Here is a 112,984-nt window from a genome sequence, read left to right as displayed (position 1 = left end):
GCGGTCTCGTTTCAGCCGGACGGGCTCTTGCGCCCGCCTCCCGGCTTCGCCGCCGTCTGCGGCGCGGGAAGGGGCGCTCCGGCCGGGCGGGCGCGGGCGGTGCGCCGGTTCCGGGGAGCGTGCGGACAGGCGTTCGCCTTCCCGCGCGCAAAAAATACGCCGGGGTGCGGGCATCGGGCTTCGGACGGGGCGCTGGAAGCCGCCTTGTCAGAAGAGTGTATATGACGCCTTTCAGCGCCCCGTTCGGCGGTTTTTGCCCGCGACTTGGGTCTCTCTGCAAAGGCTGGGCGCAAGAACGTTCGTCGCCGGTTTCCGGGGCGGTTTTGTCCGGTTTTGCGCGCCGGGCGGGCTCACCTTGAGCCTCACCCGGACGGAAAGGTTTTGACGCCTTTCCCGGGAAAACGCCGCTCCGGCGGACGATGCCGACGCATCCATCACACCCGGCCCCCTTGTGTGCCGCACAGGCACGCCCGGCGCGCCGTTCGAGGCATGAAGCGGAGGGCCCGGTCCGACGCCCCGCCGCTTCCCCCGTGTCGCCGGAGGGAGACCATTTTCCGCGAGCCCCCTCGGCGACGGCCTACGTCCGTCCCCCGCCAAAAGCGCCGACCCCGCCTCGCCGCAACGCCTTGCGGTGTATCCGCGGCGGGATGAGGGGAGTATGGCATGGGGTGATGGGGGTGGGGAAATTTACCGGAAGAACACTGTCGTTAGCACGGGAGATTATGTTGCCTAAATCGGAGGCATAGGATTCGCGTTTTAACGCTGGCCGGCAAATCCTCCACGCTGATACTCTACCCAATCATAACTTCCCTGACTTCCGAAACAAATCTCGTTGTCCGTAGGCGATCTCTGCCAATTTCGCCCAATTTAGAGAATCTTTTGGCGATATCGTTGCAAATTCCGATGCAAGTCTCATCATTCTTTGATACAACATCTATGATTGCTTCGCAGTCTTTTTCCACTTTTGATGATGTCACATTGGCCGGGGTGCTTCCGCAGATAATATACCTGAATGCCATAAGTGAATACCACTTAAATCTATTGAGTGATTTATCGATTTTATTATTACCATGAAGTAACTTTAGTCTGTAGCTACAGTATGCTGCTGCATAGAATATTTCTTCTTTGTTTTTTGGATCAAAGACAACGCCTTGCAATTCTTCAACAAGTTGATTGGGGTATCGGCTGGCAACGTCAGGCTTGTCGAGAAACATAGCTCCGGTGCAGCGAGCAAGCTCCTTTAGATCGAATATTCTGATGGTAGGGATGTCATCTCTACCATACTGATTTGGTCGTCTCTCAAAATACAAGCGGTGCTCTTCGTCTCCACCTCTAGCTATGAAGTAGCGTTCAACGGCTTTTACGCTATCTAATGTCGCTAAAAACTGATGCTCTTCTATTTTATTTTGTCTATTTGTGGATTTGACAATGTCATCGACAATGTCTTGATCATCTGTCTCGATGATTTTTGCCATTATCGTAACTTTTTCGGTGATCGCGCTCTTATTCTCGAACAACACATTCGATGTTTGGCAGCCATTCACAATCTGATAGTTAGATATATATATATTTCATTGCTCTGTAATCTGACGTCTGGTGAGATTATTGTGAGGCCATTATTCATTATTCCGAATCTTTGAGATCGATTTTCATCGTTGATTGTGTTGCCAATCTCGGTGTTGATCTCGCTGCCATCGAAAGGAATAAAGTCTCGTACGTTTTCTTCGAAAATTGATTTTCGGAGGCTGCCGTTCTCATCGGTTAAGACCTTGTCTGTAAATTCTCTCGCAGAAACTGTGACGACGTAACTCTCCTCAATGCCTGAACTCTTTGGGAAGGATGCGGAGCCGATAATCTCAAAAGTTGTTTCATAGGCTCCTTGCGATTTTACCCAATATGATAGGAGTTTTTCGCGGCCAATCAGTATCGCATCAGATGAGAAAAATAAGCCGGTGTCTTCAAGGCGGTTTTGGAGGGTTTTCTCCGCAGAAAGTATTTCACTATCTGATGCTTCGTTGGCTGTATTTACGAAGAAGCATTGTATCCTTGGTCTTCCATTTTTTATTTTTCCGACGTTCTTAATTATTATGCTGAAAACTTCTTTTCTTTCCAATAAATCGTCATTGTATTTATGAGCGTGCTCTTCTGAGATGAAATCTAGGATCGCGCTCTCAAACGTATTTATTTCTTTTTTGTTCCATGTTTCTGATGTTTTTGATTGTATCAATACGCACGTTATGTCGTGGTTGTTCTTTTTCTTTTCAAATAGAGAGTTTATTTCATCTTTTGATGTGATTATCGCTTCATCGCATATAAAAAATGCCGAATCGATTCCTGGTTCATCGCCGTCATATGTCAGTGTTTCCGGGTTAATATTATCAAAAGTGAAATGTTTCGCTATACAGTAAGCCGAAAAAGCTTCAAAGTTTTTGCTCTCCGAGTGGCTTAAGTTGTACTTCTTTACGAAATTATCAAAGTGATTCTTTATTACCCGGTGCATGTAAGGCCTCCATCAATGAATTTGAGGCTACCGCAGTTTTGAATTGCTTTTTAACCAAAAGTTTTCTTTTTTAAATGCAGATGGGCTGGCAAGCTAGTGATTGTGTCACGTCTAACTGGATGTCTGTCACTTATTAACTAGGCTATTGCCCCGGCCGCCCCGTTTTCCCCTTCGTGCGCCCCTTGCGCTTCTCCTCCGCCGGGTCCTCATAACTCCCCACGCCAATCTTCCCCCGCCGCACCGGCTTGGCATCCTCGGCGCCGTTCGCGCGCTCGGGTTGGCCTTCGAGGAGGGGGGAGGTGCGCTTCTTGGTGCTGAGGGTTTCCGGGGGGCGGTCCGGCAGGTCGCCGGTGACGGGTTTTTCGGTGCGGCCGACGGTCATTTCGTCGAGCGTGTTCTTTCGGAAGAGGGATTTGCCCGCCGGCTCCGCGACGTCGCGGCCCATCTCGTCCAGATGCGGTTTGCGGAAGAGCGGGCGCTCGGTGTCGGTGCCCGGGCCCATGTCGTCGAGCGAGGGTTTCTGGAAGAGGGATTTTGCCGAGGGTTTGCCGGAAGGGGTATCCCCCTCTGCCCTGCCGGGCATCTCGCCCTCAAGGGGGGAGATCGACTCGTGCTCGGTGCCGGTTTTCCTCTTTCCGCTCCCGGCCTGGGCCTTCGCCGAGCCCTTTCCACTCCCCCTTGCGCCTTCGGCGCCTGACGCTTCCTGCCTTGCCATCGGGTCGTCCATGACGGCGAGTTCGGCGGCCTTGAGGCGCTTGATCTCGTCGCGGATGCGGGCGGCGGCTTCGAAGTCGAGGTCGGCGGCGGCGTCGCGCATCTGCTTTTCGAGCGCTTCGAGATGGGCCTTCAGGTTGTTGCCGACGAGGTGGCCGGCATCGGCAAAACCCTTGCCGGAGACGCCGGAAATGTCGGCGCGGACGTGGTCGCGCTCGTAGACGCTGTCGAGGATGTCGGAGATCTTTGCCTTCACCGATTCCGGGGTGATGCCGTTGGCCTCGTTGTAGGCCACCTGCTTTTCGCGGCGGCGGGTCGTCTCGTCCATGGCGCGCTGCATGGAGCCGGTGATCTGGTCGGCGTAGAGGATGACCTTGCCGTCGACGTTTCGCGCCGCGCGCCCGATGGTCTGGACGAGGGACGTTTCTGAGCGCAAGAAACCTTCCTTGTCGGCGTCGAGGATGGCGACGAAGCCGCATTCGGGGATGTCGAGGCCTTCGCGCAGCAGGTTGATACCAACCAGCACGTCGAAGGCGCCGAGGCGGAGGTCGCGGATGATCTCGATACGTTCAAGCGTGTCGATGTCCGAGTGCATGTAGCGCACGCGAACGCCCTGTTCGTGCAGGTATTCGGTAAGGTCCTCGGCCATGCGCTTGGTGAGCACGGTGACGAGCGTGCGGTAGCCGGCCTCAGCGGTCTCGCGGATTTCGCCCAGCACATCGTCGACCTGGCTCTTGGCCGGGCGCACCTCGACGGGCGGGTCGATGAGGCCGGTCGGGCGGATGACCTGTTCGGCGAAGACGCCGCCGGACTGTTCCAGCTCCCAGCCGCCGGGCGTCGCCGAGACGGCGACGGTGTCCGGGCGCATGGCGTCCCATTCCTCGAAGCGCAGCGGGCGGTTGTCCATGCAGGAGGGCAGGCGGAAACCGTATTCGGCCAGCGTCGCCTTGCGGCGGAAGTCGCCGCGGTACATGGCGCCGATCTGCGGGATGGTGACGTGGCTTTCGTCGATGAAGATCAGCGCATTGTCGGGTACGTATTCGAAGAGCGTCGGCGGCGGCTCGCCGGGGCGGCGGCCCGTCAGGTAGCGCGAATAGTTCTCGATGCCGGCGCAGGAGCCGGTGGCTTCCAGCATTTCGAGGTCGTAGCGCGTGCGCTGTTCGAGGCGCTGGGCTTCCAGCAGGCGGCCGGCCTTTTCCAGCTCGGTCAGGCGGTGTTTCAGCTCCTCGCGGATGCCCTTGATGGCGCCGTTCAAGGTCGGGCGGGGGGTGACGTAGTGGCTGTTGGCGTAGATCTTTACCGATTTCAGGTCGCCGGTCTTCTGGCCGGTCAGCGGGTCGAACTCGGTGATCGCGTCGATCTCGTCGCCGAACATCGAGATGCGCCAGGCGGCATCTTCCAGGTGGGCGGGGAAGATTTCGATCGTGTCGCCGCGCACGCGGAAGGAGCCACGCTGGAAATCCATCTCGCGGCGCTTGTATTGCTGGGCGACGAGGTCGGCCAGGAGCTGGCGCTGGTCGAGCCGTTCGCCGACCTCCATCTGGAAGGTCATGGCGGTGTAGGTCTCGACCGAGCCGATACCGTAGATGCAGGAGACCGAGGCGACGATGATGCAGTCGTCGCGCTCCAGCAGCGAGCGCGTCGCGGAGTGGCGCATGCGGTCGATCTGTTCGTTGATCGACGATTCCTTCTCGATGAACGTGTCGGAACGCGGCACGTAGGCTTCCGGCTGGTAGTAGTCGTAGTAGGAGACGAAATACTCGACCGCATTCTCCGGGAAGAAGTTCTTGAACTCGGAATAGAGCTGGGCCGCCAGCGTCTTGTTCGGCGCGAGGATGACGGCGGGGCGCTGCGTCTCCTCGATCACCTTGGCCATGGTGAAGGTTTTGCCCGAGCCGGTGACGCCGAGCAGGACCTGGCTGCGCTCGCCGTCCGACAGGCCGTCGACGAGGTCCCTGATGGCCGTCGGCTGGTCGCCGGCGGGCTTGTATTCGGTGACCATGCGGATCGGGATGCCGCCCTCCGACTTGGCCGGCCGGGCGGGCCGGTGCGGCGTCCAGAGCTTGCCGTCCTTGAACAGCGGGTTGCCGCTCTCGATCAGCTTCGACAGCGCGTCCACCGTCGCGGTGACGGCCGTGCCGGCGCTGAGGGACGCGGCGTCCTCCAGGGAGACGTCGAGGCCGGAGACGGGCATGAGGCCGGCGGCGGCGCGGGTCTTCGGGTCGGAGGAGGCGCCGATCGAGACGCCGCGGGAGGTTTTTGTCGCCGTGACCTGCTCGGTGTGGCGGCGGGCGGCGTTCTCCACGGTCTTGCGGTGTTTGCCGGCCTTCGAGGCGACCTCGCGGCGGCTTTCGACGCTGGCCGCCTCCGCCTCGGCCTCGAGCTGCTTCACCCAGTCGGAGACGCTGCCCGAAAGCGGCGCGCCTTCGAAGTCGGACTGCGGGGCTTCCTCGAAACCGGGGTTCGAGGGCGAGGATTTTTTCGGGGTTCTGGCCATGCGGGGAATATGGCGAGAGTCATCCGGAAAGGGAAGGGGTGAAGAGTACAAAAGGGAAACGAATTTGCGGGGCGCTCCGGCCGTTATCCTCGAAACGGGGTTGGGGGCGCGCATGAGCACGGTGGACGAGGCGGCGCTGATGCCGAAGGAGGGGGCGCTCGAGGAGGTGCGGGCGGCGGTGGCGGCCTACAATGCGGCGCGGCCGAAGGTGGCGCGCGACATGTATCTCAACCTGACGCTGGTGCTCGGCGTCTACCTGCTGTTTTCGGCGCTGCTGCTCTATCTCGTCGCCACGCAGATCGAGGAGGACTGGACCTTCGTCACGCTCGGCGTGCTGGTCTTCGGGGCGACCCTCGCCTGGAAGTTCGCGGTGGGGCCGGCGACGCGCTTCCAGCAGGGCCTGCGCGACCGCATGCTGCCGCTGGTCTTCGGCTTCGTCGACGAGGTGCAATATGTGCACGGCGCGACGCCGCGGTTCCTCTCGGGCATGCCGGACAAGGAATTCGCGCCGCGCGACCGCTCCGAACACGGCGACATGATCGCGGGCGTGCACGAAGGGCTGGCCTTCACGCTCTCCGAGACGGAGCTCAGCACCGGCAGCGGCAAGAGCCGGCAGACGACCTTCAAGGGCGTGATCTTCCATTTCGAGCGGGAGGAGGCGTTTCCGGGCCTTCTGGTCGCGGTGCGGAAACCGAACGCCGTGCATCGCTTCATGCGCGACCTCTTCGGCGGCGGGGCGCTGGCGCTCGTCACCAGCGGCAACCCTGACGTTGACGCCTATCACGAGTTCCGCACCGACCGGGCGGAGGCGGCAACGCCCATCGTGCAGGGCACGCTCGCGAAGGCGCTGGATTACCTTGCGAGCGTGTGGCGGGACGACGTGGTGCGTCTCGCCCTCAAGGGCCGGGACTGCTACCTGCTGGTGCCGACGAAGAAGGACTTCTTCGAGCTGCCGCCGGTCGACACGCCGATCGACTTCGACCGCTATATCCGGCCGATGATCCGCGATCTCGTGACGCTGCTGGCGACGGCGCAACTGGTGCGCAAGATCGGGTAGAGGGTGTCGCCTCCAGGCTCGGCGGACCTGTTATCCGGCGATTTGCCGCGCGAGTTTCTTGCGCTGTTCGACAAGGAAGTCCATGAGCGCGCGGGTCTTGGCGGGCATCTGGGCGCGCGACGGCACGTAGAGGAAAAAGCTGGGGCGAGGGTGGGCCCAGGGCAGCAGGACCCGCACCAGCGAGCCATCCTGTAGATAGGGACGGACGCACAGGTCGAGGTGCTGCACCAGGCCGACGCCCTGCAGCGCGGCACGCAGCATGCTGTCATCGTCGTTGAAGATGGCGTTGCCGTCGGGCTCGTAGACCACGGTGCGTGCCTCGGCGTCGGGCGTGATGAACGACCAGCGGTCGATGGTGCCGCTTGAGGTGAAGCGGTAGGACAGGCAGTTGTGATGCTTCAAGTCCTGGGGCGTCTCGGGAATGCCGTGGCGCTCGAGATAACCGGGCGAGCCGACGATCGCCATCTGCATCGGCGGCGTGATGGGCACCGCGATCATGTGCGCGTCCAGACTTTCCCCCAGCCGGATGCCGGCATCGAGCCCGTCGGCGACGATGTTGGAGAAACCGTCGTCCGTCACCAGTTCCAGCCGCAGCTTCGGGTAAAGCGCCAGGAATGCCGCCATATGCGGCTCGATCAGCGACCGGGCGGCGACGCGGGAAACGGACAGCCGGATCATGCCCGACGGCTCGGCGCCGGCCTCCCCGAGGTCGGTGACCGCGCCCTCGATCGCGGCAAAGGCGGGCTGCAACACGTCGAACAGACGCCGGCCCTCTTCCGTGAGCGACATGTCGCGTGTGGTGCGGTGCAGCAGCCGCACGTTCAGGTGCCGCTCCAGCGATTTCAGATGCTGGGACACGGTCGCGCGCGTCACCTCCATTTCCGTGGCCGCCTTTGTGAAGCTGCGGCGGCGGGCCACGTGGACGAACCACGCCATGGCGGGGAGCAGGGAGGGATCAAGCGGCATATTGTCAGTTATGACTAAACACTGATGTCGTGTCCAGGCGGTTTATCCGATCCATTCCCCCGTCTAGCATGTGCCCTATATCCACGGACATCATGCTTCGGCACACCAGCATGGTCTCGATCGGATACCCCATCTTCGGACAGACAAAGGAGTCATGTTGTGACCGGAATTTCAAAGGAAAGAATGCGGACGGCCCTGGAGCAGGAAAAAACCGTCTCCCCGGAGGATCACGCCAAGGTCAAGGCGCTGGCCGGCATGGTGAAGATGCCGCGCAGCTTCATCTTCAAGAACCCCGACGAATACGGCATGGAAGGCTGGCACGACCTGTCCATCCCCTCGGACGACGGCACGCCGCTCGAAGCCTGGTACATTCCGGCCAAGGGCGGCGAGAGCAACAAACTCGTCATCTTCAACCACGCCCTTCCGATGTGCCGTGCCGGCTATCCCGGCCATATGGGCAAGCCCTGGGCCGACTTCATCGAGCCGGTCGAGATCGACTTTGTGATCCAGTACAAGCATTTGACCGATGCCGGCTACAACGTTCTGACCTATGATTTCCGCAACCACGGGCAGAGCGGTGCGGCCAATGGCGGGGTCTGCGGCGTCGGCCAGTGGGAATGGCGCGACTGCGTCGGTGTGAAGACGTTCGTCGATGCCCATCCGCGCCTGGGCAAGATGGATGTCGCCCTGTTCAGCCAGTGCCTGGGCGGCGTCTCGCAATATGCGGCGATCAGCAAGCGTCCCGAGCTTTTCGAGAACGTCAGATGCCTGCTCAGCCCGCTGGTGCCGAACATGACGTCGGTCTTCACCAAGCTCAGCGGCTACCAGGGTATCGCGCAGTATCAGGAACTGATCGATCTGGAACTTCTCAAGCTGGGTGGTTTTGCCGCTGCGGACATGTCGGGCAGGCTTTGGGCGCCGAACATCAAGCTCCCCGTCCTGATGTGGCAGGTGAAGGACGATGCGATCATCAACAATCCGAGCGACGCGCAGAGCACATTCGACGCGCTGGCCAGCACTGACAAGGAACTTCACTGGATCGAAGGCACGACGAAGCGTTTCGAAGACGGCTACAACTGGTTCGGCCGCCATCCCGAGAAGGTGCTGTCGTATCTGGCCCGGTACATGAACTGACGCCTTGAGGCGGATAGAAAACAAAACGCCGGCGAAGCCGGCGTTTCGCGTCGCTTGGGAGGAGCGATCAGAGGATGAAGTCACCCTTGTAAAGGTCGCTGAAGGAATCGACTTCCAGGATGAAGTCGGCCTTCTTGTCGCCGTTGACGTCGCCGAGGACGAGCTTGGTGTAGTGGCCGTTGTTGAGCTGGGTCTCGGTCCAGGTCAGTTCGCCCTTCTTGCCGCTGAAGGCAGCGCCTTCCTTGGCAACCCAGGTGAAGGCATCGTTCTTCTTGGTGCCGGCGATGGCGTCGATGGCGGACAAGTCGATCTTGTCGCGGCCGTCGAAGGTGTTGGACTTGAACTGCTCGATCACGTCGCGGCGGCCTTCGGCCTTGCCGATCTCAGAGATGCTCTTGAAGACGAAGCGGTCCCCGCCGTCGCCGCCCCACAGCTTGTCGACACCGGCGCCGCCGATGATGACGTCGCGGCCGTCGCCGCCATGGATCTGGTCGTTGCCCTTGCCGCCCTCGATCGTGTTCTTGTAGTCGCCGCCGTAGATGATGTCGTTGCCATCACCGCCGTAGATCTTGTTGTGGGCACTGGAATGGCCAAAAATCCGGTCGTTGCCGCCGTAGCCATAGATCTTGTAGACGGAATCACCGTTCATCGGGTCCGCCATCAGGAAGTTGTTCTTGTTGTCACCTTTGAGGGTAGCCATAGAATATCTCCGGAATCATGAAACATCGGCGGCCTTTCAGCCAACCGGTGCGCATGAATGGTCGGGAGCGGGCCGGCTTGTGAAGCGCGGGGGCGGCGAAGGGGCGCAAAGCGACAGCCGAACGGTCGCACTTTCGACGAACGGTTGATTTTCGTCGGTGAACGGCACTCGACAGTTTTCCGGGAAAAAACGATTATTCGCGAAATGAGCACGGTATCGAGTCTGCCATTTGTTTTTCACGCCGACCAGAGCGAATCGCAGCTGCAACGGGCAACGTTGCGCTTCGGCGGGCTGTATCTCGTTGCCGTTTTTCTGAGCTCCAGCCTGTTGTGGGGGCTGGCGGGCACGGACCCGATCGAATCGGCGATCGGCAAGCTCTTCCTCCTGTCGGGCGCCGCTCTGCTGGCTGTGGTCCTGACGATGGTGCTGATCCGGCTGAAGGCGCTGGCGCTGCCGGTCAAGGCCGTGCTGTGCTTCGTGCTGTCGCTCGTCGGCGGTGTGCTCTATTGCGGCATCGACTATGCGATCTACACGATCTGCGTCTATCCCGAGGCGCCGGTGTGGGACATGACGAGCATCGCCTACAACGTGATCTACGGGACGTCGCTCTATTTCGGCTGGAGCTGCCTGTTCCTCGCCCTGTCCTACAGCTTCGACCTGCGCGACCGCGAGCGGCGGCTGGCGCAGATGCGCGAGGAGGCCATGGCGGCGCAGATGCGGGCGCTGCGCTACCAGCTCAACCCGCATTTCCTGTTCAACACGCTCAATTCCATGGCCGGGCTGATCGAGGAAGGCGAGCGCGACGACGCACGCGACATGGTTTTCTCCCTCTCGGCCTATCTGCGCACGACGCTGGCGCTCGATCCGCTGCAGGACCTGTTGCTGGAGGAGGAGGTCGCCTTGCAAGCCGGTTACCTCACCATCGAGCAGCGCCGCTTTTCTGACCGTATGGCGGTGGAGATCGACCTGCCGGAGGAGCTGCGCAAGGTTCCGGTGCCGAGCCTTATCCTCCAGCCGCTCGTGGAAAATGCCGTCAAGCACGGCGCCTGCCGCAAGACAGGGGGTGTGACCATTGCCATCCGTGCCAGGCAGGAGGCGGGCCGCCTGTGGCTCTTCGTCGAGAACGACATGGCGCTTGCCGACCAGCAGCCCGGCGGGGCGAGTTTCGGCATCGGCCTCAGAAATGTCGGCGAGCGCCTGTCACGGCGCTTTCCCGACGCAAGTGGGTTTCACTACGGCCGGACCAGCGATGGCCGATTCCGGGTGACCCTGACCATGCCTATCAGGACCGCATGAACGCATGACCGAAATTTCCGTCCTTATCATCGATGACGAACCGATCGCCCGGCGTCGCATGGTTCGCATGCTCGCCACCATCGAGGGGGTGAGCGTTGCCGGCGAGGCCGGCGACGTGCCGCAGGCGCTTGAACAGATCGCCGCCCTGACGCCCTCCGTGTTGCTGCTTGATATCCAGATGCCTGGCGGCAGCGGGTTCGATGTGCTCGAACAGGCCGGTACGCATGCCCCTCTGCCGATCTTCGTCACCGCATTCGACCACCACGCCATCCGTGCCTTCGAATGCAACGCGGTGGACTACCTGACGAAACCGGTGACGCCGGAGCGGCTGCGACAGGCGCTCGACCGGGCGCGCGAGATGATCCTTGCCCGCGAGAACCGGGACACGGTGGTGGAGCTGCGCGAGACTGTCGCGGCTTTGCGCAAGGCGCTGCGCGATCAGGCGACGCGGCCGACGCAGTTCTGGGTGAAATCGCGCCGGGAGACGATCCGCATTCCGGCCGAAAGGGTGACGCGTTTCCAGGCGGACGGCGACTATGTGCAGCTGCACGCCGACCAGGGCAGTTTCCTCTACAACGAGAGCCTTTCGGCGCTGGAGCGGCGCTTGCCGACGGAGGATTTCCTGCGCATCAGCCGCAGCGCGATCGTGCGGCGCGACCAGGTGGCGCGGGTGAAGCGCGGGCCGCTGAACGTGCTGCATGTCGTGCTGCGCGACGAGACCGAGATCAAGGTCGGCCGGACCTATCTGCGGGCGGTGCGGGACGGGCTCATGCAGGGGTGAAGGCGGGCGCTTCGGCGCCGGCCAGCAGCGCGCGCAGCACGCCCGCGACATGCCGGACGGCGCGATCCTTGTCGCGGCGGCGATGCCAGGCGATGTGCAGCGGAAAGCCGGGAACGGGGATCGGCGGCCGGGCGATGTGGAAGCGCGCCGCCGCGTCCGCCGGCAGGCAGTGGCTCGGCATCATGGCGATGAGATCGCCTTCCTCCAGCAGCGGCGGCACCATCAGGAAGCTCGGCACGACGATGCCGACGCGCCGGCTCCGGCCGAGGGCGGACAGCTGGTCGTCGAAACCGCTGCGCGTGTCGCCGCGACCGGACACCAGGATGTGCGGATAGGCGAGCCAGCGGTCGAGCGAAAAGCCGGCCGCGGCGGGATGGTCCCGGCGCATCGCCACGACATAATGTTCCTCCAGCACCGTCTCGCAATGGAAGGCGGCCGCATCGACGCTCGGGAAGACCGAGACCGCGATGTCGCTCGCCCCGCGCGCCAGGGATTCGAGCGCCGCCGGCGCGCCGTGCCAGGGCTGGATGACGATGTCGATGCCGGGGGCGGGGCCGGCGAGCGCCCGGTGCAGCGGACCGGCGATCAGGATGCCCGGATGGTCTGCCGTGACGATGCGCACCGTCTGGCGGATGTCTGCCAGCGGTTCCTCCGGCGCATCGACGACGGCGGCGATGCCGGCGAGAAGGGTCTTCAGCGGGTCGCGCAGCGCCTCCGCCCGCGGCGTCAGGCGCATGCCGCCCTTGCCGCGCTCCAGAAGCGGATCGCCGAAGAGGTGGCGGCAGCGGTCGAGCGCGCTCGACGTCGCCGGCTGGGACAGGTTCAGCTTGACGGCGGCGCGCGAGACATGCGCCTCGTCGAGCAGGGCGTCGAGCACGACGAGCAGGTTGAGGTCGACCGAGCGTAAATTCATGAAACAGATAATACCGTATACAAATCATCCATTGGAGTGATTTTACTGTTCGCGGCATCCTGATGGCGTCAACACAGGAGACGACGCCATGAGCAAGACACTGATCCTTCTCTTTCACCCAGATCTCGCCCGCTCGCGCGCCAATGCCGTGCTTGCCGCCGCTGCCCTGCGGCTGCCGGAGGTCGAGCTCATCGATGTGCATTCGCTCTATCCGGACGGCGGGGTTGACGCCGGCGCGGAGGCGGACCGGCTGCTTTCGGCCGACCGCATCGTGCTGCAATTCCCAATCCATTGGTATTCCACGCCGCCGCTTCTCAAGGCCTGGCAGGACGCCGTGTTCACCCGCATGGTCTATGTCCACTACGAGACGGAGGGCCGTCTGCTGGCGGGCAAACCGCTGCTCGTTGCGGCGACGGCGGGCAATGTGCCGGAGGCCTATGCGCCCGGCGGCGCCAACCGGTTCACCATGGCGGAACTGCTGCGCCCGCTGGAGGCGAGCGCCCATCGCTGCGGCCTGTCCTGGCAGCCGCCCTTTCTCGTCTACCGGGCGGACAAGCGCGACGAGCTCTCGCTGTTTTCAGCGGGCCGGGACTATGCGGCGAGGCTCGACGCCTGGGGCAGGGCAGGCGAGGCGGAGGAAGACCCGCGCCGCTATCTCGTCGAGGCCTGGGGGTGAGGCGGAGGCGTGTCCCGCGATCGGCCGGCGGTGCGCGGCGGCGAGGGGCGCGATTTCAGGAGCGGTCTTGACGGAGCAGGCAAGTGGGCTATTCCCTTGTCGCAGCTCCTCAGGAATCAGGATTCGTGATGCCCTTCAGCCTCTCTCCCGCGGCCGTCTGGCCGATCGTGCTGCTCTGCCTCTCCAACGTCTTCATGACCTTCGCCTGGTACGGGCACCTCAAGTTCAAGTCGGCGCCGCTCTTCATCGCGATTCTTGCCAGCTGGGGCATCGCCTTCTTCGAATATTGCCTGGCGGTGCCGGCCAACCGCATCGGTCACGAGGTTTACTCGGCGGCCCAGCTGAAGACGATCCAGGAGGTGATCACCTTGCTCGTCTTCGCCGGTTTTTCGGTTTTCTGGCTCAAGGAGAGCCTCACCTGGAACCATGCCATCGGCTTCATGCTGATCGCCGCCGGTGCGGCCTTCGTCTTCAAGGGATAGGCCTTTTCCCGTAAAATAGTCGCAATCGGGGGTAAGCCTTCGGGCGATGGATGAGGTTCGCGTGACGACAAGCTTCGCTACCATGGCGTCCCTGCGCTTCGGCTATGGCCGGAGGCCGGGGGAGGCTGCGCCTGACAGCGTCGCGGCGCTGCTGCGCCAGGTGGAGCGCGGCGGCCGGGACCCCTGTCTTTTTCCGGCGGAGGGCATTGCCGGCCGCCGGGCGCGGTTTGCCGCCTATCGCGACCTCGACGCGGCCTACAAGGCGGCGCGCGAGAAGAAGACGCTGATGACCGTCGGCACGCGCACCGTCAACCCCTATGCCATAGCGCTTGCCAACACCTTGCAGCGCGACCGGCACCTGAAGGTGCGGCAGGCGGTCCTTTCGCCGAACGGCTTCTACGAGCGGCTGGTTGCCTTCTGGTGCGATCATTTCGCCATCGACGCGCGCAAGGGCGGCGCGATGCGGCTTCTGGCGCCGCTGCACGAGGCGGAGGCCATCCGCCCGCATCTTGCAGGCTCCTTTGCCGATCTCCTGAAGGCGGCGGCACTGCATCCCGCCATGCTCGCCTATCTCGACCAGACCCGCTCCGTCGGGCCGAACTCGCCGGTGGGGTTGAAGTCCGGCCGGGGGCTCAACGAGAACCTCGCGCGCGAGCTCATCGAGCTGCACACGATGGGGGCCGGCAGCGGCTACAGCCAGAAGGACGTGCGTTCGGCGGCCTATGTGCTGACCGGGCTTTGGTATCGCGCACCGGTCTACGAGACCGCCTTTCGCCCGCGCTCGGCCGAACCCGGCACCTACCGGGTTCTCGGGCGGGAGTATGGCGGCAAGCGGCGGGACATGACGCATATCCATGCGCTGCTCGACGACCTTGCCGCGCGCAAGGAGACCCGTCGCCACATCTGTCGCAAGCTCGTCGTGCATTTCATCGCCGACGACCCGCCGCAGCCGGTGGTGGACGCCATGGTGACGGCGTGGAAGCGCAGCGGTGGTGCGCTGCCTGCGGTCTACCGGGCGATGCTCGACCATCCTCGAAGCTGGGAGGACGGCGGCCGCAAGGCGCGCCAGCCGTTCGATTTCGTCGTTGCCGCGCTGCGTGCGCTGGACGTGCCGGCCGAAGCGCTTGCGCCAGGCGACGGGGCGAAGAAGGGTGGCGGCCGTCCGGCGGCCGATGTCGCGGCGCTTGCGGACGTGATGATGATGACCGCCGAGGGCAAGCCGGCGCTGACGGCCAATCCGCTCTCCGTCGGCATCATCGACCGGCTCGGCCAGCCGATCTGGTCGGCGCCGAGCCCGGCGGGCTGGGAAGAGGGGCTTTCGGCCTGGATCACCGCCAGCCAGCTTACCGAGCGCATCGCCTGGGCGCGGCGCCTGGTGGCGCGCTTCGGCGACAAGGCCGATCCGCGCGCCTTCCTGGAGGCGACGATGGCGGATGCGGCGCGGGCGGACACGATCGAGACCGTGGCGCGCGCGCCGAGCCGTGCGGTGGGGCTGGCAATGGTGCTGGCATCCCCCGAATTCAACCGGCGTTAGGAGAAGGCATGGCCAGCGACTTCAACCGTCGAGCCTTCCTGTCCGGGGCCTGCTGCCTGGCAGCCGCGCCGCTCGTCACGCCCGTCAGCTTTGCGGCCATGCCCGGCGACAACCGGCTGGTGACGATCGTGCTGCGCGGGGCGATGGACGGGCTTGCGCTGGTGCAGCCCTACGGCGACCCGGCGCTGAAGGTGCTGCGGCCGAAGCTGGCGCTTGGTGCCGACAAGGGGCTCCTCGATCTCGACGGCTTCTTCGGCCTGCATCCCGCGGCGGCGGACCTGATGCCGCTTTGGAAGGCGGGCGAACTGGGTTTCGTACACGCCATCTCCACGCCCTATCGCGACGGCCGCAGCCATTTCGACGGGCAGGACATGCTGGAAAGCGGCGGTGCGGCGGTGCGCGACGAGCGCACCGGCTGGCTCAACCGGGCGATCGCCAGCATTCCGCGCCCGGCCGATCGCCGGGCGATTGATGTCACCACCACGGCCGAACTGATCCTTACGGGCGGCAATCCGGTCGATGTCTGGTCGACGCGGGCCGATCTCGCGCTTGCCGAGGACGAGCAGGCCTTCTTTGTCCGGCTCTACCGCAACGATCCGCTCTTTGCCGCCGCGCTGCGCGAGGCGACGGCGACCGACATGCTCTCGGACACGATCCATGGCACGGAAGGCAAGCGCGCGGCCGGCATCGCTTCGGTCGCGAAGCTGACGGCGGGCATGCTGGCAGCCGACCACCGGATCGCCAGTTTCTCCATCAACGGCTGGGACACCCATCTCAACCAGGCGCGCAGCTTCCTGAGGCCGGTCAAGGACCTCGCGACGGCGATCACCACCCTGAAGGCGAGCCTTCCGGCGGATGTCTGGCGCAAGACGGCGATTCTCGCCATCACCGAATTCGGGCGGACGGCGCGGGAGAACGGTTCTGACGGCACCGACCACGGCACGGGCGGTCTTGCGATCCTGTCGGGCGGCGCAGTGGCGGGCGGCAAGGTTTATCGCGACTGGCCTTCGCTTTCCGAAGGCGACCTGCTCGACGGGCGCGACCTCAGACCCACCACGGACCTGCGCCAGCTGGCAGCCGCCATGCTGCGCCAGCAGTTCGGCATTTCGGCGCGCGACCTCGAGACCGCGGTGTTTCCGGGATTGAGTTTCGACAGCCGAGCGGCCTATCTGCGCGGCTGACCTTTGGCCCGGCAGGTCGAGGCGGTGGCTGGCCGTTGCATCGCGGACGGCTTCCCGGCGGCTATTCGACCGGAACGGGGGTCGGGTGGCCGTCCTTGTCGAGCGCGACCATGACGAAGGTGGCGCCCGTGACCTTTTCCAGCGTGGTGGTGAGGTAGCGCTGTGCCCAGGCCTCGACGGAGAGCGTGATCGAGGTGCGGCCGACGCGGACGATGTCCGTATAGATGCTGAGCGTGTCGCCGATCTTCACCGGCAGGTCGAATGCCATCTCCTTGACGGCGGCGGTGACGACGCGGCCGCGCGCGCGCTCGGCGGCGCGGATGCCGGAGGCAAGGTCCATCTGCGCCATGACCCAGCCGCCGAAAATATCGCCCGCGGCATTGGCATCGCCCGGCATGGCGAGCGTGCGAAGGGTGAGTTGTCCGTTCGGCGTGCTGTTGCTGGTCATGCGCATCCTCTCCTTGGCTGATACCGGTCTAGCGGAATGCGTGCAGCGGCGGAAGAGGGCTTGTCTGCGGCGCGCCGAACCGGTTTTTGGTATTTCCGAGTATTTTCAAACTCTAAAAATTGATGATTGCAATTTTAGGCGATTTTAAAGGGTTTCCCGGACCTTCGGAAAGGTTGGAGTACCGCGTCCGTTCGTGTTGAGGAGACCCGATGAAGAATTTCAGAATATCCACACGCCTGTCATTGCTCGTCGGTCTGGCCCTGACCATCATCGCCGCAGCACTTGTCTACAGTCTTTACCATTCTCAGGACGCGATGGTTGCCGAGCGCAAGTCGAAGCTTGCGGCGATGGATCAGAGCATGCTGACGCTCTTTGAGTATTATCATGCACTTGAAACTGCCGGCACGCTGACGCGCGAAGAGGCGCAGACACGGGCGAAGGACGCGGTGCGGGCGCTGCGCTACGAGGACAGCGGCTACTTCTGGATCAACGACATGAACGCCGTGATCGTCATGCATCCGATCAAGCCGGCGCTTGACGGCACGGACCAGTCCGGCATGGCCGACCCGACCGGCAAGAAGATCTTCGTCGAATTCGTGAAGGCGGTGAAGGCAAGCCCGACCGGCCAGGATTTTGTCGATTATCTGTGGCCGAAGCCCGGCTTCGAGGAGCCGGTGCTGAAATATTCACACGTCGCCGGCTTTGCGCCCTGGGGCTGGATCGTCGGCACGGGCGTCTATGCGGACGACCTTGCCGCCATGTTCCGCCGCAACGCCATCGAAACGGCGATCATCCTCGCCGTCGGGGGCCTTGCCATCATCCTTGCCGCCTACGGCATCGTGAAGAGCGTGACCGGCCCGGTCTCGCGTCTGAAGACTTCGATGCAGGCGATTGCCGATGAGGATGTGTCCAGCGACGTGCCGGAAACCGACCGCAAGGACGAGATCGGCGAGATGGCCAAGGTCGTTTCCATCCTGCGCCAGTCGGTCGCCGAGCGTGCGCAGCTTCGTCTTCGCGAGGGCGAGCAGCAGGGGCGCCTTGACGAGGAGCGCAGTGAGGGCGAGCGCCGCCAGCGGGCGGTCAGCCAGGGACAGATGGATGCCATGAACACCGTCGGCCAGGCGCTGGAGCGTCTTGCCAACGGCGACCTGACGGTCTCGATCCAGGCGATCGCGCCGGAATACGCCAAGTTGCGCGACGACTTCAACCGCGCCGTCGATGCGTTGTCCAGCGTCATCAACGCCATCGCCCGCTCCACCGATATCGTGCACGGCAGTGCCGGCGGCATCGCGGAAGCGGCCAACAACCTGTCGCACCGCACGGAACAGCAGGCAGCCTCGCTCGAGGAAACCGCCGCCGCGCTCGACGAGATCACCGCGACGGTGCGCAACGCCTCCGACCGCGCCGCCGAGGCGAGCCGCATGGTGGCCGAGACCAGGCAGTCGACCGGCCGCTCCGGCACGATCGTGCGCGATGCGGTCGCCGCGATGAGCCGCATCGAGGACGCCTCCAGTCGCATCAGCCAGATCATCGGCGTCATCGACGAGATCGCCTTCCAGACCAACCTTCTTGCCCTCAATGCCGGCGTCGAGGCGGCGCGGGCAGGGGAGGCCGGCCGCGGCTTTGCCGTCGTGGCGCAGGAGGTGCGCGAGCTTGCCCAGCGTTCGGCCAATGCGGCCAAGGAGATCAAGGGACTGATCAGCAATTCGGCGACGGAGGTCGGCACCGGCGTGGCGCTGGTGCGCTCGACGGGCGATGCGCTGAACGAGATCGAGGCGCTCGTCAACAAGGTGAACGACCAGGTGACCTCCATCGCCACCGCGGCACGCGAGCAGGCGACCGGCCTTGCCGAGGTGAACACCGCGGTCAACCAGATGGACCAGATGACCCAGCAGAACGCCGCCATGGTGGAGGAAACCAATGCGGCCGGCCAGACGCTGACCCAGGAAAGCGAGCAGCTGAAGACCCTGCTCGGCAATTTCCGGCTGAACGCAGCCGGTGCGGCGGACAACCGGCGCCGCGCGGCATAACGCAAAAGACGATCTCCGGACGAACTTGCCCCGGCGCCCCAGGCGCCGGGGTTTTTCGTTGGGGTCGGTTCGGCAAGGTGTCTGCAATGCAGAGGGGGAGATCGGCCATGAAGACCGGCCTGCGTGTGTCTCCCGACAAGAGCAGCGTTGTTCTGTGCGGCTGGCTCCCCCACTAATCTCGCGGGGTGCCTGAAAACGGTTCCTTTACCCTGTTGCGCGAAAATCCTCTGGAAATGCAGGACGATCGCTTTTCGCGTCCGGTTTCGGGCTTTTCCCGTCCGAATGCGGACAAAAGCGACCTGCACCATGACCGGACAACAATGTGCGCAACCGGGACCCGCAGGACGCGGGGCAGGGCTGGCGGAAGTGACAATGGGTATAGCGTTTGTTTCTCGTCTGCGCCGGCCGCTCGGGCTGTTCCTGATCCCGGCGATGCTTGCCGCCTGTTCCGGGGGCATGACCCCGCCCGACGACATCGTCGGCGCCATCCGACCCTCGGAGGAAGTCTCGCAGCGCCCTGCCGCCGATATCGGCGACACGGGCGGCGATCTCACCGACTATCCGGTCGAGACGACGACCGCGGCCGATACGGCGATGGTCACGCCGCTTGCGGAGAAGAAGCGCCTGCCGATGATCGACAGCGACGAGGCGATGGGCATCACCCAGCCCGTGCAGGCCTCCTCCGGCGTGCTGACCGTGCCCGAAGGCGGCGTCAACATGGACGAGGGGCTCGGCGTCGCGCGCATCGAGGGGCTGGCGGAGGCGCAGGCGAACGAGATCGCGGAAGGCAACGCCACCCAGGTCGTCGTCGACGGCATCGGCTCGGACACGCCGCAGCAGATCGGCCAGCCGGCGACGATCCCGATGTCGGACGCCGGCGTCGAGCTCGGCGAGGCGCCTGATGGCGGCGATTACCTCCAGGTGCCGGACAAGGCGACGACCCGCCGCCGGCAGACGAATGAGGGCGAACAGGTCGCCTTCCTGCCGCGCCTCAACAATCCGATGCAGATGCCGGAAACCATGGGCGGCATGCCGGCTTCGGAAAAGGCCTGCCGCCAGCGGCTGCAGAAGCTCGGCGTCAAGTTCCGCGACGTGCCGCGCATTTCCCGCGGGCGTTCCTGCGGCATCGCCTGGCCGATCGAGCTGTCGGGCCTTTCCGGGGGCATCCAGATCAAGCCGGCGGCCCAGGTCAACTGCCAGATCACCGAGGCCTTCGCGCGCTGGGTGAAGAACGAGCTCGTTCCGTCCAGCCGCACCCGCTATCTCTCGGGCGTCTCGGCCATCCACCAGATGTCCTCCTATTCCTGCCGCACCATGAACTCGCAGCGCGGTGCTTCCATGTCGGAACACGCCAAGGGCAACGCCATCGATGTCGGCAAGATCGTGCTGAAGAACGGCAAGGCGATCGCCATCGAGAAGAAGGGTTTCTTCGCCTTCCGCGAAAAGGGCCTCCTGAAATCGGTGCGCGGCGACAGCTGCAAGTATTTTTCCACCGTGCTCGGGCCGGGCAGCGACCGCTTCCACAAGGACCACTTCCACTTCGATCTCAGGGCGCGCAAATCCGGCTACCGGCATTGCAGCCTGTAACGGCCTGATCTGAGGGCAAAAAAAGACCGGCGGGGCGCCGGTCGAAAGAAGGGGTGGCAACCCGTAGGGTGGGGCCGCCTGGAACGTCACATTCCATCACCGTCGCCGGCGCGGACCGGCGAAGATGTCAGGCGTGCTTCCGCGGGGGAAGCGGGCGGATGGGGCCGCCGAAAACTCCCTCAGGGTCCGGGAGCAAGGCCGCTGCGCGAGGGCAGGGGAACGCCTGGTGAGCGGGGTGCGTGTCGTTCCTGCCGGCCTCGCGTCAGACAATGGTTGAAATGGGTCACGGTTTGATGACAGTGCGCACTTCGCAAATGCGAAATTCCCGCGAGTCGCCGCCGTCCTGGCGGATCCCCAGGAGCCTGCCATGCCCCCCGTCGCCGATCTTGTTCTCTTCGCGCTCGCGCTCGTCGCGGCGGGCGTCGTGTCCGGCCTGCTTGCCGGCATTTTCGGCATTGGCGGCGGGGCGATCCTCGTGCCGGTCTTCTACCAGGTGTTCGGCTATCTCGACGTGCCGGAGGCGGTGCGCATGCACCTGTCCATCGGCACCTCCATCGCCATCATCGTGCCGACCTCGATCCGCTCCTTCACCTCGCACCGGCTGCGTGGCGCGGTGGATATGGACCTTCTGAAGAGCTGGATCGTCGCGCTGCCCTTCGGCGCGATCCTCGCTTCGGTCATCGCTGCGCTGATCTCCAGCGTCGGCCTTCGCCTCATCTTCGTCGGCATCGCGCTGCTGGTGGCGCTGCGCATGCTGTTCAACCGCGATACCTGGCGCGTGGGCAACGATTTGCCGACGGGCATCGCCAACCAGGTGGCAGGCGTCGTCATCGGCACGCTTTCCGGCCTGATGGGGATCGGCGGCGGCGTGCTGAACAACACCTACATGACCTCCTTCGGCCGGCCGATCCACCAGGCGGTGGCGACGTCCTCCGGCGTCGGCGTGCTGATCTCCATTCCCGGCATCGTCGGCTACATCTGGGCTGGCTGGGGCGAGCCGGGCCTGCCGCCGTTCTCCACCGGTTTCATCAACTGGGTGGCCGTCGCGCTCATCGTGCCGATCGCCCTCGTCGTCACGCCCTGGGGTGTCCGGCTGGCGCATTCGATGAGCAAGCGGCAGCTCGAGGTCGGCTTCGGCATCTTCCTCATCCTCGTTTCGCTGCGCTTCCTCGCGAGCATCTACGGCTGAGCGACTTTTTTGCGCCCTCAGGGTGAAAATCGACGAGGGACACGCCATATAGGGTGTCCTTCCGCATGAAATCCCTCTCTCCGGACCCTCCCATGGCGCCCATCGTTTCCATCCGCAATCTCACCAAGAGCTACGCATCGGGGTTCCAGGCGCTGAAGGGCGTCGACCTCGACATCGAGGAGGGCGAGATCCTGGCACTGCTCGGGCCGAACGGCGCGGGCAAGACGACGATGATCTCGATCATCTGCGGCATCGTCACGCCGTCGGGCGGCTCGGTGACGGTCGCCGGCAGCGACATCCTCACGGACTATCGCAAGACCCGCGCGATCATCGGCCTCGTGCCGCAGGAGCTGACGCTCGATGCGTTCGAGACGGTGTGGAACACGGTCGCCTTCTCGCGCGGTCTGCACGGCTGTTCGCCGAACCCGGCGCTGATCGAGCGCATCCTGCGCGACCTCTCGCTCTACGACAAGAAGGACACGGTGCTGCGCCACCTCTCGGGCGGCATGCGGCGGCGCGTCCTGATCGCCAAGGCGCTCTCCTACGAGCCGAAGGTGCTGTTCCTCGACGAGCCGACGGCGGGGGTCGACGTTTCGCTGCGCAAGGACATGTGGCAGCTCGTCGAGCGACTGCGTGCCTCCGGCGTCACCATCATCCTGACGACGCACTATATCGAGGAGGCCGAGGAGATCGCCGACCGCATCGGCGTCATCAACCACGGCCAGATCCTGCTGGTCGAGGACAAGAAGGCGCTGATGGCGAAACTCGGACGCAAGCAGATGACGGTGGAACTCGCCGAGCCGCTTGCGGCCCTGCCCGATACGCTGTCGTCCTACGGACTGACGCTTGCCGAGGGCGGCGAGCGGCTGGTCTACGAGTTCGACAGTTCCGGTGAGCGCACCGGCATATCCTCGCTCCTCTCCGCGCTGTCGCAGGCGGGGCTTCGGGTCAGGGACATCTCCACCGAGCAGAGTTCGCTGGAAGACATTTTCGTGGAACTGGTGGGAGAGGGCCGATGAACATCGAGGCGATCAAGTCGATCTACGCATTCGAGATGGCGCGCACGCGCCGCACGCTGCTGCAGAGCATCGTGTCGCCGGTCATCACCACCTCGCTCTATTTCATCGTCTTCGGCGCGGCGATCGGCTCGCGCATGCAGGAGGTGCAGGGCGTTTCCTACGGTGCCTTCATCGCGCCCGGCCTCATCATGCTGACGCTGCTCAACCAGTGCATCGGCAACGGCTCCTTCGGCATCTACTTCCCGAAATTCACCGGCACGATCTACGAGATCCTCTCCTCGCCCATCTCGATGATCGAGATCGTCATCGGCTATGTCGGCGCGGCGGCCACCAAGGGACTGATCGTCGGCACGATCATTCTCGTCACGGCTTCGCTCTTCGTCGATATCTCGATCAAGCACCCGTTCATGATGGTGCTGTTCTTCGTGCTGACGGCCGTCAGCTTCAGCCTGTTCGGCTTCATGATCGGCATCTGGGCGAAGGACTTCGAGCAGCTCAACCTCTTCCCCATGCTGATCATCCCGCCGCTCGTCTTCCTCGGCGGCAGCTTCTATTCGATCGACATGCTGCCGCCCTTCTGGCAGGCGGTGAGCCATTTCAACCCGGTGCTCTACCTCGTCTCCGGCTTCCGCTGGAGCTTCTACGAGATCGCCGACGTCAACCCCATCGTCAGCCTCGTGACGGTGCTGGGCTTCCTGGCGGTATGCCTTTCGATCACCGCCTGGATCTTCAAGACGGGGTACAAGCTGAAGAACTGAGTCTGCCGGGGCGCCGGGCGGTCACGCGCCGTCGAGATAGTAGGCCTTCTGCGACGGGTAGTAATCCGCGAAGGACGGCAGCGCCTTGCCCTCGCGCGATGCGACCAGCATGTCGAGGTAATACTCCCAGCCCGGCCCGACATCGCCGGCAAGCTTCCGGTCGCTGAGCGGCTGCACGAAACGCAGCTCGGTCGTGTCGTCCGTCTGCGTCAATGTCAGCGCGATGCGCCAGTCGCCGTAGTCATCCTTCATGGCGACGACCAGCCGGTACGGCGCTTCGCATTCTTCGATCACGACATCCGACCACGGCTGGTCCTTCTCGTGGGTGAGTTGCAGCCGCACGGTCTTGCCGGGGCCGGCGTCGCCTTCCCAGCGGCCGAACCAGAGGGCGGTGCGCTCCGATTTCGTCACGCTCGCCCAGACATCGTCGATGGGCGCGCGGAACGTCCGCGTGAGAACGAGGTCATTGCCAAGAACGTGGCCGGTGGGTTTCGGGCTCATGCCGTCTCCTTTTCCGTGTCGTTCGCGTGCCGCCGCGACCCGTATATGCGAATAGCGGCTTTCTCTGCGAGCGCCTGCAACGGGCGGGCGCGCTGCCTCAATCCTTCAGCCGCAATTCGTCGCGCGTGATCTCTATCGAGCCGAGCGTTTCGAGGAAGCTCATGCCGAGCAGGCTCTGTTCCAGCCGGCCCTGTTCGGTGACCATGCCGCGGATGGTGCCGCGCAGGATGGGGCCGATGGCAACCTGGCGCAGCGTGACGGGAGCGGCGAGCGCCCGGCCGTTGGCGGTGGACACGTCGATGGAGAAGACGAGGTTGTCCGGGTTGATGCCGAGGCGCATGGCGTCCTCGTAGGACAGCACGACGGAGCTGGCGCCGGTATCGACCAGCATGCGCAGCGGCGTGCCGTCGATCGTTACCTCGGCCTCGTAGTGGCCGGACACGCCCTTGTGGATGACGAGGATCTGTTCGCCGCTGGCGCTGGTCGTCACCACGGCGCGGCCGGGAATGAGGCCGGCGGTCAGGCGGTTGCCGACCTCCTGCAGGTCGAAGCGATAGAGATAGCCGGTGGCGAGCACGAGGATGATCACCAGCCAGATTCCGGCCTGACGTATGCTTTCGCCCCATTGCCGTCGCCCGGCGAGCACGCCGGCCGCCATCATGGTGGCGATCGCCGACAGCGTGACGAGACGGCCGAAATCGTTGTTGTCCATGCCCATGGTGCGGCCGCTGTCATGGTTGAGGATCAGGGCGCCGAGGCCGATGGCGAGGATGCCGAGAAGGATGTACAGCCTCATGCTTCGCCGCGCTCCCGGGCCATGCGGGTGCGGCGGGTCTCGCGCCGCGGTTTGCGTTCGACGGTGGCAAGGCGAGCGGGAAGCTCGGCCATGATGGCGCGGCGCTGGTCTGACGAATAGAGCGTCCAGGCGCCGATTTCATCGCGCGTGCGACCGCAACCGAAGCAGTAGCCGGTCACCATGTCGATCGAACAGACGAGGATACAGGGCGATTCCATCGCGGCTCCCGAAAATTGTTTTTCCTATATCGGCAGCTCAGAGCGCCAAGGCAAGGGCGAAGAGCACTGACATTTCCGCGAGCTGCTGCGTGGCGCCGATCGTATCGCCCGTATGGCCGCCGATCTTGCCGAGCGCGGCACGGTTGAAGGCGAGGACGGCGACCACGGCGAGGAGGAGTGCGAGCACGAAGGACAGCACGCTGCCATGTGGCAGCAGGAGCGCGGCGGCAAGGAGGATGCCGCTTGCGAGTGCGACGATCGTCGCGCCGCTGTCCGGCTCGCCGACCGAGGCTGCGACACCGTCGCGCCGGGCGGGCGGCAGCAGCGACCAGTGCCAGACCATCGCGGTGCGGCTGGCGGCGGCGGCGGCGAGCAGCACCATGCCGAGCCCGGACGGTGTGAGGACGGCGGCAAGGGCCGCGATGGCCGCGGCCCGCAGCCCGAAGGAGAGGATGAGCGCGACCGCGCCGTAGGAGCCGATGCGGCTGTCCTTCATAATGGCGAGCGCGCTCTCCCGGTCCCGCCCGCCGCCGATGCCGTCGGCGCTGTCGGAAAGCCCGTCCTCGTGCAGGGCGCCAGTGAGGAGAGCCTGTACGGCGAGCGTGGCGAAGGCGATGAGCAGCGGCGGTGTGGAGAGCGCAGACAGCAGTGCGGCGAGGGCGGCAGCGGGCAGCACGATCAGCACGCCGGCCAGCGGGAAGGTGCGCACGGCGCGCGACAACCGGCCGTCATGGCCGATGAAATGACGCTGCGGCACCGGCACGCGCGAGAGGAAGGCGACCGAGCGGGCGGTGTCGTCGATATAGTCCTGAATGGCCAAGTCTGGTCCTTTCCGAAGGCGGTTCGGCTTGTGACGCGCCCCTCATCCCCCTGCCGGACCTTCTCCGCGCAAGCGGGGAGAAGGGGAAAACGCTGAGGTTTTCCTTCCTCGCCCCGCTTGCGGGGAGCGGATGCCGGCAGGCAGGTGAGGGGCTTTTTGTAAACCGCGCCATCCTACCCGATTGCCCTGTGACGAAAGGGCGACGAAGGCCGCCGCAAATGCGGTTGTCGGATTCGCGCCCTGCCTCTATTAGGAGACACCAAACACACGCCTTTGAAAGCCGAAACTTAAGGAATTCCCCAAGATGAGTGCCAGCGGCCTGCCGTTCGATGATTTTCGTGAATTGCTGCGCAACCTGCCCGGCCCCGATTCGGCTGCGCTGGTGGCGGCGCGCGAACGCGACAAGCAGCTCACCAAACCGCCGGGCGCGCTTGGCCGGCTGGAGGAGATCGCCTTCTGGCTCGCCGCCTGGACCGGCCGGCCGCCGGCCGTGACGCGGCCGCTGGTCGCCATCTTCGCCGGCAACCATGGCGTCACCCAGCAGGGCATCACGCCCTATCCGTCCTCCGTCACCGCGCAGATGGTGGAGAACTTTGCGGCTGGCGGCGCGGCGATCAACCAGATCTGCGTGACGCACGATCTCGGCCTGAAGGTCTTCGACCTGGCGCTCGACTATCCGACCGCCGACATCACGCAGGAGGCGGCACTGTCCGAGCGCGATTGCGCGGCCACCATGGCCTTCGGCATGGAGGCGGTTGCCGGCGGCACGGATCTCCTGTGCATCGGCGAGATGGGCATCGGCAACACGACGATCGCCGCGGCGATCAACCTGGCGCTCTATGGCGGTACGGCGGAGGAATGGGTCGGGCCCGGCACCGGCTCGGAAGGCGAGGTCCTTCAGCGCAAGGTGGCGGCGGTGAAGAAAGCCGTCGAGCTGCACCGGGCGCATCTTTCCGATCCGCTGGAGGTGCTGCGCCGCCTCGGCGGCCGCGAGATCGCCGCCATGGCCGGCGCGATCCTCGCTGCCCGCATGCAGAAGATTCCCGTCATCCTCGACGGCTATGTGGCGACGGCGGCGGGCGCTATCCTGCGCGCGGCCAATCCGGCCGCACTCGACCACTGCCTGATCGGCCATGTCTCGGCCGAACCGGGGCACCTCAAATCGATCGAGAAACTCGGCAAGACGCCACTGCTCGCGCTCGGCATGCGGCTCGGCGAGGGCACGGGGGCGGCGCTTGCCGCCGGCATCGTCAAGGCGGCGGCGGCCTGCCATTCCGGCATGGCGACCTTCGTTCAGGCGGGCGTCAGCAACCGCACCTAACGAGCGGCCGGCAAAAAGCCTCAATGGCATGGATTGAGAGCGCGAAACACGCCCGTCATGCGGGCGTGTTTCATGAGAGCGGCGAAAACGGGATTGCGGGAATGGGTCAGGGACCAATCGAGAAGAAGACGGGCATCAGCCACCTGTTTGCGGCAGCGACCTATTCGGCCGCCGGCGCGCGCCGCCTGCTCGGCGAATCCGCCTTCCGCCACGAGCTGATCGCCTTCGGCGTCGCCATGGTGCTCTTCACCCTCGTCGGCGCATCCTTCTTCCAGTATGTCGCCATGGCGATCCTCTTCCTCCTGATGATCGCCTTCGAGGCGCTCAACACGGCGATCGAGGAGATCGTCGACCGTGTCTCGCCGGAGATTTCCGAGATGGGCAAACACTCGAAGGACCTCGGTTCCTTCGCCGTCTTCTGCCTGATCATCGCCAACGCCGTCTATGCCGGCTATGTGGTGGCGTCGAAGTTCATCTGAACGGTTTCGGGCCCGACCCGAGGACCCGGACGGCAAACGTTTCAGGCAAAACTTTTCCTGCGCGGCGCGACGGCCTGGGTCTCGGTGACGGCGGGCAGGCTTTGCAGCACACGCTTGGCCGGCAGGATGGCGATGGCCTCGGTGCCTTCGCGCAGCTTGGATTTCAGGATGAACTCGCCATTGTGCTTGGCGAGGATCGCCTGGACGATCGGCAGGCCGAGGCCGGTGCCTTGCTCGGCGCTCTTGATGGCGATGGAGCCCTGGCCGAAGGCGGAGAGCACGACGGGGATTTCCTCCTCCGGGATGCCGGGGCCGTTGTCGCGGATCGAGATGTACTGTCCGCCGCCGGCGGTCCAGCCGGCCTTGACGAAGATCTCGCCGCCCTGGGGCGTGAATTTCACGGCATTCGACAGGAGGTTCAGGACGACCTGGCGCAGTGCCTTCTCGTCTGCCCAGACGGCCGGCATGTCGCCTTCGACCTGCTCGGAAATGGTGATGTTCTTCGCCCGCGCCCGCAGCTGCACCATGCCGATGCAATCTTCGGCGATATCGACGAGATGCACGCTGTCCTCCGACAGGTCGTACTTGCCCGCCTCGATGCGCGAAAGATCGAGAATCTCGTTGATGAGGTTGAGCAGGTGCTGGCCGGAGCGGTGAATATCGGAGGTGTATTCCTTGTAGACGGGGTTGTTGAGCGGCCCGAGCACCTCCGTCGACATCACCTCGGAAAAGCCGAGGATGGCGTTGAGCGGCGTGCGCAGCTCGTGGGACATGGAGGCGAGGAAGCGGGATTTGGCGAGATTTGCCTCTTCGGCGCGCCGGCGGGCCTCGTCCGACATGGACTTGGCCACTTCCAGTTCGGCGATCAGGTCGTCCTTTTCCGATTGGGAGGAGAGCAGCTGCGCGCTGGTGTGGCGCAGGCGGTTCGTCATGAAGATGAGGAAGATCAGCGCGGCGGAGATGATCGTCACCATGCCGAACGTCGCCGGATTGGGGCGCAGCAGGGCGGAGATGGAGAGCGCGACGACCGTGGGCAGGAAGGCATAGAGCACGGCATGGCGCAGCATCAGCGTGCTGATGGCCGTGACGGCGAGCGCGACGAGCAGGGCGGAGCCCTTGTAGAAATCGAAGGTGGCGTTGCCGCAGGGGCCGCAGGTCTGCAGGGAGAAGGCAGCCCAGGCGAGGCCCATCGCGACCTGCGCGGCGAGGAAGATGCGCTGCCAGCGGCGGGTGTTGTCGGCGGTGATTTCCTGCTTGTGCGCCCGGCGGGCGACGATCATGCCGAGTGCATGCACGCTGAGCGCAAGGATCGCCCAGGCGAGAAGGCCGATCTCCTGCGTGAGATAGACGCCGACGGCGGCAATCAGCACGACCACGACGGGTACGGCGAGCGCATTCTGGGCGGCCGAGGCGATATGCAGCTGCAGCATCTCGCGCTCGAAGCCCGGCGCGATGCCGGTGGCGGTCTGCAGGCGTTCCCGGGTCGCGCGAACGGTCCGCGAGACAGCCTTGTTTCGATGGCTGCGCGACTTGTCGACGATGATCTTGTCGGTCGAGGTACTGACGCCGGTACTCATCACGATTGCAACTGTTGCGGACAGGATTGAAGTCTAGGGGGGAATCCTTAAGAAGATGCTGCCGCGCATAAACCATTTGCGAACCATTCCGGCATTTTCCGGAACAACCTGCCGGCAGCGCACCACCATCGTGACGTAGCGGCATGACGCTGGGGTATTTCCGCCTTTCTCCGAATCGCGAAAACACCCTATCTCTTTCATTTTACGCAGTTCCGCCTGCAGGCGCCCGCGCGGCTCTGCTGGAACTGCCGGGGCAAGGACGGGACTCCATGGGGCTTTCCAGGCGGGCGCGCGATGTCGGTGTGGCGATGGCGATCCTCGCGCTGACGGCGTTGATCGTGGCGCGCGTCGGCGGCGGGGGCGGCGAGACCTTCACCGGTGCGGCGCGGGCGGCGGACGGTGATACGCTGACGCTCGACGGCCACCGCATCCGGCTCGTCGGCATGGACACGCCGGAGCTGACGCAGATCTGCCGGCGCGACGGCGCGGACTGGCGCTGCGGCGTTGCCGCCCGCTCGCGGCTTGCGGAGTTCCTGCGGGCCGGGCCCATCACCTGCCGCACGCAGGGCACGGACAAGTACGATCGCTGGCTGGCGCGCTGCGAGAACCCGGCGGGTGATCTCGGAGCGCGCATGGTGCGCGAGGGGCTGGCGGTCGCCTATGGCGGCTATGAGGACGAGGAGCAGTTCGCGCGAGCCGAGCGCAAGGGCCTGTGGGGTGCCGATTTCGACATGCCGCAGCTATGGCGCAAGACGAACGGCCGGCCGCAGGAGGATGCGCATGATGCGGAGCCGGGTATGCTCGGCGGCATTCTGGGGGTGTTCGGGCTTTAGGTCGCGCACTCATTGACTGCTGGCGGTCGCTGTTCTGGTCAGACTTCCTGAAGGGAGCTGCGGATCGACGTATTTCGAGTGCCAGGTGATCGAAGCGCCGCTACCGAGCAAGCCGCGCCGTGTGCCTCGGGTTGATGGCCGGCCCGTATGCGACCTGCTGCAACCGCTTCAAAACGCACGGCGAAAACTGCTTTGCTCCCGTCAAACCGCTCCAGCCAAAATCTGGATGCGCTTTGCGGGGCGGTGCGCTAGAAAGGCCCCTCCGACGCTCGGAAAGGCGTTCAGGCAGGAGCCCACCATGATCAAGATGAGTGTCTACTATCCCGCCGATGGCGGTTCGAAGTTCGATCACGACTACTACCGCACCCGCCATATGCCGCTGCTCCGGGAACGGCTCGGCGATGCCTGCCTGCGCTACGAGATCGACAGGGGGCTTGCGGGTCGCGAACCTGGAAGCGCGCCGGGGTTCGTCGCAGCGTGCCATGTCTACTCGCCGGATCTGGCGACATTCCAGGAGGCATTGGGTCCCCACCGCACGGAGATCGCCGCGGACGTTGCCAACTATACGGACATCGCCCCCGTCGTGCAGATCAGCGAAGTCGTTGAAGGGTAGGGCTTCAGCGTAGGCGTCGCGTTGAATTTTCCGGGACCGGCGTCGTGCCGGTCGATCTGATCCATTGCGGGAAGGCTCAAGGAGGGGCGGTCGATGGACGAGACAGGGACCGAAGAGATCGCCGCCCTTCGCGCGGCGATCGCGGCCTGTCGGGTCTGTCGCGACACGCCGGCGAAGGGACCGGCAGACCGGCTGCCGCACGAGCCGCGGCCCGTCGCCGTCCTCTCCGACAGCGCGCGCATCCTGATCGCCGGCCAGGCACCGGGGCTTCGGGTGCATGAGAGCGGCCTGCCGTTCAACGACGCTTCCGGCGACCGGCTGCGCGACTGGCTCGGCGTCACGCGCGACGGGTTCTACGATCCGCGGAACTTCGCCATCGTGCCGATGGGCTTCTGTTTTCCCGGCTATGACGCCCATGGCAGCGATCTGCCGCCGCGCCGCGAATGCGCGCCGCTGTGGCGCGCCCGGGTGATTGCCGCCATGCCGCAGATCGAGCTGGTGCTGGGGATCGGGCAATATGCGCAAGCCTGGCATCTGGGTGCGGCGAAGGCCGCCAGCATGACCGAGACGGTGCGCGACTGGCGCCGACACCTTCACCGCAACGAGGGGCCGTCCGTGCTGCCGCTGCCGCATCCGAGCTGGCGCAACACCGGCTGGCTGAAGCGCAACCCATGGTTTGAGGCGGAAATTCTACCCGAGTTGCGAAAGCGGGTGAAAACCCTTACGGAGTGAAATGCAATTCTTTCAATTTGTCGCCATCGCGGTATATGAGGGAATTAAATTTCGTAGGGGAAATCAATGGACCGTCTGGACCGCAAAATCCTGCGCCTCTTGCAGGAAGATTCCACGCTCGCCGTGGCTGATCTCGCCAAGAAGGTGGGGCTCTCGACCACGCCCTGCTGGCGGCGCATCCAGAAGATGGAAGAGGACGGCGTGATCCGCAAGCGCGTCGCGCTGCTCGATCCGGTCAAGATCAACACCAAGGTCACGGTCTTCGTGTCGATCCGCACCAACGCCCATTCGACGGAATGGCTGAAGCGCTTTTCCGAGGTGATCGTCGAATTCCCCGAAGTGGTGGAATTCTACCGCATGAGCGGCGAGGTCGACTACCTGCTGCGCGTCGTCGTGCCCGACATTGCCGCCTACGACGCCTTCTACAAGCGCATGATCGCGCGCATCGAGATCCGCGACGTCTCCTCGGCCTTCGCGATGGAGCAGATCAAGTACACGACCGAGCTGCCGCTCGACTACATGATGGTGGACAACCAGAAGAGCGGCGAGGAATAGGCGGCCTTGCGCTGCTGCGGCCGGGCTTTCACAGATCCGGCCGCGTGAAGGTCACGACGACCGTTTTCCAGGCATCGTAGGGCGCAAGCTCCGCCAGCCCCGCAAAGGGTGCGCAGCGCACGACCGCCCGCACCGCGCTTGCGGCAAAACCCTTCGTCGCCGCATCGCCGCCGACCGGGCCGTCGATTGCCGGCGAGCCGATGAGTTCGCCTGCCTCCGTCAACGAGAATGTCACGCGGACCGTCTGCACATGGTCCGGCAGGTCCGCCGGCACCGACCAGCATCGGGCGATCTTGCCGTTGAGGGCGGTGGCGAGCGCCAGCCGGCCGGCATCGTCCGCCTGTGCCGGAGCGGCAAGCACGGCTCCGGCGGTCAGGGCGAAGAGGGCGCGGCGGAGCGCCACCTTACTTCCTCTCGAGGCGCGCGAGCAGCGAGGACGTGTCCCAGCGGTTGCCACCCATGTCCTGCACGTCGCCGTAGAACTGGTCGATCAGCGCGGTGACGGGCAGTTTCGCGCCGTTGAGGCGGGCTTCCGACAACACGATGCCGAGGTCCTTGCGCATCCAGTCGATGGCGAAGCCGAGGTCGTATTTACCGGCGATCATCGTCTTGTGGCGGTTGTCCATCTGCCATGAACCGGCCGCGCCCTTGGAAATAACCTCGATGACCGCCTCCATGTCGAGTCCGGCCTTCTTGCCGAAATGGATGCCCTCGGCGAGCCCCTGCACGACGCCGGCAACGCAGATCTGGTTGACCATCTTGGCAAGCTGGCCGGCGCCGGCCGGGCCCATCAGGCCGACCATGCGCGCATAGGCGTCGATGATCGGTCGTGCCTTGTCGAAGATATCCTTCTCGCCGCCGCACATGACGGTCAGGACGCCGTTTTCCGCGCCGGCCTGGCCGCCGGAGACGGGGGCGTCGACGAAGGCAAAACCCTTTTGGCGCGCGGCGGCGTCGAGTTCGCGCGCGACTTCCGCGGAGGCGGTGGTGTTGTCGATGAGGATGGCGCCGGGCTTCATGCCGTCGAAAACCCCGCCTTCGGCGATGGTGACGGAACGCAGGTCGTCGTCATTGCCGACGCAGGTGAAGACGAAGTCGGCATCGGCAGCGGCTTCCGCCGGCGTGCGAAACGCCTTGCCGCCGAATTCGGCCGCCCATTTTTCCGCCTTGGCGAAGGTGCGGTTGTAGACCGCGACCTCATGGCCGCCCTTGACCTTGAGGTGCCCAGCCATGGGATAGCCCATGACGCCGAGACCGATGAATGCAACCTTTGCCATGCTGTAACCTCCTGCAATCGTTGGCAGGAGGTGTAGCGGATCATCGGTTTTTGCGAAAGTGTTTCTCGTCAGCCGCGGTATTTCGCCAGCACGAGATGGCCGGGGATCGGCTCGCCTTCTTCAAGGCGTACCGTGATGTCGGTGATCTCGACGATGTCGAAGCCCGTCTCTTCGAGGCGCTGGCGCACATAGGCGGCGGCGTGGGCGAAACGCTGGTGCGGACCGACCATGAAGGGGCGGCCGGCAAAGGTCTCCTCGGGCAGCGTTTCGGAGGAGAAGATGAAATGGCCGCCGGGCACGAGGTTTTCGGCCACACCGAAGAACAGCGGTTCGAGCGCGCCGAGATAGGGCAGCACGTCCGTCGCGGTGATGAGGTCGAAGGGTTCGTCGTCGTTGTCGTCGAGGAAGTCGACGGCCTCGGCGACATAGAGCGTCTCGTAAAGATCCTTGTCGTGGGCGATCTCGACCATGTTTTCCGACAGGTCGATGCCGGTGATGTCTTCCGCCATGTCGCGCAGCGCGCCGCCGGTCAGACCCGTGCCGCAGCCGAGGTCGAGCACGCGCTTGAACGGGCCCATGCCACGGGCCTGGAAACGCTGGCGCACGGTGAGCGGCACGCAATAGCCGAGCTGGTCGACGAGCACGTTGTCGAAGACCTCGGCATGCTGGTCGAAGAGCGTGGTGACATAGGCGTCGGGTGCCTTTTCCGGCGTGTCGCCGCGGCCCATCGAGGCAAGGCGCACCGCGGCGCCGCCGTGATCTTCCGGGTCGAGCGCCAGCACTTCGGCATAGGCCTTGGCGGCAGCATCGAAATCGCCGGATTTTTCCAGCGAAAGGGCGCGGTTGTAGGCTTCCGCGAGCGCATCTTCGTCGATCTTGGTCATGGAGGCGTCTCTTACGGCCCGGGCAAGGCTTTGGCAATGGCGCCATTCACCTGCAAATAGGCATTTATCAATCGCCGAAAGAGGCGCATGATCCTCCTCCCAAAACCAAAAAGACCATTGGGAGGAATGACATGCCCGCCGATACGCCCCCCTTTTCGCCCGCTGCCGAGACCAGGCGGACCGGCAGCCCGGCGCTGCCGGCAACGCCGATGGAGACGATCAACACGATGGTGCACTACTATCGTGGCGAACTCGGGCGCATGGCCGGCTGGCGCGACCGCATCGACCGTACCTCGAACTGGGCGATCACGGTGGTGGCGGCGCTATTGTCCGTTTCGCTGTCGACGCCCACCTCGCATCACGGCGTTCTGCTCTTTGCGATGCTGCTCGTCTCGCTGCTGTTGATGATCGAGGCGCGGCGCTACCGGTTCTTCGACGTCTACCGCGCGCGGGTGCGCCAGCTCGAGCGGTTCTACTTTGCCGAAATCCTCAATCCGCGCGCCGCGCTCGATCTCGACTGGGCGGCGCCCATCGCCAAGAGCTTGCGCAAGCCGGAGTTCCTGATCAGCTACCGCGATGCGGCCTGCCGGCGGCTGCGGCGCAACTATTGCTGGCTCTACCTGATCCTCCTGCTCGCCTGGGCGCTCAAGATCTCGTCATCGATGATGCAGCGGCCGGCGACGGCGGGCAAGGACATGACGCTTGCTTTCGAGCATGTGGTCGCCAATGCGGCGCTCGGGCCGGTACCCGGCAGCGTGGTGATCGCCTTCGTGCTGCTGCTCTATGCCGTGATCCTGTATTTCTCGCTCAAGGTGGACATGTCCGACACGGAGCTGGCGCACGGATCCGTGCACGTCTGATCACGGCCGGCCCTCAGTTGATGACGAATTCGCCCTTCAGCGCCCGCCATTCCGTTGCCGAGATCAACCGGCGATGAACGTAGCGGACGGAATGGAGGGGGCCGTCCAGCTTTTCCTGCCAGAATTTCAGGAAGCCCTTCATCTCCGGGAAGTCTGGGGCGAGATCGTAGTGCTGCCAGATATAGGTCTGCAGAAGCTGGGGGTGATCCGGCATGCGGTAGAGGATCTGGGCCGTGGTCATGCCGTAGCCCTTGAGCTGCATTGCCATGTCGTTCGTCATAGGGACCTCATTGCGTGTGAATGATGGTCCTTATGATTGAGCGCCCGCGAGGTTAATGAACTCTTTAAGTTTGGCCCGTATCGGGATTTTTTTCTTTGCAATCAGGTATTTGGCAGCACTCATCCGTGAGTGCTGCCAAAAGGCGTCACCGCTTCAGGTGGCGCGTCAGACGCGTTTCCAGCCAGGCCCAGAGGTTGCGCAGCAGCTCCACCATCAGGAGATAGAGCAGTGCCGCCCAGAGATAGGCCTGGTAATCGAAGGTGCGCGAGAAGGTACGGCGGGTCTCGCCCATCAGGTCGAAGACCGTGACGATGGCGACGATGGCAGACCCTTTGATCATCAGGATGATCTCGTTGCCATAGGGCCGCAGTGCGACGATGAGCGCCTGCGGCAGGATGACCTTGAAGAAGGCGACCTGCTTCGGCAGGCCGAGCGCGGCGGCGCCCTCATGCTGGCCGCGCGGCACGCTTTCGATGGCGCCGCGCAGGATTTCGGCCTGGTAGGCGGCGGTGTTGAGTGTGAAGGTCAGGAGCGCGCAATTCCAGGCGTCGCGGAAGAACCACCAGAGGCCCCAGGCCTTCAACTCGGCGGAGAAGCTGCCGAGGCCGTAATAGACGAGGAAGAGCTGCGTCAGCAGCGGCGTGCCGCGGAAGAAATAGACGTAGCCGTAGGCGATCCACGAGAGGACCGGGTTCTTCGACATGCGCGCGAAGGCGAGCGGCAGAGAAATGAGGCCGCCAAGCACGACGGAGAGGATGACGAGCAGCAGCGTGACGCCGAGGCCCGAAAGGTAGCTCGGTCCGTATTTCGTGAACTTGTCGGGATCCCAGCCGTTGACGATCATCAGGAAGACGCCGACGGTGAGCGCCAGCCAGACGCCCATGAAGATGTTGCCGAAGAAACGGCCCGCGGTGAATGGCTTCGGCGGGGCTTCCGGCGGGGCCTGCGGCGGGATGAGGGTGGTGACGACGCTCATCGGGCGACCTCCGAACGTTTTGCCCAGCCTTCGATCGCCGAAAAGACCAGCGAGGAGAGGAAGGCGAGGACGAGGAAGAGCAGGCAGGCGATGGAGTAGAACTGGAAGGCTTCCTTCGTCACGCGGGCAGCGACGCCCGTCTGGCGCAGGATATCCGGCAGGCCGATGACCGAGACGAGCGCGGTGTCCTTCAGGAGCGCCATCCAGAGATTGCCGAGGCCGGGCAGGGCGACGCGGATGAGCTGCGGCAGCACGATGAGGCGCATGGTGCGGCCATGGTGCAAGCCGAGGGCGTAGCCCGCCTCGTACTGGCCGCGCGGAATGGCCTTGAAGGCCGACAGCAGCACTTCCGAGCAATAGGCCGAGAACACGACGCCGAGTGCGATCATGCCGGCGAAGAAGGCGTTGATCTCGACCGCACCCTCATAGCCGACGGCGGTCATCAGATTCTGCACGAGGATCTGCAGGCCGTAATAGACGATGAAGAGCGTCAGGAGCTCCGGCAGGCCGCGGAAGAGCGTCGTGTAGATGTTGGCCGACATCCGCAGAGACTTTTCTTCCGACTGCTTTGCCAGCGCGATGAAGAAGCCCATGACGAGGCCGACGGGCAGGGTGGCGACAGCAAGGCTTGCCGTCACCAGGAAGCCGAAGGCGATCTCGTCGCCCCATCCGGCATTGCCGCAGGCAAGCAGCGTGTCGCCGGCAAAAAGAGTGAAGATGCCGATCGGCCCGCAGAGGGGATCGATGATCCCGAGAAATGCGGATACCGCCTCGACGATGGCGGTGAAGAACCCGCTCATGCCAGAAGAACCCCCGATGCGCCTTGCGCTTGTTGTCCGGGCGCGTGATGCACCCGTCTTTTCTTATGTGCAAGTTCTCAAACAAAAGGAGCGGGAGAGCAAGCCCTCCCGCCCGTGCATTCTGGTGATGGGGTCAGAAAAAACCCGCATGACACAGAGGTGTTGCGGATCAATCGCCGTAGACGTCGAACGGGAAGTACTTGGCGTTGATTTCCTGGTACTTGCCGTTGGCGCGGATCGCCGCGACCGCTGCCGTGAACTTGTCGGCGAGCGCGGTATCGCCCTTGCGCACGGCAACGCCGGCGCCTTCGCCGTTGATGACCGGGTCGACCGGCAGCGTGCCGAGCAGCTTGCAGCAGGCGCCGTCGTCGGTCTTCAGCCATTCGGAGAGTACCACCACGTCGTCGATGACGGCGTCGATGCGGCCATTGGCGATGTCGAGCTTGTACTCGTCGGCCGTCGGGTACATCTTGACCTCGGCATCCTTCATATGCGCTTCGGCATAGTTGGAATGCGTTGTCGAGCCCTGAGCGCCGAGCGACTTGCCGGCCAGCGCTTCCGGGGTGGCTTCCTTGATCTCGCTATCCTTCGGGACGACGATCGCCGGCGGCGTGTTGTAGTACTTCTTGGAGAAGTCGACCTGCTCCTTGCGCTCGGCGGTGATCGACATGGAGGCGATGATCGCGTCGAACTTCTTCGCGATGAGCGCCGGAATGATGCCGTCCCAGTCCTGCGTGACGAAGGTGCACTCGGCCTTCATTTCCTCACACATTGCCTTGGCGATATCGACGTCGAAGCCGGTCAGCGTGCCGTCGGATTCGAGATTGTTGAAGGGCGGGTAGGCGCCTTCCGTGCCGATCACGATCTTCTCGCCTTCTGCCATCGCGGAGGTCGCGAAGAGGGCGATGACTGCAGCGGACGCTGCGAGCGTGAAACGTTTGGAAATACGCATATTGATCCTCTCTGTTGAAGGCTCTCGGGTTTTTCTTGTTGTCCGGGCCTCGAATTGAAGCGGGCAGGGCTGCCCGCTTGGCGCCGATAATCGACCGGTTTTCGCCAAAAAATCAACTGGATTCGCGCCGTCTTTCCGCCCGGTTTCCCCGACAATTTCATGGCGCCCCCCTGGCAGGGCTGCGCACGCGGCCTATCTCGCGTCGCAACGGACGCCGTTCAGGCGGGGTTAAGGCGGCGAATGCCAGACCTTTGAAGGATTGTGACGGGGACGTAAACGGCCGGAAGGGCCGGGCGTCCCTCTCTTGAGAATAAGACGGGACACCGTGAGGACAAAACGATGACTTTCCGCTCCAGACTTTTTGCAACCGTGGCGCTGCCGGTCCTGTCGACCGCGCTGATTGCGACGCCGACGCTGGCCGATGCCCTGATGAAGCCGTTCGAGGTTGCCCAGGAAAGCACCGGCGAAAGCCAGCCGAGCGAAGAAGAACTGCTGCTCCAGCAACAGCAACAGCAGCAGGACGACGAGGCACAGCGCGCTGCCGAGGACGAGCAGCAGCGCCAGGCCGAGGAACAGAAGGCCGCTGAAGAGGCCGAGAGGGCCGCGGCCGAGCAGCAGGCGGCCGAGGAAGAAGCCCAGCGTGCCGCCGCGGAAGCCGAGCAGCGCCAGGCCGAGGAACAGAAGGCCGCTGAAGAGGCCGAGAGGGCCGCGGCGGAGCAGAAGGCGGCTGAAGACGACGCGCAGCGCGCTGCTGCGGAAGAGGAGCAGCGCCAGGCCGAGGAACAGAAGGCCGCGGAAGAGGCCGAGAGGGCCGCGGCGGAGCAGAAGGCGGCTGAAGACGAAGCGCAGCGCGCTGCTGCGGAAGAAGAGCAGCGCCAGGCCGAGGAACAGAAGGCCGCCGAAGACGCGGAGAAGGCCGCAGCCGATCAGAAGGCGGCTGAAGACGAAGCGCAACGGGCGGCCGCCGAGGCGGAGGCGCAGCGGCAGGCGGACGAACAGAAGGCCGCCGAAGAGCAGAAAGCTTTGGATGAACAGAAGCCGGCCACTGAGGAACAGGCTGAACAGCCCGTGCAGCAGCAGGATGGCGGCACGTCGGAGACGACGGCCGGCGAAAGCGAGCAGCCGGCAGTGGGCGAGGGTGAGCAGCCGGCGGTTGCCGGCGAGGAAAGCCCGGCGGATACCGGCACGGACCAGCCCGCCACGGCCGAGACCGGCGAGACGCCGGTAACCGAGCCGGTGCCCGAGGTTGTCGACACGATGACCGAGGCGGAAAAACAGGAAATCGCCGAGGATCCGGCCAAGACCGACGAGACCGTCGTTCTGCCCGTCGAAAACGGGGCTGCTGTGCTCGACAGCGACAAGGACGCCGACAATGCCGGTGGCCAGGAGAGCCGCGAGCAGCGTCGCAAGAAGCGCGAGGAACTGCGCGCGCAGGAAGAGGACGTGCCGGTTCCCGAAACCGACGACGCTGCCCAGGCGACGATCTCCGAAGAGATGCGCGAGGCCGTGCCCGGCAGGATCGAGGCGGCGATCAAGGAAGAAGGCAAGCGCGCGAAGGAGGCGCCCGACTTCGCCGTGCCGGAGACGACCAACATCATCAACAACACCGTGATCAACAACACGATCATCAACAACAACACCGTCAACAACACGACGATCGACAACAGCGTCACCGAGGTGAACATCGTCGAGCGCGTCGAGAATCGCACGGTGCTGGAGGTCGGCGACCAGCTGATCGTGCGCGGTGACGATCGCCCGCGCCTGCGGCGTGATTCGGAGGAGGTCTATTACGACAACCTCGCCCGGGGCCGCGTGCGTGAGACGATCGTGCGTCCGGGCGGCGTCGAGATCGTGACGATCTACAACCGTTACGGCGATATCATCCAGCGGTCGCGCGTCGGCCGGGACGGGCGGGAATACATTCTCGTCTATGCGCCGGAGCTTGAGGACGATTCGCCGCGGCCGGGCCTCGTCGACGTCGGTTACGAGCTGCCGCCGATGCGCCTGCGCATTCCCGTCAGCGACTACATCATCGACACGTCGAGCAATCCGGACCGGGATTATTACGACTTCCTCGCCGAGCCGCCGGTCGAACGCGTCGAGCGGGTCTACACGATCGACGAGGTGAAACATTCCGCCCGCCTGCGCGACAAGGTACGCCGTATCGACCTCGACACGATCACCTTCGCCACCGGCAGCGCCGACGTGCCGATGTCGCAGGCCCGCACATTGCGGTCCGTCGCCGAGGCCATGCAGAAGGTTCTGGACAAGGATCCGGGCGAGACCTTCCTGATCGAGGGCCATACGGATGCCGTGGGGTCCGACAAGTCCAACCTCGTCCTTTCGGACGAACGGGCCGAATCGGTCGCCAGCCTCCTGACGGATGTCTATGGCATTCCGCCGGAAAACCTGCAGACGCAGGGCTATGGCGAGCGCTTCCTGAAGGTGAAGACGCAGGTCGCCGAACAGCAGAACCGCCGCGTCACCACGCTGGTGCGCCCCATGGCGCGGGCGAACTGATCGTATCTTCATGCGTTTAGGCAAGGACCGCCGGTAGCCGCCGGCGGTCCTTGTGCATTCAGCGCGAATTCATCTGCCATGAATTAGCGTCTGATATCGACGGCGGGCGGCTTGCGCGGAAACACAAATTCGCCCCAAACCCTGATGCAATAGCGTCCGAACGCTGGCAAACGAGGAAACGCCAATGCTTAAGAGAACAAGACTTCTGGCAACGGTGGCCCTGCCCATCGCTTCGCTGTCGTTTATCTGGCAGCCGGTCGAGGCCGCCATGATGCGGCCGGTGCTGCCGCTCGTCGAAAAATCCGATGTGACGGTGGTGCAGTCCGAGGAAGAGGAACTCATCCGCAAGAAGCGCAATCGCGAGGAGCAGGGAGGCGGTGAAGAGCGCCCGCGCAACCGCGAGCGGAACAACCGCGATGCCGACGGTCAGGGTGAGGAACGCCGCGAGCGCCGCAAAGAGGAGCGCCGCCAGGAAGAGGGCGGGCAGAATTCCCGCGAGGAGCGCCGCCAGCGCCAGCGCGACGCGGAACGCCAGCAGGAAGAACAGCAGCCGAACCGCGAGGAACGCCGCAAGAAGCAGCGTGAGACCGAGGGCGAAGGTCAGCCGCAGCAGGACCGTCAGAAGGCGCGCGAAGAGCGCCGCCAGCGCCAGCGCGATGCCGAACGCCAGCAGGAAGAGCAGCAGCAGAACCGCGAGGAGCGCCGCAAGAAGCAGCGTGAAGCCGAGGGCGAAGGCCAGCAGCAGCAGGATCGCCAGAAGGCGCGCGAAGAGCGCCGTCAGCGTCGGCGCGATGCCGAACGCCAGCAGGAAGAACAGCAGCAGAACCGCGAGGAGCGCCGCAAGAAGCAGCGCGAGGCCGAGGGCGAGGACCAGCAACAGCAGGACCGCCAGAAGGCGCGCGAGGAACGCCGCCAGCGTCAGCGCGATGCCGAACGCCAGCAGGAAGAGCAGCAGCAGAACCGCGAGGAGCGCCGCAAGAAGCAGCGTGAAGCCGAGAGCGAGGACCAGCAGCAGCAGGATCGCCAGAAGGCGCGCGAAGAGCGCCGCCGGCGCGAGGCGGATACGGACCAGCAGCAGGAAGGGCGCGAAAAGACCCGCGAGGAACGTCGTGAGGAGCGCAAGCGCGAGGCCGAGCGGGAGCGCAAGCGTCCGGACGAGACCGCGGGGCGTCCGCGCCGCGAGCGCGACAAGGACCGTGAGCGCATCGCCCGCGACCCGTCGCGCACCACCGAGACGATCGAGCTGCCGTTCATCGACGGCGCTGCCGTTCTCGACAGCGACAAGGACTGGGACAACCGCCGTGACCGCTCGCGCGAGGAATTGCGCCGCGAACGCGAGGAGAAGCGTCGCGACGTGCGCGTGCGCGTTCCCGAATCCGACCGCGATGCGCAGGTCGGATGGGAAGGCCGCGATCGTATCCGCTACGAATCGGGCGACCGTGAACGCGGCGAGCGCCGTGACCGCCGGCCGCGCTACGAGGATCGCGACGGCTGGCGCGTCGAGCGCGAGGTCGACGACCGCTTCGTGATCAATTTCGGTGACAGGATCATCGTTCGGTCCGACGATGGCCGCCGCCTGTCGCGCCGCGCCACGGAAACCTATTACGAGGACCTGCCGAACGGCCGCGTGCGCGAGGTCATCGAGCGGCCGAACGGCGACCGCGTCGTCACCATCCGCAACCGCTACGGCGAAATCATCCAGCGTTCGCGTATCGACGGCGACGGCCGGGAATATGTGATGTTCTATGCGCCGGAAATCGACCGCGACAGCCGGCCGACCTTCGTCGATCCCGGCGAGCGGCTGCCGCCGATGCGCCTGACGATCCCGGTCGATGAATACATCATCGACACGTCCGCCGAAGACCGCGCCGACTATCGCGACTTCCTGGAGCGGCCGCCGGTCGAGCCGGTCGAGCGTGTCTACACGCTGGACGAGGTGAAGTACTCGGCTCGTATCCGTGACAAGGTGCGCCGCATCGACCTCGATACGATCACCTTCGCGACGGGGTCAGCGGACATCTCGATGAACCAGGCGTCCACGTTGCGCAAGGTGGCCGAGGCGATGAACGAGATCCTCGACAAGGATCCCGGCGAGACCTTCCTGATCGAGGGCCATACGGATGCCGTCGGTTCGGACGAATCGAACCTGGTGCTCTCGGACGAGCGCGCCGAGGCCGTCGCCAACATCCTGACCGACGTCTATGACATCCCGCCGGAGAACCTTGCCACGCAGGGCTATGGCGAGCGCTTCCTGAAGATCGACACGGACGCCGCCGAACAGCTCAACCGCCGGGTCACCATCCGCCGCGTCACACCGCTGGTGAAGCCGGTGGCGATGGCCGAGTGATCGACCACGCCTCGAACAAAGAAAGGCCGCGGATCCCTCCGCGGCCTTTTTCATTTCACACACGTTCGGTGGCGAGCGACCAGTTGTAGACGCAGCGGTCGAGGCCGATGGCGATTTCCAGCACGCGGACCTCGTGTTCGTGTACTTCACCCTTCCTCGTCTGGGTGCGATAACGCACCGGGAAATCGGTGCGCCGCGAGATCGAGCAGACCTCCATCCACTTGTCGCCGTTGTCGACCTCGACATCCATGGTGGTCTCGGAATAGGCGGGCAGCCGGTCCGAGGGCACGATCCGCGTCGGCAGATGGATGAGCGCGGCAATCATGCGGCGGACCGGCTCTAGCGCTGCGGCATGATAGTCGTTGCCGGTGTCGGCCGAGTAGGCACACTGGAATTCGAGCTGCCAGAACTCCTTCAGCCGCATGTGCTTCGTCGCCTGGTCCTGCTCGCGCCGGTACGACCGACCGGCCTGCCAGACGCAGAGCGGCAGGCGCGTGCCGGTATGGGTCGTCAGGAGGTGCTGCATGTAGGGGTAGGTCGACGGCGTGGTCTCCGGCCGCAGAACCAGCTCGGTCTCGCCGGTCGCCAGCCGTTCCTGCACCCAGATATCGGCATTGGAATAGGCGTCGGATATCAGCGCCCGCGGCGTCAGCACGGGGGCCTCCACGCGGCGCATGTCCCAGGCGGGATTGACGGACCGCAGGAAGCTGCGCACCTCGCCGGAGAAGAAGCGGACCATCTGGTCGCGCAGCTCGATGTCGCGCTCTTCCCAATGGACGAGCGCATTCACGTTAAAAAGATTGAGCACGGTGCCTGTCTCCCTGGCATCGTTGAAGGAAGCTGTTGGGGGGCTTTACGTCCAGCCGGTCGCCGGACGCGTGCAGCGATCCGGTCGTTACGACTGGACGCGGAGACCTCGGCCGTTGGCGCGCAGAACGGCGACCTGCGGGCAGGTGCGGAGACGTTCGGCAAGGGGCGCGCGTGCGGTGCTCATGGCAACGCATCTAAGGGCAGCGGCAAAAATTGTCAAACGGCGGGCGGAACGGGCAACCCGGTCACAGTGACGACGAAATCGGCGATGGTCGCGGTGTCGTCGAGGTCGAAGACGGGCAGGGCCGTGTCTGTGACGGGATGATCGGCGGCGATGGCGGCAATGTGAGGGTCTTCGGGGGCGAGCGGCATGCGGTTGGCGGCCTCCAGCCGCCGGGCCTCGATCTTGGGGATCGGCTCGCGCTTGTACCCCTCGATCAGCACGAGGTCGCAGGGCGCAAGGCGCGCGAGGATTTCCTCGAAGCTCGGCTCAGGAGCGCCGCGCAGCTCGTGCATGATGGCATAGCGCGTGCCGGAAACGATGGTGACCTCGTGCGCGCCGGCCTGGCGGTGGCGGTAGCTGTCGGCGCCGACCTTGTCGATGTCGAAGTCGTGGTGGGCGTGCTTGATGGTGGAGACGCGGTAGCCGCGGGCGACGAGCTCGCTCACCAGGCGCACGGCAAGGCCGGTCTTGCCGGAGTTCTTCCATCCGGCAATCCCGAAGATCTTCGGTCGTGTCATCGTTCCAGCACCCAGAGCCAGTTTTCCGCCTCGTCGAGATCGTCGGGCGTATTGATGTTGAAGAAGGGATCGAACTCGCCGCGCGAGGTCTCGAGCAGCGGAAAGGTGATTTCGCGGGCCTGGTGGCGCTCGAGGTAACTGCGCACGCGCAGCGCCCCGCCGCCGGCCAGCCATTCGCCGAGATCCTCGGCAAGCGTCACCGGCCAGAGGGCGAAGACGGGGTGGAGACCGCTGACGGAGCGGGCGACCGCCATGCGCTCCGGCGTGTCGATGACGCGCGACAGGCGCGCGACGAGATCGGTCGGGAAGAAGGGGCTGTCCGTCGGTACGGTGGCGACGTGGCTCGCCTCGGGATGATGACGCCGCGCATAGTCGAGCGCGGCGAGCACGCCGCCGAGCGGTCCGGCGCGGGCGGCATCGAGGTCGGCGAAGACCGGCAGCTCCTCGCCGCGTTCGAAGAGCACCGGGCCATTGGCATTGACGGCGATGGCCGAGACCTGCGGCCGGAGGCGCCGCGCCGCACGGTCGATGAGAGCCGTGCCGCCGAGGCGGATGCGCGCCTTGTCCTGGCCCATGCGGGAGGAAAGGCCGCCGGCAAGGATCACTCCCACTATCGCATGCGTTGCTGTCATCTCGCTTCCATCGGAAGGTCTTTCCGTCTTCGTCTAGAGTATTTTGCCGCCGGGCGTAATCACCTTACCGTGCGCACCCGCGGCACAAACGACCAGATGGAGTGACGGCGCGCAAGCCTGTCAGGGGGATTCCGGCTTCGATTCCTGCGCCACGGCCTCCGCGTCCCGTCGGCGGTTCTCCCGATAGAAGGTGTAGAGGCCGGAGGCGACGATGATGAGGACGCCGACGGTCATCCAGAAATCCGGCACTTCGCCGAAGAACAGGAAGCCGATGGCGATCGCCCAGATGAGGCTCGTATAGCGGAAGGGCGCGATGAAGGAGATCTCGTCCGTGCGCATGGCGATGACGATGGTCTGGTAGCCAACGAGCAGCAGCACGCTGGCTGCGGCAAGACGGGTGAAAGCCTCGCCGGAAACCGGCTGCCAGCCGCCCAGCGGCACGATCATCACGGCGCCGGTGACGGTGATCGACACCGCCGTGATGACGCTGATGAAGAGCGTCGGCACGGACGGGTCGATCTGCCGGGTACAGAGGTCGCGTGCCGCCGCGCCGACAACCGAGGCGATGACATAGACGGCGGCGAGCGAAAAACCCTCCGGGCCGGGGCGGATGACGATAAGCACGCCGACGAAGCCTGCGACGATGGCCAGCCACCGCCGCCAGCCGACCTTTTCGCCGAGGAACAGCGCTGCGCCGAGCGTGACGGCGAGCGGCAGGGCCTGGAGGATCGAGGCCGTATTGGCAAGCGGCATGGCGCCGAGCGCCGAGACATAGGCGAGCGAGGCTAGGATTTCGGCGGCGATGCGCAGGGCGACAGCCGGCTGCAGCACGACCCGCCAGGAACCGAGCGCGCCCATCCAGCGGGCGATGGCGACGACGAGTAGTGTGGTCATCAGGCCGCGTACGAAAAGGATCTGGCCGGTGTTCATGCCGCCGGTGACGGACTTGACGAGTGCGTCGTTGCAGGTGAAGCCGACCATGGCGATGGCCATGAACAGGGCACCCTTGGCGTTGGCGGAGGCGGTCATGCGGATGATTCCAAGCGTGTCTTTCTCCTTCTTAGGCACAATGCCCACCGCATTCCATCACCCCGGCGGTTGGAACAAACGGGGTGGTTGCCGCATCGAGCGGCAATTGCGCGAAATCCGGGCAGAAAAGTATGATGATTCCGGCGCAAAGGCTTGAATTCCTGCCGCTTTACCGAAGGATTTCATTAAGCTTCCCCACCTATCGTTGCGTCATCCCAATGAGCGATCGCATGATGCGACGGGTGGGGGCGCGCCGCCTGATGCAAGGCCGGCCGATGCCCCGATATCGGATACCGGCCGCGCTCCGACAACGAGCCTGAGCGGCCGTTTCGGCTTTGAGGAACACCCGACGGGATCTTGGTCGTCATAAAAAAACGTCGGGGAACCCATGTCCTTCATCGACCGCCTGCTCCAGCAGCGCCGCATCGTCACCAAGGTGCTGCTGTTCGTCATTCCTCTCGTCGCGCTGATCGCGGGCATCGGCCTTGTCGGTTATTTCACCGCGAGCACGCTGAACGGTCACATGACGGTGACGCGCGAGACGATCAACAGCCTGTCGCATTTCCAGAACCTGCGCACCGGATTGCAGGACTTCGTCGACAAGCCGGGCGAGGCGACGCGCACGGCGCTCGGCGAACGCATCGACGAACAGGAGGCCGGCATCAACGATCTCGACGCCCTTCTGCCCGATGCGGCCGAGAAGACGAAGATCGCGTCCGTCGTGGCACTGGCCGGCACCATGCGCGGGCAGAGCGAAACGCTCTGGTCGATCGACCAGAAGCGCAACGCCGTGACGGCGGGTCTGGAAGAGGCGCTGGCGGCGATGGCCAAGGACGGTGCCTTCGCCGAAAAGCAGATCGGCGTCATCCGCAACGAATCGGGCGAGAAGGAAGCCTTTGCCAAGGCGCTGCTGTTCGACGCCGCGGCCTATCAGGGGCTTGCCGAGCGCATCGGCAAGTTCCGCAAGCCCGTCGCGCTGGCTATGAAGGCGGAGGACAAGGTCAAGGCGGCCGAGACCTACCTGCCGCAGCTCCTCAAGCAGCTCGCCGAATCCAAGGCGATCGCCTCGCCGAAGGCGCTGGAGCAGATCAAGCCCTTCGAGGCGGAGGTCGCCAAGGTCAAGGACATCCTTGCCGGCAGCGACGACGTGGAGGCCAAGAAGACGAAGTTCGTGCCCGTCCTGACCAAGCTTGCCAAGTTCGATGCCGACTTCCTCAAGGAGGCCGGCAAGAACTCCGACACGGCGGCGAAGCGTTTCGTCGGCATGGATGCGGAGATCGTGCTCCTGAAGACGTTGATCACGCTGATGGGCGATACGTTCAAGGGTATCGACGAGACACGCCTGCACATCAGCGAGCTGCACCGCAAGCTCGATCAGCCGAGCCGCGATGCCGTGCTGGCGGATGTGAAGGCCGTTGCCGGCAGCGCCGCCGAACTTGCCAAACTCGGCACGAAGAACGCCGCCCTGCGCGATCTCGCGCAGAAGCTCGCCCCGTCGCTTGCAAGGATCGAGCAAGGCACCCAGGATCTCATCTCGGTCGGCGAGACATGGCAGGCCGCGCGCGTCGCCGCCTACGCCTCCGTCGCCGATGCCAGCCAGACACTGGAACAGTTCGTCTCCAGCGCCCAGGAGGCGGGCAAGACGGACAGCCAGCGTTCGGCCAATGTCTCGATCATCGCCATGGTCGCCGGCACGCTGCTCGCCATCATCGGCGGCCTGATGCTGGTGGAAACGCTGCGCGGGCCGCTGAAGCGGGTGACGGAAGCCATGTCGCGGCTGGCGAGCGGCGACCTCGACATCAGCATCGACGGCCGCAACCGCGGCGACGAGATCGGCGACATGGTCCGCTCGGTCGCCGTCTTCCGCGATGCGGCGCGGGAAAACGTCCGGCTGGAGCAGGAGGCCGAGGCCCAGCGCCAGATGACGGCCGAGGAGCAGGCCCGCCGGGCCAGCGAACAGGCCCGCATCGAGGCGGAGCAGACCGAAGCGCTCACCGCGCTTTCCGACGTGCTTGGCCAGCTGGCCGCCGGCAATCTCGAAGAGAGCATGACGGAAGCGCTCGCGGCCGAATATGTCGCGATGGCGCGCACCTACAACAACGCCGTCGAGGCGCTGCGCGTGACCCTGTCGGACGTGCGGGCGACGACGATGGAGATCAATGGCGGCACGGGCAACCTTGCCACCTCCGCCGACGATCTCGCCCGCCGTACCGAACAGCAGGCGGCGGCGCTGGAGGAAAGCTCGCGGGCGCTGCGCCAGCTCACCGACATCGTGCGTTCGACGGCCGAAAGCGCCCAGAAGACTGCGGTGTCCGTCGACGAGACGCACAGCTATGCCCGGCGCTCCGGTGAGGTTGTGGCCAAGGCCGTGGACGCCATGGGCGAGATCAACCGGTCGTCGGAGAAGATCAGCACGATCATCGGCGTCATCGACGAAATCGCCTTCCAGACGAACCTCCTGGCGCTCAATGCCGGCGTCGAAGCGGCGCGAGCGGGTGAGGCAGGTCGCGGCTTTGCCGTCGTCGCGCAGGAGGTTCGCGAGCTAGCCCAGCGTTGTGCCGGCGCCGCCCGTGAAATCAAGGGCTTGATCTCCGACAGTTCGGCACAGGTGCGCAACGGCGTTGCCCTCGTCACCGAGACCGGCGAGGCGCTGACGGTCATCAACGAGCATATCTCCTCGATCCACGCGCTGGTCGGCAAGATCGAGGCGGCCGCGGCCGCCCAGTACGACGGCATCAACGAGGTGAACCAGGCGGTGCACCAGGTTGAGCTCATCACGCAGCAGAACGCGGCGATGGTGGAGGAGAACACGGCCGAGATCCACGGCCTGCGTCACCGCGTCCAGGTGCTCAACCAGAAGATCGACCACTTCAAGACGCGCGACCTCGATACGCGGCAGGGCGGCTATTTCGGGCAGCACCACGCGGCTTGAAGACTGTTTGAAAGACGCGTCTCACGAGCATGGAGCGGCTGGGCAGGAGCCCGGCCGTTTTGTTGTGGGAAGAGAGATCTTGCCTACCCGTAGAGGCGGTGGCGTGCTTGCTGGATCCGGCGGCGCGGGCGTTGTTTTGCACCGACATCCACGCGGCGGTTTTCCGCCCGTGGTTTTTTCAAGGAGCATCGGACGGGGCGCTGGAAGGTGCCGCATCTGAAAGTAGTGTATGGCGCCTTTCAGCGCCCCGTTCAGCGGTTTTTGCCCGCAACTCCGGTCTCTCTGCAAAGGCCGGGACGATGGATGGTGTTCGCCGGTTTCCGGAAGGAGGCCGTTTCCGTTTTGTCATCCGCCATCGCGCGCCATGGCGATGGTGGACGGAAGGTTTTACCTTCCGGACGGTCTCATCCCGGCGGACGATGCCGACGCATCCGCCAGGCCGGCCCCCTTGTGTGCCGCACAGGCACGCCCGGCGCGCCGTTCGGGGCATGAAGCGGAAGGCTCGGTCCGACGCCCGCCGCTTCCCCCGTGTCGCCGGAGGGAGACCATTTTCCGCAGGCCCCTTGGGCGACGGCCTACGTCCGTCCCTCGCCAAAAGCGCCGACCCCGCCTCGCCACGACGCCTCGCGGTGTATCCGTGGCGGGATGGGGGATTGTAGGCACGAGTGAAGGAGGCGGGGAAAATGCGGGGGCGGGTTTTCGTGCAATTGGCGTTCATGGGATGGATGAGACAAGCGCTGCCGCCTGCGTTTACACACAACTCTTCTCCCGTCATACCGGACGTTATGCGGGGTCCCGCGGCGCCGCGTCTGCGGTGCGGAAGGGGGGGGGCGTCAGCGGGTTGGGCGAGTCTTCTAGCTGTGCGAACGCGCGTCGGCTGGACCCCGGATCACGTGCGCGGCGACGGGAGATCGATGGGAGGAGCGTCTCTTGGGCTGAGTAGGCCGCGCCCTTGATCCGGCATGGCGGAGGCGTTGGTGGCGGGTGCGCCGGAAATCGGAAGCGCCGCCGTTACTTGCCGGCTTCGTAGACCACATAGCTTTCCGGCACCGCAGGGTCCGGGTCGCCGTAGGTCGGGTCGAACTCGAAGCGGGTCAGCATGAAATTGCCGTTGCGGAAAACCCAGTCGCCGCTGTCCCAGGCATCGCCGATGCCGCGCCAGGCGGCGTGGCTGGTGATGGTGCGGGTCTTCTCGTTGAAGCTGGCATTGACCAGAAGGGTGGTGGCGCGGAAGCCGTTGATCTTCGGCTCGGCAGTCAGTCGGCTGTTTTCCTCGTTCGCATAGGCATAGGCAAGATCCGGCGTGGCGAAGGCGATGAGCTTCGGCGTGTCGGTGTCGCTTGTCTGCAGGACGAAAGCGTTGCGGATGTTGTAGGCGCCCGAGCCACAGAACAGCTGGTAGAGCGTGGCCTCGACACCGGGGCCGTTCGGGTCGTAGTCGGGTTTGTAGGTGAAACGGTAGAGGGCGTGTCCGAACCCTTCCGCCTCCGGTCCGACCATCGGCACCTCCTCCATGCCGTTCATGTCGCAATCCGCGCCAAGGGCGGCTTTGGTGATCGCCTCAGCGGCGGCGATGCCCTCCGGCCGCTCGGCGGCAAGGCCGAGGGAGGGAAGGGCGGCGGCAAGGAAAAGGGCGGGCAGGGCGGGCGGAAGGATTTTCACCAAAACCTCGCTTTCGGCGGGGATCAGCCGCCGGTGACGCTCATGTGACGGGCAACGGCCGGCCGGTTGCGGCGGTCGATGACGAAATCGTGGCCCTTCGGCTTGCGGGTGATCGCCTCGTCGATCGCCTGCGAGAGCAGGGCGTCGTCGTCGGAGGCCCGCAGCGGAAGGCGCAGATCGGCCGCATCGTTCTGGCCGAGGCACATGTAGAGCGTGCCGGTGCAGGTGAGGCGCACGCGGTTGCAGCTTTCGCAGAAATTGTGCGTCATCGGCGTGATGAAGCCGAGGCGGCCGCCGGTCTCGGCGACCGTGACATAGCGCGCCGGCCCGCCGGTTCTGTAGGCATTTTCCGTCAGGGTGAAGTCGCTCTCGAGGCGGGCGCGCATTTCCGACAGCGGCATGTAGCGGTCGGTGCGGTCTTCCTCGATCTCGCCCATCGGCATGGTCTCGATGAGGGTGAGGTCCATGCCGCGGCCGTGCGCCCAGCGCATCAGGTCGGGGATCTCGCGGTCGTTGAAATCCTTCAAGGCGACGGCGTTGATCTTGATGTGCAGGCCGGCGGCCTGCGCGGCGTCGATGCCCTCCAGAACCTTGGAAAGCTCGCCCCAGCGGGTGATGGTCCGGAACTTCTGCGCATCGAGCGTGTCGAGGGAAACGTTGATGCGGCGCACGCCGCAATCGGCAAGTTCGGCCGCGTGCCGGGCGAGCTGCGAGCCGTTGGTCGTCAGCGTCAGTTCGTCGAGGCGCCCGTCATGCACCTGGCGGCCGAGTTCGCGCACGAGATGCATGATGTTCTTGCGGACCAGGGGTTCGCCGCCGGTCAGCCGCAGTTTTCGCACACCCTTGGCGATGAAGGTGGAACAGAGCCGGTTCAGCTCTTCCAGCGTCAGGAGGTCCTTTTTGGGCAGGAAGGTCATGTTTTCCGCCATGCAATAGGTGCAGCGGAAATCGCAGCGGTCGGTCACCGATACGCGCAGATAGGTGATGGCGCGGCCGAAGGGATCGATCATCGGTGCGTCGGACTGCGCGATTAGGTTCGCGCCACCCAGCGGGCCTGCATACGAATTCAAGACACGTCCTCCATTGCCGACATGTCGTGCGCCGGAAGCGCAGCGTCAAGCCGGTCACGGGATTATGACAGCATTTTCCGCCTTGCGCATCCTTGATCTGGCGCATAGTCCTTCGCGAAAACAGACGGAAAGGAAACGGGATGAGCGATCTCTGGCCGACCGAACTGCGTGTGTCGAAGGACCGCCAGCGCCTCGTCGTGACCTTCAACGACGGTGCCAGCTTCGATCTTTCGGCCGAACTCCTGCGTGTGCTCTCGCCCTCGGCGGAGGTGCAGGGCCACGGGCCTGGCCAGAAGGTGACGGTACCGGGAAAACGCAATGTCGCGATCATCGCCATGACGCCGACCGGCAACTATGCCGTGCGCATCGGCTTCGACGACCTTCATGATACCGGTATCTACACGTGGTCCTATCTGCGGGAACTCGGGGAAAAAGGTGCGGAACTCTTCGCCGCTTATGAGCGTGAGCTTGCGGAGAAGGGCATGAACCGCGATATTTCGCAGAAACCGCGGTAACATATCGGACTGCCTGTCGAGGGTAGCGTCCACCCAGAAGCGAACGGGAGATGCCCCTTGGCAGCCGAAGCGAATGCAAATGATCTCACCCAGGTCGTCGTGCTGCTGGCGGCAGGCGTCGCGGCCGTGCCGATCTTCAAGAAGATCGGGCTCGGCTCGGTGCTCGGCTATCTCGCCGCGGGGCTCGCGATCGGCCCCTTCGGCCTCGGTTTCTTCGCCGATTCGCAGGCGATCATCCATGTCGCCGAACTCGGCGTGGTGATGTTCCTCTTCATCATCGGGCTGGAAATGCAGCCCTCCCGGCTCTGGGGCATGCGCAAGGACATCTTTGGGCTCGGCGCGATCCAGGTGATGGGCGCGATGGCGGCGCTGACCGGCATCGGCGTATCGCTGGGCTTTCCGCTCGTTCCTTCCTTCGTCGCCGGAACGGGCTTCGTCCTCACCTCCACCGCCATCGTCATGCAGATGCTGCAGGAGCGGGGCACGATGTCGACCCTGAAGGGGCAGCGCATCATCGCGATCCTGCTCTTCGAGGACCTTGCCATCGTGCCGCTGCTTGCCATCGTCACGCTGCTCGGCACGGGGGCGGCGGCGACGGATGCCTCCGACCGCTGGCTTTCCATCGGCATCGCCATCGGTGCCATCGTGGCGTTGGTGCTGGCCGGGCGCTACCTGCTCAATCCGCTCTTCCGGGTGCTCGCGGCCTCCGGCGCGCGCGAGGTGATGACGGCGGCGGCGCTGCTCGTCGTTCTCGGTTCGGCGCTCGCCATGCAGGTTTCCGGTCTTTCGATGGCCATGGGCGCGTTCCTGGCGGGGGTGTTGCTTTCCGAATCGAGTTTCCGTCATCAGCTTGAAGCCGACATCGAGCCGTTCCGCGGCATCCTGCTCGGCCTCTTCTTCCTCGGCGTCGGCATGGCGATCGACCTCGGCGTCATTGCCGCCAACTGGCAGCTCGTCGTGGCGAGCGTCGTCGGCTACATGGTCGCCAAAACCCTCTTGATCTATGTGGTCGCCCGGCTGCTCGGGACGTGCCATGCCGAAAGCCTGGAACGGGCCGTGCTGATGGCGCAGGGCGGCGAGTTTGCCTTCGTGCTCTACGCCGCCGCCGTTTCCGCCGGCATCTTCAACGGCGAGGAGAATGCCATGCTGACGGCGACGATCATCATCTCGATGATCCTGACGCCGCTGATGGTCATCCTGCACGATCGCATCGTGCCCAAACAGCAGCCGTCTACCGAGGGGCTGACGCTGCCGGAGAATGTCGAGGGCACGGTGCTGATGATCGGCTTCGGCCGCTTCGGCCAGATCGTCAGCCAGCCGCTGCTCGCCCGCGGCTACACGCTGTCGCTGATCGACAAGGATGCCGAGTTCGTGCGCGATGCCGCGGAGTTCGGCTTCAAGGTCTATTATGGCGACGGTGCGCGCATCGACATCCTGCACGCCGCCGGCGCGGCGACCGCCAGGGCGATCCTCATCTGCCTCGACGACAAGGCGGCGGCGGTGAAGATCGCCGAGGTGGTGCGCGAGGAATTCCCGCTCGTGCCGATCCTGGCGCGAGCCTACGACCGCGGCCATGCCGTCGACCTCGTCCATGCCGGCGTCGACTTCCAGATCCGCGAGACCTTCGAATCGGCGATGGTGTTCAGCCGCGAGACGTTGAAGGTTCTGGGCGAGGACGAGGACCTTGCCGCCGAGGTGGTGGAGGAGTTCCGCGACGTTGACCGCGAGCGGCTGGAGCTGGAAACGGTCGGCGGCATCTATGCCGGCCGCCAGCTCATCCGCGGCAACGCCCAGCCGGCCGACATCGTCGCGGCGCGCACCGGGCGCCAGCGTGCGGCGGCAGAGGAGGAACGCCAGCGCCACGAGCAGGAAGAGGCGGGCTGACGCCGAAAAATCCGCTGTAGCGACTCAGCGCAACTTGCTTCATGTCTAATAAAGACAGGGGTGTGAGGCGCGCGTGAACAAGGGACGGCTCGAAGCCTTCAGCGATGGCGTGATCGCCATCATCATCACAATCATGGTTCTGCAGCTCACCGTGCCGGCCGAGCCGACGCTGGCTGCCCTCATGCCATTGATGCCGGTCTTTCTCGGCTATCTCCTCAGCTTCGTCTATGTCGCGATCTACTGGAACAACCACCACCATCTCCTGACGGTGTGCGGCAATGCGAGCGGCGGCGTGTTGTGGGCGAACATGCACCTCCTGTTCTGGATGTCGCTCATTCCCTTCGTCACGGCCTGGATGGGCAACAATCCGGCCGCGCCGCTTCCGACCGCGCTCTATGGCGCGATCCTGCTGCTCTCCGCCGTCGCCTACGAGATCCTGCAGGTGCGCATCGTTGCCGTGCACCCCGATGCCGAGCGGCTGCGCGAGGCCTTCGGGCGCGATTTCAAGGGGCGCTTCTCGCCGCTCTTCTATCTCGCGGCGATCGGGCTTGCCTTTGTCTCGCCGGTGATTTCCCATGTCATCTATGCCGCGGTCGCGCTTCTGTGGATCGTGCCCGACCGGCGGATCGAGCGCCTGTAGAAAAAGGAACGCCAGCCATGACGGCGACGACCGACGACCGTTTCGCCAATTCCGCCTGCCTCAGGGCGCGCGGCACCGCCCAGGAAGGCAAGGTGGCCTTCGCCGAACTCTTCTTCGACCTCGTCTTCGTGCTGACGATCATCCAGCTTTCCCATTCGCTGGCGGCGCATTACTCGCTGCTCGGCCTCGTCGAGGCGGCGATGCTGACCATGGCCATCTGGTGGGTGTGGATCGACACGACCTGGGTGACGAACTGGCTCGATCCGGACAAGGCGCCGGTGCGCCTGTTGCTCTTCGTGCTGATGTTCCTCGGCCTGATGCTGTCGATCGCCATTCCGACGGCCTTCGGCGCGGGCGGGCTGCTCTTCGCTCTCGTCTTCGTCACCATGCAGGTCGGCCGCGCGGCCTTCACCGCCTATGTGATGCGACGCGAATGGCCGCAGAACAGCCTCAACTTCACGCGCATCACGATCTGGGCGGTGTTTTCCGGCGTGTTCTGGCTGGCGGGCGCCTTTGTCGAGGGCGAGGCACGGCTGGGACTGTGGCTGGTCGCGCTCGCTATCGAATATGCCTCTCCGGCGCTCGGCTTCGTCGTGCCCGGCCTCGGTCGCTCGACGGTGGGGGACTGGCAGGTTTCCGGCGAGCACATGGCGGAGCGCTGCGCGCTTTTCGTCATCATCTGCCTTGGCGAAACGATCCTCGTCACCGGGCGGACGGTTGCCGGCATGGAGCTGCTCGACGGCTTCACCATTCTCCTACTCGCCGTCGCGTTCCTCTCGACCGCCACCATGTGGTGGATCTATTTCCGCTTCGGCCATGGCGAGGCGGCGCATCTCATCGAGCATTCGGCGACGCCGGGCCGCATCGCGCGCATGGCCTTCACCTATGCCCATATCCCGATCGTCGCCGGCATCATCCTCTCGGCGGTGGCGGAGGAGTTCGCGCTTGCCCATCCGCATGGCGCGGTCGATTTCAAGACGGCGAGTGCGATCATCGGCGGGCCTGTGGTCTTCCTTGCAGGCAACATCTGGTTCAAGGCGGCGATCCGCGGCCGCTCGCCGCTGTCGCATATCGCCGGCAGCGCCGCGCTGCTTGCGCTCTCGGTGGCCGTACCCTTCGTCGAGCCCTACCAGCTCTTCATGGCCGCGGCCGCCGTCCTGTTCGGTGTCGCGCTCTGGGAGTTCCTGTCGCTGAAATCGACGCGGGCGGATCACGTCGCCACGGTCTAGACCGGGTCTTCCGGTTCCATCGTCTGAAGGATGCGGATGATGTCCTCCATCGCCTCGGCGACCTCCAGGCATCGCTCGGCCGGTGCCTGCGAGAGGGTGCGGTCGATGAGGCCGGTCTGCAGGGTCATCGCCTCCTCGGTCAGGCTGCGGCCGGTCTCCGTCAGCGACAGGCGCAGCACACGCTTGTCCTTGGCGTCGGCCCGCCGCTCGATCAGGCCGCGCTTTTCGAGCTGCGGCAGCAGCATGCTCATGTTGGAGCGGCCGACGAGCAGCTTGCGGGCGAGGTCCTGCTGGGAAATGCCGTCGAAGCGATAGAGATTGATCAGGATGTCGAGATGCGGCGGCTTGATGCCTAGATGGGCGATCGCCCGGCTCATCGCCTGCTGCATCAGCTGGCAGGCGCGCCCCACGCCGATCCAGCTGCGAAAGCGCGGATGATCCCAGGGGAAGGCTTGATTTTTGTTCATCGTTGTACTTTATTGTTCAGCATTGAACATCTTTTTTGGATTCCCACTATGGCATCCTTTGGCTTGAAGGTCATCCGGCTGGCGCTGTCCGGCGTCGCGAGGATTTCCCCCGATGCGGCCGGTCGCGCCGCCTTCCGCCTCTTTGCGACGACGCCCGGCCGCCGGCCGCGCACGGCGAAGGAGAAGGACCTTTTCGCGCGTTCGGCCGGCTGGATGCGGCAGGCCGAACGCGTGCCGCTCGCCTTTGCCGGTGGCCGGGCCGTGGCGCACCGTTTTGCCACGCGGCCATGCCAGAATTTTGCCGGCCGCGTTCTCGTGGTACACGGCTGGGGCTCGCGCGCGGCCTATCTTTCGGCGCTGACGGAGGCACTGGTCGCCGCCGGCCATGAGGTGGTGGCGCTCGACCTGCCGGGGCACGGCGCCTCGGGCGGGCGCACGCTGACGCTGCCGATGGCCGTCAGGGCGATCGACGCGGCGTGGCAGCGTTTCGGCGGCTTCGACTATTTTTGCGGGCATTCCTTCGGCGGGGCGTCGCTCGCCTGCGCGGCGAGCGGCCTCGTGCCGTCGGTGCCGGCGCACCGGCCGCGCCGGCTGGTGACCATCGGCTCGCCGAGCGAGATGACCTGGCTGTTCAAGGACCTTGGCCGTTTCCTGAAGCTCGGGCCGAAGGCGCAGGGCGCGCTGGAGAGCCATGTCGAGCGCATCGCCGGCGCGCCGCTTTCGGCCTTCGACGCGGCCAACGGCGCAGGCCGGCTGAAGTCTCCCATGCTCGTCCTTCATGCCGAGGACGACAAGGAGGTGCCGGCGCTGCATGCCCGGCGCTACGCCGCCTCCGGGCCGAATGTCACGCTCGAATGGGCGAACGGGTTCGGCCATCGCCGCATCGTCTCCGCCGAGCCTGTCATCGACCGGATCGTGCAGTTCCTTGCGGAGGATCGGGAGCGCATCGCCGCCTGACGGGCTTTTCGTCACGCGCCTGTCATGCAAGGGTGCGAAGCGCGGCAGCGGTCGCACAGCACAGGAGACAGGCATGAGCATCGTCACTTCGGTCGAGGAACTGAACGCGCTTTACGGGGTGCCGGGCGAAGCCTCGCTCGCCAAGGTGACGGACTATCTGCTGCCGGAGTACCGCATGATGATCGAGGCCTCGCCCTTCATGGCGCTTGCCACGGTCGGACCGGAGGGGCTCGATTGTTCGCCGCGCGGCGATGCCGGCGCCGTCATTCATATCGAGGACGAGCGTACCCTGATGCTGCCGGACTGGCGCGGCAACAACCGCATCGATTCGCTTTCCAACATCGTTCGTGACCCGCGTGTCGCGCTGATGTTCCTCATTCCCGGCTCCAACACGACGATGCGCCTCAACGGTCGCGCCGTGGTGCGCATTGACGCCGAGATCACCGGACGCTTCGTGATGGACGGCAAACACCCGCGCTCCGTCGTCGTCATCACCATCGACGAGGTCTATTCGCAATGCGCCCGCGCCGTGCTGCGCGCCGACCTCTGGAATCCGGAAAAACACCGCGATACGGCCTGCCTGCCGACGGTCGGGCAGATGCTCGCCTCGGCCAAGAAGGGCTTCGACGGCGCCGCCTACGACCGGGACTGGCCCGGCCGTGCCGCCACGTCCATGTGGTAGGCGTCGGCGAATATCCCGCCACCGTCACCCGTCTTGTCTTCGATGATGATCGGCTTTGGCCGGAAAGTGGAGCAGGGAATGCGAAAAAGACTTTTTGCGGCGGCTTTCGCCGCTGTGCTCGCGGTTTCGGCCGGTGCGGCCAGGGCGGATGAGCTGATCGAGAGCTACGGCGCCTATATCGGCCAGGACGATCTCTACAACTCCAACAACGAACGCCTGACGCAGCCCTGGCAGGTCCTCCGCCAGGACCGCGCCAATGTGCATCGCTTCGGCGTGCGCCAGCCCGGCGACGACCTCGACAGTTTCTTCGCTTCCGCGCGCAACCGCGAGCTTGCCGAGCGCATGATCCGCGCCGGCCGTATCGAGCGCAGCGCCGCCCGCCGTCTGCTCGACGGCGACGTGCAGATCTATGTCGAAATCTGGCGCGGTGCGGGAGGCGACTATATCAACATCTCGGTCAACTAGCCGGCGCCTCGCGGCCGCTGCGGCGATGCTGGTCGTCGCCGCGTCCCCGGCCGGTGCTGCGGAACCCGACCTTGCGGCCCGCCTGAAACTGCTGGTGGCCGCCTATCCGGAAAGCCTTGCCGGCATCGAGGGAAACACGCTTGTCTTCAAGGACGGCGGGCCACCGCTAGAGATCGACGACGGCAAGGCGAAGGATCACCAGGCGGCGCTTGCTGCCGGCGACGTCGAGGACAGCCTGCGGCAGATCTATCCGCTCGGGGCCTGCGAGGCGAAACCCGCCGTCGACTTCGACCCCGGCCGCATCCGCAGCGATGCGCTGATGATGCGGCTTTATGGGAAATCCGCCAAGGCGGTGCAGGCGGATCTGGTGCCGGTCAAATGGTTCGGCGAGACGCTGCGTGTGACGAAGCGGCAGGGCGCGGCTGCGGCGCTGGAGAAGGTGCGCGATGCGCTTGCGACGAAGCCTGAGTTGAAGCGTTACCTCGCGCCCTCCGCCGGCGTCTTCAACTGGCGAAAGGTTTCGGGTGCGAAAAACATGTCGGTGCACAGTTTCGGCGCTGCCATCGACCTCAACACCAAGTTCGCCGACTATTGGATCTGGTCGGGCGGCAAGCCCGGCAAGGTGCCGAAATATGCCAACAAGTATCCGCTCGAGATCGTCGCGCTCTTCGAGCAGCACGGCTTTGTCTGGGGCGGGCGCTGGTATCACTACGATACGATGCACTTCGAGTACCGCCCGGACCTCATCGCGATCGCAAAAGCGGCAGGCGCTTCCGCCTGCCGCTGAGGGTTGGGCGATGGCTCTCGAAATCAATCGCGAACGATGACCGTGACGCCCGTCGTGACCTGGGCATAGAGGTGTTCGACGTCTTCGTTCGCCATGCGGATGCAGCCGGAGGACTGCGCCTTGCCCAGCGAGGACGGCTGGTTGGTGCCGTGGATGCGGTAGATGGTCGAGCCGAGGTAGATGGCGCGCGAGCCGAGCGGGTTTTCGAGGCCGCCTTTCATGGAGACGGGCAGGATCTTGCCTTTCTTGGCTTCACGGGCGCGCATGTCTTCCGGCGGCGTCCAGGTCGGCCATTCGGTCTTGCGCGTCACCTTTTCCGAGCCGGTCCAGACAAAACCCTCGCGGCCGACGCTGATGGCGTATTTCATGGCGAGGCCCGAGCCAAGGACGTGGTAGAGGCGGCGTTCGGAATTGTCGACGATGATGGTGCCCGGCGCGACCTTCTCCGTGAAGGCGACCAGTTCGCGGGCGATCGGCGCGCGGGAGACGGCGGCGATCTTCTTTTCCGACTTCACCGGCTTGCCGCCCGAAAGCACCTGCAGCCAGCCGGTCTTCTGGGTGGAGGAGGAGAGCGAGGCGACCTCGACCGGATCGACCGTATTGTCGGCGGCAACGGCGGCGCCTGCGGTGGAGAGGAGGCCTGCGAGAAGTGCGATGGCGAGCGTTTTCATTGTCCTGGTCCCTGTCGTCGGCCGTCGGCTTCGTGCCCGGCGCCTTGTTCTGATGGGGACGTTGTAGGACAGCGCTGCCGGCCACGATGTTCCGGCGGGAACAGGCCTCCGGCCGCTTCAGAAGGGCTGGATCCAAATGAGACTGCTCAACATCAGGGCGGTCAGCATCGTCAGCTCGAAAAATCCCGTTTGCATGGCGCGTTCCTCCTGCGCCTGGAACGCGCGATGGCGGCTGGGGTTCCATCGGGCGCGCAAAATGCAGAACGGCGCCCGAAGGCGCCGTTTTCGAAAGGGGTTTTGGCCGCCTACTTCCGGTAGATCAGCCAGCTCTTGGAGAAGTCCTTCTTCATGCCGTCCTCGAAGGGCATGGTGCGGTTGCGACCGCCGTTCTTGGCGCAATAGAGGGCGATGTCCGCCTTGGAGTAAAGTTCGCCCGGGCCTTCCGCCCAGGAGGCCATGCAGAAGCCGAGCGAAATGGTGATGGGGCCGTAGTTGACGCCGGTCTTGGAGTTCTTGAAGGGCGTGTGCTCCAGCGCGATGCGGATCCGCTCGGCGATCGCCATCGCCTCTTCCTCGGTGTTGCCCTCGACGATCATCGCGAATTCCTCGCCGCCGGTGCGGGCGACGAGGATGTCCTTGCGCACATTGGCGCGGATCAGGCTGCCGACGGAAGCGAGGATCTTGTCGCCGACGGGGTGGCCATAGGTGTCGTTGATCTTCTTGAAGTGGTCGATATCGGCGAGGATCAGCGCGGTCACGTTGCGCGACATCGTCGAATTGTAGATGGCGGAGAGCTTGTCGTCGAAGGCGCGGCGGTTGGAAAGCTGCGTCAGAGAATCCGTGTTGGCGATGCGCTTGTACTCGTCGAGCTCCTTGCGCACATTGTCCATTTCGATCGACTTCTGTGCGACGTTCTGCACCATCTCCTTGCCCTGGTTGATGGTGTCGCCCGTCGCTTGCGTGAGCACGCCGATGACGCTTCTGATGATGTCGACGCTCGTGGCGTTCTTGCCGGTGATGCGGACGACCGTTTCGTCGAGCAGCTTGTTGTAGCTTTCGAGCGAGGTCTGCTCCTGCTTGAGGAGGCGCAGCAGGCCCTCCAGCTCACCGACGATCCGCGTGTGCGCGCCGTCGATGGCGGTGGCGCCATGGTGGTGGCCGAAATATTGGGCGCCGATCTCGTCCAGCTCCTCCTGCGAGGCCTTGCTGCCGAGTGCCGCGAGTTCCCGCGTCAGCTTGGGGTTGGAGCCGATATAGGCCTCATAGAACAGCTCGTAGTTCCGCGGGATGGGAGAGACACCCATTATGCGCATGGCATAGGTCACCTGCGCGGCGATATCCGGCACCTGGACCTTTTGCGCAACGGCCGTGTTCATGTCGGCTGCTCCTGATTTCCTTCATTGGCTCCCATCCCGCAAAATAATACCCAAATGCTTTGGGAATGATTAACGGTTGTAGCTGCCGCAACGGAAAGCAGTCAGAAAAAAGGCCGCAGATTCAATGATCTGCGGCCTCCGTAGTAGAATATTCGAAAATTCTGCCTCAACCCGGCATAATCATCTTCTCAGGGCGCACAACCGCGTCGAATTCTTCGTTGGTGACATAACCGCCGCCGACGGCCTCCTCACGCAGCGTCGTGCCGTTCTTGTGGGCCGTCTTGGCGATCTTGGCGGCGTTGTCGTAGCCGATTTTCGGGGCGAGTGCGGTGACGAGCATCAGCGAGCGGTCGAGCGCCGCCTTGATGTTGTCCTCGCGGGCCTCGATGCCGGTGACGCAATTGTCCGTGAAGGAGATCGCGGCATCCGAGAGGAGCTGGACGGACTGCAGGAAGTTGTAGGCCATCAGCGGATTGAAGACGTTGAGCTCGAAATGGCCCTGGCTGCCGGCGAAGGTGAGCGAGGCGTGGTTGCCGAAGACCTGGGCGCAGACCTGGGTGAGGGCTTCGCACTGGGTCGGGTTGACCTTGCCGGGCATGATGGAGGAGCCGGGTTCGTTTTCCGGCAGCGCCAGTTCGCCGAGGCCCGAGCGCGGGCCGGAGCCGAGGAAGCGGATGTCGTTGGCGATCTTGAACAGCGCTGCGGCGGCCGCATTGATCGCGCCGTGCGAGAAGACCATGGAATCGTGGGCGGCCAGCGCCTCGAACTTGTTCGGTGCGGTCACGAAGTCGATGCCGGTGATCGCGGCGATGTGCGCGGCGACCTTTTCGGCAAAGCCGACCGGGGCGTTGAGGCCCGTGCCGACGGCGGTGCCGCCCTGGGCGAGTTCGCACAGGCCCGGCAGCGTCAGTTCGATGCGCTTGATCGCGGAAGCGACCTGCGCGGCATAGCCGGAGAACTCCTGACCGAGGGTGAGGGGCGTTGCATCCTGTGTGTGCGTACGGCCGATCTTGATGATGTGGTCGAAGGCCTTGACCTTGGCTTCGAGCGCGGCGTGCAGGTGCTTCAGCGCCGGCAGGAGGTCGTGCACGATGCGCTCGGCGCAGGCGATGTGCATGGCCGTTGGATAGGTGTCGTTCGACGACTGGCTCATGTTGACGTGGTCGTTCGGATGCACCGGCTTCTTGGAGCCCATCACGCCGCCGAGCATTTCGATCGCCCGGTTGGAGATCACCTCGTTGGCGTTCATGTTCGACTGGGTGCCCGAACCCGTCTGCCAGACGACGAGCGGGAAATGATCGTTGAGCTTGCCGTCGATGACTTCCTGCGCGGCCTCGGTGATGGCCTTGCCGATTTCAGGGTCGAGGCGGTTCAGTTCCATGTTGGCGCGGGCGGCAGCCTGCTTGACGATGCCGAGGGCACGCACGACCGACAGCGGCTGCTTTTCCCAGCCGATCTTGAAGTTGCCGAGCGAGCGCTGGGCCTGCGCGCCCCAATAGCGGCTGTTGTCCACTTCGATGGGGCCGAATGTATCCGTTTCCGTGCGCGTCGATGTCATTGTGCTTCCCGCTAAATACCCATGCGCTTCGGTGAGCCGCCGGCGGTGCCGCCGCATGGGAAGCGGCAGGCCGGGCACGCGCGGACCTTCCGGGGCCCCGCGCTGGCGCGAAAAAATCGCGCAAATCTCTGGCCCATCTGCGACGGGGTTGCAAGGGGCGGATTGGCGGGGCGCACGAGACTTTCGGTTAAAATCGATTAGGCCGGCGCAGGGGCGCCGACAGGTCCGGCCGGGGCTTTCGGCGCTGTGCCTTTTCCATCACAACCGCCCGCTTGTTTTTTCGCGCTCTCAAGGCGGATTTTGCGGAATTTGTGTTTCCTGCAGGAAAAATCGACGCCAATTCAAATTTTTACGGGGCTTCATCCGTCTGGCTTGCCAGGGTCTGGCGTCACGGATTCGTGAGGTTTGCGAGGGCTGGGGGAAGGGGCGTTTCCTTTTCATCAACCATCCTTTCCTATAACTTACCGGCCTGCTGGTTCGGGCGCCGCCAGAGACCGTGAGTACGGTTCATTCGGGGAATGGAATACAGATGAAGCTTACCAAGACTGCCGTGCTGGCCGCCACGCTGGCTCTTTCCTGCGCCACTGTTTCGCTCCATGCGACACCCGCCAACGCCCTGACCGTCATGGAATGGCTGAACGGCAAGAAGAAGCAGAAGTCCGAGCCGCTCCCCGGCGTCACGACCGGCCTGGCGCTGCCTGGCGCCGAGGTGAAGCAGGAAGCCAAGCCGCTTCCGCGCGTTACCGGCCCGCGCTACTACACCTACAAGGCTGATGCCCTGAGGCGTGTCGCGGTTGACAAGCTGGCCGACCCGGTCGTCACCAGCTCCATTTCGGCCGATATCGCGCCGGCCGGCGATGCCGGTGTGCGCGCCGCCTTCTCCACCATCAATGTGCGTGCGACACCGGATGCCGCCAAGGCGGTCGAGACGTTCTACGGCACGCAGAAGAAATTCGTCTGGATCGACGGCACCGGCATCAACGACAAGGCGAAGACAGCCATCGCGGTGCTGGCCGATGCGGCCGCCGTCGGCCTCGATCCCTGGGACTATGCGGTCAAGATTCCGGCCGAAAGCTTTGACAGCGTCGACATGAATGCGCGCTACAGCGAGCTTGCGGCCTTCGAGGTCGGTCTTTCCGCGGCCGTCGCCGCCTATGTGCAGGACGCCGTGCGCGGCCGCATCGATCCGAACAAGATCTCCGGCTACCACGATTTCAAGCGCAAGGACGTCAACCTCGTCGCGGCGCTGAAGAACGTGGCGATGAGCAGCAACGTCAAGGGCTATCTCGAAAGCCGTTCGCCGGCGAGCGCCGATTTCCGGGCGCTGAAGGCCGAGCTTGCAAAGTTGAAGGCGGATACCTCCGGCGAGGACCGTGTCGTCATCGCCGAAGGCACCGTGCTGAAGCCGGGCCAGAGCAATCCGGAACTTGCGAACATCGTCAAGGGTGTCGTCAGGCACGGTTCGGATGCACTGAAGACCGACCATTCGCTCGCCATCGCCAACTACAAGGACACGCCGGACTACACGCCCGAGCTGGTCGCGCTCGTCGAAGCCTTTCAGAAGGAGAACGGGCTGAAGCCGGATGGCGTCGTCGGCAAGGCGTCGATCCGCAAGCTCGTCGGCGGCGATTCGGTCGCTGACAAGGTCGCCAAGCTCGAAGTGGCGCTGGAACAGGCGCGCTGGCTGCCGGTCGATCTCGGCGCGCGCCACGTCTTCATCAACCAGCCGGCCTTCCAAGTCTACTACTACGAGGACGGCGCGGAAAAGTTCTCGATGCGCACGGTCGTCGGCTCCAAGTCGAACCAGACCTATTTCTTCGAGGACAAGGTGCAGACCGTCGAGGTGAACCCCTATTGGGGCGTGCCGCAGTCGATCATCATCAACGAGATGCTGCCGAAGCTCCGGAACGATCCGTCCTATCTCGACCGCATGGGCTATGAGGTCGCTGTCGGCGGCCGCGCGGTCGCCTCGTCGTCGGTCAACTGGTACGGCTCGACCGCGGGCGTCTCCGTCCGCCAGCCGCCGAGCGGCGACAATGCGCTGGGCGAACTGAAGATCCTGTTCCCGAACAGCCACGCCATCTACATGCACGACACACCGTCGAAGAGCTTCTTCAAGAAGGACATGCGGGCGCTGAGCCACGGCTGCGTGCGTCTTGCCGAGCCGCGCAAGATGGCCGCCGCGGTGCTTGGTGTCAGCGAGGAAGACGTCGGCAAGGAAATCGCCGGTGGCAAGAACAAGGCGCTGAACGTCAAGGCCGACATTCCGATCTACATCGCCTACTTCACCGCCTGGCCGAACAAGGACGGCGTGGTCGAGTATTTCGACGATGTCTATGACCGTGACGGCTACATGCGCAAGGCCTTCGCCGCCACGCAGAAGGCGCGGCAGGGGGAAAGCTGATCAACCCCAGGTCAGCGGATCCAGCCTGAGATAGAATGCGAGGCGCCCCTCATCGGGCGCCTCGATCTTTAGGGCGGAGAACAGTGTGTCGAAGGCCTGTGCCGCCTGTGCTTGCGTTGCCCAATTTTCCGAAGCGTTGGCGAGCATCAGCGTGAGATCAGCATAACGATCCGCCGTGCCGAGCCGGCCGAGATCGATCAGGCCCGTGCAACGCAGTGTGTGCGGGTCCACCATGAAATTCGGCAGGCAGGGGTCGCCGTGGCAGACGACACGGTCCGTTTTTTCCTGCGCGAGCCGCTGCGGCAGGTCTGCCTCGACACGGGCGAGGAGCACGCTGCCCGGCTGGCCTTGATCCTCGTCGGGCAGGAAGTCCGGATTGACGGCATCTCGCGCCACCACGTCGGCGGCGCGGGCGAACATGCCGGAAAGGTTCTTTTCGAAGGGGCAATCCGCGACGGGAAGGGCGTGCATGGCCGCAAGCTGTTCGGCCATCGACGGCCATGCCTTCAGAAGGTCGTCGCCCGTAAGCGTGACGGCGGGAACGCCGGACACGGCGCTCATCACCAGGCAGGCGCCGTGTTCGTTCTCCCGCCAGTCCTCCAGCAAGGGACAGGCGATGCCCCGGCCGGCGAGCCAGCCGAGACGGTCCCGTTCGCCGGCAAGCTCCGGCGCACGGTTGCCGGTTGCCAGCTTGGCGTAGCTGCGGCCATCCGGGCTGCGGAAAACCCGGTCGCCGGATTCGCCCTGATGGACGGGAGTCCAGCCGGACTGGAGGTTCAAGAGTGTTTCCGTCCAGTCCAAGGCTTTCCTCCGGGATATCAGCGGGCGATGAGCCGCTCGACGAGGTCGGGTGTCAGTTCGTTGAAATGGGTGATGACATGACTCGGTTCAAGGTCGGCGACGGGTACGTCCGAGTAGCCGAAGGGCACGCCGATGGAGGGCACGCCGGCATTGCGGGCGACGAGCATGTCGTTGAGGCTGTCGCCGATCATCACCGTGCGCTTCGGATCGGCCTCGGCAAGGCGGACGGTGCCGAGCAGGTGCTCGGCGTGGGGCTTGCGCACCGCGAAGGTGTCTCCGCCGGTGATCGCGGCAAAACGCGGGGTGAGGGCGAGGCCGTCGAGCAGGCGGCGGGCGAGGCCTTCCAGCTTGTTGGTGCAGACGGCAAGGCGGTGGCCGGCGTCGGCAAGGCGGTCCATGGCGTCGAGAAGGCCCGGATAGGGCACGGAAACGCCGGGCATCGCGCCGGAATAGTGCTCGACGAAGGCGGCGAGCATGCGCTGCAGCTCCTCCTCGGAAATGTCGCGTCCGCGCAGCGCGAAGGCGCGCTTGATCATCACCTGGCCGCCGTGGCCGACGAGATAGGTAAGGTCGCCGTAACCGACGGGCTCGAGGCCCTCGAGGCCGATCGTGTGGTTGAGGCTTGCCACGAGATCGTGCGCCGTGTCGATGAGCGTACCGTCGAGATCGAAGACTACGAGAGAAGCAGACATGGGGAAACCTTGTATGGGGAGGACGCAGGCAGGCCCTTCCGGTATGCGATGGCGCCGGCATTTGCAATCGCCTTCTCCGCCTTGGCCGGCATGGGACGGGCGGCGTTTTTGGCTTTCGTTTGCCGGCGGGGGCGTGTAAGTGTCTCACCGGAAATCCGGCCGCTTCGGCGCCGGCCGACGACCATTCAAGGAGTTTTGGGCATGGACGCCCGGGAAATGAAGATCAAGGCCGCAGAGGTCGCGCTCACCCATGTAGAGGACGGCATGCGCCTCGGTATCGGCACCGGATCGACCGCCGAGGAGTTCGTGCGGCTCCTGGCGGAAAAGGTCGCCGGCGGCCTGAAGGTCGAGGGCGTGCCCACCTCCGAGCGCACGGCGCGGCTCTGCGTCGAGCTCGGCGTGCCGCTGAAGTCGCTCGACGAACTGCCGGAACTCGACCTCACCATCGACGGCGCCGACGAAGTCGACGGCAAGCTGCGCCTCATCAAGGGCGGCGGCGGCGCGCTGCTGCGCGAGAAGATCGTCGCCAGCGCCTCGACGCGCATGATCGTCATTGCCGACGAGACCAAGGTCGTGGAGACGCTCGGCGCCTTCAAGCTGCCGATCGAAGTCAATCCCTTCGGTCTCACCGCCACCCGCATCGCCATCGAGAAGACGGCGGCCCGCCTTGGGCTTTCCGGGGGAATCGCGCTGCGCGCCTCGGGCGACGGCACGTTCATGACGGACGGTGGACACTACATTCTCGACGCATCTTTTGGCCGCATTCCTGATGCAGATGCGCTCGCAAGCAACCTCAATGACATTCCCGGTGTCGTCGAACACGGACTCTTCATCAACATGGCGTCGCTGGCCATCATCGCGGGACCCGCGGGTGCGCGCACGCTGACGGCAAAAGACTAGACAGGAGCACAGACCGACATGATCAAATTTGCTGGTTTCGGCCGGACCCTCGCGGCGACCCTCATCGTATCGGCAGCGCTTGCCGGCGCCACCAAGGCGCAGGACGTCACCGATGAGCAGGTCAAGGCTGCCCGCGCCGCCATCGACGCGATCGGTGCCACGAACGGTTTCGACAACATCCTGCCGGGTCTTGCCGTTCGCATCAAGGCGACGCTCGTCCAGGCCTCGCCGAACCATGAGACGGAAATCAACGCCACCGTCGACGAGCAGGCTCTGGCGCTCGCCCCGCGCCGCGCCGACCTCGAGAAGGAAGCCGCGACGATCTACGCCAAGACCTTCACCCAGGAAGAGCTGAAGTCGATCGCTGACTTCTACAGCTCGCCGGTCGGCAAGAAGCTGCTGTCGGACGGCCCGATCGCCACGCGCGAAGTCATGAAGGCCGCCGAGATCTGGGCTGTCGGCGTCGACCGCGACCTGCGTGCCGAAAGCGCCAAGAAGCTGAACCCGATCCTCGGCGCCGCAGCGTCGGCCGAGGGCGGCGAAGCGCAGCCGCAGCAGTAACCGAATGATGAAGGGGCGGCGCGAGCCGCCCTTTTCCGTTATGCCGCCCTGTCGCCCGTGCTGCCAGAGCGATCTTTCGCCGATCGCGTTCCCGACCAGATGATAGTCTATAGCGTCGACCGTCTTCTTGCGGACAGTCGGTTCCAGGACTGTCTCGTTTTTTCCGCCGCCGAGCTTCTGGCCACGCATCGCGAGATTCCCCGCGAGGTGCGCTATCTGGCGGACCTGCAAAAATGGCTTCTCAGCCAGGCGACGCTGGCGCTGCACTTCGAGCATCGTCTCGATCCGGCGCGCCCGCCGATCTCGCCCAGCAATCTCCTGCGCTTCCTTGCCAATACGCCGATCGCCAGCCGCAATACCGTTCTCGCCTTCCTGGCCGAGATGCGGCAGTACGGTCTCGTCGAGCCGCTTGCGAACAGCGACCGCCGGCAGCGGGTTTTCGTTGCGCGGGCGCATACGGAAGACCTGATCCGCCGCTGGTACTGCACCCATCTGGAAGCGCTCGACCGCATGGACGGCGCGGGGCGTGCGGAGCGTCTGCGGGTGGCGCCGGACCTCATCCTTCCTGCACAGACGCGCATGGCGCGCCTGCTGCTTTCCGCGCAGGGCTGGTGTCGCCCGCCGAATGCCGTCGGCCTGTTCACCCGGGCGGAAGCGGGCAGCAACATCCTGCACGACATCGCGGCGCGGGCGCCGTGGCACCTGACGGAAACACGGGTCTGGATCGGTCCGGTGACGTCGAGCGGCATTGCCGCGCGCTACCTGATCTCGCAGAGCCACACGGCACGCATCCTGGCCAGGGCGCGGGACGAGGGGCTGATCGGCTGGGCGCTTGCCGGCAATCGCGGCGACTGCTGGGTCTCACCGGATCTCGTCCTGGAATACCGGCGCTGGCAGGCGCTCAAGTTTTCGGCGATTTCCGAGGCTTTTCAGGCGGCCGTCGAGCGCGGCACTGTCATGGCCTGAAACGTGCGGGACCGCCGTAATGCGCGGCGATCCCGGGCGGGCTCATTCGTGGATCGTGTATTCGCCGAGCTCGCAGAGGTTCTGCGTATCGGTGGTCGTGTCGAGGTCGGAATCTTCCGTGAACTCGAAGCGCATGTCGTATTCGCAGACGCTGCGGCCGTCCGCGATGGTGATCTCGATCGTTTCGCCGGGGTTCAGGACCTGCTCGCCGAAAACATCCTCTTCCCACTTGTCGACGCCGACCGGGGAGGTGTGGAAGCGGGTCAGCACCGAGCCGGTGCCGTTCTTGAGCTTGAAGACGAGGTCTTCCGCGGCGGCCGGGCCTGCAAGCATGACGAGTGCTGCGGCGGCTGCTGTGAAATGTTTGAATTTGTGCATATTTGTCATCCGGTTAGCCCACAATCGAGCGTGCAATTCTTAGAGTGCATGCGGGCGGACGTAAACGGGAATTGCCGCCGTCGTCCTACCCATTTTTGGGCGGATCTCGCGAAGACGTGAAGGGGAGGAAGTGCCTGCAACGCCGGGCTGCGGCGGCGTGGTCTTTTCCTTTTGGCCCTGCTGTTCCTATATGTGTAGCGCCCGACGGCGGATTCGCACCGTCGGCCCCCATCAGACGGCCGTCCGGCCAGGCTTGCCCGCAGGAGATCACCATGCCGACATTCGACTACGACCTCTTCGTCATCGGTGGAGGCTCCGGCGGCGTGCGCAGCGCACGCCTTGCCGCCGGCATGGGCAAGAAGGTGGCTATCGCCGAGGAGTTCCGTTTCGGCGGCACCTGCGTCATCCGCGGCTGCGTGCCCAAGAAGCTCTATGTCTACGCCTCGCAGTTTCCTGAACATTTCGAGGATGCCGCCGGCTTCGGCTGGCAGGTCGGGGAGACCCGTTTCGACTGGCAGGCGCTCGTTGCAGCCAAGGAGAAGGAGATCACCCGTCTGGAAGGGCTCTACCGCAAGGGCCTCGACAATGCGGGTGCGACAATTCTTGCGAGCCGCGCCGTGCTCGTCGGGCCGAACACCGTGCGCCTGACGGCGACGGACGAGCTGGTGACGGCCGAGCGCATCCTCATCGCGGTCGGCGGCCATCCGACGCCGCATGCCGACCTGCCCGGCCATGCGCTCTGCATCAGTTCCAACGAGGCGTTCGACCTGCCGGAACTGCCGAAATCCATCCTGATCGCCGGCGGCGGCTACATCGCCGTCGAATTCGCCAACATCTTCCATGGCCTCGGTGTCGAGACGACGCTGATCTACCGCGGCAAGCAGATCCTGTCGCGTTTCGACCAGGACATGCGCCAGGGCGTGCAGGCGGCGATGGTCGCCAAGGGGATCCGCATCCTCTGCGAGGACATCATCAACCGTGTGAGCGAAGCCGAGGGTGGCGGGCGCACCGTCACCACCAAGACGGGCGAGACGCTTGCCGTCGATCAGGTGATGCTGGCGCTCGGCCGCGCGCCGAACACCGGCAGCCTCGGCCTGGACACGGCCGGCGTTGCGACGGACGAGCGGGGGGCGATCATCGTCGATGCCCATTCCCGCACCAACGTGCCCGGCATTTTCGCGCTCGGCGACGTCACCGACCGCGTGCAGCTCACCCCTGTCGCGATCCATGAGGCGATGTGCTTCATCGAGACGGAGTTCCGCGGCAATCCGGTTTCGCCGGACCACGACCTCATCGCCACCGCGGTCTTCTCCCAGCCGGAGATCGGCACTGTCGGCCTCAGCGAAGAGGCGGCGGCAAAGACCTTCGACGAGCTGGAGGTCTACCGCGCCGAGTTCCGCCCGATGAAGGCGACGCTCTCCGGCCGGCAGGAAAAGACGATCATGAAGCTCGTCGTCAATGCGGCCGATCGCAAGGTCGTCGGCGCGCACATTCTCGGCCATGAGGCCGGCGAGATGGCGCAGCTGCTCGGCATCTCGCTGAAGGCCGGCGTCACCAAGGACGATTTTGACCGCACCATGGCAGTGCATCCGACGGCGTCGGAGGAGCTGGTGACCATGTACCAGCCGAGCTATCGCGTCAGGAACGGGCAGCGGCTCTGATTGACGGCTGTTCCTCGCCGGCCAGCCGGCCGGCGAAGCGGTCCTCGTGGCGCTTGAAGAGGCCTGCGAGGCGATCGAGGGCCAGCCGCATTTCCGGCCGGTGGCGGTCGTCGTCGTTGACGGCGAGCCAGAGCGGATGGCCGAGATCCTCGATTAGGGAGCCCTCGCGCACGAGCGCGGGCACGGCGTCGCCGACGAAGGCCGGCAGCACGCCGCGTCCGGCGCCACCGGCGATCAGCCGCGCGAGCACGGCCGGCGCATTCGTCCAGGTGTGGATCTGCGGCTCGTGGTTGCGGAAAACCCATTTCTCCGCATCGGACACGGCGACCTCGGTGCCGATCGAAACCCAGGGCAGATCCGCTTCGAAGGCGAGATCTGCAGCGCGATAGACCGCATAGGCCACGGTCACCGACTTGCGCACGGCGACATTGCCGCTCTTCGGTGCGCTGTGGAAGAGGCCGATCATGCCGTGGCGATAGGTCAGGTCTTCCCCTGCCGGAAAATGCTTGCAGCACAGGCGGAAGCTGTCGGCCGGGCCACGCAGCGCGCGCGTGTTTTCCGCGATGAAGTCCATCACCCAGATGTCGCCGGCTATCGAGACGATGGGCAATGCGAAGGCATCGCCGTGCCAGCGGGTGATGTCGGCGGTCGTGCGGCGGATCGTCCGGACATGGTCCAGCAGAACCACGCCGTCCGGCGCCAGTCTGTAACCCTGCTGGCTGCGGATGAAGAGCGTGCGGCCCATGGCCCGCTCCAGCGCCAGCATGCGCCGGCCGATCGTCGGTGCGCTGGCACCCGTGATCGCTGCCGCGCCGGCAAGGCCGCCCTCCGTCGCGACGTGGAAGAAAAGCTGCAAATCGCTCCAGTCGACTTCCGACATGCACCGGCTCCTGTTGAACGCCCTTTTCTAGCGCAAAAGCCGCCGGCCGGCATCGCTCATCCGTGAAACGGGCGTTTCATTTCCGCATCTACGCCGGCCGGCGAGCGATCGCTATTTCGGAAAGGATACCGGAAACAGGAGGCCGTCATGAGCCCGGAATGGATGATCGCCCTCGACAGGGCGGAGAAGATGACGAAGCGGCGCCGCGCGGACCCCTTGTCCGATCCGCTGGAGGCGGAGGCGTGGCGGGGTCTCGAAGGGGTGAGCGCGCTTCTCTCGCATCTCCTTGCCGGCCGCAGCCGACCGAAGCGGGGCGCCACCCGGCGGGTCCTGCCGGACGGGCCGGTTGCCTCACATGCAATCCTGCGTCGTTTCTAGACCAGACCGGTCGCTTGCGGTGTTTTATTGCCTGTCCCGGAGCGGGGCCGCAACCGTTGCAAATGCGTCGATGCGGCTGGAACTGCGGCTATGCAAGACCCATCTAACGGTTTATAAGCCCGCATCTTCAAACGGACGTGGCGCCCCGGGCTTTCTTGGGCGCATCAGGACAGGTGAGTATCATGGCAGAGAATTGGACCCCGAGTAGCTGGCGGCACAAGCCCATCCAGCAGGTTCCGGACTATCCCGATCTCGCCGCATTGGCGGCGACCGAAGAGCGCCTTTCGAAGTTTCCGCCGCTGGTCTTCGCCGGCGAAGCACGGCGCCTGAAGGCCTCGCTTGCGAATGTGGCCGAGGGCAAGGGCTTCCTGCTGCAGGGCGGCGACTGTGCCGAAAGCTTCGCCGAGCACGGCGCCGACACGATCCGTGACTTCTTCCGCGCCTTCCTCCAGATGGCCGTGGTGCTGACGTTCGGCGCCCAGCAGCCGGTGGTCAAGGTCGGGCGCATTGCCGGCCAGTTCGCCAAGCCGCGCTCCTCGGGCATCGAGAAGCAGGGCGACGTGACGCTGCCGTCCTACCGCGGCGACATCATCAATGGCATCGAGTTCACGGAAGAGGCGCGCGTGCCGAGCCCGGAACGCCAGATCATGGCCTACCGCCAGTCTGCCGCCACGCTCAACCTGCTGCGCGCCTTCGCGATGGGCGGCTACGCCAACCTCGAGAACGTGCACCAGTGGATGCTCGGCTTCGTCAAGGATTCACCGCAGGCCGAGCGCTACCGCAAGCTCGCCGACCGGATTTCCGAGACCATGGATTTCATGAAGGCGATCGGCATCAGCGCGGAAAACCATCCGGGCCTGCGCGAGACCGATTTCTTCACCAGCCATGAGGCGCTGTTGCTCGGCTACGAGCAGGCGTTGACCCGTGTCGATTCCACCTCGGGCGACTGGTACGCGACATCCGGCCATATGATCTGGATCGGCGACCGCACGCGCCAGGCCGACCATGCGCATATCGAATATTGCCGCGGCATCAAGAACCCGCTCGGCCTCAAGTGCGGCCCGTCGCTGACCGCCGACGGCCTTCTGGAGCTGACCGACCTCCTGAACCCGGCGAACGAGGCTGGCCGCCTGACGCTGATCTGCCGCTTCGGCCACGACAAGGTCGCCGACAACCTTCCGAAGCTCATCCGCGCCGTCGAGCGGGAAGGCAAGAAGGTCGTCTGGTCCTGCGATCCGATGCATGGCAACACGATCACGCTCAACAACTACAAGACCCGTCCGTTCGAGCGGATCCTGTCGGAAGTCGAAAGCTTCTTCCAGATCCACCGCGCGGAAGGCACGCATCCAGGCGGCATCCATATCGAGATGACCGGCAACGATGTGACGGAATGCACGGGTGGCGCCCGGGCGCTGTCGGGCGATGACCTCGCCGACCGCTACCACACGCATTGCGATCCGCGCCTCAATGCCGACCAGGCGCTGGAGCTCGCCTTCCTTCTTGCCGAGCGCATGAAGGGCGGCCGCGATGAAAAACGCATGGTTGTGAACGGTTGATCGCCATTCGTTCATGCTTTGGTTCCGTAGATTAGCGGAACTGATGCAAGCATTCAGGAATGTGAAATTGACAGGACCGGGCCAGCTGGAAAAGCTGGCCCGGTTTCCGTTTGGGGGGAAGGCATGAGTGAGGAACATACGGGGCATTGTCTGTGCGGCGCGGTGCGCTTTCGCACCCGCGGTGCGCTCGGCAAGGTGGTTGCGTGTCATTGCAGCCAGTGCCGGCGGCAGACGGGCCACTTCTACGCTGCTACCGACGTGCGCAACGACGCGCTGACGATCGAAGGGGAAGAGAACATCACGTGGTACCGGGCGAGCGCGACTGCCGGGCGCGGCTTCTGCCGCATCTGCGGCTCGGCGCTATTCTGGAAGGGCGATACGGCCGATCACATATCGGTCATGGCCGGTGCCTTCGATCTGCCGACCGGGCTCGAGATGGGCGTGCACATCTTCTGTACCGACAAGGGTGACTACTACGAAATCAACGACGGTGCGCCGCAACTGCCCCAGGCGCGCTGAGGCAGCGGCGGCGCACCGTCCGGTTACTGTACGAGCGCAGGCCGCTGGCAGCTGACGCCGGTCACGCGGATGTCCGCCTCGCCGACCCGAACGCCGGCGAGGATCAGGAGGTTGTAGAGCAGTTCGTCGATGGCGGGCGTCACGGCACCGAGCGTGCTGCCGAGTGCCGCGGCGATGCCGGGAATGCCGATCGGCAGGCCGAGCAGCTTGATGTTGATGTCGACGTCAAGATTGCCGAAGAGGGTGCGCACGGCCGAGGTGAGCGTGTCCCGCGTCGAGACGGATTTCGTCGTGCCGGCGGCGACTTCCGTCGGCGTGTAGGTGAGGCGGGTCCTGCCGAGGTTCTTCACTTCGGTATGGGCGATCGCGTCGATGCTAAGGAGGGCGGAATCGACGATGCGGGCCTTTTCCACCCGTGCGTCGTCCGAGAAGTCCGAGAGCACGGATGGATTGACCTTGCCGATGGCCACCTCCGCGACGCCAGGCACCGCATCGACCACCACATTGGCATTCGTCGGCGAGCCGCCGAGGCAGCGGATATCGGAGAGCTTTGCCTCCGAGGCTGCGACCTCGACATAGAGCGGCAGCTTGATGCGCAGGCCGGCAAGCGCGGCGAGGCCATCGACGGAGACTTCCACGGCAAGCCGCGTCTGGGCGCTGCGCACGGCGGTGCCCGGTGCACCGAGACGGTGCGAGGGCGTTTCCACCGGCGGTTCGCCAATGGCGAGGGTCACCTTGACCGCGGCAAGGCCGGGCACGACGGCGCCGACGTCGAGCGCCACCTGGTTCTTGCCGTTGGCGAGCGCCGCGGCCGACGTGATCATCTGCAGGGCGTTGATCGACATCTTCCAGTCGCCGCCGGTGGCAATCGCGAGGCCCTTCTTCGGGTCGAGATTGAGAATGCGGGACAGCGGCAGCTTCACCTTGCTGCCGGCCGTTGCCTGTTCGACGAGCCGCAATGCGGAGCGCACGGGGCCGGACAGGCCCTCGACGGCGCGCATCGAGGCGAGGAGCTGCGGCATGGTGATGCCGGCGTTCAGCACATCCTCATAGGTGCCTGCCGTCAGGTTGAGGTGCGTCGCGACGGCCTTCAGGAAGGGGTTGACGGAGATGTCGGTATCGACCAGCGCCCGGTAGTCCATGACATTGAGGGAGAGGTTGGTGCCGAGCAACTGGCCGAGCACCGCGTTCAGGATTCCGTCATTGAGGCTGGCAAGGCGTGTTCCGATGGAAAAGGCCGCCGTTTTGGAGCGGGCGGCCGAGCCGGTTGCCGAGAGCAGCGGGGACTTGGGGGTGAAGAGCGTTGCGACGAAGAGATCCGACGAGCGGGTCATCGTCACCCGTGCGGCGTCCGCATCGGCGCTCGCCGCCTTGAAGCGCTCCGCCGGGGCGATGTCGGGATCGGCCGTGTAGCGACCACGCTCGACGACAGCCGTTGCCGGCGTCGCCTTGGAGTTGAAGGTGGTGACGACGGCCGGGATGGTGGCGCCGTCCTTGCCCGTTACGGCGACAGGGAGGTTGTTGAGCGCAAAGTAGCTGGCGGCGGATTTCTCCGCGTCGTTGACATTGGAGGCGGCGGCAATGGCGGCAAGGTCGGCGGCGGTCTGCAACTCGCGCTGCTGCACGGTGAGGTAGCCGTAGTCGACGCCGAGGGCGAGCGAGAAGATCAGCAGCGGCAGGCTGATGGCGGCAAGCGTGCCAATGTTGCCGTCGCGGTCGGAAAGCAAGGTGCGAGAGCGTTTCATGGTCACATTCCTCCGACACGGACGGTGGAGTAGCGTTTAATCTTCTGGCTGGGCAGGGCGAAGGTGAAGAGGTTCCAGATCGGCAGATCCTCGGAGTTGTAGGTGATCGTGACGGTGAATTGCTCCGGGTTGGCCGGATCGTCGGTAACGACGACCTGCATCTTTGCACGATTGAGGAAGGCGTAGTCGAAGTGGGACGTATCGAGGTAGCGGTTGACGAGCGTGATGCGCTCGGTCTGGTTGAGGCCGGCAACCGCCGTGCGGGCCGCGTCTGCTGCGACCTGCTGTACCGCATGGGTTACGCTGAGATAGACGCCGTAAGCGATGAGCGTAAAGAGCACAAGGAAGAACAGGGGCGCAATGATCGCGAATTCCAGAGCCGAAGTACCGAATCGATCCTTTACCAGGTTAGACAGCGTGTGCATGACATCTCCTCCTTGGGATTGTCCGCTGACAAGGTATTCGCGCATTCTGGTGGAATGCACCTATATCGTGCGCCCTGTGTGTTAATTTTCTCCTATTAATTGAATTAGCTAAAATTGTAACTCAGATAGGTTGTGGACGATTGTCACTCCCTCTGCCGCAGCACCTCGTGCAAGCGCAGAACCTCCAGTTTCAACGCAGCGATCTCGCTGATGAAGTGGGTGTCGATCTTGTGGTGCAGTGCCATCAGTTCGATCTCGGCCTTCAGGTTGACCTCGTAATCCTTCGAGGCCTCGAAGCGGTCGCGGGCGGCCTGCCGGTTCTGCGACATCATGATGATCGGCGCCTGAAGGGCGGCGAGCATGGAGAGCACGAGGTTGAGGAAGATGAAGGGGTAGGGATCGAAGGCTTCGCGCGTCAGCACGATCGTGTTGACGATCGTCCAGACAACGAGGAAGCCGAGGAAGGTGATGATGAAGGCCCACGAGCCGCCGACGCGGGCGATGGCGTCTGCGACCCGCTCGCCGACAGACTGTTTTGCGTCATAGGCGTCGTTGCGATCCTCTGAAAGGATGCGACCCTCGCGGGAATGGAGAAGGACCTCGCGCTCGGTATCGTCGAGTTCGCTGGAGGCTTTGCCGAAGAGGATCTGGGCGGCGTCGTCGGAGGGTCTCATGGCCGGGCTCCGTTATGGGAATCGGAGCCCTAACCTAACGTTCTTTTCTGGGAAATCAGTAGCCTGCAGCCATCAGTTCCGCATGGGAGTTGAAGAAGCGCTCCAGGCCGTACTGCTTGCCGAACATGATGTCGTGCTGCAGGAAGCGGAAGTCGCGCACCAGCGGGTCGATCGTCTTCTTGCGCGCCCAGCCGCCCGTACCGTTGCCCTTGGCGTCGATCAGCATGTAGCGGTCGATGACGCGCAGCTTCTCGTGCACCGCGCCGAGGAACCCGGTGTAGTAGGGATGCTCGAAGCCGGCTTCCTTGAGGATGTAGTAGGACAGGAATGCCGGGCTGATCGTGCCGATTTCCTTTTCCGCACCCGTCTTGTTCGACCAGATGACGAGCGGGGTCTCGTGTTCCTTCTTCATCACCTCGGGCGAACCCTTGCGTGAAGCGGTGATGCCCTTCATGTAGCCGGAGTTCTGGTAGACGGTGTTGAGCGGCGGCAGGTGGTCGCCGAAGACGACGATGATCGTCTCGCGGTCGCGGTCCTTGGCCCAGTCCATCAGCATCTTCAGGCTGTTGTCGGCTTCCTTCACGCCCTGCGCGTAGCTTGCGAGCATGCGGTTGTCGCGGGCATCGAGCTTGCCGTCGACCTTGATGTCGGTCTTGGCGTAGCGGCCGTCGTCATAGGGGCCGTGGCCCTGCAGCGTGACGGTGAAGAAGAAGAAGGGATCTTCCTGCAGGTCCGCCTGACGGATGATCTCCTTGGTCAGCGCCTCGTCCGAGGTGAAGTTGCCACGCTTGGCGAGCGGCGGCATCTTGTCGACGTCCTTGAAGGTCTCGAAGCCGAACGCCTTGTAGACGCTGTTGCGGTTCCAGAACCAGCCGGAGAACGGATGGATGGCGCGCGCCGTGTAGCCTTCCGCCCGGAAGAAGGTGGCAAGCGAGGGGATCGGCTTGCGCACATATTGCTGGTAGGGGATCGAGCCCGTCGGCAGGAAGGCGTTGGAGAAGCCGGTCAGTGCCTCGAACTCGACATTGGCGGTGAGGCCGCCGAATTCCGGCGAGAAGACGTTGCCGCCCTGGCTTTCGCGGATGACGGGCATCGGGTCGGCCGAAAGCTTCACGCTCTCGATGCGTGCCGGATCCCACAGCGATTCACTCATGACGACGATCACGTCGGGCTTCGAACGGTGCGTGGTACCGGCCGGCAGCGGCTTGGAGGGGATCTTGTCGATCGCCTCGGTCATGTAGCCGGCGGGCGCCTGGACGTTTGCCATCGGCAGGTTGATGGCAAAGGCCATGACGAAACCGTTGTGGCGATAGTTCTCCGCCTGATCCCACATGATCGGGAAGACTTTCAACCGGTCGCGGACCCAGGAGAACTCGTTGTAGTCCATGATGGAGACGAAGCCGGCGAGAAGCGGTAGCGCCACGGCAAGCCGCGTCAGGCGTTCCCTCTTCGTCAGCGGCCGGAAACGGCGCCAGGCGAAGACCCACAGGCTGATGAGGCCGGCGACGGAGGCGAGAACGGCGACGGCGAGGAGAGCGGCCGTCCACGGCCGGTCCTGCACGAGCACGGGCATGAGTTCCAGGATCTGCCGGCCGAACAGCAGGTCCGTCGGGTAGAGCGGATCGGTGAGGAAGACCTGCTTCTGCTGGGAAATGACGCCCATCAGCACGACGAGCGGCGAGACGAGCAGGACGGCCTTGTGCTGGCGGCCGATCAGCGCATCGACGGCGAGGTAGAGCAGGAAGAAGACGCCCGTCGTCGTCCAGGCCGGCTGTTCGAGATTGGTTAAATAGAGGCGCACCTGATCGAGCGCGCCGCGCGTGATCCATTCGACGACGACGACGGTGAGGAGCGCAAGAAGGACGGAAACGGCAAGGGAACGCAGGACGGCAAGCGTCTTGGCATGGCGCGCGAAGAAGCCTGCCTCGACGGCGCGTTCTTCGTTTGCATTGATTGCCACGGCTGCGGAGGTGAACAGGGCCAAGGCCGTCTCCAGATTTCATGAAAGCTTCGTGTATCTGTCATACGGACGTCATCTTGAACAGGAGATGAACGGTTTCTGCAACGTTCGTCCCCCGCTTTGGTTCCGTCTGTTGCAGGCCCGCCATGGCGCTGCGGACCCGTTGAAAACCGGGCTCTTGCGCCGAAAGGTCCGGCAAACGCTCCGCGCTTCATTCCCAAAACGTCCGCCATGCTCTAAAGAGCTTGTCGACCGTTCGAGAGGGCGACAGCGACGCGCGGCCGCAGGCTCGGACACCAGCAAGAGATGGGTCCGCAGACATGACTTCCGATCAAGACATGACCTCCGATCAAGGCAGGGCGACGCTGCGCATCGCGGTTGCGCAATTGAACCCTGTAGTCGGCGACGTCGCCGGCAACCTTGCCAAGGCGCGCGCCGCCCGTGAGGACGCCGCCCGGCAGGGCGCCGATCTGCTGCTGCTGACCGAACTCTTCATCTCCGGCTATCCGCCGGAAGACCTCGTGCTGAAGCCGGCCTTCCTGAAAGCCTGCCGGCGCGCGGTCGATGATCTGGCGGCCGATACCGCCAAGGGCGGCCCCGGCGTCATCATCGGCTTTCCGAGGCAGGACGAAACCGGGCGCTACAATGCGGTCGCCGTCATCGACGACGGCAAGGTGATCGCGGTGCGCGACAAGGTGGACCTGCCGAACTACGGCGAGTTCGACGAGAAGCGCGTCTTCGACCAGGGCGCGATGCCCGGTCCCGTCAATTTCCGCGGCGTGCGTCTCGGCATCCCGATCTGCGAGGACATCTGGGGCGATCTCGGTGTCTGCGAGACGCTGGCCGAGAGCGGCGCGGAAATCCTGCTGTCGCCGAACGGCTCCCCCTATTATCGCGGCAAGGTCGACATCCGCCATCAGGTCGTCCTGAAGCAGGTCATCGAGACCGGCCTGCCGCTGCTCTATGCCAACCAGCTCGGCGGACAGGACGAACTGGTCTTCGACGGCGCCAGCTTCGCCTTCAATGCGGATAAATCGCTCGCCTTCCAGATGAGCCAGTTCGAGGAGACGATCGCGCTCACCACCTGGAAGAAGCGGGCGGACGGCTGGGTCTGCGACGGTGGGCCGGCGTCGCGCATTCCCGAGAAGGAGGAGGCCGACTACCGGGCCTGCCTGCTCGGCTTCCGCGATTACGTCAACAAGAACGGCTTCAAGAACGTCGTGCTCGGCCTGTCCGGCGGCATCGATTCGGCAATCTGCGCGGCGATTGCCGTCGATGCGCTCGGCGAGGAGCGGGTGCGCTGCATCATGATGCCCTACCGCTACACGTCGAAGGATTCGCTGAAGGATGCGGCCGATTGCGCCCGGCTGCTCGGCTGCCGCTATGACATCGTGCCGATCGAGGCCCCGGTCACCGGCTTCCTCTCCTCGCTTTCGGAGCTTTTCGAAGGCACGGAGGAAGGCATTACGGAGGAAAACCTCCAGAGCCGCGCACGCGGCACCATTCTCATGGCGGTGTCCAACAAGTTCGGCTCGATGGTCGTGACGACCGGCAACAAGTCGGAAATGTCGGTCGGCTATGCGACGCTCTACGGCGACATGAACGGCGGCTTCAATCCGATCAAGGACCTCTACAAGATGCAGGTCTATGCGATCTCGCGCTGGCGCAACGCGCATGTGCCGCCAGGCGCGCTTGGGCCGACGGGCGAGGTGATCCCGCAGAACATCATCGACAAGGCGCCGTCGGCGGAGCTGCGTCCCAACCAGACCGACCAGGATTCGCTGCCGCCCTATCCGGTGCTCGACGACATCCTCGAATGCCTGGTGGAGCGCGAGATGAGCACCGAGGAGATCGTCGCCCGCGGGCATGACGCGGCGACCGTGCACCGCGTCGAGCACCTGCTCTACATCGCCGAGTACAAGCGCCGCCAGTCCGCGCCGGGCGTGAAGATCACCAAGAAGAATTTCGGCCGAGACCGGCGCTATCCGATCACCAATCGCTATCGCGACCGGGGGTAGGGCGTGGGCGATCCCGCCGACAAGCCGGGCATGCGCCCGGCCTTCACCGAGGAGGAAGTCCGGCTGATCCGGCTGTGGTCACTCAGTGATCTTTCGGCCGGGCGGCAGCTTTCGGCGCAGATCGCTTATTTCGCTACGCCGGCGGTTTTCGGCTTCTACGGCCTTGCAACCGGCAGCCTCGTCATTCTCGGCGTTGCCTTCCTTTCCATCCTGCTGCTCCTCGTCTGGGGTGTCGTCACCACCTGGCGCGACCAGCGCAATCTTGTGCTGATGCAGTCTATCTGCCGGAAGCTCTCGGCGGAGGAGGAGACGCGGCAGGATGGAGCGTCAGGTTTTCCGGGTCCGGCTGGCGGAAGTTAAGCTTTCGCTCACCAGCTCATTTAAGCGAATTTTGCCGTCTGTCATTTAGCCTTCGTCCCATAAGCCGGAAAAACCGGCAGGGGACAGGCAGGGAAACGATGACAGGCAAGGCGCAGGTGGGCCGCTCAATGCGGCGACGCGGGGTTGGTCTGGCGATCCGGATGGCGGCGGTGATGATCGTCGTCCTGTTCGGCGCCGCGAACTATCTCGTGCTGGACTATGCCATCGAGCGGGCCGACAGTTTTGCCGCCGAGACCGAGCGCACGCTGGTGCGCAACGAATTCGGCCATCAGATCGACCAGGTGGTGCAGTACCAGAGCCAGTTGTCCTTCTGGGACAAGACCTTCAACGAACTGAAGGACGGCATGCCGGGTGATGCCTTCGTCAAGGATCAGCTGCGCGACTGGATGTGGGCCGACTTCGGCTTTTCCTGGATGATCTTCACCACGCCGGACGGGGAAAAGGTGCTCGGCGTGCATCGCGGCGAGACGGTTTCCGAAAGCAAGGCGCGCGAGAAGCTGCATTGGGTGAGCGACCTGACGCTCAAGGCCGAGCGCGCCTACCGCGAGGCGCTGTCGCCCGACCGTGGCGGATGGCAGGTCCAGGGCGCCAAGGAGGACCCCGACCTGCTGACGCCGGCGCTGCCGGAAATCCACGTCTCCGGCATGCGCCTCATCGACCGTGTCATGAGCATCGTCGTCGTGCAGGCAGTTATCCCGAAGTCGCTCTACATTCCCGCAAGCCGGATGCAGCCGACGCTGCTGATCACCGTCAAGCCGGTTTCGCAGAAGATGCTGGCCAATACCGAGCGGCGACTCGGTTTGCGCGACCTCGGCTTCACGCCCATCGTGACGCAGGAGCCGGGGCTGGTGATGACGCCGGTCGGTGCCGATACCTACAATCCGATGGTCGCCTCCTGGCGGCCGAACATGCCCGGCCTGTTCGTCTGGAAATCGGCACTGCCGCAGATCGCGATGTTCGTGCTGGTCTTTGCCGGCGTCATGCTGTTTGTCACGCTGCGCTTCTCTGCACTGGTCAAGGCACTGCAGCGCAGCGAGGCGCAGAACGCCTTCCTTGCCCAGCACGATCCGCTGACGGGGCTGAAGAACCGCAGCGGTTTCGACGAAGAGGTGCGCCATGCCATCCGCAAGGGCGAGAGCCAGCCCTTCTCGATCGTCGCTCTCGACCTCGACCGGTTCAAGGCCGTCAACGACCGGCACGGCCATGCGGCTGGCGATGCGGTGCTGCAGGCTGTCGCGCGCCGCTTTTCCGAGCGCATCGGCCCGCTCGGCACGGTCGCCCGCCTCGGCGGCGATGAGTTTTCCGTGCTCCTTGGCGGTGTCTCCAGCCGCGAGATGCTCCTCGAGCTTGCTGAGGGCCTTGTCCGGGATGCGCAAATACCGATCGCCCATGACGGGCAGCTTCTGGTCATCGGCGGCAGCGCGGGCATTGCCCAGTTCCCGGACCATGGCGGTAGCCTGCACGACGTGATGGTGATGGCGGATGCGGCGCTCTATGCGGCCAAGAATGCCGGTCGCAACCGAGCCGTTCATGTCGGCGACATGGCTGGCGATGCGATTGCCGAAGCCAGTGCGGTACGCGCGGCCTGACCAGTCGCCCTGCGCACTGAAGCGCCCTACCGCCTTGTTTCCATGGGGTTTCCGCCAGGATGCACCGCAGCAGGCGCCGGCCCTGTCGGAAGATAGTCGTGTCCGGTCGGTCTCTGTCTCCGGAAATGGCTTGAGAAACAGCCCGATAGGGGATTTGCTTGCGGAAATGAATCATGTGTCGATCGGCTTCTCGTTGTTCGCGAGCCAGCGTCGGCCGGTCTGCAAGGGAGACATGGCATGAGTGAAGGTGCGCGGCTCGACGGCAAGATCGCCGTCGTCACGGGAGGAACGCAGGGGCTGGGGGCGACGATCGCCCGGCTCTTTGCCGAGCGGGGTGCGGCGGGTCTCGTCATCTGCGGTCGCAATGCCGCCAAGGGCGAGGCGAAGGCCAAGGAGATTTCCGGCGCGACGGGTGTTGCGACACTCTATGTGAAGGCCGACCTCGCTGTGGTCGAGGATGCGCGCGCGGTCATTGCCGCCTGCGACGCGGCCTTCGGCCGTGTGGACGCGCTGGTCAACGCCGCCGCCATCACCGACCGCGGCACGATCCTCGATACGAGCCCGGACCTGTTCGACCGCATGTTCGCGGTCAACGTACGCGCGCCGTTCTTCCTCATGCAGGAGGCGATCACGGTGATGCGGCGCGAGAAGACCGAGGGCACCATCGTCAATATCGGTTCGATGTCGGCCAAGGCCGGCCAGCCCTTCATCGCCGCCTATTGTGCCTCCAAGGGCGCGCTCGAGACGCTGACCAAGAACACGGCCTATGCCGTTCTGCGCAACCGCATCCGTGTCAACGGCCTCAACATCGGCTGGATGGCCTCGGAGGGAGAGGATCGCATCCAGCGCGAATTCCATGGCGCGGCCGACGACTGGCTGGCGAAAGCGGCGGCAAGCCAGCCCTTCGGGCGGCTCGTCGATCCGGCCGAGGTGGCGCGGGCCTGCGCCTATCTCTCCTCGCCGGAATCCGGCCTGATGACGGGCTCGGTGATCTGCTTCGACCAGTCTATCTGGGGTGCCTATGACGGCTCGCCCCATCCGGATGCGCCGCTCTGAGGCGCAGGCACGGCGGTGCATGGCGCAGGCGGGCTTGATCGTGCCCGCAAGCCATGCGCATATCCTTCGCGTCAGGTGCCCGCTCCGGCGGGAGAATCGGGAATCCGGTGCGGGTGATAAACCCAGGTCCGGAACGTGCCCAACGCTGTGACGGGGATGGTTTGCACCGTAAAAGCTTGAATCGATTCAGGCTTTTGCCACTGGTTGTTCAACCGGGAAGGCAGGTGCCTGCCGCGTGACCCGAAGTCAGAAGACCGGCCTGGCACGATAGACCGAACCGCGCGGACGGCGGCAGGTTGTGACGCATTGTTGGGGAGATGACGATGCGAAGCGAACCCTTGGACCCTCTGGTCCGGGCGGGCGCCTTTTCCCGTGAGGAAAAGCAAGCCGTCTACCGTGCCATCGAAACGCGCCGCGACGTGCGCGACCAGTTCCTGACCGATCCCCTGCCGGACGACCTCGTCGGCCGCCTGCTGCAGGCCGCCCACAATGCCCCGTCCGTCGGTTTCATGCAGCCATGGAACTTCCTGTTGGTGCGCAGCGCGGCGACCCGTCAGGCGGTGCATGCGGCCTTCCTGAAAGCCAATGCCGAGGCGGCGGCGATGTTCGAAGGAGAGCGTCAGGCGCAGTATCGTGCGCTGAAGCTGGAGGGTATCCTGAAGGCGCCGCTGTCGATCTGCGTGACCTGCGATCCGACCCGCGGCGGCAGCGTGGTTCTCGGCCGCACGCACAACCCGCGAATGGACGTCTATTCCACGGTCTGCGCCGTGCAGAATCTGTGGCTCGCGGCGCGGGCGGAGGGCGTCGGCGTCGGCTGGGTCAGCATCTTCCACGACAGCGATATCCGTTCGATCCTCCGCATACCCGGTCATGTCGAGATCGTCGCCTGGCTGTGCGTCGGCTTCGTCGACCGGCTCTACGGCGAGCCGGAGCTGGCGGTGAAGGGCTGGCGGCAACGCCTGCCGCTGGAAGACCTGGTGTTCGAGGAACGCTGGCCGGAGGAAGGCGTCAGTTGACGCCGGCATCCACCGGGCGGCCAAGGTCGATGGCGGATTCGTTGGCCGGCAGGAAGACCGGGCCGACCGTGCGCACCTTGCTGCTGGCCGGATCGTAGTCGCGCTCCTCGACCTTCGCCGGCACCTTGACCGGGGTCTCTTCCTTCTTCGGCAGGGTGCGGATGGTGGTGATCGAGCCGCTGTCGGAATCGTCGGCGGTGCCGGCGCGCGCGGTCTCGGCGTCGTCGCCCTTCAGCGCCTTCTCGCGCTTGATCATCTCCTGGTAGTAGGCCGAGAGGTTGCAGCCGCAGGCGCCGGACTTGGAAAGGTCGCGCGTGCGGTAGGAGAAGGCGTTCGGCATTTCGTAATAGGGGCGGCCCGTGACCGTGGAGGTCATCTGCTCGGTTTCCTGGCCGCTGGTCATCGACTGGTAGAACAATTCGGTCTCGGTTTCCGGGCACATCATGGCGCAGACCTTCTGGTCGCGCCGGAAGTCGAGCGGTGTCGCGCCCGACGAGATCGGGAAGAAGCCGCCGTCGCAGGTGCGCACGCAGACGGTGCGCAGGTTGCCATGGCCGTTGCTGCCGCCGAGCGAGCGCAGTTTCAGGCGCTCGCTGCCGTCGGGCGCGGTGCCGAGGGGCAGGGTGCGCTTTTCATCGAGCGTGCGCAGCGTCTCGGTCGCCGCGATCGGCATGACCTTCGCCTCGTCGCCGCAGCCGTTGCTCGCCAGGAGGGCGGTGAGACGGCTGCGCTTGCCCTGCGACGAGGTGCCGCCGGCAAATTCGCGGCGCTTCTTGTCGAGGATTTCAAGGTTGCGCTCCATCTTGCCGATGACGCTTGAGAGCGTGTCGCAAGCTTCGGCATTCGCCCCGCCGACCACGATGATGCTGCCGCCCGAGCAGCCAAGGCGGCGCTGGTCACTCCTGGCCTTGCGCAGTTGAATGTTCTGGCGGGCGATCGCGCCGGCATATTTGCGTGCGCTCGTCGTATCGACCACCACCTTGGGCAGGTTGGCCAGCTCCGCCTGGAGGCGCTCGCACACGTTCGCCGCCGCCGTGCCGCCCGACAGGAGCAGCGGCAGGCCGGTTGCAATGGCAAGGAGGAGGCGAAGGCGCCCGGTCACATCATCGATCCCGTGAATTGGTTGGGCCGCGTTCCGGCCGCATATGCAGTTCCTATCATAGGCCTTGGCGGGGGAAGCGCAACGTGCTCCCGGATTTGTGATTAATGTCGGTCACAAAATATGAGTTGCATATTCATCTTTTTGCCCGTGGCGCGCAATTGATCTCCCATGGGCCTTGGTGTAGCACTCTCGACAAACTCAACAGCCGGTCTGCGCCCGGATGGCGCAACCGCCTATGGCGGAACCCCGGCCCTTGCAGGCAGGTATTCATGCGGATTTCCTCCATCTTGCTCAGCCCCTGGTACGCGCTTCAGCTCGCATCCGGCGCAAAATCCTTCGCTGACAACCCCATCATCGGCAGCAAGTGGCTGAACCGGAAGGGCTTGCACGAGAAGCGCGTTTCGCTTGCCATGCGCATGGCCGCCTGGCGCCGCAAGAAGCTGGAAAACATCGTCGCCCCGGATCACCGCCGGCAATATGCCGAGAACGGTTTCGTGAAGATCGAGAACTTCCTGTCGCCCGACGTGTTTGCCGCGGTCACCCGCGAGATCGCCGAGCGGGATTTCGAGCGCTACGACATGCTGCAGGGCGAAACCGTCACGCGCCGCGCGATCATCGACGACAGCGACCTCGAAAGCCTGCCGGGCTTCAAGGCGGCGCGCAACGACCCGCGCGTCACCAATCTCCTGCGCTACGTCTCGTCCCATGCCGGCCAGCCGCTGCTCGTCGTGCAGGTGGTGATGGCGCTGCCGTCCGTCATCACGCAGGGTTCGACCGACCCGCAGACCGCGCTGCACAGCGACACGTTCCAGCCGACGGCCAAGGCGTGGCTGTTCCTGCGCGATGTCGGCGAGGAGGACGGCCCGTTCGCCTATGTGCCCGGCTCGCACGAGATGACGCCGCAGCGCCTCGCCTGGGAGCGCGACATCAGCGAGAATGCCGATGCGATCGAGAACAAGTATTCCGCCCGCGGCTCGCTGCGCATCATGCCGGACGAGCTGACGGCGCTGGGCTATGGCCAGCCGGTCAAGATGACGGTGAAGGCGAACACGCTTGTCGTCGCCGACACGCACGGCTTCCATGCCCGCAGCCCGAGCTACAAGACGACGACGCGCATCGAGATCTACGGCTCGCTGCGCCGCAATCCCTTCCTGCCGTTTACCGGTCTGCACATCGCCTCGCTGCCCTTCATCGCCTCCGGCATGAACCGCCTGATCATCTCGGCCATGGGGTTTCGTGCGAAGCTCGGCCTCAAGGGCTCGCCCTGGAAGGATGCCGGCCAGGGCAAGGCCGACGAATGGTCGAAGCGGCTGAAGCAGCCCTCGGCCTGAGCCTAAAAAAACGGACGAACCGGCCGCACCCTTGCAAGGCGGCCGGTTCGACCCTAGATTTCCGGCAACGCAATGCCGACCGGATGGTGCACCATGGATTTCAACCCGACCACAAACCGACTTCGTTTTGTCCTCGGGGAAATCTCTATTCATGCCGCATTCCATCACCCTTTCCAAAATCCGGTGGTCCACGCCTGACGGCCACGCCCTCCTTTCCGATCTCGACCTGACCTTCGGCGCCGAGCGCGCCGGCCTCGTCGGCCGCAATAGCGTCGGCAAGACGACGCTGCTGAAGCTCGTCACCGGTGCGCTCACGCCGCAGGCCGGCACCGTCGCCGTGAACGGCACGGTCGGGCTGCTGCGCCAGAGCGTGCAGGTCAACCCGCAGGAAACCGTTGCCAGCCTGTTCGGCATCGTCGAGGCGCTCGACCTGCTTTCCCGCGCGGCGCGCGGGGAGGCGGACGCCGAGGCCCTTGCCGATGCGGACTGGACGCTGGAGGCGCGGCTTGCCGCCGCGCTCGCCCGCGTCGGGCTGGAGGCGGAGGCGGAGACGCCGCTTGCCGCCCTTTCCGGTGGACAGCGCACGCGGGCGGCGCTCGCGGCCCTCATCTTCAGCGCGCCCGAATTTCTGCTGCTCGACGAGCCGACGAACAATCTCGACCGGGATGGGCGGCAGGCGGTCATCGATCTGCTCGCCGGCTGGCGGGCGGGGGCGATCGTCGTCAGCCACGACCGCGCGCTGCTGGAGACCATGGATGCCATCGTCGAGCTGACGACGCTCGGCGCCACCCGCTATGGCGGCAACTGGAGCGCCTATCGTGCGCGCAAGGCGCTGGAACTCGCCGCCGCCCATCGTGACCTTGCGGATGCGGAAAGGCATGCCGCCGAGGTGGCGCACACCATGCAGGTCATTGCCGAGCGCAAGGCGCGCAAGGACAGTGCCGGCCGCCGCAAGAAAGCGCGTGGCGACATTCCGCGCATCATGCTGGGCGCGATGAAGGAGCGCAGCGAGCTGACGGGCGGCGCCAATGCGCGGCTTGCCGAGGACCGCCAGGCGCGGGCGAGCGAGGCGGTGGCGGCAGCGCGCGAGCGCATCGAAATCCTCCAGCCGCTGAGCGTCAGCGTGCTGCCGACCCATCTTGCCGCCGGCAAGACGGTGCTCCGGATGGACGGCGTCACCGCCGGCTACCGGCCGGACCGTCCGGTCATCCGCGACCTTTCCTTCACCTTGACCGGGCCGGAGCGGGTGGCCGTGACGGGGCCGAACGGCGCGGGCAAGACGACCTTCCTGGCGCTCGTCACCGGCGCGCTGATGCCGTGGCAGGGCAGCGTGCGCCTCTTTACGGACGCCTCCATGCTCGATCAGAAGGTGAGCCTGCTCGATCCGGCCCTGTCGATCCGTGATAATTTTCGCCGGATCAATCCCGGTTCCGGCGAAAATGCCTGCCGGGCGGCGCTGGCGCGTTTCATGTTCCGCGCGGATGCCGCGCTGCAGGTCACCGGCAGCCTTTCGGGCGGGCAGCTGCTGCGTGCCGGACTAGCCTGCGTGCTCGGCGGGGGCCGGCCGCCGGCGCTGCTGGTCCTCGACGAGCCGACGAACCATCTGGATATCGATTCGATCGAGGCGGTGGAGGCGGGACTGCGCGCCTATGACGGCGCGCTCCTCGTCGTCAGCCATGACGAGGCGTTTCTGACGGCGATCGGTGTCACGCGCCGGCTGGAGCTTTCTGCAGGAGGATAGGAAGGCCGGGTTTTTGCCCGACCTTCCTTCTTCAGGCCTTTCCGAAACGCTCGATGACCTCGGCAAGCGGAACGTGGCCCCTGAAGGCGCCGTTGCCGGCCGGTGTCTCGCCGCTTTCCAGTGCGGTGGCGAACACGACGGCAGGGTCGGCCTCCAGTCGGCGGCGGATGGCCTCGATTCGGGGCCAGCGGCTTGCCGGGGCGACCGCGTGGTAGTCGAGCCAGCGCGCGACGCCGATGAGCACGCCGTCCGCCAATGTCGGACGGTCGCCGGCAAGATAGGGCGTGTCGCCGAGCATCGTCTCCAGCTTGTCGTGCCGTTCGATGACGCCCTCGCGGCCCCAGCGACGCAGCGAATCTTCGAGCACCGGGTCCGGTGTCTCCAGTTCGAGCGCCGACCAGAGCGGGCTGAAGGAACCGGTGAAGCCGGTGTTGAGGAAGGCCATCAGCTGAACCATGCGGTCGGCTGCCGGCGCCGTTGCCTCGAAGCTGACGCGCCGTTCCGTGTCGCGTGCGGCGATCCAGTGGGCGATGGCCATGGTTTCGGTGATCACCCGGCCGTCATCGGTGACGAGGGCGGGTGTCTCGTGCCGGGCGTTGAGGCGGGCATAGGCAGGGTCGCGCATGTCGCCCAGCATGTCGACGCGGCAGAGGCGATAGGGTTTTCCCAGCCACTCCAGCGCGGCGACAAGGCCCATGGAGCTTCCGGCGGGGAAGCCGTAGACGAGGATCGGTTCCAATGTTCTTCTCCGTGATTTCTGTTGACCACGCTGCGCAGCGACACTGGACCTAAGCCTTGCCTGCCCCCATGTAAATTACGCACATTTTTGTCACCACGCCGGAGCCCGTCATGAAGGATCTCGTTTCCCGTTGCCCGATCGAGGAGGTCATGCAGGTCTTGAGCGGCCGCTGGCCGACGCTGCTGATCTATTACCTCAAGGACGGAACGAAGCGCTTCAGCGACCTCAGGCGCGACAATCCCACCGTCTCGCACCGCATCCTGACGCTCGAACTGCGCAAGCTGGAAAAGGCGGGCATCGTGCAGCGCACGGTGTTCGACGGCTATCCGCTGCGGGTCGAATACGACCTCACGCCATCCGGCCTGACGCTGCTGCCGCTGGTCGATGCGCTCGGCGACTGGTGGGAGGCGCGGGATGCCGCGCACCCGGCACCGCAAACAAAAACGGCCGCCGAGGCGGCGGCCGTTTCGTAAGGCGGGGATTGCGGCTCAGGCCGGGTAGGAGGCCTCCACCACGGCAAGGGCGGCCATGTTCACCACGCCGCGCGAGGTGACCGACGGCGACAGGATATGAGCTGGCATGGCGGCGCCGAGCAGGATCGGGCCGACGTGCAGGCTGTCCGTCATCGTCTTGACGACGCCAAGCGTGATGTTGGCGGCGTCGAGATTGGGGAAGACCAGGAGGTTGGCTTCGCCGGACAGCGTCGAATTCGGCATGACGCGCTGGCGCAGCGCCTCGGAGATCGCGGCGTCGCCGTGCATTTCGCCGTCCGCCTCGAGCGTCGGATCCATGTCGCGCACCATTTCCATGGCGCGGCGCATCTTGAAGGCGCTGTCGGAATCCCGCGAGCCGAAGTTCGAATGGGAGACCAGGGCGGCGCGCGGCGTGATGCCGAAGCGGCGGATTTCCTGCGCAGCCATGACCGTCATCTGTGCCACTTCCTCGGCCGTCGGATCGAAGGTGACATAGGTGTCGGTGAAGAAGGTGGCGCCGCGCTGGGAGATCAGCAGGCTGAGGGCGGAGAAGTCGAGCACGCCCTCCTTCTTGCCGATGATCTGGCTGACATCCCGCAGGTGCTTGGCATAACGCCCTTCGACGCCGCAGATCAGCGCATCGGCTTCGCCGCGCTTGAGGGCGAGCGCGCCGATGACCGTCTGGTTGGTGCGCACGATGGTGCGTGCGGCTTCCGGAATGACGCCACGGCGGCCGACGATGCGGAAATAGTCGTCAACATAATCGCGGTAGCGCGGATCGTCCTCGGGGTTCACCACTTCGAAGTCCGTCTGCGGGCGGACGCGCAGGCCGTAGCGCTTGAGGCGCGCTTCGATGATCTGCGGGCGGCCGATGAGGATCGGCTTGGCGATGTCCTCCTCCAGCAGCACCTGGGCGGCGCGAAGCACGCGCTCGTCTTCGCCTTCGGCAAAGATCACGCGCTTCTTGGCCGCGTTCTTCGCCGCGGCGAAGATCGGCTTCATGACGAAACCCGAGCGCCAGACGAAGCGGTTGAGCTGGTCGAGATAGGCGTCGAAATCGGCGATCGGGCGCGTCGCCACGCCGGTTTCCGCCGCCGCGCGGGCGACTGCCGGCGCGATGCGCAGGATAAGGCGCTGGTCGAAGGGCGAGGGGATGAGGTAGTTCGAACCGAAGCTCGGCGTGTCGCCGGAATAGGCGCGGGCGGCGACATCGGACACTTCCTCACGGGCGAGGGAGGCGATGGCGCGCACGGCGGCCATCTTCATCTCCTCGTTGATCGTGCGCGCGCCGCAATCGAGCGCGCCGCGGAAGATGTAGGGGAAGCAGAGGACGTTGTTGACCTGGTTGGGGAAGTCCGACCGGCCGGTGCAGATCATCGCGTCCGGGCGGGCGGCGCGCGCCTCCTCGGGCATGATTTCCGGCGTCGGATTGGCGAGCGCCATGATCAGCGGCTTTTCCGCCATGCGTGCGAGCAGCTCCGGCTTCAGCACGCCGGCGGCCGACAGGCCGAGGAAGACGTCCGCACCGTCGATGGTCTCGGAGAGCTGGCGCTTGTCGGTCTCCTGCGCATAGATGCTCTTCCACTGGTCCATCAGGGCTTCGCGGCCCTTGTAGACCAGGCCCTCGATGTCATGCACCCAGATGTTCTCGACCTTCGCGCCGAGGGAAACGAGCTGGTTGAGGCAGGCAAGCGCGGCCGCGCCGGCGCCCGAAGCAACGATCTTGGCGTCCGACAACGCCTTGCCGGCGAGCTCCAGGCCGTTGAGGACCGCTGCGGCGACGATGATGGCGGTGCCGTGCTGGTCGTCGTGGAAGACGGGGATATCCATCTTCTCGCGCAGCTGGCGCTCCACCTCGAAACATTCCGGCGCCTTGATGTCTTCGAGGTTGATGCCGCCGAAGGTCGGCTCCAGCGCCGAGACGACATTGACCATCTCGTCGACGGTCGGCGCGTCGATCTCGATGTCGAAGACGTCGATGCCGGCGAACTTCTTGAAGAGCACCGCCTTGCCTTCCATCACGGGCTTGGAGGCGAGCGGACCGATATTGCCGAGGCCGAGCACGGCCGTGCCGTTCGAGACGACGGCGACGAGGTTGGCGCGTGCCGTGTAGTCGGCGGCCGTGTTGGGATCGTCACGGATGGCAAGGCAGGGCGCGGCGACCCCCGGCGAATAGGCAAGCGCCAGATCGCGCTGGTTGCCGAGCGGCTTGGTCGGGTTGATCTCGAGCTTGCCGGGGCGGGGGTGGCGGTGGAAGAAGAGGGCCTGCTGGTCGATGTCGCCGCTTGCCGGACCGTCCTGCGTCCGCGATTTGTCACCCGTGCTCATGATGCTCCCTGCCATATGCTGTTTTCGTTGCGGCTCTTGGCTCTGCGAAACCGCCGCGACGTGAAGTTTTCCGAGTCTTCCATAAAGCCGCAATCAGCGGCCTGTGCAATGCCTATTTGCCGCCGAAAAAGGCATAGGTGTGTCATCAATCTGAAACAGGAGTCTGGTTTTCAACGGGTTGAAAGCCGCCCCTCCCGACGACAACCGCGGCGGCTGGCCACCCGGAGAAGAACGCATGACTGCGACCCTTGCCGACCCCACTGTCCGCCACTTCCGCACGCTGTTCATCTCGGACGTGCATCTGGGATCGAAGGCGGCCAAGGCGGACTTCCTGATCGACTTCCTGCGGCATCATGAAGCGGAGACGATCGTGCTCGTCGGCGACATCGTCGACGGCTGGCGCCTGAAGCGCAACTGGTATTGGCCGCAGGCCTTCAACGATGTCACGCAGAAGCTGTTGCGCAAGGCGCGCAAGGGCACGCGCGTCATCTACATTCCCGGCAACCACGACGAATTCCTGCGCGATTTCCCCGGCACCCATTTCGGCGGCGTGGAAGTGGCCGACCGCATCATCCACGAGGCGGCCGACGGCAAGCGCTATCTCGTGCTGCATGGCGACGAGTTCGACGTCGTCGTGCGCCATGCCCGCGTCGTCGCCTATCTCGGCGACTGGGCCTATGACGCGGCCATCGCCATCAACGTGGTCTTCGCCGCCATCCGCCGCCGGCTCGGCCTGCCGTACTGGTCGTTCTCTTCCTGGGCCAAGCAGCAGGTCAAGACGGCGGTGAACTTCATCGGCGAGTTCCAGAAGGTGGTCGTCGAGGAGGCGCGGCGCCACGATGCCGACGGTGTGATCTGCGGCCATATCCACCACGCCGTCATCACCGAGATCGACGGCATCCGCTACATCAACAGCGGCGACTGGGTGGAGAGCTGCACGGCGATTGCCGAACACCATGACGGGGAGATGGAACTGATCACCTGGCAGAAGCTCGCCTCAAGCCCCGCCGAAGTTCTTCCGGTCTCGCACCGGATGCTGGCGATCGAGACCCGGGAGCCGGAGGCCGCTTAGGGAAATTCCAGCGGAAGCGCGTAGTGGTTTTGCGTAAAAACGAGATAGAGCGTTTCCGCGATTCGAAGAAAAGCGGAACTGCCCTGCGGCAACTTGCGTGCATCCGGGATGCAAAAGCATGGGGCGAAACCTGACGGATCGCGCTGCGCCTGTGTCCGGTTTCACAAGTTCGGCATTCCCGCCGGTGGGCAGAAATAGCGCATTGGCGTACGTACATCGGCATGATAGAGCGGAGGGCGTTCCAACGCAGGTTCCCCGCCAATGAATGCCCCCTCCGGTTTTACCGTGACCGCCGGCGCGCCGCCGTATTTTGCTGCGCGTATCGCTCTCGTCTTCTGCGCGCCGATGATGGTCAACGGCATTGCGCTGCCGTTCTTTCCGGTCTGGCTGGAAACGCTCTCGATGAGCGATTTCCAGATCGGCATGGTTCTCGCCGTGCCGCTGTTCGTGCGCGTCTTCACTGCGCCGGTGGCGGGCATCATTGCGGACCGGATCGGCGAGCGCTCGATCGTGCTGCTCTGGTCGGCGCTGCTGTCGCTCGCGACGGCTCTCGCGCTCTTTGCGACGGGCTCCTTCTGGCCGGTGCTGCTGCTCTATACGCTGCAGGGCGCGGTCTATTCACCTTATGTGCCGATCACCGAGGCGATCATGTTGTCGGGCGTGCGGCGCTGGAATTTCGACTACGGCAAGATGCGCCTGTGGGGGTCGCTCGCCTTCATCGTCGCGACGATGACCGGCGGCTGGCTTGCCGGCCTCTATGGCGGTGCGATGGTGCTGCCGGCGATGGCGGTGGCCTTCGTGCTGACCGTGATCGGCGCGGTGATCGCGCCCAGGATCGGCAAGCCGCGCCGTCCGTCGCCGATTGCCGCGATCGCGACCATGCCGACGAAGAGCACGCTACGGCAGGCGGATGTGCAGTTCATGCTGATCGGCGTCTCGCTGGTCAATGCGAGCCACGCTATGCTGTTCGCCTTTTCGGCGATCTACTGGCAGAAGATGGGATTCAGCGGCGTCGATGTTGGTATTCTCTGGAGCGCCGGCGTTCTGGCCGAAGTGCTCTTCTTCCTCTTTGCCGTCCAGCTGCGGCGCCGCTTCAATCTCTGGTCCATGATGATGGTTGGCGGCGCCGTTGCGGTCGGCCGCTGGATCCTCTTTCCGATGGACATGTCCTTTGCCGGCTATTTCGCGCTGCAATGTCTGCATGCCTTCACCTACGCGCTGATCCATATGAGCGCGCAGAGCCGGCTCGTGGAGCGCGTGGCGGAGGAGCAGGAGGCGGCGGCGCAGGGGCTCTATTTCTTCTACACCGGCGTCTTCACGGCGCTCGCCACCTTCGTCTCGGGCTATGCCTTCAGCTGGTACGGCGTCCAGGGCTTCTACCTGATGTCGCTCGTTGCCGCTGCCGGCCTTCTCTCGGTCATTGCCGGACGCATCGTCGCGCCGCGTGTTCAGCCCCAGAGCGCGGCCTCGGGCGGATAGACGGTGGAACCTTCATAGCGCAGACCCGGTTCGCGGTCGCGGGCAAGCAGCAGCGGGCCGTCAAGATCGACGAAATCGGCGCCCTGCGCCAACAGCACGGCCGGGGCCATGCCCAGCGACGTGCCGACCATGCAGCCCACCATGATCTTCAGGCCGCATTCCTTCGCCGCCTCGCGCAGCGCGAGCGCCTCCGTCAGCCCGCCGGCCTTGTCGAGCTTGATGTTGATCGCGTCGTAGCGGTCGGCAAGCTTGGGGATGTCCTGCGCCTGGTGCACGCTCTCATCGGCGCAGACCGGGACCGGGCGGGCAATGTCGCGCAGCGCCGAATCGTTTCCGGCCGGAAGCGGCTGCTCGACAAGGGCGATGCGCGCCTCGGCGCAGAGCGCGAAGTGATAGGCGAGGTTTTCCGGCGTCCAGCCCTCGTTGGCGTCGAGGATGATGGCGCTCTCGGGGGCGCCGGCGCGCACCGCGCGGATGCGGGCGGCATCGTCCGCCGTGCCGACCTTGACCTTGAGAAGCGGGCGGCCTGCCTCCTGTGCGGCCTGGCGCTGCATCGCCTCGGGTTCGCCGAGGGAGAGCGTGAAGGCGGTGACGAGCTTTTGCGGCGCCGCGGCATTGACCACCTGCCAGGTCGGCACCCCCGACAGTTTCGCCTCGAGATCCCAGAGCGCGCAGTCAAGGGCGTTGCGGGCCGCACCCGCGGACATGATCCTGCCCAGTTCTTCGCGGCCGATGCCGTCCTCCACGGCGCCGCGCATGTCCTCGATGGCGGCGAGCACGCCGGCAACCGATTCGCCGTAGCGCGCATAGGGAACGCATTCGCCGCGGCCGGAAAGGCCCGAACTGCCGATCGTGCAGGTCACCACTTCGGCCGTCGTCTTGGCGCCGCGCGAAATGGTGAAGGTGCCGGCAATCGGGAAGCTTTCGGTGGTGGCGAGCATTGTGCGGCGCATGGGACTGATCCTGGCAGGCTTGAAAAAATCGAGGCGGGAAGGGGCTTTTGCAGGTTCGTTCGGTGACAGATGGGCGGCGAGCCGGTAAGACAGGCGCATGTTGTCCCAAGCACGGGAAGATGCAAGAGACTTGACCGCCACCCGTTCCCCCCTCGACATCGCGATCGAAAACCCGCCTGAAAACGGCCGGGAGGTCTGGCGACTTTCCGGCGAGTGGGTGAACACGAACGCGGTTGCCGCCAGCAAGCGGCTGGCCGATATCGGCCGCGGGCAGGCCGGTGCGCTGGAAATCGACCTCAGCGGTGTTTCGGCCATGGATACGGCCGGCGCCTGGCTGCTGCGCCGGGCGATTGCCGAGCGGCAGGGCGGCGGCAACGAGGTCAGCCTTACCGATCGCGAGGGTACGCACTACGCCGACCTGATTTCGGCCCTGCCGGAAAAGCTCGCCGAACCACGGTATGGCGGCGGCGGGAAGGGCACCCTGTTCGAGCGCATCTTCACCCCCATCGGCCGTGCGATGATGGACGTCTGGGACGATACGGTCGCCGCCATGTTCATCCTCGGCTCGGCGGTGCGGGGCGCGCAACTGAAGCTCGGGCGCCGCAGCGGCGTCTCGCCCTCGGCGATCGTGCACCAGATCGACCATATGGGTGTCCGCGCGGTGCCGATCATCCTCCTGATGTCCTTCCTGATCGGTGCGATCATCGCCCAGCAGGGCGCCTTCCAGTTGCGCTACTTCGGGGCGGAGGTCTTCGTCGTCGACCTCGTCGGCATCCTTCAGTTGCGCGAGGTCGGCGTGCTGCTCACCGCCATCATGATCGCCGGCCGCTCCGGCAGCGCGATCACGGCCGAGATCGGCTCGATGAAGATGCGCGAGGAGATCGACGCGCTGAAGGTCATGGGCCTCAGCCCCATCGGCGTGCTCGTCTTCCCGCGGCTGGTGGCACTGACGGTGGCGCTGCCGCTGCTGACCATCATCGCCAACTTTGCGGCCCTCGGCGGCGCGGCCTTCGTCGCCTGGTCCTATTCCGGCATCACCTTCGACACTTTCCTGTCGCGTCTTCGCGAGGCCATCGACCTCTCGACGGTGGTGTCCGGCATGATCAAGGCGCCGTTCATGGCACTGATCATCGGCATCGTCGCCTCGGTCGAGGGGTTGAAGGTGGGCGGCAGCGCCGAATCGCTTGGCCGCCACGTCACCGCCGCTGTGGTGAAGTCGATCTTCGTCGTCATCCTCGTCGACGGCCTCTTCGCCATGTTCTACGCCGCGATCGATTTCTAGGGATGTCCATGGAGCAGGTTTCGGCAAAGGCGGACGACGCGGTGCTTTCGGTCAAGGATCTGACCGTCGGCTTCGGCAGCAACATCGTGCTGGATGAGCTCAATCTCGATATCTATCGCGGCGAGATTCTCGGCTTCGTCGGCGCGTCCGGCACGGGCAAGTCGGTGCTGATGCGCACGGTGCTGCGCCTTCTGCCGCGCCGCTCCGGCAACATCCGCATCTTCGGCATGGATTTCGACAAGGCGAGCGAGGCCGAGCGGCTGGCGCTCGACATGAAGCTCGGCGTGCTCTTCCAGCACGGTGCCCTCTTTTCCTCGCTGACGGTCATGGAGAACATCCAGGTGCCGATGCGCGAATATCTCGACCTGCCGCAGGCGATGATGGACGAGCTGGCGCGGCTGAAGATCGAGCTTGTCGGCCTTGCCCCGGAGGCCGCGAACAAATTTCCCTCCGAGCTTTCGGGCGGCATGATCAAGCGTGCGGCGCTGGCGCGGGCGCTGGCGCTCGACCCGGCGCTCGTCTTCCTCGACGAGCCGACCTCTGGCCTCGATCCGATCGGCGCGGCGGAATTCGACGAGCTGATCGCCAAACTGCGCGACACCCTCGGATTGACCGTGTATATGGTGACTCACGACCTCGACAGCCTGTTTTCGGTTTGCGATCGCATCGCCGTTCTCGGGCAGAAGAAGGTCATGGTCGAAGGCACGATCGAGGACATGCTGGCCTTTGACGATCCCTGGGTGCAGTCCTATTTCCGGGGCAAGCGCGCGCGATCGATCGTGCGCAAAACGTAAGGACGTGTCCGGGGCCGATGGGCCCGGGTGGATGGAACTGCGAGCAGGATAGCCCGAAGCATGGAAACCAAAGCCAATTACGCCCTCGTCGGTTTCTTCACCGTCCTCGTCATGGCTGCCGCCTTCGCTTTCGTCTACTGGATGTCGCAATACGGCCGTGGCGGCGAGATGGCGCAGCTGGCGATCCGCATCCCGGGATCGGCGAACGGGCTCAGCATCGGCTCGCCCGTGCGCTTCAACGGCATCCCGGTCGGCTCCGTACGCAGCCTTGCCATCGATGCCGACGATCCGCTCTTCTCCGTCGCCATGACGGAGGTCTCGACCAGCGCGCCGGTCAAGCAGACGACGACCGCGGTGCTTGAAGTGCAGGGTCTGACGGGCGCGGCCTATATCGAGCTTTCCGGCGGCAGTGCTGCCGATCCGAACATCCTGCGCCAGGCCTTCGACACCGAGGTTCCGGCGGTGCTGCAAGCGGAACAGTCGAGCGTGACGAACATCCTGTCGACCGCAGACAAGATCCTGAAGCGTGCCGATGCGGCGATCACCGATATCCAGGGCTTCGTCGCCGATGCACGCGGGCCGCTGACGACGACCATCCAGAACGCAGAGCAGTTCTCCGGCTCGCTCGCCCGCAACGGCGAGAAGGTGGACGAGTTCCTGCAGAGCGTCGGTGGCCTGTCGGAAACCTTCCGCAATCTTTCCGGCCGGCTCGATTCGACGCTCGCCTCGGTCGACGAGCTGATCAAGGCGGTCGACCCGAAGAAGGTCGAGGATTTTGTCGGCAATGTCGACAAGGTCAGCAAGGACATCGCGGCCGCGTCCGGCGACATCAAGACCACGGTCGAGGGCTTCCGCAAGACGGCCGAGACCTTCGATACCTTCGGCAAGCAGGCGACGGCCTCGCTCGACAAGATCGACAGCCTGATCGCTGCGGTCGATCCGCAGAAGGTCGGCGGGGCGATCAACGACATTTCGGTCGCGACAGCCGATGCCCGCAAGGCCATCGCCTCCGTGACGGGCGTCGCCGACCGTATCGGCGCCCGCGAGGAGGATATCGACCAGATCATCACCGACGTGCAGCAGATGAGCAACAAGCTGAATGCCGCTTCCACGCGCGTCGATGGCGTGCTCGCCAAGCTCGACGGCTTCCTGGGCGAGGGGGATTCCGAATCGCTCTTCGCCGAGGCCAAGGCGACGCTGCAGTCGATCAAGCAGGCGGCCGACACGCTGAACGGGAGGATCGGACCGATTGCCGACGGATTGCAGCGATTCTCCGGTTCGGGGCTGCGGGACATCGAGGCGCTGGTGCTCGATACGCGCCGCACCATCCAGAATCTCGACGGTGCGATCTCCGGCTTCGAGCGCAATCCGCAGCGACTGCTCTTCGGCGGCGACACGGTCAAGCAGTATGACGGTCGCAACCGGCGCTGATCCGGCCGCAAGGTGTGGCCCTATCCCCACAACTGCCGGCCGCCGGCGGGCCGAGGCGGATTTGTCCGTCCGCGCAGCCGTGACAGCATGCCGTGCCGCTGCTACACAGGCAGTTACAAGGGTTTGAGGACGACATGACGAGTTCGGGTATGGGTTTGTTGCGGAACGGGACTGCGGCGCGCGCCGCGCTCGTGGCCGTCCTGGCGACGACGCTTGCCGCCTGCGGCAGCACACAGGCCAAGAACGATACGTTCGCGCTCTCCTCCGTCGCCGCCGTCGAAGGCCCTTCGGCCAAGAGCCGGCAGATCCTCGTGCCGCAGCCTTCGGCGCTGAAGGCGCTCGACAGCGAACAGATCGTCATCCGCCCGTCCGCCTCCGAAATCCAGTACCTTGCCGGCGCGCAGTGGAGCGACAGCCTGAGCAAGATGGTGCAGGCCAAGCTCGTGCAGGCTTTCGAGAACACCGGCCGTCTTGGCGGTGTCGGCAAGCCGGGCGAGGGGCTGGCGATCGACTACCAGATCGTCACCGATATCCGCGCCTTCGAGGTGCAGACCGCCGGCGCCGATGCGGCGGTGGTGGAGATTTCGGCAAAGCTGCTCAACGACCGCAACGGGACTGTCCGGGCACAGAAGGTGTTTCGTGCGACGGTTCCGGTTGGCGGTGCGGGCAATCCGGCCTTCGTGAAGGCGCTCGACGCGGCCTTTGCCGCGGTCACGGCCGATATTGTCGGCTGGACGCTCGGCGCGATCTGATTTCTCTCGACACGCGGGCGTAGAAAGCCCCTCATCCGCCTGCCGGCACCTTCTCCCCGCAAGCGGCGCGAAGGGGTGTGTCTTGCGGGTTTCCCCAGGCAAACAACGCCCATGTCGATTGGAAAACTGTGCCGCTTGCTCCTTCTCCCCGCTTGCGGGGAGAAGGTTGCGACAACGGGATGAGGGGCCGCGCGCCGACGCGCAGCCGTCCCGTCAGGCGTTTTCGACGCCCTGAATGGCCGAGACCTTCCAGTCGCCGCCGTCGCGGCGCACGAAGGTCCAGATCTCGACCGCTTCCGTCAGATTGTCCGGATCGCCGGAAACGAGCTTGCCGGTCGAGCGGTCGCGCATCACGTCAATGCTCTCGTAACGCATGGCGACGGTGGCGTATTCGTCGGCGCCTTCGCGCCACGCTTCGGCAACGTCGCCCTGCACGAGGTGGATGTCGCGCACCTCGTTCTTCAGGCCCTGAGTGGCGTTGTCGCTCAGTTCCTCGGCAAGGTACGACATGGCTTCCGGCGTTGTGATCTGGCGCAACGTGCGGAAGTCCTCGGCTGCATAGGCCGCCTGCAGCTCCTTCAGCATGCTTTCGAACTGTTCGAGATCGGCCTGCTTGATGCCGAGCTCGTCGCCGCCCTTCGGCTGCGGTGCGGCCTGACGGCTGCCGCCGCCGATGCTCGGGATCTTGAACTGCGAGCCGCCGTCCGGCGTGGCGTTGCGGGCATGGCCGCTGCCGGCATAGGCGGTGGCATTCTTCTGCGCGAACATGCGGCGGAGGAACAGGAAGACACCGGCGATCAGCAGGATCTGCAGGAGAAGACCGAGCATGCCGATGCCGCCACCGAGCCCCTGGCCCATCAGCATGCCGACGAGGCCGCCGAGCATCAGGCCGCCGAGCAGCGTGCCGCCGAAACCACCGAAGAGGCCGGGGCGCGGATTGGTGGCCGTGGCGTTGCGTCCCGCGGACGGCTGGGCCGACTGCTGGCGCGTCATGGTGCGGTCGATGGGCTGGGCATCCGTCGGTGCGGTGCGCGTCGTCGAGGGCGTCGAGAAGGTGCGGCTGCCGCGGCTGCCGAGGCCGCCGCCGGCGCGGCGGGCTTCCGCCACATCCACCACCGTCATCATCACCATCACCGCGACTGCCAGCGTCGCCAGAATGCGTCCAAAGCCTTGTATAAAGATCATTTCCGTCTCTCTTCCCATGCGCCCGCAGGCGCGTTGGTCCGCATATAGCGGCTGGAGAGCCGGATTTTAAGGTTCCGTCGCCGGAAATCGGTCACCCGGAAGGGCATGTCTCATCAAAGGTGCGTTATCAGCTCCGCCAATTGGAGCCTTGAACGCAAAACGGCCGCCTTGCGGGCGGCCGTTTCGTTTTCCGTCCGGATCAGCTTAGCTGAAGCGGCCTGCCGCATGGGCCAGCATGGTGTAGACCTTGCCGGTGTCCGAGGTGAGGTAGGTCTGCGTCATGACCTTGTCGCGGTCGTTGCGGGCGACGTCGGCGAGCAGCTTCTCGAAGTCCGAGATGTAGCGGTCGACCGCGGTGCGGAACTCCGGCTCGCGCTCGTACTTGCGCTTGATCTCGTCGAACGTCTGCTGGCCCTTCAGCGTGTAGAGGCGCCGCGTGAAGACGTCGCGCTCGCCGCGCTGGTAGCGGCGCCACAGGTCGACCGAGGCATCATGGTCGATGGCGCGGGCGATATCGACCGAGAGCGAGTTCAGCGATTCGACGACATGGCGCGGGTTGCGGCTGTCCGGGCGAGCCGCCTGACCATCGGCGCGCGGCTGGCCGAACTGGGCCTCCTCACGCGAGACGGCGCCGCGCAGGAGATCCCGCATCCAGCCGCCTTCGCCGGTGGTCTTGGCTTCGGATTCCGCGGGCAGGGGCTGCGCGCGCTGCGGCACCGTGGCCGGTGCGGCACGCTCGAGGCCGAGGCTGCCGCGCAGCTGCTGGGCCGGCTCCTCGCGGCGGGGCTCGACGCGGGTTTCCTGCACCGGCTGTGCCTGCTGTACGACCTTGGCCTGAACCGCGGCCGGGCGGGAGACTTCCAGCGCCGAGGAGGACTTGCCGATGATGTCGGACAGGTCCTGCAGGGCCTTGATCTGCTCGCTGACGGCGCGGCGCATCTGCGCCGCGTTTTCCTTGGCCTCTTCCGGCAGGTCGAAGGCACCGCGCTTCAGCTCGCCGCGGGTCTGGTCGAGCTCCTTGCGGATGTCGGCGGCGGCGCGGCGGATTTCCTCGGTCGCACCGGAGAACTTGCCGACCGCTTCCTCGACGGCCTCGCGCAGCGTTTCGCGCATGACGGTCGTGGCGGCTTCGGACTTCTTGCCGCTTTCGGTGAGCAGGCGATCGACATCGGAGAGCGAGGCGCCGACGCTGCCGCGCAGGCGGTTCGCCACTTCCTTGGTCCGCTCTTCGGCGCGGGCGAAGGAACCCTCGACCGACTGGCCTGCTTCCTCGCCGGCCTTTGTCAGCTGCTCGCGCAGCGTGTTGGCAGCGGCCTCGGCGCGCTTCTCGGTCTCGCCGAGGATGCGGCCGACTTCGGCGAACGACCTCTGGATGCCGCCGCGCAGGTTGCCGGCGATGAGGTTCGAGCGCTCCTCGGCGCGGGTGAAGACGCCCTCGACCATGCCTTCGAGCGACTGCATGGTCTTCTCGATCTCCTCCGAGCGCTGCACGAGGCCGACGGAGAGCGAACGCAGCGCGTCCTGGCGCTCTTCCAGCGTCGAGACGAGGTTCGACTGGGCGGCGGCGAGCAGATCCGAGGCCTGCGACAGGATCTTCGAGTGGTCCTCGAAGCGACCGACGATGCCGCCGATCTGCGACAGCGTGCCGGACGAGATGTCGGACAGGCGGTCCACCTTGCCCTCGAGCAGGCGCGACGTGGTGGATACCATGTCGGAGGCGCGCTCGGCGGAGGTGGAGAAGCGTTCGGCCGTGCTCATCAGACGGCCATCGATGGCGCCGAGCGTCTGGCTGGCGGCATCGACGATGCCGGCGATCGCGCCGTTGCTTTCCGAGAGGCGGGCGATCAGGCTTTCGACATTGGCGGCAAGGCCGCTTTCGATCTCGCGCATCGTGCCGGCGGCTTCTTCCGTGCGGCTGGTGATGGCGGCGAGCGTATCGGCCGTGCGGGCGGAGATCGCGTTGATGAGCGCGGCGTTCTCGTTGCGCAGGCGCTCGGCGCTTTCGCGGGCGACGCCGCTGATGCGCTCGGCAGCGTCACGGGCGACACCGCCGATGCCTTCGGCAGCCTCGCGGCCGACGGCAGCATAGCTGTCGATGACCGGACGGGCTTCCTCGTCGATCAGGCGGGCCAGCTCTTCCGTGCGGCTCGCCAGCATGGAGTTGAGCTCGCGGGTGCGCTCGTCGAGCGTCGAACGGATGGAGGCACCGCGCGCTTCCAGAGCCTTCTCGACATCGCCGAGGCCGGCGCGCAGCGACTGGGCCTGGTCGGCAAGGCGGTTTTCCGTTTCCGTGAAGCGGGCGACGGCGGAGGAGGTGGTCTCTTCGACGGCGCGGGCGAAGGCTTCGTTGCGGGCCGAAAGGTTGCCGGCGAACTCCTCGCCGGTGCGGGCGATGTTTTCGGCGGCACGCTGGGCTTCTACACCCATTTCCTGGGCCGCGCGGGAGACTGCGCCGCGCAGCGACGAGCTGAGGCTGGCGAATTCCTCGCCGGTCTTGGCGAGCGACTGGGCGGAGCGGACCGCTTCGGCGTCCATGTCCTGGGCGGCCTGCGAAACGGCGTCGCGCAGCGTTGCGGCAAGACCTGCGGCCTTGCCGTCGATCGTACGGTTGACACTGTCGAGACCGATGGTCAGCGCGCGGTCCATCGTGCCGAGGCGTTCCTCGATGCGGCCGGTCTTCTCGTCGATCGTGCCGGCGATGCGCTCGGCGGCCTCTCCGGTGATGCGTTCGATGTCGCCGGTGCGTGCAACGAGCGTTCCGTCGATGCGTTCGGCGGCTTCTCCGGCAATGCGGGCAATGTCGCTGGCACGGCTGGCCAGGGTTCCGTCGATGCGCTCCGCAGCCTCGCCGACGGCGCGGCTGATTTCGTCGGCGCGGTTGACGAGGGCGCCATCGATACGCTCGGCGGCGTCGCCGACGGAGCGCTCGATCTGGCTCGCGCGGTTGAGGAGCGTGCCTTCGAGACGTTCGGTGGCTTCCCCGACCGTACGGCTGATTTCGTCGACACGTCCGACAAGGGCGCCGTCGATGCGTTCGGCGGCACTGTCGACGGTGCGTTCGATCTGGCTCGCGCGGTTGAGGAGCGCGCCTTCGAGCCGTTCGGCAGCCTCGCCGACGGTGCGGCTGATTTCGTCGACGCGGCCGACGAGGGCGCCGTCGATGCGCTCGGCGGCATTGCCGACCGTCAGCTCGATCTGCGTTGCGCGGGCGAGCAGCGTGTCGTCGATGCGGTCTGCGACCTGGCCGACGACGCGGTTGATCTCATCGACGCGGTTGACGAGGGCGCCGTCGATACGCTCGGCGGCACTGCCGACGGTCATCTCGATCTGCGTGGCGCGGGCAATCAGCGTGTCGTCGATGCGGTCGGCCGCTTCCCCGGCGACGCGGGCGATCTGGTCGGCGCGGCTTGCCAGCGCACCGTCGATGCGTTCGGCGGCTTCTCCGGTGACGCGCTCGATATCGGTGAGGCGGCCAGAGAGGGCGCCTTCGATGCGCTCGGCAGCGCTGGCACCAAGGCGCTCGATGTCGGTGACGCGGCCGGCGAGGGCGGCGGCGATGCGTGCCGTCGTCTCGTCGCCGATGCGCTCCACCTCGGCCATCGGCCGGGAGAGGGCTTCGGATACACGCAGCGAAACGTCGCCGCCGGCGCGGTCGAGATCGGTGAGGCGCTCCGACAGGGTGTCGGAGATGCGCGAGGCTGCCGTATCGACAAGGCCGGAGACGTGGTCGACGCTGTATTCGATGCGGGATTCGAGCTTGCCGAGGTTTTCCTCGAGGCGGCTGCCGGTCGTGTCGAAGCGGTTGGCGACGTTGTCGACGGTCTGCTCCATGCGGCTGCCGAAGGTGTCGGCTGCGTGCACGATCTTCGCCGAGGTTTCGACGAGGCGTTCCGCGACGGCGCCGACGCTTTCACGCACGCGCTGGTCGAGCAGGGCGCCGCTGCCGTCGATGGTGCGGCGAAGAGCCTCCTCGTGCTGCTCCATGGACAGTTCCAGCATGCCGGCGCTGGTGGCGATCGAGGTGCCGATGGTGGTCACCTGGTCGTTCAGCGTCTCGGTGAGATGGTTGCGGCCCTCGGTGATGGCGAGGTTGATCGCATTGATGCGGTCGTCGAGCGTCGCACGAATCTCGTCATGGGTGGAGGCCAGCGAACCGGTGAGCGTCGATGCACGGTCCGAAAGCTGCTCCATGGACAGTTCCAGCATGCCGGCGCTGGTGGCGATCGAGGTGCCGATGGAGGTGACCTGATCGTTGAGCGTTTCGGTGAGCTGGTTGCGGCCCTCGGTGATGGCGAGGTTGATCGCGTCGATGCGGTCGTCGAGCGTCGCGCGGATCTGCTCGTGGGTGGAGACGAGCGAACCGGCTAGTTCGGATGCGCGGCCCGAAAGCTGTTCGGCGATGTTGGCGGCACGACCGGAGAAGGCTTCGGCGAATTCGGTAGCCTGGCCATGCAGGACGCCCGTTAGCTGCTGGTTGCCTTCGGAGAGGACTGTTTCGACGCGTTCAGCCGCCGCGTCGATCGCGGACTGCATCGCGCCGGCGCTGTTGGACAGAACCGATGCGAGATTGGCCGTGCGGCCGGTGATGGCGTCGTCGATCTGGCGGGCGGCGCCCGTCAGGGCGTTCTCGACACGGCCGGCGGCGGCGCCGACGGATTGTTCGAGCTGGCTGCCGGTCTCGTTCAGCATCGAGGAGAGGGCGGTGGTGCGCTCGGACAGCGCGCTGTCGATGCGGTTGTGGCTGGCGGCGATCGTCGAGGCGATCTCGTCCGCGCGGGCGCCGAGGGCCTCTTCCATGCGCGCCTGGGCGGTTTCGATGCCGGAGGCGATGGAGGTGCCACGCGAATCCAGCGCATCCGTCAGGCGGCGCTCGCTGCCGGAAATGCTTTCCACCAGGGCGCTGGCGCGGGCGCCAAGTGCCTCTTCCATGCGGGCCTGTGCGGCCTCGATGTCGGTGGCGATGGCCGAGCCGCGCGAATCCAGCGCGTCCGTCAGGCGGCGTTCGCTGCCGGAAATGCTTTCCGCTAGCGCTTCGGCACGGGTGCCGAAGCCGCTTTCGATGCGGTTCTGCACGTCGGCGAGGCCGCCGAGAAGGGCGGCGGACTTTTCCGAGAGGACCGCGCCCATGCGTTCATGCGCACCGCTGACGGCATTGGAAATGGCGTCGGCATGGCCGGAGACCGCACTTTCGAGGACTTCCTGGCTGGTGGCGAGCGTCGTGGCCAGTGCGAAGGACTGGTCGGTGAGCGTGTTGCCGAGACGGTCGATGCTGGAGGTGAGGATGCCATCCATCGCGTCGCGGCCGCTGGCGACCGTTTCGTTGATGCGGGCAAGGCTCTCCATCAGCTTGCTGTCAAGCGAGCCGGCGCGCTGGTCGAAGGCCTGGGTGAATTCCTCGACACGATGGTCGAAGGCGCTGGCAATCTGGCCGACGGTCGCGTGCATGCGCTCGTCGAAGAAGCCGGTGCGCAGGTCGAGGTCCATGACGGTATCGTCGGCGGCGTTCTTGAGGCTCTGGCGGAACTGCGCGCCCTTTTCGTCGAGCGCGGCGTTCATCGACTGGAGAATGTGGTCGAGACCGCCGGTGACGGCCTGCTGGCCGATCGACAGGCTTTCGCTGATCTCGCGGGTGCGGGCGATCAGCGTCTCATTGAGCTGCTTGGCGCGCTCGTTCAACGCGGCATTCAGCTTTTCCGTATTGGTGTCGAGCGAGCTCGCGCGGGTCTCGAACTGCTGCAGCAGGTCACGGCCGCGCGAATCGAGGTTCTTGGTGAGCTGGTCGAGGCGGCTGTCGAACTCGTTGGCGAGCGCGAGGCCGGAGGAGCTGAGCGTCGAGAGCAGGCTGTCGGTGCGGGCCGACAGCATGGCGCCGATCGTCTGCGTCGCGCTGTCGGATTTCTCCATCAGCATCGCGGCGCGGGTGTCGAGCATGGAGGCGAAGGCTTCGCCCGAGGTGGCGAGGCGCTGGGTGATGTTGTCGCCGGCGCTGGCCAGCTCGTCCTTCAGCTGTTCGTGCGCGCCGGAGATCGACGACCGGATGCGCTCGGCATGGCTGACGATCGCCTCGCGCTCCGAGCCGAGTTCCTGGACGAGGGTGCGCACGCGCATCTCGTTGTCGGAATAGCTGCGCTCGAGGGCGTTGACTTCGGAATGCACGAGCGTTTCGAGCTCGGTTGCGCGGGCGATCGTACGCTCGATGCCCTCGTTCATCGCGGAGACTTCGCGGCGGACGGCTTGGCCGACGCTCATGATGCGGTCGCTCGCGACGGTTTCCGGCTCGGAGAGACGGAGTGCGACTTCCGCCATGGAGCGGGCGGCACTGCGCAGTTCCTGGGCGCGGGAGATCATGATCGCGAAGGCGAAGAAGAGCATGATCGGCATGACGATGGCGACAACCATGCCGATGGCACCGGGCAGCGCCACGAGGTCGGCCACCGAGCGGATCTGCCAGATCTCGGGCGCATAGAGAAGGTTGGCAACGCCCAGCCCGCCGATGACCCAGAGAATGGACATCAGGATGGCCATGCGGATCGAGGCCCGGCCCGAGCGTACGTCCAGCGACTTCAGGATCGCGGCAGGCGTCTTGCGGGAGCCGTCGTTGGCGGGGGTGAAGGCCGGGGTTTTCGGTGCCTGCTCGGGGCTGAGGCCACGCGCGGCCTCGCCGGATGCAGGGCGGCTCGCAGGCTTTTCCTGCGTCTTGTTCGGAACGCGGCTTGCTGGTTCAGACACATGGGCCTCCGAAGCGTCCTTCTTCGAGGGCGTCTCCGGCGCTAGATCATCAAAGTCGATCTTCAGTGCTTCTTCCAGGGCCTGGAAGGCCTTGTCGTCGATCGACTCGGTGGGCTTGTTCGTCGCCATGCGGATACGCCTCGTTACCATGTCCGGGATCGGGCTTCATGCGCGCTGCCGCTGCTCAGGCGCATTCGAACCGGTCCGGTTGGTGGCCGGTCTTGCTGCATACCCTCATGGCACGCAGCGTCCGGACCGCCGTTCATTCCAAATTCGCTCGATAGACCGAAAAGGCGAAGCGGTGTATCTCCGCCCACGGCTTATCCACCGGGACTATCCGGTCGTATCGTAGTGACACATTAGCCTGTATCACACAATTCATTGCCATCTCCCTTCGCCCGAAACTTAACAGGAAGTTAATATCGGGCGATTCTGTATCGCGATGGAAAACCTGCGAAAATGGCTATTTTTCAGCCGTTAACCATAGTTCGCGATTCATGCCCATTTTGCGCCGTCTTTTAATCGGATAGGCGCGCCGGCCGCGCAGAATGAACGTCCCATGTCCCTGTGCGGAACGACGGAAACACCCGTGCCGCATCGACACCTGCGTGCACCACAAAGAAACATGCGTACATCGCGTCTATAAGGATATTGGCAAATGGCAGCGCTCAACATTGCATTCGAGGCGCCGGACAATGCAGGCGGCATGTCCCATTCCGGGGAAAAGCCGATCGATCTGGTACACCTTGCCCGCCAGACCATGGGTGACAAGGGGCTGGAGCTGGAAGTGTTGCAGATGTTCGCGCGGCAGGCGCGCGCGAGCATGAAGGACCTGGCGAGCCTGGAGGGCGCCGCCCGCGCTGCCGTCGCCCATCGCCTCAAGGGCTCCGCACAGTCCGTCGGCGCCACCGCCGTCGGCAAGGCGGCCGCTGTGCTCGAGGACAATCCGGCCGATGCAATCGCGCTTGCCGGCGTTGCCGCCGCCGTGGTCGAGGCGGAAAACTTCATCCTGAAACTCTGCCGCTGAACGGCGCAGACCCGCCGTGTCTTCCCTGGCGCGGCGGGAAAAGCCGATGCCGCGCCCGGACCATCCGGATCCTGCCGGGCGCGCGATGTTGACTGGGGAGGGGTTTTGTTGGAAACGTCCGCGGAAAACCGGCGCGTTCGACCATCCTTCCGCCGGCCGTTCGTTCGCCCGCCCGGGCAGTCTTGAGGATCCGGAAGCCATCATGAGCAAACTCACCATCGTCGCCTTTGACGGCACGCGCCACGAACTGGATGTCGCCAACGGCTCCACGGTCATGGAAAACGCCGTGCGCAACTCCGTGCCCGGCATCGAGGCCGAGTGCGGCGGCGCCTGCGCCTGCGCGACCTGTCACGTCTATGTCGACGATGCCTGGAGCGCGACCGTCGGCCCGCCGGAAGCGATGGAAGAGGACATGCTGGACTTCGCCTACGAGGTGCGCCCCACCTCGCGGCTCTCCTGTCAGATCAAGATGTCGGATGCGCTTGACGGGCTCGTGGTCCACGTTCCCGAACGCCAGGCCTGACATCTTTTCCTTCAGATTGTCGGAAGTACCGGCCGAAGCCGATTTGGTTTCGGCCGGCCTCTTCTCGCCTCTTCTTTGCGCGTGAAGAAGAGATCGCCGGGTTCTGCTCGCCTGCAAGAATAGAAGGGCAAAAAAAGAGCCTCGCCGGTCGGTCAGGACGAGCGAGGCCAGGAGGGCGCATCGCAGGCAGGAGAGGGAGGAGACACCTGCTGCTTTGATAAGGACGCGCCAGGAGAACCTGTTACAAACCGCTTCATGCAACTTCGGGAAGGAAAGTCGTCTTCCCGTTCACTGTTTATATAAACATACGGCGATTTGCGGAATTGCGCTATCGCTAAAACTAACCAGTCATTTCATGCATGGAAACGCCTCCGTGCCTTGGCCCGGTCCCGTTCCATTAAAACTCCTTCAAGATATACCTGCCGGCGCGGTGCGCCTTTACTCGGCGCGGTTCTTCAGCCGGTGCACCAGAAGGCGCATCATGCGGTCGTTGAAGTTCTTCGATTCGATGCGGTCGAAACGGGCCTGGTCGGCGTCGTGTTTCGTTACGGCATCCGCCGTCACCCGATCGACCCGCGCCTGCATGCGTTCGCAGTCGGCCTCGGGCCGCAGGGCTTTCAGCGTGCGCTCCAGGCTGCGGGCATGGGTGCGGGCGATTTCGGCGTGGCGTTCCTCGTGGCGCTTGATGTCGCTCGAAAGCGTATCCCAGATCAGCGCGAGCGACGGGGTGGCACGCTTGCGGTGCTTCCAGCGCGGCAGGATGATCTCCGTGGAGAGCGTCACCCGCGACTCGCCGACCGCGCAGCGGCTGCCGCGGCGCACATAGGTGACCGAGCCGCCCCACTTGATGCGGGTGGCGCCGGGATGGCGCGATCCGCTGTGTTTCATCATCGGACCGCGCTTCGACAGTTCCTCGTCGAGTTCGGCCGCGGTGCGTCCGCCGACGGAGAAATAGGCGAAGGTCTTCGAGGTGATGGTCTCGGCGCGGGCGGGCTGGGACGCGAGGCAGGCGAGGGCGGCAAGGGCCATCAGGCGAGCGATGGTCGTCATTCAGTCAGCATTCCTTTCGCCACCGGGACATCCGGTGTGGAAACCGGCCGAAAGCGCCGGTTGAACTTCCCCCAAGCTTGGGGCATAGGCTCGGCGAGCGCAACACCCTATCCGGGACGCCGCTCGATAGCCTTAGCGTCAAATCCGTTGATTTAAAGCTAAGGGTGTCTAGGAGATGTCCAAGGCGCTGTCGCCAACTGCGAGGAAAACCGCCATGTTTTCACCATTCGAGCCCTTTCGCTGGGCGCTCGCCCACGGGCGCTCCCTGGAGCTCGGCCCGCGTGGCATTTTGATGGCGATCGTCAATGTTACACCGGATTCCTTTTCTGATGGCGGTCGCTTCGACAGCGCGGACAAGGCGGTGGCGCAGGCCATGCTCTGTCTCGAAGAGGGGGCGGAGATTGTCGATATCGGCGGAGAATCCACCCGACCGGGCGCGGCTTCCGTGTCGGCAGCGCAGGAGCAGGACCGTATTCTGCCCGTTCTCGAGGCGCTTGCAGCTACGACGGATGCGATCATCTCGGTCGATACCTATCGGGCCGAGACGGCGCGGCTGGCCGTCGCGGCCGGGGCGCATATCGTCAACGACGTGCACGGCCTGCAGCGCGAACCCGACATTGCCGGCGTTGCCGCCGCGACCGGGGCGGGGCTGTGCATCATGCATACCGGCCGCGACCGCCAGAAGCAGCCGGATGTCGTGGGGGACCAGTATCTCTTCCTCGGTCGCTCGCTGGAGATCGCCCGGGAGGCGGGTGTCGCGCGAGACGCGATGGTACTCGATCCCGGTTTTGGCTTTGCCAAGGATACGGAGGAAAATCTCGAACTGATGGCGCGTTTCGGCGAGCTTTTCGGTTTCGAACTGCCCATCCTGGCCGGCACCTCGCGCAAACGTTTCGTCGGCGCCGTCACGGGGCGCGAGGCGGAAGGCCGGGATGCCGGCACTGCCGCCACGACCGCGCTGCTGCGGGCTGCCGGTGCGGCGGTCTTCAGGGTGCACGATGTCGCAATCAACAGGGATGCGCTGGCAATGGCGGATGCTATGCTTGACGCAAGGCGCAAGGTGACGGCGCGCGAGGCGCGCGCCTGACAGACAGGCAGCCAGACAGGAAAGACCATGACCACCACCTACACGATCACGCTCAAGAACTGTGCCTTCTTCGCCCGCCATGGCCTACATGACGCCGAGGAATTCCTCGGCCAGCGGTTCTTCGTCGATGCGGAGCTGGAGGTGCGGCCGCTGCGCCCGCTTTCCGACGACGCGATCGAATCGACCGTCGATTACGGCGTCGCCTTCCAGGAGATCGAGAAGATCGTCACAGGCCAGCGGCGCTATCTCATCGAGGCGCTGGCACAGGAGATCGCCACCGTGCTCTGTGCCCGCTTCCCACAGATTTCCCGTGCCCGCATTACGGTGCGCAAGCCGAACGCGCCGGTGCCCGGCGTGCTGGATTATGTGCAGGTGACGGTCGATCATGCCGTCTGAGCCTTTCCGCCGGGCTTCGCTCGGTCTTGGCGGCAACATC

The 112,984-nt window shown here is 65.0% G+C and carries 103 protein-coding genes and 1 riboswitch (1 of these 104 running past the window's edge); of the genes, 59 read left to right on the top strand and 44 right to left on the bottom strand.

Annotated elements, in window-relative coordinates; all coding sequences use genetic code 11:
* Window positions 1–791: 791 nt before the first annotated feature.
* From AKG11_RS35670 to uvrB, 3 genes are all read right to left on the bottom strand, one after another.
* Window positions 792–1,520 carry an AIPR family protein gene (locus tag AKG11_RS35670; RefSeq protein ID WP_256364417.1) on the bottom strand — a complete coding sequence of 243 codons (729 nt, stop codon included), beginning with the start codon at window positions 1,518–1,520 and terminating at the stop codon, window positions 792–794.
* A 20-nt stretch (window positions 1,521–1,540) separates the two neighbouring features.
* The gene (locus AKG11_RS35665) at window positions 1,541–2,500 is read right to left on the bottom strand and encodes an AIPR family protein (RefSeq protein ID WP_156334071.1); all 960 of its coding nucleotides are present in this window, start codon (window positions 2,498–2,500) and stop codon (window positions 1,541–1,543) included.
* A 142-nt stretch (window positions 2,501–2,642) separates the two neighbouring features.
* Window positions 2,643–5,711 carry an excinuclease ABC subunit UvrB gene (gene uvrB, locus AKG11_RS05935; protein WP_050743251.1) on the bottom strand — a complete coding sequence of 1,023 codons (3,069 nt, stop codon included), beginning with the start codon at window positions 5,709–5,711 and terminating at the stop codon, window positions 2,643–2,645.
* A gap of 112 nt (window positions 5,712–5,823) precedes the next feature.
* On the opposite strand from uvrB, the gene AKG11_RS34430 reads away from it, so the two are divergent.
* Complete coding sequence (locus AKG11_RS34430; protein ID WP_130520704.1) at window positions 5,824–6,768, top strand: DUF3137 domain-containing protein; 945 nt, start codon at window positions 5,824–5,826, stop codon at window positions 6,766–6,768.
* Window positions 6,769–6,798: 30 nt separating this feature from the next.
* Here AKG11_RS34430 and AKG11_RS05925 read toward each other — a convergent pair whose 3' ends face one another.
* Complete coding sequence (locus tag AKG11_RS05925; protein ID WP_050743250.1) at window positions 6,799–7,734, bottom strand: LysR family transcriptional regulator; 936 nt, start codon at window positions 7,732–7,734, stop codon at window positions 6,799–6,801.
* Between the two features lie 183 nt (window positions 7,735–7,917).
* Between AKG11_RS05925 and AKG11_RS05920 the strand changes: the two genes are divergently transcribed.
* Window positions 7,918–8,868: an alpha/beta hydrolase family protein gene (locus AKG11_RS05920; protein ID WP_037405545.1), complete on the top strand. Its 951-nt coding sequence runs from the start codon at window positions 7,918–7,920 to the stop codon at window positions 8,866–8,868.
* A gap of 67 nt (window positions 8,869–8,935) precedes the next feature.
* Here the strand turns inward: AKG11_RS05920 and AKG11_RS05915 are convergent, their stop codons facing one another.
* Entirely contained in the window at window positions 8,936–9,568 is a 633-nt protein-coding gene (locus AKG11_RS05915) for a calcium-binding protein (protein ID WP_023513405.1), read from the bottom strand.
* Between the two features lie 204 nt (window positions 9,569–9,772).
* On the opposite strand from AKG11_RS05915, the gene AKG11_RS05910 reads away from it, so the two are divergent.
* Complete coding sequence (locus AKG11_RS05910; RefSeq protein WP_023513406.1) at window positions 9,773–10,864, top strand: sensor histidine kinase; 1,092 nt, start codon at window positions 9,773–9,775, stop codon at window positions 10,862–10,864.
* 4 nt (window positions 10,865–10,868) lie between these two features.
* Complete coding sequence (locus tag AKG11_RS05905) at window positions 10,869–11,645, top strand: LytR/AlgR family response regulator transcription factor (RefSeq protein WP_023513407.1); 777 nt, start codon at window positions 10,869–10,871, stop codon at window positions 11,643–11,645.
* On the opposite strand, the gene AKG11_RS05900 is transcribed toward AKG11_RS05905, so the two are convergent.
* The gene (locus AKG11_RS05900; RefSeq protein WP_050743249.1) at window positions 11,632–12,558 is read right to left on the bottom strand and encodes a LysR family transcriptional regulator; all 927 of its coding nucleotides are present in this window, start codon (window positions 12,556–12,558) and stop codon (window positions 11,632–11,634) included. The two genes, AKG11_RS05905 and AKG11_RS05900, sit on opposite strands and share 14 nt — an antisense overlap.
* Window positions 12,559–12,646: 88 nt before the next feature.
* Here AKG11_RS05900 and AKG11_RS05895 point away from each other — a divergent pair, with 88 nt between their 5' ends.
* From AKG11_RS05895 to AKG11_RS05880, 4 genes are all read left to right on the top strand, one after another.
* Window positions 12,647–13,234: an NAD(P)H-dependent oxidoreductase gene (locus AKG11_RS05895; protein WP_050743248.1), complete on the top strand. Its 588-nt coding sequence runs from the start codon at window positions 12,647–12,649 to the stop codon at window positions 13,232–13,234.
* A gap of 128 nt (window positions 13,235–13,362) precedes the next feature.
* Entirely contained in the window at window positions 13,363–13,716 is a 354-nt protein-coding gene (locus tag AKG11_RS05890) for a DMT family protein (RefSeq protein WP_023513410.1), read from the top strand.
* 61 nt (window positions 13,717–13,777) lie between these two features.
* Window positions 13,778–15,250 (top strand): DUF1800 domain-containing protein, encoded by a 1,473-nt coding sequence (locus AKG11_RS05885; protein WP_082342359.1) that lies wholly within the window; start codon window positions 13,778–13,780, stop codon window positions 15,248–15,250.
* Window positions 15,251–15,258: 8 nt separating this feature from the next.
* Entirely contained in the window at window positions 15,259–16,431 is a 1,173-nt protein-coding gene (locus AKG11_RS05880; RefSeq protein WP_050743246.1) for a DUF1501 domain-containing protein, read from the top strand.
* A gap of 61 nt (window positions 16,432–16,492) precedes the next feature.
* Here AKG11_RS05880 and AKG11_RS05875 read toward each other — a convergent pair whose 3' ends face one another.
* Complete coding sequence (locus tag AKG11_RS05875) at window positions 16,493–16,879, bottom strand: acyl-CoA thioesterase (protein ID WP_023513210.1); 387 nt, start codon at window positions 16,877–16,879, stop codon at window positions 16,493–16,495.
* 209 nt (window positions 16,880–17,088) lie between these two features.
* On the opposite strand from AKG11_RS05875, the gene AKG11_RS05870 reads away from it, so the two are divergent.
* The 5 genes from AKG11_RS05870 (at window position 17,089) to AKG11_RS05850 (ending at window position 23,462) form a co-directional block, all read left to right on the top strand.
* Window positions 17,089–18,909, top strand: coding sequence for a methyl-accepting chemotaxis protein (locus AKG11_RS05870; RefSeq protein WP_050743245.1), 1,821 nt, complete (start codon window positions 17,089–17,091; stop codon window positions 18,907–18,909).
* A 378-nt stretch (window positions 18,910–19,287) separates the two neighbouring features.
* Window positions 19,288–20,496 (top strand): extensin-like domain-containing protein, encoded by a 1,209-nt coding sequence (locus tag AKG11_RS05865; RefSeq protein ID WP_050743377.1) that lies wholly within the window; start codon window positions 19,288–19,290, stop codon window positions 20,494–20,496.
* Between the two features lie 367 nt (window positions 20,497–20,863).
* Window positions 20,864–21,685, top strand: a complete 822-nt coding sequence (locus tag AKG11_RS05860) for a sulfite exporter TauE/SafE family protein (protein WP_050743244.1) — start codon at window positions 20,864–20,866, stop codon at window positions 21,683–21,685.
* Between the two features lie 92 nt (window positions 21,686–21,777).
* On the top strand, window positions 21,778–22,704 hold the full coding sequence (locus tag AKG11_RS05855; protein WP_050743243.1) for an ABC transporter ATP-binding protein: 927 nt from the start codon (window positions 21,778–21,780) through the stop codon (window positions 22,702–22,704).
* On the top strand, window positions 22,701–23,462 hold the full coding sequence (locus AKG11_RS05850) for an ABC transporter permease (RefSeq protein ID WP_023513215.1): 762 nt from the start codon (window positions 22,701–22,703) through the stop codon (window positions 23,460–23,462). The genes AKG11_RS05855 and AKG11_RS05850 overlap by 4 nt, the downstream gene beginning before the upstream one ends.
* 21 nt (window positions 23,463–23,483) lie before the next feature.
* Here AKG11_RS05850 and AKG11_RS05845 read toward each other — a convergent pair whose 3' ends face one another.
* From AKG11_RS05845 to AKG11_RS05830, 4 genes are all read right to left on the bottom strand, one after another.
* Window positions 23,484–23,963, bottom strand: a complete 480-nt coding sequence (locus AKG11_RS05845; RefSeq protein WP_050743242.1) for an SRPBCC domain-containing protein — start codon at window positions 23,961–23,963, stop codon at window positions 23,484–23,486.
* Window positions 23,964–24,060: 97 nt separating this feature from the next.
* The gene (locus AKG11_RS05840) at window positions 24,061–24,759 is read right to left on the bottom strand and encodes a retropepsin-like aspartic protease family protein (RefSeq protein ID WP_023513217.1); all 699 of its coding nucleotides are present in this window, start codon (window positions 24,757–24,759) and stop codon (window positions 24,061–24,063) included.
* Complete coding sequence (locus AKG11_RS05835) at window positions 24,756–24,977, bottom strand: DUF1289 domain-containing protein (protein ID WP_023513218.1); 222 nt, start codon at window positions 24,975–24,977, stop codon at window positions 24,756–24,758. Before AKG11_RS05835 ends, AKG11_RS05840 begins: the two co-directional genes overlap by 4 nt.
* 37 nt (window positions 24,978–25,014) lie before the next feature.
* Window positions 25,015–25,797: an adenosylcobinamide-GDP ribazoletransferase gene (locus AKG11_RS05830; protein WP_050743241.1), complete on the bottom strand. Its 783-nt coding sequence runs from the start codon at window positions 25,795–25,797 to the stop codon at window positions 25,015–25,017.
* Between the two features lie 304 nt (window positions 25,798–26,101).
* Here AKG11_RS05830 and cobT point away from each other — a divergent pair, with 304 nt between their 5' ends.
* Both cobT and AKG11_RS05820 read left to right on the top strand, forming a co-directional pair.
* Window positions 26,102–27,118 (top strand): nicotinate-nucleotide--dimethylbenzimidazole phosphoribosyltransferase, encoded by a 1,017-nt coding sequence (gene cobT, locus AKG11_RS05825; protein ID WP_050743240.1) that lies wholly within the window; start codon window positions 26,102–26,104, stop codon window positions 27,116–27,118.
* Between the two features lie 101 nt (window positions 27,119–27,219).
* Window positions 27,220–27,597, top strand: a complete 378-nt coding sequence (locus AKG11_RS05820) for a diacylglycerol kinase (protein ID WP_023512825.1) — start codon at window positions 27,220–27,222, stop codon at window positions 27,595–27,597.
* A gap of 41 nt (window positions 27,598–27,638) precedes the next feature.
* On the opposite strand, the gene AKG11_RS05815 is transcribed toward AKG11_RS05820, so the two are convergent.
* Complete coding sequence (locus tag AKG11_RS05815; protein WP_023512826.1) at window positions 27,639–29,174, bottom strand: sensor histidine kinase; 1,536 nt, start codon at window positions 29,172–29,174, stop codon at window positions 27,639–27,641.
* A 269-nt stretch (window positions 29,175–29,443) separates the two neighbouring features.
* Here AKG11_RS05815 and AKG11_RS05810 point away from each other — a divergent pair, with 269 nt between their 5' ends.
* The 4 genes from AKG11_RS05810 (at window position 29,444) to AKG11_RS05795 (ending at window position 31,907) form a co-directional block, all read left to right on the top strand.
* A complete protein-coding gene (locus tag AKG11_RS05810) occupies window positions 29,444–30,007 on the top strand; it encodes a thermonuclease family protein (RefSeq protein WP_050743239.1) in 564 nt (187 codons plus the stop codon).
* A 298-nt stretch (window positions 30,008–30,305) separates the two neighbouring features.
* The gene (locus tag AKG11_RS05805) at window positions 30,306–30,620 is read left to right on the top strand and encodes an EthD family reductase (protein ID WP_023512828.1); all 315 of its coding nucleotides are present in this window, start codon (window positions 30,306–30,308) and stop codon (window positions 30,618–30,620) included.
* A gap of 93 nt (window positions 30,621–30,713) precedes the next feature.
* Complete coding sequence (locus tag AKG11_RS05800; protein WP_023512829.1) at window positions 30,714–31,352, top strand: uracil-DNA glycosylase family protein; 639 nt, start codon at window positions 30,714–30,716, stop codon at window positions 31,350–31,352.
* A 66-nt stretch (window positions 31,353–31,418) separates the two neighbouring features.
* Window positions 31,419–31,907: an Lrp/AsnC family transcriptional regulator gene (locus AKG11_RS05795; RefSeq protein WP_024270142.1), complete on the top strand. Its 489-nt coding sequence runs from the start codon at window positions 31,419–31,421 to the stop codon at window positions 31,905–31,907.
* Window positions 31,908–31,935: 28 nt separating this feature from the next.
* Here AKG11_RS05795 and AKG11_RS05790 read toward each other — a convergent pair whose 3' ends face one another.
* The 3 genes from AKG11_RS05790 to AKG11_RS05780 form a co-directional block, all read right to left on the bottom strand.
* Window positions 31,936–32,310: a hypothetical protein gene (locus AKG11_RS05790; RefSeq protein WP_050743238.1), complete on the bottom strand. Its 375-nt coding sequence runs from the start codon at window positions 32,308–32,310 to the stop codon at window positions 31,936–31,938.
* A gap of 1 nt (window position 32,311) precedes the next feature.
* On the bottom strand, window positions 32,312–33,184 hold the full coding sequence (locus AKG11_RS05785; protein ID WP_050743237.1) for an NAD(P)-dependent oxidoreductase: 873 nt from the start codon (window positions 33,182–33,184) through the stop codon (window positions 32,312–32,314).
* 68 nt (window positions 33,185–33,252) lie between these two features.
* Window positions 33,253–34,068: a class I SAM-dependent DNA methyltransferase gene (locus AKG11_RS05780; protein ID WP_050743236.1), complete on the bottom strand. Its 816-nt coding sequence runs from the start codon at window positions 34,066–34,068 to the stop codon at window positions 33,253–33,255.
* Window positions 34,069–34,199: 131 nt separating this feature from the next.
* Between AKG11_RS05780 and AKG11_RS05775 the strand changes: the two genes are divergently transcribed.
* Window positions 34,200–34,928, top strand: coding sequence for a DUF2270 domain-containing protein (locus AKG11_RS05775; RefSeq protein WP_023516750.1), 729 nt, complete (start codon window positions 34,200–34,202; stop codon window positions 34,926–34,928).
* Window positions 34,929–34,941: 13 nt separating this feature from the next.
* On the opposite strand, the gene AKG11_RS05770 is transcribed toward AKG11_RS05775, so the two are convergent.
* The 4 genes from AKG11_RS05770 to AKG11_RS05755 form a co-directional block, all read right to left on the bottom strand.
* Complete coding sequence (locus AKG11_RS05770; RefSeq protein WP_024270141.1) at window positions 34,942–35,208, bottom strand: usg protein; 267 nt, start codon at window positions 35,206–35,208, stop codon at window positions 34,942–34,944.
* Window positions 35,209–35,353: 145 nt separating this feature from the next.
* Window positions 35,354–36,184: an ABC transporter permease gene (locus tag AKG11_RS05765; RefSeq protein ID WP_050743235.1), complete on the bottom strand. Its 831-nt coding sequence runs from the start codon at window positions 36,182–36,184 to the stop codon at window positions 35,354–35,356.
* On the bottom strand, window positions 36,181–36,984 hold the full coding sequence (locus AKG11_RS05760; protein ID WP_023516004.1) for an ABC transporter permease: 804 nt from the start codon (window positions 36,982–36,984) through the stop codon (window positions 36,181–36,183). Before AKG11_RS05760 ends, AKG11_RS05765 begins: the two co-directional genes overlap by 4 nt.
* Window positions 36,985–37,153: 169 nt before the next feature.
* Window positions 37,154–37,936 (bottom strand): ABC transporter substrate-binding protein, encoded by a 783-nt coding sequence (locus tag AKG11_RS05755; protein WP_023516005.1) that lies wholly within the window; start codon window positions 37,934–37,936, stop codon window positions 37,154–37,156.
* Window positions 37,937–38,275: 339 nt separating this feature from the next.
* On the opposite strand from AKG11_RS05755, the gene AKG11_RS05750 reads away from it, so the two are divergent.
* Together AKG11_RS05750 and AKG11_RS05745 are read left to right on the top strand one after the other, a co-directional pair.
* Window positions 38,276–40,456, top strand: coding sequence for an OmpA family protein (locus AKG11_RS05750; RefSeq protein WP_050743234.1), 2,181 nt, complete (start codon window positions 38,276–38,278; stop codon window positions 40,454–40,456).
* A 184-nt stretch (window positions 40,457–40,640) separates the two neighbouring features.
* Window positions 40,641–42,803, top strand: a complete 2,163-nt coding sequence (locus AKG11_RS05745) for an OmpA family protein (protein WP_082342345.1) — start codon at window positions 40,641–40,643, stop codon at window positions 42,801–42,803.
* 55 nt (window positions 42,804–42,858) lie between these two features.
* On the opposite strand, the gene AKG11_RS05740 is transcribed toward AKG11_RS05745, so the two are convergent.
* The 4 genes from AKG11_RS05740 to AKG11_RS05725 all read right to left on the bottom strand — a co-directional run bounded on the left by AKG11_RS05740 (window position 42,859) and on the right by AKG11_RS05725 (window position 46,015).
* Window positions 42,859–43,611: an aminoacyl--tRNA ligase-related protein gene (locus tag AKG11_RS05740; RefSeq protein ID WP_050743232.1), complete on the bottom strand. Its 753-nt coding sequence runs from the start codon at window positions 43,609–43,611 to the stop codon at window positions 42,859–42,861.
* 218 nt (window positions 43,612–43,829) lie between these two features.
* Window positions 43,830–44,354, bottom strand: a complete 525-nt coding sequence (gene mobB / locus AKG11_RS05735) for a molybdopterin-guanine dinucleotide biosynthesis protein B (protein WP_050743231.1) — start codon at window positions 44,352–44,354, stop codon at window positions 43,830–43,832.
* Window positions 44,351–44,986 (bottom strand): molybdenum cofactor guanylyltransferase MobA, encoded by a 636-nt coding sequence (gene mobA / locus AKG11_RS05730; RefSeq protein ID WP_023516027.1) that lies wholly within the window; start codon window positions 44,984–44,986, stop codon window positions 44,351–44,353. The genes mobB and mobA overlap by 4 nt, the downstream gene beginning before the upstream one ends.
* A 120-nt stretch (window positions 44,987–45,106) precedes the next feature.
* The gene (locus tag AKG11_RS05725) at window positions 45,107–46,015 is read right to left on the bottom strand and encodes a DMT family transporter (protein ID WP_050743230.1); all 909 of its coding nucleotides are present in this window, start codon (window positions 46,013–46,015) and stop codon (window positions 45,107–45,109) included.
* Between AKG11_RS05725 and AKG11_RS34425 the strand changes: the two genes are divergently transcribed.
* Together AKG11_RS34425 and AKG11_RS05720 are read left to right on the top strand one after the other, a co-directional pair.
* Window positions 46,014–46,172, top strand: coding sequence for a hypothetical protein (locus AKG11_RS34425; protein ID WP_156334070.1), 159 nt, complete (start codon window positions 46,014–46,016; stop codon window positions 46,170–46,172). The two genes, AKG11_RS05725 and AKG11_RS34425, sit on opposite strands and share 2 nt — an antisense overlap.
* Window positions 46,173–46,403: 231 nt before the next feature.
* Complete coding sequence (locus AKG11_RS05720) at window positions 46,404–48,947, top strand: methyl-accepting chemotaxis protein (protein ID WP_050743229.1); 2,544 nt, start codon at window positions 46,404–46,406, stop codon at window positions 48,945–48,947.
* 1,011 nt (window positions 48,948–49,958) lie between these two features.
* On the opposite strand, the gene AKG11_RS05715 is transcribed toward AKG11_RS05720, so the two are convergent.
* Both AKG11_RS05715 and moaA read right to left on the bottom strand, forming a co-directional pair.
* On the bottom strand, window positions 49,959–50,609 hold the full coding sequence (locus tag AKG11_RS05715; RefSeq protein WP_156334069.1) for a DUF1176 domain-containing protein: 651 nt from the start codon (window positions 50,607–50,609) through the stop codon (window positions 49,959–49,961).
* 23 nt (window positions 50,610–50,632) lie between these two features.
* On the bottom strand, window positions 50,633–51,619 hold the full coding sequence (gene moaA, locus AKG11_RS05710; RefSeq protein ID WP_088016467.1) for a GTP 3',8-cyclase MoaA: 987 nt from the start codon (window positions 51,617–51,619) through the stop codon (window positions 50,633–50,635).
* A gap of 200 nt (window positions 51,620–51,819) precedes the next feature.
* Between moaA and AKG11_RS05705 the strand changes: the two genes are divergently transcribed.
* The 4 genes from AKG11_RS05705 (at window position 51,820) to AKG11_RS05690 (ending at window position 55,947) form a co-directional block, all read left to right on the top strand.
* Complete coding sequence (locus AKG11_RS05705; RefSeq protein WP_024269945.1) at window positions 51,820–52,194, top strand: gamma-butyrobetaine hydroxylase family protein; 375 nt, start codon at window positions 51,820–51,822, stop codon at window positions 52,192–52,194.
* A gap of 57 nt (window positions 52,195–52,251) precedes the next feature.
* The gene (locus AKG11_RS05700; RefSeq protein WP_050743227.1) at window positions 52,252–54,078 is read left to right on the top strand and encodes a monovalent cation:proton antiporter-2 (CPA2) family protein; all 1,827 of its coding nucleotides are present in this window, start codon (window positions 52,252–52,254) and stop codon (window positions 54,076–54,078) included.
* Between the two features lie 73 nt (window positions 54,079–54,151).
* On the top strand, window positions 54,152–54,718 hold the full coding sequence (locus AKG11_RS05695) for a TMEM175 family protein (protein WP_023516543.1): 567 nt from the start codon (window positions 54,152–54,154) through the stop codon (window positions 54,716–54,718).
* A 17-nt stretch (window positions 54,719–54,735) separates the two neighbouring features.
* A complete protein-coding gene (locus tag AKG11_RS05690) occupies window positions 54,736–55,947 on the top strand; it encodes a low temperature requirement protein A (RefSeq protein WP_023516544.1) in 1,212 nt (403 codons plus the stop codon).
* Here the strand turns inward: AKG11_RS05690 and AKG11_RS05685 are convergent.
* Complete coding sequence (locus tag AKG11_RS05685; protein ID WP_050743226.1) at window positions 55,944–56,414, bottom strand: MarR family winged helix-turn-helix transcriptional regulator; 471 nt, start codon at window positions 56,412–56,414, stop codon at window positions 55,944–55,946. The genes AKG11_RS05690 and AKG11_RS05685 overlap by 4 nt on opposite strands.
* A 48-nt stretch (window positions 56,415–56,462) precedes the next feature.
* On the opposite strand from AKG11_RS05685, the gene AKG11_RS05680 reads away from it, so the two are divergent.
* The 4 genes from AKG11_RS05680 to AKG11_RS05665 all read left to right on the top strand — a co-directional run bounded on the left by AKG11_RS05680 (window position 56,463) and on the right by AKG11_RS05665 (window position 59,305).
* Window positions 56,463–57,371: an alpha/beta hydrolase gene (locus AKG11_RS05680; RefSeq protein WP_050743225.1), complete on the top strand. Its 909-nt coding sequence runs from the start codon at window positions 56,463–56,465 to the stop codon at window positions 57,369–57,371.
* 73 nt (window positions 57,372–57,444) lie between these two features.
* On the top strand, window positions 57,445–58,053 hold the full coding sequence (locus AKG11_RS05675) for a pyridoxamine 5'-phosphate oxidase family protein (RefSeq protein ID WP_050743224.1): 609 nt from the start codon (window positions 57,445–57,447) through the stop codon (window positions 58,051–58,053).
* 78 nt (window positions 58,054–58,131) lie between these two features.
* Entirely contained in the window at window positions 58,132–58,518 is a 387-nt protein-coding gene (locus AKG11_RS05670) for a hypothetical protein (protein WP_023516548.1), read from the top strand.
* A 25-nt stretch (window positions 58,519–58,543) separates the two neighbouring features.
* Window positions 58,544–59,305 (top strand): M15 family metallopeptidase, encoded by a 762-nt coding sequence (locus AKG11_RS05665; RefSeq protein WP_245290147.1) that lies wholly within the window; start codon window positions 58,544–58,546, stop codon window positions 59,303–59,305.
* 23 nt (window positions 59,306–59,328) lie between these two features.
* On the opposite strand, the gene AKG11_RS05660 is transcribed toward AKG11_RS05665, so the two are convergent.
* From AKG11_RS05660 to fumC, 3 genes are all read right to left on the bottom strand, one after another.
* On the bottom strand, window positions 59,329–59,976 hold the full coding sequence (locus tag AKG11_RS05660) for a L,D-transpeptidase (RefSeq protein WP_050743222.1): 648 nt from the start codon (window positions 59,974–59,976) through the stop codon (window positions 59,329–59,331).
* A gap of 305 nt (window positions 59,977–60,281) precedes the next feature.
* A complete protein-coding gene (locus tag AKG11_RS05655) occupies window positions 60,282–61,352 on the bottom strand; it encodes a GGDEF domain-containing protein (RefSeq protein WP_023515086.1) in 1,071 nt (356 codons plus the stop codon).
* 166 nt (window positions 61,353–61,518) lie between these two features.
* The gene (gene fumC / locus AKG11_RS05650; protein ID WP_023515087.1) at window positions 61,519–62,910 is read right to left on the bottom strand and encodes a class II fumarate hydratase; all 1,392 of its coding nucleotides are present in this window, start codon (window positions 62,908–62,910) and stop codon (window positions 61,519–61,521) included.
* A gap of 529 nt (window positions 62,911–63,439) precedes the next feature.
* Between fumC and AKG11_RS05645 the strand changes: the two genes are divergently transcribed.
* Window positions 63,440–65,314 (top strand): L,D-transpeptidase family protein, encoded by a 1,875-nt coding sequence (locus tag AKG11_RS05645; protein ID WP_050743221.1) that lies wholly within the window; start codon window positions 63,440–63,442, stop codon window positions 65,312–65,314.
* Here AKG11_RS05645 and AKG11_RS05640 read toward each other — a convergent pair whose 3' ends face one another.
* Entirely contained in the window at window positions 65,315–66,115 is an 801-nt protein-coding gene (locus AKG11_RS05640; protein WP_050743220.1) for an APH(3'') family aminoglycoside O-phosphotransferase, read from the bottom strand.
* A gap of 17 nt (window positions 66,116–66,132) precedes the next feature.
* The gene (locus tag AKG11_RS05635; RefSeq protein WP_050743219.1) at window positions 66,133–66,807 is read right to left on the bottom strand and encodes an HAD family hydrolase; all 675 of its coding nucleotides are present in this window, start codon (window positions 66,805–66,807) and stop codon (window positions 66,133–66,135) included.
* Window positions 66,808–67,008: 201 nt separating this feature from the next.
* Here AKG11_RS05635 and rpiA point away from each other — a divergent pair, with 201 nt between their 5' ends.
* From rpiA to AKG11_RS05620, 3 genes are all read left to right on the top strand, one after another.
* Window positions 67,009–67,707 carry a ribose-5-phosphate isomerase RpiA gene (gene rpiA, locus AKG11_RS05630; RefSeq protein ID WP_050743218.1) on the top strand — a complete coding sequence of 233 codons (699 nt, stop codon included), beginning with the start codon at window positions 67,009–67,011 and terminating at the stop codon, window positions 67,705–67,707.
* Window positions 67,708–67,725: 18 nt separating this feature from the next.
* Complete coding sequence (locus tag AKG11_RS05625) at window positions 67,726–68,268, top strand: DUF2059 domain-containing protein (RefSeq protein ID WP_023515092.1); 543 nt, start codon at window positions 67,726–67,728, stop codon at window positions 68,266–68,268.
* A gap of 99 nt (window positions 68,269–68,367) precedes the next feature.
* Window positions 68,368–69,234: a helix-turn-helix domain-containing protein gene (locus AKG11_RS05620; RefSeq protein WP_050743217.1), complete on the top strand. Its 867-nt coding sequence runs from the start codon at window positions 68,368–68,370 to the stop codon at window positions 69,232–69,234.
* 42 nt (window positions 69,235–69,276) lie between these two features.
* On the opposite strand, the gene AKG11_RS05615 is transcribed toward AKG11_RS05620, so the two are convergent.
* Complete coding sequence (locus AKG11_RS05615; protein WP_371260044.1) at window positions 69,277–69,567, bottom strand: hypothetical protein; 291 nt, start codon at window positions 69,565–69,567, stop codon at window positions 69,277–69,279.
* Window positions 69,568–69,884: 317 nt separating this feature from the next.
* On the opposite strand from AKG11_RS05615, the gene gor reads away from it, so the two are divergent.
* On the top strand, window positions 69,885–71,273 hold the full coding sequence (gor, locus tag AKG11_RS05610) for a glutathione-disulfide reductase (protein WP_050743215.1): 1,389 nt from the start codon (window positions 69,885–69,887) through the stop codon (window positions 71,271–71,273).
* Here gor and AKG11_RS05605 read toward each other — a convergent pair.
* A complete protein-coding gene (locus AKG11_RS05605; protein ID WP_050743214.1) occupies window positions 71,251–72,153 on the bottom strand; it encodes a LysR family transcriptional regulator in 903 nt (300 codons plus the stop codon). The genes gor and AKG11_RS05605 overlap by 23 nt on opposite strands.
* Before the next feature lie 147 nt (window positions 72,154–72,300).
* On the opposite strand from AKG11_RS05605, the gene AKG11_RS05600 reads away from it, so the two are divergent.
* From AKG11_RS05600 to AKG11_RS05590, 3 genes are all read left to right on the top strand, one after another.
* Window positions 72,301–72,531 carry a hypothetical protein gene (locus AKG11_RS05600; RefSeq protein ID WP_050743213.1) on the top strand — a complete coding sequence of 77 codons (231 nt, stop codon included), beginning with the start codon at window positions 72,301–72,303 and terminating at the stop codon, window positions 72,529–72,531.
* 182 nt (window positions 72,532–72,713) lie between these two features.
* Window positions 72,714–74,087, top strand: a complete 1,374-nt coding sequence (locus AKG11_RS05595; RefSeq protein WP_023516307.1) for a class II 3-deoxy-7-phosphoheptulonate synthase — start codon at window positions 72,714–72,716, stop codon at window positions 74,085–74,087.
* A gap of 123 nt (window positions 74,088–74,210) precedes the next feature.
* On the top strand, window positions 74,211–74,606 hold the full coding sequence (locus AKG11_RS05590; RefSeq protein ID WP_050743212.1) for a GFA family protein: 396 nt from the start codon (window positions 74,211–74,213) through the stop codon (window positions 74,604–74,606).
* Between the two features lie 23 nt (window positions 74,607–74,629).
* Here the strand turns inward: AKG11_RS05590 and AKG11_RS05585 are convergent, their stop codons facing one another.
* From AKG11_RS05585 to AKG11_RS05570, 4 genes are all read right to left on the bottom strand, one after another.
* A complete protein-coding gene (locus tag AKG11_RS05585) occupies window positions 74,630–76,351 on the bottom strand; it encodes a pilus assembly protein TadG-related protein (protein WP_023516586.1) in 1,722 nt (573 codons plus the stop codon).
* A gap of 2 nt (window positions 76,352–76,353) precedes the next feature.
* Entirely contained in the window at window positions 76,354–76,776 is a 423-nt protein-coding gene (locus tag AKG11_RS05580; protein WP_024271085.1) for a TadE family protein, read from the bottom strand.
* Between the two features lie 143 nt (window positions 76,777–76,919).
* The gene (locus tag AKG11_RS05575) at window positions 76,920–77,450 is read right to left on the bottom strand and encodes a DUF1003 domain-containing protein (RefSeq protein WP_050743211.1); all 531 of its coding nucleotides are present in this window, start codon (window positions 77,448–77,450) and stop codon (window positions 76,920–76,922) included.
* 55 nt (window positions 77,451–77,505) lie between these two features.
* Complete coding sequence (locus tag AKG11_RS05570) at window positions 77,506–79,428, bottom strand: LTA synthase family protein (RefSeq protein WP_371260043.1); 1,923 nt, start codon at window positions 79,426–79,428, stop codon at window positions 77,506–77,508.
* Between the two features lie 320 nt (window positions 79,429–79,748).
* Here AKG11_RS05570 and AKG11_RS05565 point away from each other — a divergent pair, with 320 nt between their 5' ends.
* From AKG11_RS05565 to bluB, 5 genes are all read left to right on the top strand, one after another.
* Entirely contained in the window at window positions 79,749–81,428 is a 1,680-nt protein-coding gene (locus tag AKG11_RS05565; RefSeq protein WP_023513097.1) for an NAD+ synthase, read from the top strand.
* Between the two features lie 3 nt (window positions 81,429–81,431).
* Window positions 81,432–81,788, top strand: a complete 357-nt coding sequence (locus tag AKG11_RS05560) for an ammonium transporter (protein ID WP_050743210.1) — start codon at window positions 81,432–81,434, stop codon at window positions 81,786–81,788.
* 98 nt (window positions 81,789–81,886) lie between these two features.
* Entirely contained in the window at window positions 81,887–83,398 is a 1,512-nt protein-coding gene (locus AKG11_RS05555; RefSeq protein WP_050743209.1) for a diguanylate cyclase domain-containing protein, read from the top strand.
* Between the two features lie 237 nt (window positions 83,399–83,635).
* Window positions 83,636–84,454: an SDR family oxidoreductase gene (locus AKG11_RS05550; RefSeq protein ID WP_050743208.1), complete on the top strand. Its 819-nt coding sequence runs from the start codon at window positions 83,636–83,638 to the stop codon at window positions 84,452–84,454.
* Between the two features lie 56 nt (window positions 84,455–84,510).
* A riboswitch (cobalamin riboswitch) is annotated at window positions 84,511–84,732 on the top strand.
* A gap of 45 nt (window positions 84,733–84,777) precedes the next feature.
* Window positions 84,778–85,470 (top strand): 5,6-dimethylbenzimidazole synthase, encoded by a 693-nt coding sequence (bluB, locus tag AKG11_RS05545; RefSeq protein ID WP_050743207.1) that lies wholly within the window; start codon window positions 84,778–84,780, stop codon window positions 85,468–85,470.
* Here bluB and AKG11_RS05540 read toward each other — a convergent pair.
* On the bottom strand, window positions 85,463–86,572 hold the full coding sequence (locus tag AKG11_RS05540; RefSeq protein WP_050743206.1) for a DUF2865 domain-containing protein: 1,110 nt from the start codon (window positions 86,570–86,572) through the stop codon (window positions 85,463–85,465). The two genes, bluB and AKG11_RS05540, sit on opposite strands and share 8 nt — an antisense overlap.
* 269 nt (window positions 86,573–86,841) lie before the next feature.
* On the opposite strand from AKG11_RS05540, the gene AKG11_RS05535 reads away from it, so the two are divergent.
* On the top strand, window positions 86,842–87,903 hold the full coding sequence (locus AKG11_RS05535; RefSeq protein WP_050743205.1) for a phytanoyl-CoA dioxygenase family protein: 1,062 nt from the start codon (window positions 86,842–86,844) through the stop codon (window positions 87,901–87,903).
* A 151-nt stretch (window positions 87,904–88,054) separates the two neighbouring features.
* Entirely contained in the window at window positions 88,055–89,644 is a 1,590-nt protein-coding gene (locus AKG11_RS05530; RefSeq protein WP_050743204.1) for an ABC-F family ATP-binding cassette domain-containing protein, read from the top strand.
* Between the two features lie 31 nt (window positions 89,645–89,675).
* On the opposite strand, the gene AKG11_RS05525 is transcribed toward AKG11_RS05530, so the two are convergent.
* The gene (locus tag AKG11_RS05525; protein ID WP_050743203.1) at window positions 89,676–90,383 is read right to left on the bottom strand and encodes a glutathione S-transferase family protein; all 708 of its coding nucleotides are present in this window, start codon (window positions 90,381–90,383) and stop codon (window positions 89,676–89,678) included.
* Window positions 90,384–90,493: 110 nt separating this feature from the next.
* On the opposite strand from AKG11_RS05525, the gene AKG11_RS05520 reads away from it, so the two are divergent.
* On the top strand, window positions 90,494–90,856 hold the full coding sequence (locus tag AKG11_RS05520; protein WP_023516842.1) for a winged helix-turn-helix transcriptional regulator: 363 nt from the start codon (window positions 90,494–90,496) through the stop codon (window positions 90,854–90,856).
* A gap of 15 nt (window positions 90,857–90,871) precedes the next feature.
* Here the strand turns inward: AKG11_RS05520 and AKG11_RS05515 are convergent, their stop codons facing one another.
* Window positions 90,872–93,184 carry an NADP-dependent malic enzyme gene (locus AKG11_RS05515; RefSeq protein ID WP_050743375.1) on the bottom strand — a complete coding sequence of 771 codons (2,313 nt, stop codon included), beginning with the start codon at window positions 93,182–93,184 and terminating at the stop codon, window positions 90,872–90,874.
* A gap of 235 nt (window positions 93,185–93,419) precedes the next feature.
* Between AKG11_RS05515 and AKG11_RS05510 the strand changes: the two genes are divergently transcribed.
* Together AKG11_RS05510 and AKG11_RS05505 are read left to right on the top strand one after the other, a co-directional pair.
* Entirely contained in the window at window positions 93,420–94,256 is an 837-nt protein-coding gene (locus AKG11_RS05510) for a UDP-2,3-diacylglucosamine diphosphatase (RefSeq protein ID WP_050743202.1), read from the top strand.
* Between the two features lie 261 nt (window positions 94,257–94,517).
* On the top strand, window positions 94,518–95,735 hold the full coding sequence (locus AKG11_RS05505; RefSeq protein WP_023514976.1) for an MFS transporter: 1,218 nt from the start codon (window positions 94,518–94,520) through the stop codon (window positions 95,733–95,735).
* On the opposite strand, the gene dgcA is transcribed toward AKG11_RS05505, so the two are convergent.
* Complete coding sequence (dgcA, locus tag AKG11_RS05500; RefSeq protein WP_050743374.1) at window positions 95,705–96,688, bottom strand: N-acetyl-D-Glu racemase DgcA; 984 nt, start codon at window positions 96,686–96,688, stop codon at window positions 95,705–95,707. The genes AKG11_RS05505 and dgcA overlap by 31 nt on opposite strands.
* Window positions 96,689–96,818: 130 nt before the next feature.
* On the opposite strand from dgcA, the gene AKG11_RS05495 reads away from it, so the two are divergent.
* From AKG11_RS05495 to AKG11_RS05480, 4 genes are all read left to right on the top strand, one after another.
* Window positions 96,819–97,970, top strand: coding sequence for an ABC transporter permease (locus tag AKG11_RS05495; protein ID WP_024271081.1), 1,152 nt, complete (start codon window positions 96,819–96,821; stop codon window positions 97,968–97,970).
* Window positions 97,971–97,978: 8 nt separating this feature from the next.
* The gene (locus AKG11_RS05490) at window positions 97,979–98,764 is read left to right on the top strand and encodes an ABC transporter ATP-binding protein (protein ID WP_371260039.1); all 786 of its coding nucleotides are present in this window, start codon (window positions 97,979–97,981) and stop codon (window positions 98,762–98,764) included.
* 60 nt (window positions 98,765–98,824) lie between these two features.
* Window positions 98,825–100,195: an MlaD family protein gene (locus tag AKG11_RS05485; protein ID WP_023514980.1), complete on the top strand. Its 1,371-nt coding sequence runs from the start codon at window positions 98,825–98,827 to the stop codon at window positions 100,193–100,195.
* A gap of 134 nt (window positions 100,196–100,329) precedes the next feature.
* Complete coding sequence (locus AKG11_RS05480; protein ID WP_050743200.1) at window positions 100,330–100,947, top strand: ABC-type transport auxiliary lipoprotein family protein; 618 nt, start codon at window positions 100,330–100,332, stop codon at window positions 100,945–100,947.
* A gap of 213 nt (window positions 100,948–101,160) precedes the next feature.
* Here the strand turns inward: AKG11_RS05480 and AKG11_RS05475 are convergent, their stop codons facing one another.
* Window positions 101,161–102,132, bottom strand: coding sequence for a Tim44 domain-containing protein (locus tag AKG11_RS05475; protein WP_023514982.1), 972 nt, complete (start codon window positions 102,130–102,132; stop codon window positions 101,161–101,163).
* A 204-nt stretch (window positions 102,133–102,336) separates the two neighbouring features.
* Window positions 102,337–108,990, bottom strand: coding sequence for an apolipoprotein A-IV repeat region-like domain-containing protein (locus AKG11_RS05470; RefSeq protein ID WP_050743199.1), 6,654 nt, complete (start codon window positions 108,988–108,990; stop codon window positions 102,337–102,339).
* Between the two features lie 529 nt (window positions 108,991–109,519).
* Here AKG11_RS05470 and AKG11_RS05465 point away from each other — a divergent pair.
* The gene (locus tag AKG11_RS05465) at window positions 109,520–109,888 is read left to right on the top strand and encodes an Hpt domain-containing protein (protein ID WP_023512204.1); all 369 of its coding nucleotides are present in this window, start codon (window positions 109,520–109,522) and stop codon (window positions 109,886–109,888) included.
* 202 nt (window positions 109,889–110,090) lie between these two features.
* A complete protein-coding gene (locus AKG11_RS05460) occupies window positions 110,091–110,411 on the top strand; it encodes a 2Fe-2S iron-sulfur cluster-binding protein (RefSeq protein WP_023512203.1) in 321 nt (106 codons plus the stop codon).
* A gap of 438 nt (window positions 110,412–110,849) precedes the next feature.
* On the opposite strand, the gene AKG11_RS05455 is transcribed toward AKG11_RS05460, so the two are convergent.
* Entirely contained in the window at window positions 110,850–111,461 is a 612-nt protein-coding gene (locus AKG11_RS05455) for a DUF922 domain-containing Zn-dependent protease (RefSeq protein ID WP_050743198.1), read from the bottom strand.
* A 214-nt stretch (window positions 111,462–111,675) separates the two neighbouring features.
* Here AKG11_RS05455 and folP point away from each other — a divergent pair, with 214 nt between their 5' ends.
* The 3 genes in view from folP to folK are tightly spaced (at most 27 nt apart) and all read left to right on the top strand, a layout consistent with a single transcriptional unit that may run on beyond the window.
* Window positions 111,676–112,548 carry a dihydropteroate synthase gene (gene folP, locus AKG11_RS05450; protein ID WP_050743197.1) on the top strand — a complete coding sequence of 291 codons (873 nt, stop codon included), beginning with the start codon at window positions 111,676–111,678 and terminating at the stop codon, window positions 112,546–112,548.
* A gap of 27 nt (window positions 112,549–112,575) precedes the next feature.
* Window positions 112,576–112,944, top strand: coding sequence for a dihydroneopterin aldolase (gene folB, locus AKG11_RS05445; RefSeq protein ID WP_023512200.1), 369 nt, complete (start codon window positions 112,576–112,578; stop codon window positions 112,942–112,944).
* On the top strand, window positions 112,934–112,984 hold the beginning of the coding sequence (folK, locus tag AKG11_RS05440; protein ID WP_023512199.1) for a 2-amino-4-hydroxy-6-hydroxymethyldihydropteridine diphosphokinase. 468 nt of this gene lie beyond the right edge of the window; the window shows 51 of its 519 coding nt (coding positions 1–51); its start codon is at window positions 112,934–112,936; its stop codon lies off the right edge, out of view. The genes folB and folK overlap by 11 nt, the downstream gene beginning before the upstream one ends.

Origin of the sequence: Shinella sp. SUS2, assembly GCF_001262505.1 — a bacterium.
In the GTDB taxonomy this organism is placed as follows: Bacteria; Pseudomonadota; Alphaproteobacteria; order Rhizobiales; family Rhizobiaceae; genus Shinella.
The sequence above is the reverse complement of the archived record's forward strand: the minus strand, read 5'-3'. Positions and strand labels throughout refer to the sequence as shown.

Coding starts and splice junctions, on each gene's coding strand:
- AKG11_RS35665 (WP_156334071.1), bottom strand. CDS start 2,500: ATGCACCGGGTAATAAAGAATCACTTTGATAATTTCGTAAAGAAGTAC.
- uvrB (WP_050743251.1), bottom strand. CDS start 5,711: ATGGCCAGAACCCCGAAAAAATCCTCGCCCTCGAACCCCGGTTTCGAG.
- AKG11_RS34430 (WP_130520704.1), top strand. CDS start 5,824: ATGAGCACGGTGGACGAGGCGGCGCTGATGCCGAAGGAGGGGGCGCTC.
- AKG11_RS05925 (WP_050743250.1), bottom strand. CDS start 7,734: ATGCCGCTTGATCCCTCCCTGCTCCCCGCCATGGCGTGGTTCGTCCAC.
- AKG11_RS05920 (WP_037405545.1), top strand. CDS start 7,918: ATGCGGACGGCCCTGGAGCAGGAAAAAACCGTCTCCCCGGAGGATCAC.
- AKG11_RS05915 (WP_023513405.1), bottom strand. CDS start 9,568: ATGGCTACCCTCAAAGGTGACAACAAGAACAACTTCCTGATGGCGGAC.
- AKG11_RS05910 (WP_023513406.1), top strand. CDS start 9,773: ATGAGCACGGTATCGAGTCTGCCATTTGTTTTTCACGCCGACCAGAGC.
- AKG11_RS05905 (WP_023513407.1), top strand. CDS start 10,869: ATGACCGAAATTTCCGTCCTTATCATCGATGACGAACCGATCGCCCGG.
- AKG11_RS05900 (WP_050743249.1), bottom strand. CDS start 12,558: ATGAATTTACGCTCGGTCGACCTCAACCTGCTCGTCGTGCTCGACGCC.
- AKG11_RS05895 (WP_050743248.1), top strand. CDS start 12,647: ATGAGCAAGACACTGATCCTTCTCTTTCACCCAGATCTCGCCCGCTCG.
- AKG11_RS05890 (WP_023513410.1), top strand. CDS start 13,363: ATGCCCTTCAGCCTCTCTCCCGCGGCCGTCTGGCCGATCGTGCTGCTC.
- AKG11_RS05880 (WP_050743246.1), top strand. CDS start 15,259: ATGGCCAGCGACTTCAACCGTCGAGCCTTCCTGTCCGGGGCCTGCTGC.
- AKG11_RS05875 (WP_023513210.1), bottom strand. CDS start 16,879: ATGACCAGCAACAGCACGCCGAACGGACAACTCACCCTTCGCACGCTC.
- AKG11_RS05870 (WP_050743245.1), top strand. CDS start 17,089: ATGAAGAATTTCAGAATATCCACACGCCTGTCATTGCTCGTCGGTCTG.
- AKG11_RS05860 (WP_050743244.1), top strand. CDS start 20,864: ATGCCCCCCGTCGCCGATCTTGTTCTCTTCGCGCTCGCGCTCGTCGCG.
- AKG11_RS05855 (WP_050743243.1), top strand. CDS start 21,778: ATGGCGCCCATCGTTTCCATCCGCAATCTCACCAAGAGCTACGCATCG.
- AKG11_RS05850 (WP_023513215.1), top strand. CDS start 22,701: ATGAACATCGAGGCGATCAAGTCGATCTACGCATTCGAGATGGCGCGC.
- AKG11_RS05845 (WP_050743242.1), bottom strand. CDS start 23,963: ATGAGCCCGAAACCCACCGGCCACGTTCTTGGCAATGACCTCGTTCTC.
- AKG11_RS05840 (WP_023513217.1), bottom strand. CDS start 24,759: ATGAGGCTGTACATCCTTCTCGGCATCCTCGCCATCGGCCTCGGCGCC.
- AKG11_RS05835 (WP_023513218.1), bottom strand. CDS start 24,977: ATGGAATCGCCCTGTATCCTCGTCTGTTCGATCGACATGGTGACCGGC.
- cobT (WP_050743240.1), top strand. CDS start 26,102: ATGAGTGCCAGCGGCCTGCCGTTCGATGATTTTCGTGAATTGCTGCGC.
- AKG11_RS05820 (WP_023512825.1), top strand. CDS start 27,220: ATGGGTCAGGGACCAATCGAGAAGAAGACGGGCATCAGCCACCTGTTT.
- AKG11_RS05815 (WP_023512826.1), bottom strand. CDS start 29,174: ATGAGTACCGGCGTCAGTACCTCGACCGACAAGATCATCGTCGACAAG.
- AKG11_RS05810 (WP_050743239.1), top strand. CDS start 29,444: ATGGGGCTTTCCAGGCGGGCGCGCGATGTCGGTGTGGCGATGGCGATC.
- AKG11_RS05805 (WP_023512828.1), top strand. CDS start 30,306: ATGATCAAGATGAGTGTCTACTATCCCGCCGATGGCGGTTCGAAGTTC.
- AKG11_RS05800 (WP_023512829.1), top strand. CDS start 30,714: ATGGACGAGACAGGGACCGAAGAGATCGCCGCCCTTCGCGCGGCGATC.
- AKG11_RS05795 (WP_024270142.1), top strand. CDS start 31,419: ATGGACCGTCTGGACCGCAAAATCCTGCGCCTCTTGCAGGAAGATTCC.
- AKG11_RS05785 (WP_050743237.1), bottom strand. CDS start 33,184: ATGGCAAAGGTTGCATTCATCGGTCTCGGCGTCATGGGCTATCCCATG.
- AKG11_RS05780 (WP_050743236.1), bottom strand. CDS start 34,068: ATGACCAAGATCGACGAAGATGCGCTCGCGGAAGCCTACAACCGCGCC.
- AKG11_RS05775 (WP_023516750.1), top strand. CDS start 34,200: ATGCCCGCCGATACGCCCCCCTTTTCGCCCGCTGCCGAGACCAGGCGG.
- AKG11_RS05770 (WP_024270141.1), bottom strand. CDS start 35,208: ATGACGAACGACATGGCAATGCAGCTCAAGGGCTACGGCATGACCACG.
- AKG11_RS05765 (WP_050743235.1), bottom strand. CDS start 36,184: ATGAGCGTCGTCACCACCCTCATCCCGCCGCAGGCCCCGCCGGAAGCC.
- AKG11_RS05760 (WP_023516004.1), bottom strand. CDS start 36,984: ATGAGCGGGTTCTTCACCGCCATCGTCGAGGCGGTATCCGCATTTCTC.
- AKG11_RS05755 (WP_023516005.1), bottom strand. CDS start 37,936: ATGCGTATTTCCAAACGTTTCACGCTCGCAGCGTCCGCTGCAGTCATC.
- AKG11_RS05750 (WP_050743234.1), top strand. CDS start 38,276: ATGACTTTCCGCTCCAGACTTTTTGCAACCGTGGCGCTGCCGGTCCTG.
- AKG11_RS05745 (WP_082342345.1), top strand. CDS start 40,641: ATGCTTAAGAGAACAAGACTTCTGGCAACGGTGGCCCTGCCCATCGCT.
- mobB (WP_050743231.1), bottom strand. CDS start 44,354: ATGACACGACCGAAGATCTTCGGGATTGCCGGATGGAAGAACTCCGGC.
- mobA (WP_023516027.1), bottom strand. CDS start 44,986: ATGACAGCAACGCATGCGATAGTGGGAGTGATCCTTGCCGGCGGCCTT.
- AKG11_RS34425 (WP_156334070.1), top strand. CDS start 46,014: ATGCGGATGATTCCAAGCGTGTCTTTCTCCTTCTTAGGCACAATGCCC.
- AKG11_RS05725 (WP_050743230.1), bottom strand. CDS start 46,015: ATGACCGCCTCCGCCAACGCCAAGGGTGCCCTGTTCATGGCCATCGCC.
- AKG11_RS05720 (WP_050743229.1), top strand. CDS start 46,404: ATGTCCTTCATCGACCGCCTGCTCCAGCAGCGCCGCATCGTCACCAAG.
- moaA (WP_088016467.1), bottom strand. CDS start 51,619: ATGATCGATCCCTTCGGCCGCGCCATCACCTATCTGCGCGTATCGGTG.
- AKG11_RS05705 (WP_024269945.1), top strand. CDS start 51,820: ATGAGCGATCTCTGGCCGACCGAACTGCGTGTGTCGAAGGACCGCCAG.
- AKG11_RS05690 (WP_023516544.1), top strand. CDS start 54,736: ATGACGGCGACGACCGACGACCGTTTCGCCAATTCCGCCTGCCTCAGG.
- AKG11_RS05685 (WP_050743226.1), bottom strand. CDS start 56,414: ATGAACAAAAATCAAGCCTTCCCCTGGGATCATCCGCGCTTTCGCAGC.
- AKG11_RS05680 (WP_050743225.1), top strand. CDS start 56,463: ATGGCATCCTTTGGCTTGAAGGTCATCCGGCTGGCGCTGTCCGGCGTC.
- AKG11_RS05675 (WP_050743224.1), top strand. CDS start 57,445: ATGAGCATCGTCACTTCGGTCGAGGAACTGAACGCGCTTTACGGGGTG.
- AKG11_RS05670 (WP_023516548.1), top strand. CDS start 58,132: ATGCGAAAAAGACTTTTTGCGGCGGCTTTCGCCGCTGTGCTCGCGGTT.
- AKG11_RS05665 (WP_245290147.1), top strand. CDS start 58,544: ATGCTGGTCGTCGCCGCGTCCCCGGCCGGTGCTGCGGAACCCGACCTT.
- AKG11_RS05660 (WP_050743222.1), bottom strand. CDS start 59,976: ATGAAAACGCTCGCCATCGCACTTCTCGCAGGCCTCCTCTCCACCGCA.
- AKG11_RS05655 (WP_023515086.1), bottom strand. CDS start 61,352: ATGAACACGGCCGTTGCGCAAAAGGTCCAGGTGCCGGATATCGCCGCG.
- fumC (WP_023515087.1), bottom strand. CDS start 62,910: ATGACATCGACGCGCACGGAAACGGATACATTCGGCCCCATCGAAGTG.
- AKG11_RS05645 (WP_050743221.1), top strand. CDS start 63,440: ATGAAGCTTACCAAGACTGCCGTGCTGGCCGCCACGCTGGCTCTTTCC.
- AKG11_RS05635 (WP_050743219.1), bottom strand. CDS start 66,807: ATGTCTGCTTCTCTCGTAGTCTTCGATCTCGACGGTACGCTCATCGAC.
- rpiA (WP_050743218.1), top strand. CDS start 67,009: ATGGACGCCCGGGAAATGAAGATCAAGGCCGCAGAGGTCGCGCTCACC.
- AKG11_RS05625 (WP_023515092.1), top strand. CDS start 67,726: ATGATCAAATTTGCTGGTTTCGGCCGGACCCTCGCGGCGACCCTCATC.
- AKG11_RS05620 (WP_050743217.1), top strand. CDS start 68,368: ATGATAGTCTATAGCGTCGACCGTCTTCTTGCGGACAGTCGGTTCCAG.
- AKG11_RS05615 (WP_371260044.1), bottom strand. CDS start 69,567: ATGCTTGCAGGCCCGGCCGCCGCGGAAGACCTCGTCTTCAAGCTCAAG.
- gor (WP_050743215.1), top strand. CDS start 69,885: ATGCCGACATTCGACTACGACCTCTTCGTCATCGGTGGAGGCTCCGGC.
- AKG11_RS05605 (WP_050743214.1), bottom strand. CDS start 72,153: ATGTCGGAAGTCGACTGGAGCGATTTGCAGCTTTTCTTCCACGTCGCG.
- AKG11_RS05600 (WP_050743213.1), top strand. CDS start 72,301: ATGAGCCCGGAATGGATGATCGCCCTCGACAGGGCGGAGAAGATGACG.
- AKG11_RS05595 (WP_023516307.1), top strand. CDS start 72,714: ATGGCAGAGAATTGGACCCCGAGTAGCTGGCGGCACAAGCCCATCCAG.
- AKG11_RS05590 (WP_050743212.1), top strand. CDS start 74,211: ATGAGTGAGGAACATACGGGGCATTGTCTGTGCGGCGCGGTGCGCTTT.
- AKG11_RS05585 (WP_023516586.1), bottom strand. CDS start 76,351: ATGAAACGCTCTCGCACCTTGCTTTCCGACCGCGACGGCAACATTGGC.
- AKG11_RS05580 (WP_024271085.1), bottom strand. CDS start 76,776: ATGCACACGCTGTCTAACCTGGTAAAGGATCGATTCGGTACTTCGGCT.
- AKG11_RS05575 (WP_050743211.1), bottom strand. CDS start 77,450: ATGAGACCCTCCGACGACGCCGCCCAGATCCTCTTCGGCAAAGCCTCC.
- AKG11_RS05565 (WP_023513097.1), top strand. CDS start 79,749: ATGACCTCCGATCAAGGCAGGGCGACGCTGCGCATCGCGGTTGCGCAA.
- AKG11_RS05555 (WP_050743209.1), top strand. CDS start 81,887: ATGACAGGCAAGGCGCAGGTGGGCCGCTCAATGCGGCGACGCGGGGTT.
- AKG11_RS05550 (WP_050743208.1), top strand. CDS start 83,636: ATGAGTGAAGGTGCGCGGCTCGACGGCAAGATCGCCGTCGTCACGGGA.
- bluB (WP_050743207.1), top strand. CDS start 84,778: ATGCGAAGCGAACCCTTGGACCCTCTGGTCCGGGCGGGCGCCTTTTCC.
- AKG11_RS05535 (WP_050743205.1), top strand. CDS start 86,842: ATGCGGATTTCCTCCATCTTGCTCAGCCCCTGGTACGCGCTTCAGCTC.
- AKG11_RS05530 (WP_050743204.1), top strand. CDS start 88,055: ATGCCGCATTCCATCACCCTTTCCAAAATCCGGTGGTCCACGCCTGAC.
- AKG11_RS05520 (WP_023516842.1), top strand. CDS start 90,494: ATGAAGGATCTCGTTTCCCGTTGCCCGATCGAGGAGGTCATGCAGGTC.
- AKG11_RS05515 (WP_050743375.1), bottom strand. CDS start 93,184: ATGAGCACGGGTGACAAATCGCGGACGCAGGACGGTCCGGCAAGCGGC.
- AKG11_RS05510 (WP_050743202.1), top strand. CDS start 93,420: ATGACTGCGACCCTTGCCGACCCCACTGTCCGCCACTTCCGCACGCTG.
- AKG11_RS05505 (WP_023514976.1), top strand. CDS start 94,518: ATGAATGCCCCCTCCGGTTTTACCGTGACCGCCGGCGCGCCGCCGTAT.
- dgcA (WP_050743374.1), bottom strand. CDS start 96,688: ATGCGCCGCACAATGCTCGCCACCACCGAAAGCTTCCCGATTGCCGGC.
- AKG11_RS05490 (WP_371260039.1), top strand. CDS start 97,979: ATGGAGCAGGTTTCGGCAAAGGCGGACGACGCGGTGCTTTCGGTCAAG.
- AKG11_RS05485 (WP_023514980.1), top strand. CDS start 98,825: ATGGAAACCAAAGCCAATTACGCCCTCGTCGGTTTCTTCACCGTCCTC.
- AKG11_RS05480 (WP_050743200.1), top strand. CDS start 100,330: ATGACGAGTTCGGGTATGGGTTTGTTGCGGAACGGGACTGCGGCGCGC.
- AKG11_RS05475 (WP_023514982.1), bottom strand. CDS start 102,132: ATGATCTTTATACAAGGCTTTGGACGCATTCTGGCGACGCTGGCAGTC.
- AKG11_RS05470 (WP_050743199.1), bottom strand. CDS start 108,990: ATGGCGACGAACAAGCCCACCGAGTCGATCGACGACAAGGCCTTCCAG.
- AKG11_RS05465 (WP_023512204.1), top strand. CDS start 109,520: ATGGCAGCGCTCAACATTGCATTCGAGGCGCCGGACAATGCAGGCGGC.
- AKG11_RS05460 (WP_023512203.1), top strand. CDS start 110,091: ATGAGCAAACTCACCATCGTCGCCTTTGACGGCACGCGCCACGAACTG.
- AKG11_RS05455 (WP_050743198.1), bottom strand. CDS start 111,461: ATGACGACCATCGCTCGCCTGATGGCCCTTGCCGCCCTCGCCTGCCTC.
- folP (WP_050743197.1), top strand. CDS start 111,676: ATGTTTTCACCATTCGAGCCCTTTCGCTGGGCGCTCGCCCACGGGCGC.
- folB (WP_023512200.1), top strand. CDS start 112,576: ATGACCACCACCTACACGATCACGCTCAAGAACTGTGCCTTCTTCGCC.